Source organism: Mesoterricola sp. MK458, assembly GCF_055384935.1.
Genome location: NZ_AP045075.1, coordinates 2682115 through 2795181, shown reverse-complemented (window position 1 = coordinate 2795181; position 113067 = coordinate 2682115). Strand labels below are relative to the sequence as shown.

Sequence of the window (113067 nt, the reverse complement as noted above, 5' to 3'; positions counted from 1 at the left end):
TTGCTCGCTCATGGCTCACACTCCCTGGTTGGTGCCGCAGGCAGGGGACTGGCTGCGGAATGCCATTGCACGCTCTGGGTTCTGGATTGGGGCTGCCCGATTCTAGCCAGAGCGCGGGGAATGTCTAACGTTATCGCGGGGATTCTTTGTCGAAGGGTCGATCAGAAGGTGGTTCCCAGGCTCCAGGTGACGCTGGTGGCGCTCCGGAACGTCCGGCCGTCCCGGTCGGTCATATCCCTGTCCAGGCTGTCCCGGCGGAGCTCGAGGCGGGTGAAGGTGGCGTGCCACCTGCGCTCCGCCCCCAGGGAGCCGGAGCGGGCGGTGAGGTCGGGCGCCGGACCCTGGACAAGGGCCCTGGCCACCGTGGCCTCGCCCCCCAGGCGGATGCCCATGTCGTCGCGAAGGGTCTCCAGGCGCCCGTAGGCACTCCAGCGCGGGTTGAACGCGTACTTCACGATGGACCCGAACCCCGTCCAGGTGGCTTTCTGGCCCGTAGGCAGGGCCTCGCGGCCGTGCTCGGCCTCCCACTGGAGGGTGGTGGCGCCCCACACCCATTGGCCGGCGAAGGAGATCCGTGTGCGCTTGCGGCCTTCGGCGCCGGCGGCGGCCGCGGCGCCGATGCCGTCCTGCTCGGCCCCGGAAAAGGCCATCAGGGTGGCGAACCGGTCGGAGGCGCCGCCGTGGTTGTAGGTGAGGCCGATGCCGGCGGTCTTGCCGTGGTTGTTGTCCTGCAGGCGGTCCTCGCCGTTGAATACCCAGATGTCCGAGCTCCAGGAGGCGCTGAAGGCGTGGTGCCAGTTCAGCCCCAGCTGGGCGGCGGGGATGGCGTAGGTGAAGAGGAGGCCCCGGGTGGCGGGCGTGTCCTGGGTGGCGTCCAGGACCTCCATGCCCATGGCCGTGTACATCCGCCCGAACTTGAGGGTCTCGTTCCCGCCGGTCCAGGTGACCATGGCCTCGGGCCAGGCCAGGGACCCGGTCTCGGCGGGGGTGGTGCCCGAGACGACGGTGATGGCGTTCAGGAACTTCGCGGCCTGGCCGCCCAGGACCGTGAACCTGAGCCCGAAGCCCTCGGGGAGGGCCACGTCCGCGCCCACCAGCAGGCCGTCCAGGGCCAGCTGGCCCTCGCCCGCGTCGGCGGTGCGCAGGAAGAGGGTCCCGTCCGGGGTCTGCCGGTCGGAGGCGGCGCCGGAGGCCCAGACGGCGCCCCGCCACTTGACGGCGGGGCCCGCGGCGGCGGGAGGGGTCTGGGCGGTGAGGCCGAGGGAGGCGATGAGGGTGAGGGCGATGCGGGTGCGCATGGCGGCTCCTGGTGGGGGGGAAGCGGCAAGGGTGGTCGAAGGGCGGGGGGTGCGTCCATGCCGCCACCTCCCGCCCCGGATTCTAGCCAGGGTCCCTGGGGGCCCCGGAGTTAAGGTTTCGTCAAGGCTTGGAGGTTGTCCACGTATTCCTCGTCGCGAGGCCGATTAATACATGGACAGCCTCCTAGAGCGAGTCGGTGTAGGCCATTTCGCCATGGAGACCCATGTCCAGGCCCGTCTCCTCGACGCCGTCCTCGACCTTCACGCGGGTGATGCGGTCGATGATCCAGAGCATGCCATAGGTGAACACGAAGGCCCAGGCGCTGGAGATGGCCACGGCCGCCAGCTGCTTGTAGAAGAAGCCCGTGCCGCCGCCCGTGAACAGGCCGTTGGTGACGATGGCGGGATTCCAGGACTTGTTGGCGAACATGCCCAGGAAGATGATGCCGATGAACCCGCCCACGCCGTGCACGCCCCAGACGTCGAGCGCGTCGTCCCAGCCCAGGCGGTTCTTGAGGGCCACGGCGTAGTAGCAGATCACGCCGGAGAGGATGCCGATGAGCGCAGCGGTGGCCGGCGAGACGTAGCCCGCGGCGGGGGTGATGGTGGCCAGGCCCGCGACGGCGCCCGTGAGAAGGCCCAGGAACTTGGGCTGCTTGGCGTTCATCCATTCGACCACGAGCCAGGTGACGGCGGCGAAGGACGCGGCCACGTCGGTGTTGATGAAGGCGGAGGTGGTGACGGAGTCCACCTGGAATTCGCTGCCGGCGTTGAAGCCGTACCAGCCGAACCACAGGAGCCCGGTGCCCAGGGCCACGAGGGGAATGCTGTGGGGGATGCTGTCGACGACCTTGCGCCGGCCCACGTAGAGGACGGAGGCCAGGGCCGCGATGCCCGCGGTGTTGTGCACGACGATGCCGCCGGCGTAGTCCAGGACGCCCCACTGGGCCAGGATGCCGTCGGGATGCCAGACCATGTGGCAGAAGGGGAAGTACACGAAAATCAGCCAGGCCGTGAGGAACCACATGTAGGCCTTGAAGGTCACGCGGTTGGCGAAGGCGCCGGTGATGAGCGCGGGGGTGATGATGGCGAACATCATCTGGTAGGCCACGTGGACGAAGGTGGGAATGCCCAGGGCCGCGTTGCCCTGGTAGAGGCTGTGGAGGGTGATGCCCTTCAGGAAGGCGTGGGTGAAGGGGTTGCCGATGATGCCGTGCACGGTGGGGCCGAAGCACATGGAGTAGCCGAAGGTGAACCACAGCACGGTGGTCCAGCCCATGGACACGAAGCTCTGGATCATGATGCCGAGCACGTTCTTGCGGCCGCAGAGGCCGCCGTAGAAGAACGCCAGGCCCGGCGTCATGAGCATGACGAGGCTGGCGCAAAGGATCATGAATCCTGTGTTGCCAGTGTTGATTTGAGGTAGCACGTGACCTCCTGGGGAGCGGGGATGGGAGAAGGGGTTGGCCCGGGCACGGCCCCGCCCGGGGGCGCGCCACGCGCGCTCCCGAAGGGCAGGGGCCGTCCCTGCGGTTGAAATGAGGACATAAAGACGGTGATATGAAGACCGCCTTCTCGGGTATAAAGATTGCGTAAAAAAGTGCCTCCGGGGCTTACGGATGCCCCGTGGGTGTGAGGAAAATCACAGGGTTCCCGTTCATTCCATCCCCGCACCGGCACCCGGCTTCCATAAGTGGAAATTTATACCCCGGGCCCTTCCTTCGGTGCCCAGGCCCGGTGCGGGGCGGCCGGGCCCCTGTGACATCATGGGCTGACCCGCCGCCCAGGAGAGACCTCCCTTGACCATGGATTCCAGCCCCGCCCCCGGCCCCATCGTGGTGGCCCTGGGCTCGGACGCGCGCAGCCTCCGGCTGGTGCACGCCGGGTTCCGCCTGGCGCGGGAGCAGGGCCGGCCCTGGGTGGTGGCCCACGTGGACGTGCCGGGGTGGGAAACCCCCGAGGAGGCGGACCTGGCCCGGGTCTGGCTGCAGGAGGCCCAGGAGCTGGGCGCCGAGGCGCTCTGGCTGAAAGGGTCCACGGTGGTGGCGGGCCTGCTCGCGCTGGCGCGCAAGCGCGGGCCGTCCCTCATCGTCATGGGGGTGACCCGGGCCCGGGGACCCTGGGACCGGCTTGAGAGCTCGCGGGCCAAGGAGATGCTCGGACGCCACCTGGACGTGCGCATCCTGCCGATCCCGCTGGATTCCGCGCCGCCGGTGGCCTTCGCCTGGAGGAACCTGGGGGACCTGGCGGGCATCGCCGCGGCGGTGGCGGTGATCCTTGCGATGGCCGGGCTCTTCGCCGCCGCGCTGGCGCAGGTGCTGGGCTTCGCCGCCCTGCCGGCGGTCTTCGCCCTGGCGCTGGCCTTCGTCCTGCACCGCTGGGGCCGGCCCGTGGCGGCGGTGGCCACCCTGGCCTCCTTCATCCTGCACATCCTCCTCCTCAACCGGCTTTCCGGAGCGGATCCGGCCTCGGCCTGGCCCCGTTTCGTGGCCTTCGCCGCCGTGGTGCTGGGCGCCCAGGGGCTGGTGGACCTGGTGGGCCAGCTGCGGCAGGAGACCCGCCTGGGCCGGCGCCGGGAGGCGGAGACGGTGCTGCTCATGCTCCTGGGGCGGGGCCTGGCCCGGTGCGCCACCGCCCGCGAGGTGGCCGAGGCCCTGGTGCGGCGCCTGGGAAGCGCCTTCCAGGCGGAGGCGTGGGTGCTGCTGCCGGCGGAGGGGGATGAGTGGATCCGGCTGCCGGAGGGCGACGGCGCCCCGCCCTGTGCGCCCCCCTCAGAGCTCCTTCCGGAATCCGGCGCGGGCGCCACGCGCGAGGATCCCCTGGAGCCCTACTTCCAGGCGCCCTGCTCGTACGTGCCCCTCGCGGGCACGGGCGGCACGGAGGGCCTCCTCCAGATCCGCCCCGCCTCCAGGGGCCGCGTGCCCCAGGAGCGCTGGGGTCTTCTCCAGGCGTTCGCCGTGCAGGGCTCCCTGGCGCTGGAGCGCATCCGGGCCATGGAGACCGCCCATCGCATCCGGGTGGAGAACGAGACCGAGCGCATGCGCAGCACCCTCCTGGGGGCGGTCTCCCACGACCTGAGAACGCCACTTGCGGCCATCCAGGGCGCGGCCACGAGCCTGCTGCTGCCCGAAGGAGCCCTGCCCGAGGCCTCCCGCCGCGACCTGCTCGTGATGATCCGGGAGGAGAGCGAGCGGCTCACGCGCCTCCTGGGGAACGTGCTGGACCTCACGCGGCTGGAGAGCGGGATCATCCGGGTGCGCAAGGAGTGGCAGCCCCTGGACGAGGTGGTGGGCTCGACCCTCGTGCGCCTGGAGCGCCAGGGGCCGGTGCCCGTGCGGGTCCTCATGCCCGATGACCTCCCTCCGGTGCCGCTGGACGGGGGCCTGATGGAGCAGGTGCTCGAGAACCTCCTCGTCAACGCGCGGCTCCACGCCGGGGACGGCGAGGTGCTGCTGGAGGCCTGGGCGGGGCCGGATTCCATGGAGCTGGCGGTGTCGGATCGGGGTCCCGGCGTCCGGGCCGGATTCCACGCGAAGGTCTTCGAGAAGTTCTTCCGCATGCCCGGCCAGCTCCGGGACGGCGGCGCGGGCCTGGGCCTGGCCATCTGCGAGGCCATCGTGAAGGCCCACGGAGGAAGCATCTGGGTGGAGGACCGCGAGGGCGGCGGGGCCCGTTTCCGCATCAGCCTTCCCCAGGACGCCCCTCCCCCCCTCCTGTCCGAACCCGAACCCGTGCCGCCGGAGCCCGTCCCGTGACGAATCCCCTGATCCTGATCATCGAGGACGAGGCGCCCCTGCGGCGCTTCCTGGTGCCGACCCTCTCCACCCAGGGCTACCAGGTGGACGTGGCCTCCACCGGGGCGGAAGGCCTCGCCCTGGCCCGCAGCTACAACCCGGACATCATCCTGCTGGACCTGGGGCTGCCCGACCGGGACGGCCTGGAGGTGCTCCGGGACCTGCGCGACTGGAGCCGGAAGCCGATCCTCGTCATCTCGGCGCGCCACCAGGAGAAGGACAAGGTCGGCGCCCTGGACCTGGGCGCGGACGACTACCTCACCAAGCCCTTCGGCGCAGCCGAGCTGTTGGCGCGCATCCGCGTGGCTCTGCGCCACGCGGTCCGGCCCGGGCGGGAGACGCCGGTCCTGACCTTCGGCTCCCTTTGCCTGGACCTGGAGAAGCGAGAGGTGGCCATGGACGGGGCGCCCGTCAAGCTCACACCCCTTGAATACCGGCTCCTGGAAGCCCTGGCGCGCAGGGCCGGGAAGGTGGTGACCCACGCCCAGCTCCTCAATGATGTGTGGGGCCCCACGGGCGAGGGCCAGACGCACTACCTGCGAATCTACATGGGAACCCTCCGCCGCAAGATCGAACCCGACCCGACGCGGCCGCGCTACCTGCTCACGGAGCCCAGTGTCGGCTACCGGCTGAACGTGGATTGAGGTCCCGGCGCAAACGGAATGGCATTTTCATGATTCCCGGGTCGCACCCGGTGGGGCGGGGTGGAGAAAGCCGTGACCAACGGGTCGAGGCGGCCCCGGGGGGCGGTCATGGGAATGAATGGTGACCGGAGGCTGCAAACCCGGTGTCCGGTCGTGATCCCCGGTGGGGCCCGGGGACGGCGAAATTCGGGTCATTAATGAAATAACTTATTAAATCAGTATGATAATTGGCTAAAGGTATTCATTTTGAATGTTAACCATCAGAAAGATGTTGAGTTTTTTAGGGCCCGGGCCGATAAAGGAGGGGCTGCATGGGGCGGGGCGCCATGGGTAATGTTTCATACATACTGTCGCCGGGTGCGCTTTACACGCTCCTGGGGGGGTGTGGCCTCGCCTTCCTGGCGCTCATCCCGGCCCTTCCGGGGAAGGGCCCCTACTTTGTGCATTCGGCGCTGGTGCTGTCCTTCAACATCGCCACCATCGCCCTGGCGCTGGCCAAGGCCCGGGATCTCCCGGAGGAGCGCACCGGATGGCGGCTCTTCGCGGCGGGGGTGGGGGTCTCCTGGCTGGGCAACGCCCTGTGGCTGGGTCTGCCCCTGGCCCCCGGGGCCGACGCGGCCATGAGGGCCGTGGCGTTCGTGGCCACGCCCCTTTCGTCCGCCATCCTGGGCCTGGCGGTGTGGAGCTGGCCCTGGCGGGGACGCCACGGCCACCCGGAACTCCACGTCCTGGGCAGCCTCGTGTTCTGCCTGTCGTTCCTTCTGCTGCCCTGGATCGGGGGCGCCTGGGGTCCCGCCGCGGGGGGCGGTTCCCCGCTCCGCACGTTCGTGATCACGCTCTCTTCCCGGCTGGTGCTGGCGGGAGGCATCGCGTCCTTCCTGGTGGCCGGGGATCCCCGGCGCCTGAGGGGCCCGCTGGGGTGGCTGCTGCTCAACAGCTGCCTGCTTTTCGTGCAGGGCGCCTTCCTGTCGCATTCCGTCGCGCGCCTTGACGTGGTCGCCAGGTCACCCTGGTTCGCGCTCACGCCCCTCATCACGGGCGCCCTCTTCATGGCCACGTACACGCGGCGGCCCGCGGAGGTCCCCGCCGTGGACGCGGGACAGGAGAGCCGCCTCACCGGCCTGCTGCTGCACGTCCCATTCCTGGCCGTCACCTCCCTCGTCATCGTGACCACCATCAAGGGACAGGCGCCGGGACCGGCGGTGCTGCTGGTCTTCCTGCTCATGACCACGGTGCTGGTGCTGCGCCAGTTCCTCCTGCAGGAGCATCTGGCGGCCTCCCACCGGGAGATGGAGGCGCGGGTGCGCAGCCGCACCCTCGAGCTGGAGCGCATGCAGGATGTGGTGCTGCTCAACGAGCGCCTGAACGCGGTGGTGGTGCTGGGCGCGGGGCTGGTGCACGACCTGAACAAGGGCCTGGGCTCGATCCTGTCGGCGGCGGAGGTGCTGCGGATGGAGCTGGAGCGGCGGATGAAGGTCTCCGGATTCGCCGTGGAGGCCATCATCGAGGCCGTGGAACGCTCGGCGGTTCTCTCCTCGCGGGTGATGGACTTCTCCCGCCAGTTGCAGGAGGAAGGGGAGGTGCGGGACCTGCGCCGCGAGCTGGGGGCCCTGGAAGGCATCCTCAGGCTCCTGGTCCCCGGCGATGTCCACCTGCTCCTGCAGCCCGGGCGCGAGCCCGCGCCGGTGCGCATCCACACCGAGGACCTCAAGCAGATCCTCCTGAACCTGGTGGCCAACGCCCGGGACGCCATGCCCGCGGGCGGGACGATCCGCGTGGCGGTGGGCAAGGAGAGCCTCACCGGCGAGACCTACCTGGACGTGGAGGACACCGGCGTCGGCATTCCCGAGGAGAACCGTGCCAGGATGTTCGAACCCTTCTTCACCACGAAGGACCCCGGCACCGCGACGGGCCTGGGGCTGGCCTCCGTGAAGGCCCTCCTGGAACGGGTCCAGGGGCGGGTGGAGGTGAGCTCGTCCATGGGCGCGGGCACCCGTTTCCGGCTGCTCTTCCCCGCCGCGGCGGCGCACGCCTAGCGCAGCTCGACCTTTCCGATTTCCACGAACGTCTCCAGGGGATCCACCAGGAGCGCGTCCCGCACCCTCGCGTCCAGCAGGTAGGTGTGGTCGTCCGGGGTGCGCACCGGGTCGCCCAGGGGATCGAACACGTGGTTGCCGGCGCCCGCGAAGGTCTCCAGGGGGTGTTCCGAGGCGCTCACGCAGCATCCCACCGTGAACACGCCGTTCTCGATGGCCCGCGCCTGCAGGAGGGCGCTCCACACGTGGTCGCGCCGCCAGGGCCACCACGCGGGGACCACCAGCGCGTCGCACCGGGTGCCCAGACGCAGGGCCCTGGCCTGCTCGGGAAAGCGCAGGTCGTTGCAGTTGAGCAGGCCCAGGGTCCAGTCGCGGAACCGCACCGCCACGTAGCGATCGCCGGGCTCCCAGATGCTGTCCTCGCCGTTGGGGCGGAAGAGGTGGACCTTGTCGTAGCGGGCCCGTTCATCCCCGCCTTCCCAGAAGGTGAGGCGGTTGCGCCGCTCCTCCGTGAGGGATCCGAAGACGAAGCCCGTGCGGGGGTGGTCCCCCGAGATCCGCCGGAACCGCCCGCGGGCAAGGACGGGATCCAGGGTGCGCCGGTAGCCGTGGAGGAATCCCTCGGGAAACACCACCAGGTCGGCGCCGCCGGCGGCGGCGCGGTCCGCCTCCTCCTCCATGCGGACGAGGTTGGATTCCACGTCCATGCACACGAACCGGGACAGGTGGATCCTCATCGTCGCTCCCCGCATTGACAGGCCCGGAAGGCCGCCACCATCATGATACGTGAGGTGATCCTTGAATCGCGCGGCACGGTACCTTCTTCCCGGCCTCGTGGCCGGCGTGCTGGGCGCGCAGGTCCACGGGGTCCGCACCGCCGATCTCGACCCCTCGACGCCGCCGTGCGCGGATTTCTACCGGTACGCCAACGGCGGCCGGATCCGGGCGGAGGCCGCGCCTGCGGACCGTCTTGCCGGGGGCGCCCTGGGCGAGGTGGCCGAGCGCGCCGGTTCGGTGCTGCGCGAGGTGCTGGAGGACGCCGCGGCGTCCCGGGCCCCCGAGGGCACCGTCCCGCGGCAGCTGGGCGACTTCTTCGCGTCGGGCATGGACACCGCCGCCATCGCCCGCGCGGGGCTGGCGCCCCTGCGGGAGGGCCTTGCCCGCATCGATGGCGTGCGGGACCTTTCCGGGGTGGGGCGGGAGGTGGCGCGGCTCCACCTCGCGGGGGCCGGGGCCGCCTTCCTCCTCACGGTGGGTCCGGACGGGGCGCACCCCCCGGCGCACCTGGCGCACCTGGCCCCGGGCGGCCTGGGGATGGCCAGCCGCGACGCGTACCTGGGCGAGGGGAACCGCGGAGCGCGGGCCGCCTACCTGGACTACCTGGCGCGCCTGTTCACCCTCGCGGGCGAGACGCCCGCCCTGGCGCGGGCCCATGCCGCCATCGCGTTCGACCTGGAGCGGGGTCTGGCCGGGGTTTCCCGGCCCCCCGCCGCGTCGGGCCTCCGCATCTCCCGGGAGGACCTCCTCCGCCTGGCGCCCGGTTTCCCCTGGCAGGCCTATTTCGAGGCCGCGGGGCTGGACGCCTGCAAGGCGTTCGGGGTGTGCGACCCGGGATTTCTCGCGGGCCTTGGGGCCCTGGCGGCCGCCACGCCCGCCCCGCAGTGGCGCATCTACCTCAAGGCGCGCCTGCTGGACGCCAGCGCCCCGTACCTGGGCGAGGCCTTCGAGGAGGCCTCTTGGCGCTTCCACGGCGCCGGGAGGCCTGCCATCCCGCGGTGGCGGCGGGTGCTGGCGGCCACGGACGCCGCCCTGGGCTCGGCCCTGGGGCAGATGTACGTGGCCCGGACCTTCGCGCCCCGATCCCGGTCCCGGGCCCAGGCCCTGGCGGCCGGGGTGCGCGATGCGCTCCGGATGGGGATCCAGGGGCGGGCCGACCTGGACCCTCGCGTGCGCGATGCGGCCCTGGCGAGGCTGGACGCGCTGACGATGAAGGTGGGCTACCCCGACGCGTTCCCCGACGATCCCGCCCTGCGGGTGAACCGCGCCGACTACCTCGGCAACGTCCAGCGCGCCGCGGCTTCGGCCTTCCGCGCCCGGGCGGCCCTCCTGGGACGCCCGGTGGACCCCTCCCGCTGGCCGGTCTCCCCCGCCGCCGTGACGCTCCGGTACGAGGCGGGCCCCAACGAGCTGGTGGTGCCCGCGGGCATCCTGCAGCCGCCCCTATTTGACGCCCGGGCCGATGACGCGGCGAACCTCAAGGGCATCGGGGTCCTCATGGCCCGGGAACTCACCCGGGACGGGGCCTTCCCCGGCCCGGGCGGCCTGGAGGGCGACTTCACGGCGCCCCCCGGTCAACGCCAGGCCAGGCCCATGGCCCCCACGGCCACCAGGCAGGCCCCGACCCACTGACGGCCGGTGGGGCGCTCCCCCAGGGCCTTGGCGAAGAGCACCGCGAAAACCACCGAGGTGTTGCGAAGGGTGGCCACGAAACCCACGCCGCCCAGGGCCAGGGCCTGGAGGTAGAGCAGGAAGCTGGCGGTGCACAGGAGGCCGGCCCCCAGAACCAGGGCCCGCTGGGAGGAGAAGGCCCCCGGGCGCGGGAGTCCCCGCGCCAGCACCAGGATGGGAAGGCTGACGGCCATGGAGGTGGCATAGAGCGGCAGGGCCTGCGCACCCCCGGCGAGGCTGAGCTTGTAGCACAGGGTGTAGCCCGCGATGGCCGCCCCCACCGCGGCGGCCCAGGCGAGGCCGCGCCTGTCCGCGCCCCGGCCGGGGACGAGGCCCATGAACGCGAGGCCCAGTCCCACGGCGCCCACCGCCACGGCGGACGTGAGGCGCAGGGATTCCCCCAGGAGGAGGAGCGAGACGGGCCACACCAGCAGGAGGGAACCCCCGCGCATCCAGGTGTAGCTCCACCCCAGCGGCGAGGTCCCCAGGGCCCGGGCGAGGGCGAGGAAGTAGAGCCCCTCGAAGACGCCCGCGCCCAGCCCCCAGGCCAGGGACGCGCCCGTGGGGAAGGCCGGGCCCGGCAGGAGGACCGAGGCGGCCCCGGTAGCCAGGAACGAGATCGCCAGGATGCCCAGGGAGGCGGCTTCGATGTCGGCGGCCCGCTTGAGCAGCGCGTTCCACAGGGCGTGGAGCAGGGCCGACGTCAGGACCAGGACCGCCAACAACATGGGGTCTCCCTAGGGCCGCATCACCAGGGTCAGGGTCCCCACGGAACGGCCCTTCATGGGCCCGTCCAGGGGCCGGTGGAAGCCGGCCTGGATGCGCATGCGCCGAAGGAACTCCTCGCCGGCGGCGCCCAGGGGGTTCTCCAGGGTGAACTCCAGGCCCGCCACCCGGGTGAAGGGGGGCCGCCCCGGGCCCGGGGCCCACAGGGCGGTGCCCTCGAGGTAGGCGCGCAGGGCGCCGCCGGCCTCCCCCCGCCAGCGGAGGAACCGGTCCCCCGTGGCCAGGCGCGAGGGCAGGGCGGCCTGCTCCACCCGGTCGCAATCCAGGCTCGCGGGCAGGAGGCTGGTGGCGGTGCCGCCCAGGTGGAAGGCCTCGCCCCCGGCGCCGCCCTGGACGATCCGGCCCCCGGAGGTCCGCAGGGTCACGGGGACCACGGGGTTCTCCAGGCGCAGGGCCACCTCGGCCCGCAGGAGGTTCCACCGGTTCCCGGAGGTCGTCCCGGGGAACCACTGGAGGTTCGGACGCAGGGCGACGCCCCAGTCGCCCCGGGCCCACAGGGCCTCCATGCCGGCCCGGAGGCCCAGGAGGCTCCGGGTGCGGGCCGGGCCGGAATCCAGGGGCTCCACCCGCTCGGAGGCGGCCACGGGGCTGAACCAGAAGGGCACCTCCCCCCGGTCTTCCCAGGTGAAGGACAGCTCGGCGCCCTGGCGCCGGGTGTCCCCGGCGGCCGGCACGAAGCGCTGGCGGGAGGGGCGGGCCGTGACACTGAAGAGGGTGAACGCCGGCTGCCAGGCCCACGCCGCGCTGCTGAAGCCGGCCATGGCGCCCCGGGGCCCCGCGTCGTCCCCGAAGCCCGCCAGGGCCTGCCAGGAAAGGCGTCCCAGGAGGTCGGCTCCGGAAAGGCCCACCTGCCAGGCGGTGCCCGAGGGGGCGATGGTGGCGCCTGACGCCACCTGGATCCAGGCGTTGGACGCGGCATGGTAGGGGGTCGTGGGGAGCGGGCCCGCCACGCGGGGCAGGGCGGCGGGTTCGGCGGGAGGGGGCAGGACGGTGTCCGTGGTGAGGAACCGGGGTTCGGGCGCTGGCGCGGAACCGAGGGGGGGCAGGGCCAGGTCCAGCCGCCGGATCTCCATGCCCCGGGCGTCCAGGGTGGTGAAGAAGAGGGTCTTCCCGTCCGGGCTGGGGGCGGGGTTCCAGGCGCCGCCCACCGTGCGGGTCATGGCCTGGGCGGCCTGGAAGGCCGGGACGCCGCCTTCCCGGGTGAAGGGCACCTTCACCACCTCCACGCCGCCGTCCACCTCGCAGCCGGCCCACAGGAGGCCCCTGGCCTCGTCCAGGAAGGCCTTGCCCACGGCCTGCCCCGGCAGGGGGACGCGCCGTCCTTCCAGTTCCAGGACCCAGGTGGCGCCGCGGTGCACCGGCTCCAGGGTGCGCCATCGGGCCGGGGGCAGGGTCGCGGGCGCGCGGTCCACGCCCGCCCCGGGGCGCCAAAGGGCGGGACGCGGGCGGAGGGTCCCCTCCGGATCGGCGCGCTTGAGCTGGAACCGCACGGTGGCGTCGTCGACCCACTCCGCCCCGTGGGGGGTGCGGTGGTCCAGGGCGGGCAGGACGGCCGCGGGGGTGCGCGCGGGGCTCTCCGGGGCCACGTCCTTCACGAAGTTGAGGGGATCGGCCTTGGGGAGCTTGGCGGCCTTGGCGGGCTTTGAGGCGGTGTCCGGATCCCGCAGCTTCCAGATTCGCAGGCCGGACTGGCCCCGGGCCGCCAGCGACGCCAGGAGCCGGGTCCCGTCGGGGCTCACCGCCAGGTCGCGCAGGCCGCCTCCGCTGCGCAGGAACAGTTCGCCTTCCCGGAGCCCCTGGGCCTTCAGCCGGAGTTCCCACTCAAGGGCGTCGTGGGCCGCCTCGGCCTGGAAGCGCTGGTATCCGTCCACCGCGGAAAAGCCGAACGTCGCCAGGAACGCCTCGTCGAACGACCGGTTGCGCCGGGAGGCCAAGTGCTTCCACAGGTTCTTCAGGACTTCGGGCTGGGCGGGGCGCTGCCGTTCCAGCCACTCCAGGTAGGCGGAGCCGACCTGGTAGGCCATGTTGCCGCCCAGGAAGCCCTGGGTGCCGTCCAGCGCCCAATAGGATGGGAGCTTTCCCGCCCGCGCCCACTGGCGGATCAGGGTGGCCCGGAGCGCGCTGTGGGGGCGGCCCGTACCGGTGATCCGGCCTTCGGCGAGGGTCGCGAAGCCCTCGGTGATCCAGCGGGGGCACTTCAGGACCAGGGGGCCGATGGGCAGGCCGTAGAGGTTGTCCAGGACGGTCCGCGCCCGGGCGGGGCGCAGGAGGTGGTGGATGTGGGTCATTTCATGGCTTACCAATTCTTCCGTCCAGGTGCCGAAGGCGTTGCCGTGGAGGTCGTCGCTTCGGGGCTCCGTGGCCCACAGGACCACGTAGGGGTAGGGCAGGAGAGGCAGGGCCATGCCGTTGGGCTCGCCCATGGGATCCACCAGGAGCACCTGGACGGGGCGGGGGCTTTCATACCCCACCAGCGCGACGACCTGCGCGTGGATGCCCTCGATGCGCGAGCCCACGTCCTGGGCCCAGTCCGACAGGAACGGCGGGTAGTGGATCCGGTAGTGGGCGGTGGAGAGGGTGCGCCAAGCGGCATGGGGGGCCTGGGTGCCGGCCGCGGTGGCCGGCATCGCGGCCAGGAGGGTCAGGGCGGGGGGAACGAAGGCGCGAAGGCGGGCTGGGTCCATGGGCGGCATCCTTGTCGCCCTCCAGACTACCTGCGCCGGGGTTCCGGTTCAGTACATCTGGTACCAGGCGAGGGCGCCGGTGTTCCCGGAGATGGCCACCTTCGCGCGCTCCCAGGGACAGGTGAACACGTAGACGAGCTCATCGGGATAGCCTTGGCCATCGGGCCGCTTCGTTTCCACCTGGGAGAACCCCCGCACGTAGCCGTTGGCGTTCAGGCTGGCGATGGCCGCGTCCAGGCTCAGGGCGACCCAGGTGAACTCCATGGACTTGCATCCCGGAATGGGGGGCGTGGACAGGAAGAAATCCGAGAAGACGCCCTTGGTGCACTTGACGCTCGCGGAGCGGGGCCGGGGCAGGACGGAACCCGCCTCCTCGGGCACCTGGTACAGGGCCTGGTAGAACAGGGTCCAGCGCTGGACGTCGCTGGCCTTGGACATGAGGAAGGCGGGGTTGCCGCCGCTGTCGCCCCGCACCAGGCGAAGGTCCAGCGTCGCGGGGGTATGGGTGCCCTGGAGGCCGTGGGAGGCGTAGCGCTTGGCCGCGGACGCCAGGCTGTTCAGATCGACGGCGCCCTGGGCGGCGAGGGTGCCCGCGGCGCATAGAAGTACCATGGCTGGTTTTGAATTGAACATGACATCTCCCGTGTGGAACGATTAAATGCGGGTTCCATGTCGCTTGGAGGCAAGCGACATGGAACCCTTGCCCATGGGTTGTGGCAATGGATGACTCTAAAAGCGTGTGTAAAAAAGGAAAGATGGGCCAAGGCGGGGGGTGGCGAATGACCCGTGCACAGTGGTGTTGTCGATCGGCACTGATAATTCTAGTCGCCTGTGCCGGCTCTGCAAGACATCTTTTTAGCTGATTCATTTAAAACAAAATAAACATCAATTAAATGTCAAGCCACCGTTTCAAGATCCCTTGGCTTGGAATCCAAAGAGAGCTTCCGGGCACTGTTCACCACCACGCTGATGCTTGAAGCCATCATGGCCGTTGCGGCAAGGATCGGATGGATGTGACCGGTGAGCGCCAGAGGGACGAGCATGGCGTTGTAGACCAGGGCCCACCCGAGGTTCTGGCGAACCCGGCGCATGGCGAGGCGGGCGAGTGCCAGGAACACGGGTATCCGGCGCAGGTCGCGGTGCACCAGCACCAGGCCCGCCGTTTCCAGCGCCACGCCGGCGCCGCTTCCCATGGCGATGCCCAGGTCCGCCTGGGAGAGCGCGACGGCATCGTTCACGCCATCGCCGGCCATGGCGGCGGGTCCGATGTTCTGTTGGATCCACGCAAGTTTCTCACCCTTTTCGATCGGTAGGGCTCCGGCCACCACGCGGTCCGGGGGAATGCCCACCCGCGCGGCCACCGCGAGGCAGGCCTCGGGGCGGTCGCCGCTCACCAGCCAGCAGTCGATCCCCATGCGCCGCAGGGCGGCGACGGCGGCGGGGGCCTCGGGGCGCAGGCTGTCGCCCAGGCCCCACAGGGCCAGGGCCGTGCCGCCACGGGCCACCATCACCAGGGACCCTTCCAGGCCGTCCCCGGACCACCAGGCCTCGGGCGCGGCCACGCCCTGGGCCCGCAGCCAGGAGGGGCGGCCCACCAGGACGGGTTCGCCCCCGAGGGTGCCCGTGACGCCCAGACCGGGGTGGTTGACGCGGTCCTCCACCCGGGGAAGGGCGGGGCCCCCGGCCAGGGCGCGGGTGGCCCCTTCCCGGAAGATGCGCTCGGCCAGCGGGTGGACGGAGATCTCCTCCAGGGCCGCGGCCAGGGCCAGGGCCTCGTCTGCGGGCGCGGCGAGGCGGGCCCCGGTGAAGTCGAGCCGGCCTGTGGTGAGCGTCCCGGTCTTGTCCAGGACCAGCGCCTTGATGCCGCGCGCCTTCTCCAGGACCTCGCCGCCCTTGAGGAGGATGCCCCGCCTCGCGCACTCGGCCACGGCGGCCACCAGCACCATGGGCGTGGCCAGGCCCAGGGCGCAGGGGCAGGCCACCACCAGCACGGCGACGCCGGCCATGAGGGCCTGGACGGCCGTGGCGGCGCGGGCGTAGGCCACGAACCCTGCCAGGAGGGAGAGGGCGATGACCACCGGCATGAACACGGCCGCGATGCGGTCCGCGAGGAGCTGGATGGGGGCGCGGGCCGCCAGGGTGCGCCGCACGCGCTGGACGATCTGTGCGAGCCGGGTGTCGGCGCCCACGGCCACGGCCTCCAGTTCCACGGTGCCCGAGGCCAGCAGGGTCCCGGCGAAGGCCATGCCTCCCGGTCCCAGGGCCTCGGGGAGGGACTCTCCGGTGAGGGACGACGTGTCGGCCCATCCCTCGCCCTCCGCCACCCGCCCGTCCACGGGGATCCGGTTGCCCTGGCGGACCCGCACGCGGTCCCCCTGGGCCACCTGGTCCAGGGCCTTCTCCTGCCAGACACCGTCCACGAGCACCTCGGCGCTGGGCGCCGAGAGCTGCAGGAGGCCGGCCACGGCCCTGCGGGCCTTGCGCCGGGCGCCGCCCTCGATGGCGCGGCCCACCACCAGCAGCGACACCAGCATGGAGGCCGTGTCGAAGTACACGTGGTGGGTGTGGAGCACCAGGGCGGAGTAGAGACTCACCACGAAGGCCAGCAGGGCGCCGAAGCCCACCAGGCTGTCGGTGTTGGGCGAACCGAGCCGGATGCGGCGCCAGCCGGTGACCATGATGGGCCAGCCGCAGTAGAGCAGCACCGGAAGCGCCGCCAGGCCCGTGGTGAGCGTGAAGGCGTCCCGCACGGTGAGGGGGAGGGGATCGGGGTCGTAGATCCGCTCCATGAACACCAGGTCCGCCAGCCAGCGCGCGCCGGTGTCGTGGGCGAAGGCGGCGTACATGACCATGGCGTTCATCATGGCGTTGGCGCCCAGGACGATGGCCAGGACGAGACGCAGGGGGCCGTGGACGCCGGCGTCGTGCGCCTCCTCGGGATCCAGGGGGCTCTGCTCGTGGGCCGGGAAGCCGTGGCGAGCGCAGTGGTCGGCGATGGCCTCCTTGGTGACCCGCCCCGGGGCGTAGAGCACCTGGGCGACCTCGGAGACGGTCTCGACCGTGGCCTTCACCACGCCGGGGCGGGACTGGAGGATGCCCTCCACCAGGGGGGCGCAGGCCGCGCAGGCGATGCCGTCGACCTTGAGCCAGAGCTCCAGGTAGGGCCCCGGGGGCAGTTCAGCGTCCCCGTCGGTTTCGCCCTTGAAGCGCGGCCCCATCCGCCGGGCCTCCTCGGGGCCCAGGATGCCGTACACGGTGGCGCAGCCTGGGCAGCAGAATTCCAGCGTGCCGCCCTCCAGGTGCCGGACCGTCCGGGTCTCGGCGATGGGGGAGAGGCAGAGGTCGCAGTGGGCTTTCACTCGGTCTTGAGGCTCTTGGCCAGGAGCTGCGTGCGGATGAAGGCGTCCAGGTCGCCGTCCAGGACCTTCTGGGTCTGGCTGGTCTCCTCGAGGGTGCGGTGGTCCTTGACCATCTGGTAGGGGGCCAGCACGTAGCTGCGGATCTGGGATCCCCAGGCCACGTCCGACTTCTCGCCGGAGGCCTGGGCCACCTTCTCCTCGAACTTTCGCCGTTCCAGCTCGTAGAGGCGGCCCTTGAGGACCTTCAGGGCGGTGGCGCGGTTCTGGATCTGGCTGCGCTCGTTCTGGCAGCTCACCACAAGGCCCGTGGGCAGGTGGGTGAAGCGAACGGCGCTCTCGGTGCGGTTCACGTGCTGGCCGCCGGCGCCGCTGGCGCGGAACACGTCCACCCGCAGGTCCTTCTCGGGGATCTCGATCTCGATGGTGTCGTCCAGCTCGGGGCTGACGTAGACCGCGGCGAAGCTGGTGTGCCTGCGCTTGGCCGCGTCGAAGGGGGAGATGCGCACCAGACGGTGCACGCCGGCCTCGGCCCGCAGGTAGCCGTAGGCGTAGGGGGCCGACACCAGGACGGTGGCGCCCTTGATGCCGGCCTCGTCCCCGTCCTGGTAGTCGAGCATCTCGGTCTTCCAGCCCTTGGCCTCGCAGTACCGCAGGTACATGCGCAGGAGCATGGCGGCCCAGTCGCAGCTCTCGGTGCCGCCGGCGCCCGGGGCGATGGCCACGATGGCGTTGTTGGCGTCCAGTTCCCCGGAGAGCATCATGCGCAGTTCAGCGTCCTCGATGAGGCGCCGCAGGTCCCCTTCCAGGGACTCGGCCTCCAGGAGCATGTCGGCGTCGTCCCGGGCCAGCTCCAGGGCCGTGTCCAGGTCGTCCAGGCCGCCCCCGAGCCGCTTGGCCAGGGACACCTCGTCCTGGAGGACGCCGCGCTTCTTGAGGATGGGCTTGGCGGCCTCCGGGTTGTCCCAGAAGCCCGGGGCAGCCGTCTGCTCTTCCAACTGCTCGAGTTCGAGGAGTTGGCGGTCGGGGTCCAGGTGCCGGCGCAGCTGCGCCACCCGGGGTTCCAGTTCGTTCTTCGCTCTGACGAGGCTTTCGAAGTCCATCCCCCCATCGTAGCCGTTCCCGGGCCCCTTCCGAAACCTGGGGGGCCAAGTTCCGTGAATCCCAAGGTATCCTCATGGGATGCCGGAGAACCTTTCCATCCTGCCCGAGGACATGGAGCCCACCGCGAGGGGGTTCCTGACCGGGCATGGGGGCACCCCGCTGGCCTGGGCGCGGTGGGACCACCCCGACCCCCGGGGCCGGGTGGTGATCGCCCCGGGATACGGGGAGCACGGGGAGCGGTACCGGCACACCGCCAAGTGGCTGCACCGCACCGGCTGGTCCGTCACCGCCATGGACCACCAGGGCTTCGGCCGCAGCGGCGGGGTCCGGGGCGACGCCCGGGGCATCAAGGCCCCGGTGGAGGACCTGGCCCTGGTTCTTCGCCAGGAGCGGCTGAACGACACCCTGAGCCGGGGATCCCTGCGGCCCGTGTGGCCCCAGGTGCTGCTCGGGCACAGTTTCGGGGGCCTGGTGGGGCTGCTGGTCCTGCTCTGGCACCCGGACGCCCTGGACGGCCTCATCGCCTCCAGCCCCGCGGTCGTGCTGCGGGAGATCCCCCTGCCTATGCGGATCCTGCAGAAGGTCCTGCTGTACACCGCCCCCCACCGGCCCCTGGACATCAAGGGGGACAAGACCCAGGTCTGCTCCGACCCCGTGCTGGTGCAGCGCTACTGGGACGACCCCCTCTGCCACCACCTCATCACCGCGGCCTTCCTGGACGCCATGGAGGAGGGGAGGCGGGAGATCCTGCCCATGGGGGCCGAACTGGACCGCCCCATCCTCCTCCTGGAGGCCGGCCAGGACACCATCGCCGACCCCGACGCGGCCGACGCGCTGTGGAGGGCCGTGCCTCCGGAGCGGCTGGAGCGGCACCGGCTTCCGGGCTTCCTGCACGAGGTCTTCCACGATCTGCGCCGGAGCGATGCGGAACGCATCACGGAGGATTGGCTGGCCAAGGTTTTTCCCGCCAACGCAGGAACCAATGCCCTCCCTGCCGCCATGTTGAATTGAGAAACCAAAGGAATTCCATGAACCTCACCCGAACGCTTCCCACTCTCGCCTGCGGCGTCCTGCTGATGGTCGGGGCGGCGGCCTGCCGCAAACCCAAGGCCAAGCCCGAGGCGGCCGTGGGCCAGACCGCAGCCCAGATCCTGGCCGAGGGCGAAATCTACCTGCAGAACGGCAAATGGGAAGAGGGCCGCAAGGTGCTGCGGGTCATCGAGGAGCGCCTGCCCTCCTCCAAGGAATTCCCCCTGGCCAAGCTCCTGATCGCCGACAGCTTCTTCTTCGGGTCGACCTCCACCTACCCCGAGGCCCTGGTGGAGTACCAGAGCTTCCTGAACTACTTCCCCCGCCATGAGCGCAGGGACTACGCCCTGTACCGCATCGCCCTCTGCCACTACGCGGTCATCGAGAACGCCGAGCGGGACCAGTCCGAGACCCGCAGGGCGCTGGAGGGCTTCCAGACCCTCCTGAAGGAGGCCCCGGGTTCCGCGTACGCCGTGGACGCCAAGTCCAAGATCACCCAGTGCTGGCGCCGCCTGGCGGAATCCGAGCTCATGGTGGGCATCTTCATGGTGAAGAACTACCAGTTCGCCCCCGCCGAGATGCGGCTCAAGTCGCTCATGGAGACCTACCCCGAGTACGTGGACCGGGAGCGGGCCTACTACTACCTGGGTGAGGCCATGCGCCAGCGCCCCGTCAGCACCGAGGTCATCAAGCAGTTCAACAAGGACTGGCTGGCCAAGGTCAAGAAGGAGGATGCCTCCAAGCTCACCAAGGAGGAGCTGAAGGAGTACACCAAGGCCTTCACGGACCTGGTGAAGGACGAACTGGCCAAGTACAAGGATGAGGCCAAGGGCTTCTACCAGAAGCTTGTTGAGAGCTACCCCGGCAGCGAATGGGCCGGACGCGCCAATGACCGGCTGCTGGAAATGGGCCAGACCGGCCGAAAGGAAGAACTGGACAGCTAGGGGACCTGGAGTCCCGCCAGCAGGTCCCCCAGTTCCCTGCGATCCAGGGGCTTCTGCAGGAAGCCCGCGATGCCCTGCGCCCGCAGGTGGGCGGGGGTGCCGGCCCGGGGCAGGCCGCTGACCAGGATGATGGGCACGCCCGGATCGATGGCGCGCAGTTCCGCGGCCAGGCCTTCCCCGGAGGACCCGGGCAGGACCATGTCCAGGATCACGGCCTTCAGGCCCGCGTGGTGGTCCGTGAAGTGGCGCAGGGCGGAATCGGCGTCGGCCACCGGGTGGACTTCGTAGCCCAGGGATTCCAGGGACAGGGCGGTGGCGGTGCGCACCAGGTCCTCGTCCTCCACCACCAGGATCCGGCCGGTGCCGACGGGAAGGGGCCCCGGGGCGGCGGCCTGGGCCTCCCGCACCCCGGCCTGGGCCAGGGGCAGGTAGAGGTGGAAGACGGTGCCTTTCCCCTCCCGGGATTCCACCGTGACCGCGCCCTTGTGGGAAGCCATCGTCCCGAAGACCGCCGCCAGGCCCAGACCGGTGCCCTTGCTGGCCTCCTTCGTGGTGAAGAAGGGATCGAAGATGTGGCTCAGGTTGGCCTCCGGGATGCCGCAGCCCTGGTCCGCCACCGTCACATGGAGGTGCTCCCCCGGCTCGAGCAGGAAGCTCCCCTGCGCGCAGGCGGGTCCTTCGATGGGCACCGTCTCGGTGGTGAAGGTCAGCAGGCCGCCCTCGGGCATGGCGTCCCGGGCGTTGACGGCCAGGTTGAGGAGGGCGCTCTGGATCTGGGTGGGGTCCCCCACCACCGTGGCGTCCGGGGCGAGGAACCGCTGCTCGATGCGGATCCGGCGGTCGATGGTGCGTTCCAGAAGGGTCACGGCCTCGTTGATGATGAGGTGAACATCCGTGGGGGTGGAGAGGATCTTGCCTTTGCGGGCGAAGGCCAGCAGCTGCCGGGTGAGCTGCCCCGCCCGGTCCGCCGCGGCCACGATGGTGCCCGCCAGCCGCGCCGGGCGTTCCCCGGGGGCTTCCTCCTGCAGGAGCTCCGCCGCCGAGCGGATGGCGGAGAGCATGTTGTTGAAGTCGTGGGCCACGCCCCCCGCCAGTTGCCCGAGGGCGTCCAGCTTCTGGGCCTGATGGAGCTTCATCTCCATTTCCCGGATGGCGGTCAGGTCCCGGACGATGACCATCAGCAGGTCGTCCTCCCGGTGACGGAACCCGGTGACGGTGATTTCGGTGTCGAACAGGGATCCGTCCGGACGCCGGCACTGCCATTTGGTGCGCTGCACCTGACCGGCCCGGGCGGCGGCGGCCAGGCGTTCGCCGTGGTCGCGGGAGTGGCTGCCGTCGGGCTGGCGGGTGGGGGCCAGGACCCAGGGCGGGTCCGCGGCCTGGAAGATCTGCAGGTACCGCGGATTGGAATCGATGACCTGGCCGCCGCGGAGGACCGCCACGGCCGCGGGCACGGCCTCGAACAGGGTGCGGAAGTAGGCTTCGCTGTTCCTCAGGTCCTCCTGGGCCTGCTCGGCCTGGGTGACGTCGTAGACGATGCCGACCATGCGCACGGCCTTGCCCGTGCCGTCCCGGAGGTTGCGGGCCGCGACGCGGACGTGGTGCAGGGACTGGTCCGGCCACCGGATCCGGAACTGGTTCAAATGGAGGCCTTCGGACGCCAGGGCCGTCTGGAAGTCCTGGACGATCCGGTCCCGGTCCCGGGCATCCACATGGTTCATCCAGGCGGCCCCGGGGGAGGGGAGGTCCTCCCTGCGCAGGCCCATGAGGCGGTACATGCCGTCGTCCCAGTGGAGCTGGCGCTGGGGCAGGTCCCAGTCGAAGATCCCGATGCCCGCGCCCTGGGCGGCGATGGCGAGCCGCTCCTGGAGCAGGATGGCGGAGCTGGCGGCCCTGCGGTCCCGCGCCAGCAGGATCAGGATGCCCACGCAGCCGGCCGCCAGGAGGGTGGCCACCACGGCGTTGATCTGCAGGTCCCGCCGCCACTGGGCCAGGGCGCGGGCCTTCGAATACCCCGCCACGGTGTAGAGCGTGGTGCCCGGCACCTGCCAGCCGGCCCAGATGTGGGGCTTGGTCTCGCCCATGGCGATCCCCTGGAACACGATGGGCCCCTTCCAGATGGAATCCAGCCGCCCCTCCGGGATGCGGGTGCCGATGGGCCCCGCCGGTGAGCGCGCGATGAGCTGGTGGTCCATGGCGTGCAGGGACAGCACCCACTGCGCCTGGTCCACCGCCACCATCACCGAGCCCAGGGTCTGGGTGTCCAGCGTGGCCACGATGATGCCCGCGAAGCGCCCCTGGGAATCCGTGACGCGCCGGGAGGGATAGACGCCCCAGCGCTTGGAGACCCGGCCCAGGAACGGATCGGACACCCTCGGCTCGTCCGCGATGGCGTCACGCTGTTCCTGGAAAAAGGGCCGGTCCGAGATGTTCACGGCCGGCAGGGGGTCGACGGTGGAGTCGTGGTACCAGCCGTCGCGGTCGATCACATGCAGCATGAGGACCTGCGGGATCTTGGCGGCCTGCTGGCGGAGGAAGGCCCGCATGGCCGCGGTCTTCCGCGGCCCGGCGGCGCCCCGGGCCAGTTCGTCCCCGTCCACGTGCTCCCGCACGTCCTGGAGGATGAGGTCCACCTCCTTGAGGATCTCCTGGACCCGGTGCGCCGTGGCCTGGGCCCGGTTGGCGGCGCGGGTGGAAATGAATTCAAGGGCCCTCTGCCGGCCCTGCACGAGCATCCAGGTCTGGAATCCCAGGGCCAGAAACAGGGTGATCACGACCGTGACGGTCAGGCTATCGAGCCAGGCTGGACGGTGGATCTTCACGGTGGCCCCACGACACCCAACGGGGCAGGTTTTCCCCAGGTACCATTCATTATTCGGGAACCGACCTGAAAGTCTTGAATTAATTCCCTATTTCATCCCGAAGAAGGACAGCAGCCCCTGGGCCACCTCTTCCAGCATCGCCGGCGTCATCTCGGGGTAGACCGGCAGGCTGAGGACCTCCTGGCTGGCCAGCTCGGATTCCGCCAGGCGGCCCTTCTTGTAGCCAAGGTACTCGAAGCAAGGCTGCTCGTGCAGGCAGATGGGGTAGTATACGGCGCACCCGATGCCCAGGCCGCGCAGGTGGGCCATGAGGGCGTCCCGGCGTCCGCCCTTGACGCGAACTGTGAATTGATTATAGATATGCCGGCCGTTCGGCACCTTCTCCCGGGGCAGCACCATGAGGTCGCGGGTGATGGCCGCGAGGCGTTCGATGTACCACGCGGCGTGCCGGCGCCGGCCCTCGTGCCAGCCCTCGAGCATGGGGAGCTTGGCCCGGAGCACCAGGCCCTGGAACTCGTCGATTCGGCCGTTCATGCCGATCTCGTGGTGAACGTAGACGGGCTCCATGCCGTGGACGCGCAGGCGGCGGACCTTGGCGGCCAGGGCCTCGTCGTCCCGGATGAGGGTCATGCCCGCGTCGCCGAAGGCGCCCAGGTTCTTGGTGGGGTAGAAGCTGCACCCGGTCATCTGGCCGAACTGGCCCGCGGAAAGGCCCCAGCCCTTGGCGCCCAGGGACTGGCAGGCGTCCTCGAGCACCGGAATGCCGTGCTTGTCCGCCACGGCCATGATGGCCGGCATCTCGGCCAGCTGGCCGAAGAGGTGCACCGGGATGATGGCCTTGGTGCGGGGGGTGATGGCGGCTTCCACCAGGGCGCCCGTGACGTTGAAGGTTTCGGGGTCCAGGTCGATGAACACCGGAGTGGCCCCCAGGCGGGACACGACGCCCGCGGTGGCGAAGAAGGTGAAGGAGGGGAGGATCACCTCGTCCCCGTGCTTGATGTCCAGGGCCATGAGGGCCACCAGGAGGGCGTCGGTGCCGCTGGACATGCCAACGGCGTACCGGGCTCCCGAATATTCGGCCAGCTCGGCTTCCAGGCCCTTGACGTTCTCGCCCAGGACGAAGCTTGACCGGTCGATGATGGCGGAGAGCCCTTGGAGGATCTTCTCCTTGACCGAAGCGTTCTGGGGCGCGAGTTCGAGCATGGGGACGGACATGAAGACTCCTGTGGGTTCCTAGAGTATGCCAGTGCCCGGGTCCGCCCGCACCCCATTGGGGCCCGGGTCAGCCTTTCCGGCCCGCCTTGCGGGCGAGCATGGCGGCCAGGGAGGCCCCCTCGGGCACCCGGAAGAGCAGCAGGAGACCCCCATAGAAGACTGCGCACAGGGCGATGAGGGGGAACAACCGGGCGCTGGTGCCGTAGAGCCCGTGGAAGGCCCACAGACCCAGGAGCCGCTCGCCCTGCCAGGCCAGGAGCCCCATGAGGGCCGCCGCCGTCCCCATGGAAAGCCAGCCGCCCACCACTTCCCGCACCGGGAGTCCCGGCATGCGCCGGCCCAGGCCGGCGACCATGAAGCCCAGCCCCACGATGCTGGCCAGGCCGTTGGCCAGGGCGATGCCCCCGGTGCCCAGGGGCTTCATGAGGACGTACGAGAGCACCACGTTCACCCCCATTCCCAGGAGGGCGGCGTAGGCGGGGCGCCGGTAGTCCTTCAGGGCGTAAAGGCACTGGGCGGTCACCCGGCCCGTGGCCACGAACAGGATGCCCACGGCCTGGAAGGCCAGGGTGGTGGCGGTCCATTCCACGTCGCGGGCGGAGTAGCGGCCCGTCTGGAAGATGAGGGCGATGATGGGCCGGGCCAGGACCGCCATCCCCACCGCCCCGGGGATGGCCAGCACCGCCGTGCCCCGCAGAGCGGAGGCCAGGCTCCGGCGCAGGCCCGGAAGGTCGCCGGCATCCACCAGGCGGCTCATGGCCGGCAGGCTCACCGTGGCCACGCTGGCGGCGAAGACCCCCAGCACCATCTCGCTCATCATATTGGAGTTGAAGAGCACCGCCTGGGCGCCCACCGCCAGCTGGGAGGCCAGGGTGGTGGAGATGACGACGTTGATGGGGTGGATCCCCGTCCCCAGGATCCCCGGCGCCATGCGCCTCAGGGCGGTGCGCACCCCGGGGTCCTTGAGGTGGAGGCCCCAGCGGATCCCGTAGCCCAGGCCCCGGAAGGCCGGCCAGAGGATGAAGAGCTGCACCAGGCCCCCCGCCAGCACCGCCACCGCCATGACCAGGGCGGCCCGCTCCGGGGACCGCCAGGCCCGGGGTCCCCAGGTGAGGCAGGCCAGGGTGATGCCCATGAAGGCGGCGTTCCAGAACGTGGACACCGACGCCGGCAGCCCGAAGCGCCCCTTGAGGTTCAGGACCGCGGAGAGGCCCGCGGTGACGCTCACCATCACAAGGTAGGGGAACATGATGCGGGCCAGGGTGGTGGTGAGCACGTATTCCGGGGGCCCCGACCGAAGGCCCAGGAGGATGTCGAACAGCAATCCGGCCTGGTGCCCCCAGCCGGCGCCGGGGTCCAGCCGCCCAATCACCTGGAGGCCGGCCAGGAGCCCCATGGCGGGGATGCCCAGGGCGCACAGGCCGGTCAGGAGCAGGGCCAGGGTTCCCAGGAACCGCGCCACCAGCTCCTTGGCGGCTGCCTCCCCCCGCACCGTCTCCACCTCCCCCACGGTGGGCAGGAAGGCCGACGTCATGGTCCCCTCCGCCGTGAACCTGCGCAGGAGGTTGGGGATGCGGAAGGCCACCAGGAAGGCGTCGGCCGCGGGGCCCGCCCCCAGGTAGTACGCCACCACCCGGCTCTGGAGCATTCCGGTGATGCGCGAGAGCAGCGTGAGCGCGCCCACGACTCCGGCGGACCGGAGCATGGAAGCTTCCTGTTTCCCAGTTTTGGTGTGGGGCGCGGTGATGGCGGGCTCCTCAGCCTGAAGGCGTGGATGGACCACTTTAGCAAGACGCCGGGACCTCGCGGGGGTGTTGATGTTTTGAAATCTATAAAAAATTTATTGCCTACCGATTTCGTGACCCTACGTTTTGGGTAATCGCTGGATCGGACGGGTCGATTGAATGAATTCAAAATGAATAACCCCAGCCTCGACCCGGAAGGCCCCCCCGCGTTCCCGGGGCCCCTGGACGGTCCCGTGGTGACGGCCCTGTTGGAGGCCATGGGCTGCTACGCCTTCATCCTGGACCGGGAACTGCGCCTCCTGACCTTCAGCCCCGGCGCCCCCGGGGCGCTGGGCCTGGTCCAGGGCCCCGGCGGGCCCGACATCCTGCCCCTCCTGGCCCGCACCCGCGCGGCCTCCCGGGGTTTCCGCGCCTGCGGAGAGCCGCTTCCCCTGGGGGCCGGCGGCATGCACCTGTGGGTGTTCAGGGACTGCCGGGGTGAGGAGCGCCGGGAGGAACTGGAGATGATCTTCCTCCACGACCTCCTGGCGGCCCCGTCCCCCGGGAGCGGGGAGGACCTCCCCAAGCGGTGGGAGCGGGCCCTGGCCATCTACCGGGAGGTGGTCGTGCCGGGCCTCGCCCAGGCGGGATGCCGGGAGGTTCCCGGGGCCCGCGCCCTGGAACAGGAGCCTCTTCCGGCCGGGGGGGAGCCCGACCTGGGGGTCCCGCCTCCGTGCGCGGCCACGGTGCTGGTGGTGGACGACTCCCCCATGGTGCGCCGGTTGCTGGCCGTGGTCCTGGGCCGGGACTTCCGGGTGGTGGCCGCGGCCGACGGCGAAGCCGCCCTCGCCCGGGCCCTGGAGGCGCGGCCCGACCTGATCCTCCTGGACGCCGTCATGCCCGGGCGGGACGGATTCTCGGTGTGCCGGCACCTCAAGGGCGACGCCCGCACCGCCGAGATCCCGGTGCTCTTCCTCACCGCCCTGCAGGGGGAGGTGGACGAGATCCGGGCCCTGGAGGCCGGAGCCATCGATTTCATCCAGAAGCCCATCAACCCCGCCACGGTGCTGGCCCGGGTGCGCAACCACATCGAGCTCAAGCGGTCCAAGGACCGCCTCGTGGAACTGGCGGTGCAGGATGGCCTCACGGCCCTGGCCAACCGGCGCCATTTCGACCAGGCGCTGGCCCGGGAGTGGCAGCGCAGCCGGCGGGAGGGGAGCCCCCTCGCCCTGATCCTGGGGGACGTGGACTGCTTCAAGACCTTCAACGACACGTACGGCCACGTGGCGGGGGATGCCTGCCTGAGGGCCGTGGCCAAGGCGTTCGCGGGGGCCCTGCGCCGGCCCGGGGATCTGGCGGCGCGTTTTGGCGGCGAGGAGTTCGTGTGCCTCCTGCCGGACACGGACGAGGGCGGCGCGCGGGCCGTGGCCGACCAGATCACCGCGGCCCTGGCGGACCTGGGCCTGCCCCATGCCCGGTCGGATGTGGCCTCCCACGTGACGGCGAGCCTGGGGGTGGCCGCCGTGAACCCCGCCCTGGACGAAGGGCCCGAAAGCCTGCTGGATGAGGCCGACCGGCGCATGTACGAGGCCAAGCGCAGGGCCAAGGCCCGCTCACTTAGGGCATAATTGCCCAATGAAGAAACGACCCGTTTGGAGGCGCCTCCTGCGCTGGCTGGGCTTGGGGCTCCTGGGCTGCGTCGCCGCCAGCCTTGTGGCGGTCCTGGTATTCCGCTTCGTGCCGGTGCCCGCATCCGCCCTCATGATCCAGCGCCGGGTCCAGTCCCTGGGCCGGGACAAGCCCTACCACCCGCGCCACGCCTGGGTGCCCCTGGAGGACATCGCCCCGGCCATGGGCGTGGCCGTCATCGCCGCCGAGGACCAGAATTTCCCCGACCACTTCGGCTTCGACTGGAAGGCCATCGAGAAGGCCGTGGCCCACAACGAGCACAGCCGGAGAAAGCGCGGCGCCTCCACCGTGAGCCAGCAGACCGCCAAGAACCTCTTCCTGTGGGAGAGCCGTTCCTGGGTTCGCAAGGGCTTCGAGGTGTACTTCACCCTCCTGCTGGAGGCCGGCTGGTCCAAGCGAAGGATCCTGGAGGTCTACCTCAACATCGTGGAGTTCGGCGACGGCATCTACGGGGTGGAGGCCGCGGCCCAGAAGTTCTTCGGCAAGCACGCGAAATCGCTGTCCTCCTCGGAGGCCGCGCTGCTGGCGGCGGTGCTGCCCTCCCCGTTGCGGTACCGCGCCGACGCGCCCAGCGCCTACGTGCGGGGCCGCCAGGAGTGGATCCTGAACCAGATGCGGATGCTGGGCGGAACCCAGGTGGTGAAGGCGCTGGGGTGATCCCCGTCAGCGCGTGAAGAGCCCCGGCACGTAATCCCCGTCGCGCATGAGGGGGAACGCCGTGCCGCCCTCCAGGGCCAGGGTCATCTCCGCCACGGCCACCTGGGGCTGCGTCTCGGGAACGTAGACGCGGTCGATGTGCACCACGGCCTCGGGCCCGCTGAAGGCGGCGGGCCCCACCTGGCCTCCGAAGTGCTCGCTGCGGCCGAAGGCGATGTGCAGGCCGAGCTTCTCGTCCAGCAGCACCGTGCCCACGGGCTTGACGCCGAAGGCGGCCAGCACCCCCAGGCCCAGTTCGGCCAGGTTGCCGTAAGCCGGTTCCGCCTTGAGCAGGGCCGCCTCCCGGGCGGCCTCCGGGCCCCCCGGGGCCACTTCCACCGCCACGTTGCCCCGGATGCGGTAGCACACCACCTCGGGGCCGAACTGCACGGGCAGGGTGCCTTCGCTGAGGCTGGGGTCGCCGTCCCGCTCCCCTTCGTAGGGCACGATGTAGGCTTCTCCCGAGGGCAGGTTGCCGGCGGTGCCGGTCCGCGGCAGGATGCCGCCGCTGGCGTGGGCGGTGCGGTGGCGCAGGTCCAGGTGGAGCCGGGCTTCGCCGCCGGGATGCCGGAAGCGCAGGTCGGCCCCGGTGGCCTCGTCGAGCAGACCCTTCAGGAGTTCCACCCTGCGGTTCACCTCCTGGTAGTCCAGGCGGAGGCTGGGCACCATGGCCGCGGTGAACCCGGGCATGGTGGCGGCCCGGATGGGGAATTGGCGCGCGGCGACCTTCAGGGGGGCGGTGGCCGAGAAGGTGGTGAGGGCGATGAGGATGGAATGGGCCGCGTAGATGTCCGGGAAGGGCACCGCCGCCGCCGGATCCAGGTCGCCGGCCCCCTCGGGCAGGGTTCCGCCCGCGTGGATCCAGGCGTGCCCGGGCAGGTCGCCGTTGTTGGTGTGAACATTGGGGTAATGGACGAGGTTCACGGGAAACCCCAGGTCCCCCGCGCGGGCGGCCAGGGCTTCGACCCACCCCGCCGCCAGGGCCCGCCGCTCCCGCCATTCCGGGGTGTCCGGCACCTGGCCGTCGGGCAGGTCCACCAGCACCGCCAGCCCCCGGTCCCCGGGGCCGGGCGAGAACACCCGCCGCACCAGCGCCACCAGTTCGTCCGTCGTCATCGCCTGGGTCACGGTTGCCTCCCCTGGGGTTCCATGCCCCGGATCCTGGAGCCGCCTGTCGGATTTGAACCGACGACCTTTCGCTTACAAGGCGAGTGCTCTACCCCTGAGCTAAGGCGGCTGGTGCGGGTTTGCGAGGAATCGCTTCCCCCGTTGTGGCGTTTCAGTGACGGGTCCCTAGTCCATAAACCAGGGAACCCCCCTTTTCTGGGGAGTTTCCATGGTATCGCAGCATCCCGGTCTCAAGAAGGTCGGAGACGTATGGCATTACGAACTCCGAATCAACGGGCATCGCCTTCACGGTTCTACCAAAGCGAGAGACCTCGCCACAGCGAAACGTGTATTGGAGGAGAGGCGTAAGGATGCGCTCCTGAACCAGTGTGGGGCTCCTAAGGCCCCAACCTTTGCGGTGCTCCTTGCCAAGTGGCTGAAGACACATCGGGGCGTTCATAGCAAGAGGCATTGGGATGACGTGGAGTGCGTCTCTCGCAACTGGCTTGTGCCATTGGTGGGCAGTAAAAGGGTCGACCATATCAAGAACGAGGATGTTGCCGCCATCCGTTCCAAGATGCTTGACGCTGGCAAGGCCCCGGTCACCGTCAACGATGCCCTAAAGATTCTCAAGCTGCTTTGCAGATTCGCAATCAAGCTCGGGATCCTAAGGGACCTCCCATTCCGCGTTGAGTTTATTCGGGTGCAGAAGAAGCCCCGTCCGACCGTTTCGGCCCAGCAGGTGAAGGGATTCCTTGCCGCGACTGATTCCATAGCCCGCAACCCCCATGTAGGGGTGATTCTCAAAGTGATGGTGGGGCTTGGGCTTAGGCAAGCGGAGGCTCTTGGAATGCGTTGGGAATGGTTTGATCCCTCCAATCGAACGTATGTTGTTGGCAAAGCCAAAGGCAAGGAGGCCCGGGTTCTTCCCGTTCCCGAATGGTTATGGACATCGATCCATGCCATGCCGAAAACGCATAGCGAATGGGTATTCCCGGCAGATGATGGCAAACCACATCGATCTCAATTCTGCCGAAAGGCTCTCCAACGCATGTGCAAGGAATTGGCGTTGGGAAAGATCACCCAGCATCGACTCCGAGCCAGCTATGCGTCCCTTCATGCCGAGGCGGGGACGCCCATAACGGAGATCCAAGGGATGCTCGGACACAAGAGTGTGACTACAACCATGATCTACGTTGAAACCAGCTTGGACTCGAAGCGAAGGGCGCAGGACGCGCTATCGCAGAAGCTCGGATTGGGATAATGCCAGATTCGAAGAACCCCCCTCTCCTCGTAGTCGCGCTCCGATGGAGTGAAGAAGGAAGAAATTTTGCTACACGCATGCATTTATCTAAGCATCTACTAACGCACCAACACACTAATTGTTGCAATGCTACATGCTTGCTGTTGTGGATGGATGCTCTTACCCTCCGAATGGGGGAACCGTCTACAGCTCCATCGACGGGGCACCAGGGAGTGCAAAAATGGTAAAGAAGGTTGGTGGTAGTCAAGCGAACGGATTGCCGGGGAACGAACCCCCCGCATCGTCGTTTGGTCCTGGAGCCATGGAACTACCTGGAGGATATCCAGGTGCCGAATTTGGATTTAAGCCTGGGGAATTGGAACAGTTGAAGCTCAGCTTTATTCGTCCGGCCAAATTCCCGGTAGGCACGACAGTTCCCGACCGCGTTTACCGGGAAATTCTCCGGTGTGGGCCTGGAATTAGCAAATTCATTGAGGACGCCATTTTCTCCTTCGATGGGAGCTTCCCCGCCTTGGTTGGAGCCGCCGAACGCCTGTGCGATGAGCGCAAAAGCGCCCGATTTGAAACGGGTGTTAGAAGCATCAGCGGAAGGGTTTCGAAGGCCGCCTTAACTCGCCTACAAGAAATCGTCGTGGCGTTAAGGGAAATGCCCAATATGTCCCTGGCAAAGGCCCTGGGTGGCTTAATTCAACTAGCGCTTGATATTAAACGATAAGTTCTCTGGCTTACCGGTAGGTTGAAGACCGACTGTGGCCATTTCCATACACTAGCCGTAGGAGTTTCCATGAAGACGCTTTCCCCTTTATTTGCGCTGATCCTTGCTGGGGTGTTACACCTTGACGCGCAAACTGGGATGATTGTAAAAAAGCAAGGACATGCCCGGGCAGTCCATGAGCTGGATAGCTTGGAACTGCCCGAGCGTTACATGGTCCTTCCTGTCAGGGAAGATTTGCCCCCAAGAATAAAGAAACTAATTAGGATCTATCTACGGAAGGGTATTGCGCTGTTAGCAGAAGAATCTGATGTTAAGCGTGAAGAGGAATACCTATCACATTACCGAGACAAGACCTATGTGAAGTATATGTTGGTAAACAATCTTCGGAGCATTGTTGGCGAAAACGTCGAAGGGCTTGCGCGTGCCCAAGAAGGTGGCCGGAGCTTTGAAGAGATCAAGGAATTCGAAGCAAATGTGCTAAAGCTGAAGGGGCGCTTGGCAATTGCAGAAAAGTGGAAGCCTTGATATTTCTTCGGAGCAATTGTCTGGGACATTGTGGTCAGTGATAAGGGGCTCAGGCAGCACTATTAAAGGCGGTGCGCTGGATTGTAGCCCATGGTTTTCTTTGGGGTCTTTGACAGTTTAATAGCGATTTAACATACTCCGGTAGGCGCTGTGTATTGGCGTCTGCCGGGGTTTCTGGGCCGCGCCAATGAGGGGGGGGGCAACGTGGTGCTTCAGGCTGCCAACGCCTCTCTCGGCCTCAGCCAAAATCCAGATCAAGCATCTTGAAATGGCGCCATTTTGGCGCCATACTTAATCATGGACCAAGACCACCGAATCAATCTCCGTCTTCCCCTTGAGGAATTTCAAGAGATAGACAAGCTTCGTCGAAAGGAGCCCGGCAAAGTCTCCAGGAATGTCTGGATTGCTACTGCAATCAGGGAGAAACTGGAGCGGGACGCCGACAAGTTCACGGCTCAAAAGGGGGGCCGCCATGCATGACTTCTATGAGTTTTTCGCTGGCGGCGGAATGGCAAGGGCTGGCTTGGGGTCCGGATGGAATTGCCTATTCGCCAATGATTTCGACCACAAGAAGAGTGCCGTCTATGACCTGAATTGGGGCAAGGGCAAGCTCAAGACTTGCGATGTCCGCGCTATCCAGCCCGATTTGCTGCCTGGTCAAGCCGACCTCGTTTGGGCTTCCTTTCCATGCCAGGACCTTTCCCTTGCGGGCGCTGGTGCTGGCCTAAAGGGGGACAGATCTGGAACGTTCTGGCCCTTCTGGGATGTTGTTAAGGGTCTCGTCTCCCAGCGCCGAAGCCCGGGCATGATTGTGCTAGAGAATGTCTGTGGAACGTTGACCTCCCATAAGGGGAAGGATTTCGCAGCAATTTGCGATGCGTTTGCAAGAACCGACTATCGGTTTGGAGCGATGGTTATCGACGCTGTCCATTTCGTGCCTCATTCTCGTCCCAGGCTTTTCATAATCGGTGTTCGGGAAGGCTACCTGATCCCAGAGGGCTTAACAAGTGACGTGCCATCTAGTCTTTGGTGCCCAAAGGCATTGCAGGGAGCCTATGAAAACCTTTCCGATCAAGTTCGGCGGAAGTGGTTGTGGTGGAACCTGCCTTCCCCCCAACCACGCACGACAATCTTTGCCGATTTGGTGGAAGAGGAGCCAGCCAGTGTTCGGTGGCAGACCCCTACAGAAACACGTCAACTCCTTTCAATGATGAGTGACGTTAATCGCAAAAAGGTTGACCAAGCGAAAGCACTCGCAAAGAAGTCGGGGAGGCGGATTGTCGGCACAATCTACAAGCGGACAAGGCCGGATGAAGACGGCATCAAAGTGCAGAGGGCAGAGGTCCGTTTTGACGATGTGGCTGGGTGCTTGAGAACGCCATCTGGTGGGTCAAGCCGACAGCTAATTCTGGTTGTTGATGCGGCCAAAATTCGCTCCCGCCTAATCTCAAGCAGAGAAACCGCCCGTTTGATGGGGTTGCCAGAAAAATATACCCTTCCCGATAATTACAATGAGGCCTACCATTTAACCGGCGACGGGGTGGCCGTTCCGGTTGTTCGGTATATTGCGCAACACATCCTCGAGCCGTTGACAGCTGCCCAGGTGGTCGACTCTCGAGCGGTGGTATGAGTGCAATAATCCCTTGTTCACAGAACTCCGAGCTTCACGGTCTCATTGAGGCCTATGCTGAGACGTTGAAAACCGAGGCTCACAAGCTCGGTTCGCATGGGCTTTCAGAAAAGGATTTTTACAATAGTGGGTTGTTCCGTGGAGCAATAGAGTGCGTGCGCGGCCAGTTCTCCGCGACGATGCGAGGCAAGCGTGAGTTTGTCCAGCATGTGCTAAACCACATGCAGGACGGGGGGTATATCAAGAACTGGGAACCGGCAGGAGATGCAAATCGACATGACTACGTTGTTACTTTGCCTTCGGGTCGGATCGCCGCCATTGAGCTAAAGGGCGCACTGGACGGGAATAACACCAACATCTTTGAACGGCCACCCCAAGTTCATGAATTTATAATTTGGAGCGTTTCAACCAACGCCGGGGGAGATCCGCGCCATAATGCATGGTCTGGTATTCATACGCGCTTGAGTGCAGACATTATTTCGAGGGAACAGGTTGTTGACGGGGTTGTCATTTGGGATATGGGTTGCGGAACGGTTGGCCGCCCCTGTCCGAAGGTTCTAGAGGACTCAAGTCGGTCTACAGCTGCCGGTCCATTCATTCTTCCACCACCCTGCATCTATGTATTCCCCTCGACTGTCCCCCATCCAAAGCTAAACCCCAATCCAATGCCGCAGAAGCTAGCTGATGTCCACCTCCTAGATGCCTTCCATAGGTGCTTCCAAGGGGATGAAGCAGAAGTAAACTATGTTGACTTTCAGGTTGCCTACCGTGGAACCGATATCGTGAGGAAAACCCGGGTGGTCCGCAATGGAAAGACGCAAAAGGAATCACGAGCCACGGCAATCCGCCGGACGTGAGCCCACAATTTCCAATTTGCGCTCCCGGACGATGAGGGCCGTCAAATCCAAGAATACAGCCCCTGAGATGGCTGTTCGGAGGTTTCTGCATATGGCAGGGCTGCGCTTTCGCCTCCATGCCAAAGGTTTGCCAGGCACTCCGGACCTGGTTTTCCCTTCCCGACGAATCGCCCTGTTTGTCCATGGATGCTTCTGGCACCAGCACCCTGGATGCAAGCGAGCAAGAGTTCCATTGGAGAATCGAGAATACTGGCTTAGGAAGTTCAGTCGGAATCAAATTCGAGACAACGATGCTATTTCAGCGTTGGAGGCAATTGGGTGGACAGCGTTTTTCATCTGGGAATGTGACATCACAAAACCAGGGATGCTCCAAGAGCTTGCCGTCAGAATCAGGGAATTCCCGGCAGTTCTTGGGCATCAGAATGTTCAATCCTCGGGAACATCTTGAGTCCATGCCAATTCACCAAGCCGCCGTTCTGCAAGCCAAACAATCCTTTTGGCCTGGGTAAGCAAGGTTTTCCTCAGGCCCTTCTGCACCTGGCGTTCACTAATCACCTTCGCCAGGAGTGAAAGGGTCTCAGCCCTTCGGGAAAGTCTTGTGTCAGGATGCTTGCGCATCTCGTAAACCTCAGGACAAACGACTTTTCCCCGCCAACTTGGGGGCCGTTGAAAGCCGTTGTCCGCAACCGGGTTTGGATCTTTCTCATTCAATACAGCCTGGAAGTGGGATTCGCCCTTCAGGTGCTGAAAGATGTCGAATTCAAGCCAACTAAGGTGCGCCTTGGCCTGAGCATCTGAACCAACCAGTCCCTCATACTGGGCAAGAGGCCAAACCTCAATCTCATAAACCTCAAAAGGGTCCAAGACCTTCATCGCAACTGCGTCGGTTCTTTGATTGGTCAAATGTCTTCGAACTCTGGTCCGAAGCTTTTCATTCGTCTGTCCCACGTAAATGGGTTCGCCGTCATAGTCGAAAAATGCATACACCCCATACTTGTAGTTCCCCAGGATCGCAGGCAAGCCGGTGATGGGGTCATCAATCCGCATTTCCAAGAACTCGCTAAGCTTTCGTCGTAGCTGGACCGTCTCGAAGGGCGGCAGGGAGGAGGATTGGGATGCCATAGGTAGCATTTAATGATCATATCACCCTGAAGCCGTCATGCTCACCACACGCCCCTCATGAACCTTGAAGGACCTGTTTATGAACTGCCGTATATACGGTTCATTCCATGAGGAATGACAATTTTACTTCTTCGCAGTGATGCCCTTGACCCCGCAACGAGGTCTCCTATCACAGGGTCCAGGGCATTCCGCGATCTAGTCCATCATTCTCTTAGTGGCGACTGGCCACTCACCAGTGTTGAGCCCCCCTGGTTTGCTTCGGTTTACACCCGCTGAGTGCATCCTGCTCTTGCTGCCAAAAGAAGGCTTGTTTCATGGTCGTTTCATCGATGCCAAGGTAGATCATGTGATCTCCCTTAGTGAAGTGAATGAATCGTTCCTTCTTGAGTCGAATATGACCCGACCGGATTGCCGCGCGAACCATCGTTCCGAAAACTGTCTGGTTCAGGTGCTGGGGGTCTACGCCAGACAACTCACAGAAGGCAAGTCGAAAACGTTCAGCGGAAATGCTCGTCTGAGATGCTGGGGGAGGAAACAGAGCCAAGGTTTTCAGAAGAGAGGCCAGTTTCGCCTTCGCTTCCATTCGCTTCAGAGCCGCAACCCCAAGCGGAGGAACAGCGTCGACGGCACCGTCAAAGATGCCTCGTAGACATGCTTCCGGGATTGCGCGGCACGCCGGAAGGCGAAAAGAAAGACCTTCGAGGAACCCTTGCCCAGAGTTTCCTTTCCCAAGTGGTTGTCGCAGGAGTTTGATCGCATCGTGGGGAATGAGTCTGAAACAGGCAACAAGATCCGCCGCAACAATCTCAACTATCTTTGAAGCATCGTCCAAAGGCTGAATGTCAGCGAGGACGCTTTTCAAGTGGTTCTTCGCTTGCGTCATTCGTTGTCGATATGTCCCTTGAGCGGTAAGAAAGGCCTCAGACATTTTGGTCAGCATCTCAGCGTCCACCCACTCCTCAGGTTCAATCTCAAACAAGCCCCATCGATCATTCACGGCGTGGAATCCATTCCCAGCGCCAACAGGACCAAGGAATGGAGCAACCGCCATGGGTCCCAGGTAAAGCGAAACCCTCATCGCGGTTCCTGGGATCAATGTATTTGCGACGAAGTTGCGGTAAGTGACTCCCCGCTTGTGGGGAGGTAGACGAAATAGGGCGATGAACTCACCGCTGCTATTGGCAGTAAGAGGAGGGGGAAGGTCCGGGCTGAACCCCTTCCGTGCCAACACGGATTGAATGATCTTGACGGCGTTGGCCTTCCCATGAGCGTGGAACCGAACAGCGTAAATGAAGCCGTCGGGCAGAATCCCGAGCCCTGAACCTGATTTCAATTCTTGGATCGCCGTTGTCAGGTTGTCGCCGAAGTGGCGACCGTGTTGGTAATATTCAAGCGGATGCATGGGGCCAAACGTCAATGGGTTGAGGATAACCCACTGTGGCTCATGATGTTCGAGGGCTGAAAGGATTGCTATATCCTTGCTGTCGAGGTTGGTTTTCTTTTTAAGTATCACAAGATACTCCGTTGTGTTTTCGGTAATTTGGTTGGTGCCGGGTAGAGCAAGGCTGCCCCATGGCAACGGGGAAAGGCTGCATCATTGATGTGGCCACTGGCATACGGTTCCATCAGCCTGCTGAGGATGTTTAAGTTCCAACGGCGCTGTCTGATAGATCTTTGTCGTGCTGGTGTAGAGGACACTATCTGTTCTCTTCTACTAAAACCCAAAAGCTTCAGTAAACAGATGCAATCCTCTGCATGTTGGGAGAAGGGTGTCCTAGGCGGCTCCTGGTTTATCCCTGCCTCCCAACAATGGCTCAGGCACTGTGGGAAGCGGATGGTCTATGACCCAGCGATCGAAATTATCCCCACCGACTACATTAGAGATTCCTCCATAGTGTATGGTGTGCGCCGCTGTGCGCTGGAACTTCCGGATCGGCAATGCCTCGATCTTGATAGCGGTTGTGAGGGCAACGCAAAATCGGTGTTTGGTGCAATCTCCTTCCTGTAGGTCATAAAGGGGCAAGAAGGCGTTGTAGAGGGCATCTGCGGAAACATGAGCCGTGGGTTCACAGAAATCCACATGGAACCGTAGGAAGCCAAGGAAGTGCCTTAAACAGGCCTTTACATGGGTCTTTCGGGCTTCCTGTTCCCATCGGATGATTCCGTAACTCGGCACTGACATTGCGCCCCACTCGAGGGCTTCGATCAGGTCTGATGCTTCCCATGGAAAGGGGGCACCCGTCGCGCCATCGATACAGCAGGCATTCCAGCTTTTCTTGTTCCATGGCAGCTTGGCCCGTTTGTCGAGGTCTTCAACGGCCAAGGCCCTCTCGATCAGGTTGCGCTTTCGGTTCCAGCCAAACTCGTATAGCGGTTCGGTCAAGTAGCGAAGGGCGGTCTCAATGGGAAGCAGAAGGTAGGCCGTGAGGTGGGACGCAATCTTTGCGAGAGTTGACCGCCCGCCATTCCCAGACTTGCTTACAGCCCCAATGCGAATGGCCATTCGAACGTAGTTGCGCCCTGCATACTCCCGGTCCTCAAGTCTGCCGGGATGGGTAAGGAAGGGCCGGTTCTCGGCTACAACATCAATTCCCCCCAGGTCAAATCGTGTGACTTGTCCCACGGGCCTATAATTCTCAGGGTCAACGAGAGGAAGGCGGTCATCCATATCGAGGGGCTCTTTCCCGTCCCATAGGACCCAGAGGCCTTTTTTCATGACGTAAAGTTCATAGATGCTTCCATCGGGATGGATAGATCCAGGAAGGACAGAGTTCCACGGCATGAGGTCATACGCGCCCACTGGGCTAAGTTTTGATCCCTTTCGGGAGCCCCTCCTTGGCTGTTCGGGATGTGGACGCCGGAACCAAAGGTGACAACGATGCGCTTCATCATTCCGTCGAGTCATTAGGCCAGTGAATGGCGACAGATCAAGCCCATGGTCTTGGCTGTCCAGGTCTAGAACCTCAATCCCCAATGGGTTATGGCCAGGGAGCGCAGCAAGGTAGGCGACCCGCCCAAGGTTGTATCCATTGGTCATCACTTCGATTGCATGGTCCGCATCTTTGGTAAGGGAACGGCTGACAGAACCAAAGGCAGGTTTCTTACCTTGCTTGCTTAGCGCCATTGGTGGGGATCCACAGCGGAAAAGCTCTTTCATCAATGGCCCAAACCGAGTCTTTCTCCATTCGGTTAGGTAGTCGGTTTCAACAGTCAAAGGATCCTCTCTGCAAAAGGGCAACCATCCGATCCCCATCTAGTGATTGAGGCCACGGCACGCGATATTCTGCCTGCACGACTGGGGGCTAAGGCGATCAAACGCTAATATGGGATTTCGGCTAGGCCTCTAATGGTTCATTTTTGAGTTCAAAGCCAAGCACGATTGCCTGCTTCAGGTTTATTTACCACCGCTGGAATCGTGTCGGCTTCCCCGTATCATTTTGCTAAACAACTTATATCTAAATAAAGCAACAAGGGTAGATATGAACAATATTTGGGATCGGCCATTTTCTGATGCCTGCTAATGCTGAACACACAAAATGCGATAGAGACTGGCAGGCATTTGCACTGAAACAACAATAAACTTACTTATACCAGCATTAAGGCAGAAAGTGTTGTCTTAAGATGCTCAAATATTAATAAATAATTAAATTGTGAACGGGGATTGGCTTGCTAATCCTCCCGTCCCTGGAATCTATGGTGACCACCCCTAGGGCCTAAGGTGGGTCTTGGTGGCCAGCGGCAAACCCGCTCCCCTACACGCTTTCAGCCAATATTTGTTGTGGCGTCTTGGTGACGGCCTTCTCGGAATCAGAGTAATATTGAGGCTCACTTGAGGGTGTTCTCTGGTCCTTGGAATTGGGATTCAAACAGATAAAGCCAATCCCCATAGAGGATTCGGCTTGGCTTCGAACATCAGCCTGTCGGATTTGAACCGACGACCTTTCGCTTACAAGGCGAGTGCTCTACCCCTGAGCTAAGGCGGCTGGGCAGCCAGTATAGCCTGGGGCCCTCCCGCGAGGAACGGACCCCGGCCGGGGCCGGGGTCCGGTGCGATTCCCATTCCCTACGGCGAAAACCCGGCTAAGCTTTCTGCCTAACCCCCCATATCCCCGGCCGGAGACACGTCTTCGGGACCGGAATTTTCCAGGAGGCCACCGTGACAGCCATCATCTGGGACCAGCGGCTGGAGACGGGCTGGGCCGAACTTGACGAGCAGCACCGGACCCTCATCGACACCTTCAATCGCCTGTGCGCCCTGGCGGGGCGCGCGGAACCCAACCCTGACGAGCTGGAGGGGTGCCTGGGCTTCCTGCTGGAGTTCACGCTGGTGCATCTGGAAATGGAACAGGAGCTCATGGTGCGCCACGGCTATCCCTTCGAGGCCGAGCACCGGCAGCTGCATTCGGCCCTGGTCCAGGACCTGGAGCGCATCGTGGATGCTTTCCAGAGGGGCGCGAGGGGCCTCGATCCGGTTACCCTGGAGTACCTGGATGATTGGCTTCAAAGCCACATCCGGAAGGAGGATTTCCGGCTGGCGGATTTCCTGCGAAGCGCGCAACCGCAGACGAGAGGGCAGCAATGAACGCCAATCACGAAACCTGGTTCACCGAGTTCCGCACCCGTGCCAAGGGCCTGGCCCGGCACATCGTGCTTCCCGAAGGCGTCGACGACCGCACCCTCAAGGCCGCCCACAGCCTGCTCCAGGACGGCATCTGCCGCGTCACCGTGCTGGGCGACCCCGCGCGCATGACGGCCCGCGCCGCGGAGCTGGGCCTCTCCCTCCAGGGCGCGGAGCTGCGCGATCCCGCCACGGATCCCGAGACGCCCGAACTGGCCGGGGCCTTCTTCGAGGCCCGCAAGCACAAGGGCATGACCGAGGCCAAGGCCATGGAGACCATCCGGATGCCCCTCTACTTCGGCGGCATGATGGTCAGGCTGGGCAAGGCCGACGGCTTCGTGGCCGGCGCCCTGAACACCACCGGCGAGACCGTGCGGGCCTGCCTGCTCACCATCGGCTGCGCCAAGGGCATCAAGACCGTATCCTCCGCCTTCCTCATGATCCATCCCGACCCCGCCTTCGGCGAGCGCGGCGCCATGATGTTCGGCGACTGCGCCGTCCTGCCCGATCCCGATGCCGAACAGCTGGCGGAGGTGGCCATCGCGTCCGCCGACAGCGCCAAGGCCATGCTGGGCGTGGAGCCCAAGGTGGCCATGCTCTCCTTCAGCACCGCCGGCAGCGCCGAGCATCCCCTGGTGGACAAGGTCCGCGGCGCCCTCGCCAACGTCCGCGAACGCCGCCCCGGGCTCCAGGTGGACGGCGAGATCCAGTTCGACGCCGCCATGATCCCCGCCATCGGCCAGAAGAAGTTCCCCGGCTCCGCCGTCGCCGGCAAGGCCAACGTCCTCGTCTTCCCCGACCTGAACGCGGGCAACATCGGCTACAAGATCGCCGAGCGCTTCGGCGGCTGCAGCGCCAACGGCCCCTTCCTGCAGGGCCTGGCCAAGCCGGGCAACGACCTGAGCCGGGGTTGCACGGCGGAGGACATCGTCAACACGGTGATCCTGACGGTCCTGCAGACGGCCATCTGAAGCCGGCCCCCTGTCCCCTCAGTGGGCCAGGGCCCTGCGCAGGGCGGCTTCCACGACGGGCGCCACGACGGCGTAGCCCGCGGCGTTCGGGTGGAGCCCGTCGTCGGCCAGGGCGCGCTTGAGCTGGCCGCGGCCGTCCACGGTGGCCGCGTGGAGATCCGCCAACTCCAGGCGCTTGCGCTCGCAGTGGGACCGGATCCATTGGTCCAGGGCCCGGATGCGGTCCAGGGGCCGCGTGACGAAGTAGTCCCGGGAGGCCTCGGTGTCGTTGTGGACGGGCAGGACGGTGCAAAGGACGGGACGGATCCCGTTGGCCACGGCCAAGTCGGCCATGGAGGCGAGATTGGCCTCGATGTCCTCGAGGGCGATGGGGCCTGTGTTGCCGGCGATGTCGTTGGTCCCCGCCAGGATCACGACCGCACGGGGGTGCAGGGCCACGACGTCCTGCTGAAAGCGCAGGAGCATCTGGCCAGTGGTCTGGCCGCTTATGCCGCGATTCACGTAGGGCCGCCCTGGAAAGCTCGCCGCCAGGTCCCAGATGTCGGTGATGGAGTCGCCCAGGAACACCACGCGGTCCTCCCCGGGGCGGGGCGCCTTGAGCCTGGCGTTGGCGTCCCGGTAGCGCGCCCGTTGGCCCCAGTCATCCATCAGCTCGGCCTGGATGGACCTGCGCCATTCCTGGAGGTGGCGTCTCGCCGTGGCCAGGGTCTCGGCGGGGTTCGGGGGAGGCGCCTGGCCGGAGAGGGAGGGAGCCGCGAGGGCGGTCAGGCACATGAGGGTACGCCAGTTCGGCATGGGGACTCCGGGCAAGGACCCGTTCCGGAAAGGAACGAACGGGCTTTCCTCGCTTCCAGTATCCCTAAGGTGCCGACACATCGGGAGCTACCGTTTTTTCAGGAATGGGACATGCTAGTGCTGATCCTTGGAGCGGGCCATGAAGGGCAACAACGTTGTCGCGGTCGCGATGCTCGCGACCCTGGGCGCCATCCCGGGCTGGTCCCGGGACGCATCCCGGTCCCCCCTTCGGATGGTGACCCAGGATCCGGACTACCGTCTGGAATTCTTCCCTCGCTTCTTCGCGGAAGGGCAGCGGCCCCTGGCACTCGCCCTGGGCGGAGGGGCGGCGAAGGGCATCGCCCACCTGGGCGTCCTCCAGCGCCTCCAGGAGGAGGGCCTACCCGTGTCCGGAATCGCGGGGACGAGCATGGGGGCCCTGGTGGGGTCCATGTACGTCACGGGCTACTCCGGGTTCGCCATCCAGTCGGTGCTCGAGGAGGTGGACCTGGGGGCGCTGCTCCTGGACCGGCAGCATCGGATTCCCGGAAAGACCCTGTGGGAGCAGGAGAATGAACGGGTCACCTTCCTGAGCCTCGAAGTGGAGCCCGGCCATGGGGTGGTGTTCTCGCCGGGCACGTCCTCGGGCTACGAGCTCAAGCTCGCCCTCCAGATCCTCCTGGGCCGGGGGGCCCTGGGCGCCGACGCTTCGTTCGACCATCTGCGGGTCCCTTTCCGGGCCGTGGCCTCGAACCTGCAGACCGGGCGCGCCACGGCCCCCGACGGGGGCGAGCTGGCCACCGTCGTGCGGGCCTCCATGAGCGTCCCGGGCCTGTTCTCCCCCGTGATCCTGGGCGACCACCAGCTCGTGGACGGGATGCTGGTCCAGAACCTTCCGGTGGAGACGGCGCGGTCCCTGGTTCCTTCCGCGCTCGTGATGGCCGTGGAAGTGGGGAAGGGGCTCGACGAGGTGCGCCAGAACTCGATCCTGGGCCTGGCCTTCAGGTCCCTGGACGTCAGCATCGAGGAACGGACCGAGATCAGCCGGAAGGCGTCGGACATCCTGGTGCGGCCGAACACCGACCCCATCGAATACCTGGAGTTCCACAAACAGGTGCGCCTTGCCGTGGAGGAGGGCCGCCGTGCGTTCGACCAGCGCCTGGAGGCGCTTGAAGGCGGCCTGTACGGTCCGGACGGAAACCTGCCGGCTCCCACGGGGCCCCTGGCCATCGAGGGCCCGGAGGAACTCGGCCCGCGCCTGCGCGCCCTGGTCCAGGACAACCTGCCGGATGGCCCCCGCCTCCGGCGCCACTACGGGCGCCTCCTTCGACGACTGCTCGCCTCCGGGATCGTGAGCCAGGCTGAAGTGCGCTTCCCGCCGGAGGGTCCCCGGCTGGCCGTCACGGCCCAGCCCGTGCTCGACACGGTGGAGCTCCAGGCACCCGGTTCCTGGAGGGACCTGGCCCGGCAGCATCTGGAGGAGGAGGGCCTTCGGCCGGGGGCCCGGTGGAACCCCATGGCCCTGGGACGTGCGCTGGACCATTTCTATCTGACGGCCCTTCTCCGGGGGCACCCCATGATCACCTTCCAGGGGACCGGGTTCGATTCCGGGGCGCGGACGTTGCGGGTGAAGGTCCAGGAGTTCCACCCTGAGCGCATCCGGGTTCAGCCGGGCATCCTCCCGCCGGCCCAGACCCGGTACCTGCAACGGGTGTTCGCGCCCTACGAGGACGCGCCCACGGATGCGCGGACCTTCGCCCGGGACCTTGGCCTGGCCGAGCGCCGCCTGGGCCTCAAGGAATTGAGGCTGGAGAAGGGGGAGGGTCCCGGGCGCGCACTTCGGGTGACGCCGGTGCCGGACAACCGCACCATCATCGACGCGGTCTTCGCCTACGAGAGCACCTGGCAGGCGCAGGGGGCCCTGAGCATCCAGGCCAACCGCGTGTTCGGGACGGAATTCGGCCTTGGCGCCCGGGGATCGGCCAACGCGATCCAGACGGCCCTGGCCCTGGACCTGTCGCGCCCGCTGGGCGCGTGGCCACGCATCGGCTGGAGGATCACCGGGGCCGAAACCGCCCTGCGCCTGCGCCCCGAAACGCTGCGATTCCCGTTCACCCCCTCGACCCTGCCGGTGTCCATGGCGAACCGGACCCTGCGGGAACGCAGCCTGGGACTCGGCCTTTTCGCCCGCGTCGGCATGGATGACCGCGGGCTCCTTTCCCTGGACTACAGCCACCGCTGGAACGACATCCAGCCTGCGCCACAGGTGCGGGGCAACGGATCGCTGGACCAGGCGCAGGCGATGTTCGAATGGGACAGTTTCGATCGCTACCTCTTTCCGACCCAGGGACTGCTGCTTCGCATGAAGGTGGCCGAGGGACGCCAGACCGCCCTGGACCCCGCTGCGGGAACGCGCACGTACCAGGCCGCCTACCTGCGCCTGAGGCACCTCTGGCCCCTGGGGGCCTGGGCCAGCCTGGAAGGGGACCTGGAAACGGGCCTCGGGTGGAACCTCCCGCTGGCCCGGTGGTACAGCACGGGGGGGCCCGCCTTTTTCGCGGGCACCTCCAGCGGCACGCTTTTCACGCCCAATTTCGCGGCCTTCCGCCTGGGGCTCCCCCTGAAGGTCGGCAACGCGTTCGGGGTGAATTTCCAGATCTGCCCCCGGGTGGATGTCGGCTACCTGGGAGCCGGCAGTCCTGGCCAGCTCACCTCGGCCCCCCTGGTGCGCGGGGCCGGCGCCAGCCTGCGTTCCGAGATCGGCCGCTGGTTCTGCGAGGTGGCCGTGGGCCGGTGGTTCCTGCCCGGCGGCAGCCCCTTCGAAAAGACCCGGGTGAGCGTCCTGCTGGGGGCCCATCCCCTGGATCTCTGGAGGAACCCTTGAATCCGCGTCCTCCCTTTCCCTCCCAGCCGTTCATGGCGGCCTGGTCCCCCCTTCTGCGCCTGTTCCAGGGCATGCTCCGGCGAGGTCCCGGCAGCGAAACGTCCACCCTGCGGGCCCTCGGCCTCTGCCCGCTCCCGCCCCGCCCCGGCGTCGCCGACCTCGCGTGCGGGGCCGGCGCGTCCACCCTCCTCCTGGCGGAGGCCCTCCAGGTTCCCATCCTGGCCCTGGACGCCGATGGGGGCGCCCTGGACACCCTCTGGGCGGAAGCCGAGGCCCGGGGCCTCCTCCCCCGGGTCCTGCCCCGGTGCGCGGACATGGCCGCTCCGGGCCTCCCGCCGGAGAGCCTCGACCTGCTCTGGTCCGAGGGAGCCATCGCCCACCTGGGCTGGGCCCCGGGGCTGGCGCTCTGGAAGGACCTGGTGCGTCCAGGGGGCGTCCTGGCCATTACGGACGCCACCTGGTTCGAGGCGGATCCCCCGGAGGAGGCCCGGCGCCTTTGGGCCGAGTGGTATCCGGGCATGGGCGACGAGGCCGCCAACCTCGCCGCGGCCCGGGACCTGGGCCTGGAGGTCCTCGGCCACTTCCGCCTGCCCCGCGAGGATTGGTGGGACTACTACGGGGCCGTGGAACACCAGTGCCGCCTCCATGAAGGGACCCCCGGCCTGGAGGCGATCATCGCCGCCCAGCGGTCCGAGATCGAGACCTACCGCCGAGCGGGCCACAGCTACGGGTACACCTTCTACGTCCTGGGGAAGCCCCGGGTCGGTTGACCTCGTCCCCCACCCGCAGGGTCCACCTGGGATACCCCATGCTGGCCCAAAGCCTTCAGGGGTTCCCGGGTCCCGGGAGGCCGAGATCCTTCAGAGGCACGCAATCACCTTCGGGCGTAAGCCAGTGTTTGGCCGGATCCGCCCTGAGGGCTCCGAGGGCGGGCGGTCGCAACCTCGACAACTTCCCGGTGCGGGGATCGAGCAGGTAATACTCCATCCAGGCCCAGGCTTCTTTTTCGGCTTCGGAATAGATCCGGGCCACCGGTGCGTACCGGCATCCCAGGCTCCGCTCCTGGCGCCTGCGTTCCTCCACGAACGCCGAATCGATCCCGGAGTGCCGCATGACCGCGATCAGGGCGCCTCCGGAGGCCTGGGGATAGACCAGGATCTTCCAGGGGAAGGAAAGGCAGGAGATCTTCATGACCCCGGCCGGGGCCGCGCCCCGGCCGGGGGTCGAGTCCAGGGATTTCAGATAGGGACCATCCACCTGGGGCCAAGGAACCTCCAGAGATTCCAGGGATCGGGTCCTGACGTCAAACACATGGAGGTGGCCCGCCCGTGCATTGACCAGGAGGATGTGATCGCCCAACGGGAACGTTTGGTCCACCAAGGGGAAGGCATTCATTTTACCCAGGGCTTCCTCCACCCTGGCTGGATACGAATAGACCCGTTCCGGCTTGCCGGGGCGGGCGGGGTCGTACACCTCCGCGAGCACTGCGATCTCCGGGCCTTTGTTCAGATTCATCTCGAGGTTCACGGCCCCGCTGGACGTCATGGGGGGACGGCTGGTCGGGCAGATGAGCAAAATGTGACCGTCCGCTAGGATTTCAAATTGGGAAAACAGGCGATTGGAAATGAAATGGTCACGCCAGATTCCGGTGGCGGAATCAAGGATCCGGATATTCCGTCCCACGCGGGCGAAGAAGTGTCCCCGTCTCCATTTCAAGCCAGCGTAGGCGGGGCCGCGCTCGCACCTGGGGATGGAACCCAATTCGGTGGCTTCCAATCGGGGCCTTCCCGGTTCGCCCACAGGCCGGAACAGGCCGTACCCATCGTGGTGGGCCAGGAAAAGGGTCGACCCATCCCACGCCGCATCCAGGTCGGGGATGCCTTGGTAGTCGGGTGCCGTGTATGTGACATCCGTCATCTCGAAAGGCTTGGGTGTTCCAAGGTAGCTTCTTGAAATGGCCTTCGGGATGAGCAAGGTTCCAGGGATGAGAAGGGCGGGCAGGATTGAAGGGAATTTCTGCATGGGTATTCCGATTCAGTGGGAACCAAGGCGAATATGTGTGTGGCCATCGCCTGCATCTTTGTCTGGTTGACGCTCTTGCCGGCCTGTTCGGGGCGTGTCGGTTACTTCGGCGAAAAGCCAAACGCTGGGTGTTCCCGGCGCCTGTGGTTCAGGCAATGCAATCCCACCATTCCACTGGAATGCCTGGTTGTGCCGGCGCTGACGGGAGGAACCGGGACCGCACAGCCGTTACGAACATTCCATCGCCAAGGGGAGCCTCAACTGGGGTCCATGAGCGGCTCCGTGGTCATCGGCCCGGGGTGTCCCTAGGCTTTTCCCAGGAGTGCCCCGGCCCCATGAATGTCGCCAATCCCATCTACGATGCCGTCTTCAAGTTCCTCCTCGACGACGAGCGGATCGCGCGGATGCTGCTTTCCGCACTAATGGGGCGGGAGGTGATGGAGCTTTCCTTCGTGCCCACCGAAACCCGGGAGCCCGTGACGGGGCAGGACGGCACCAGCCTCCTGGTCCTGCGCATGGATTTCGCCGCCCGGGTCCGCATGGAGGATGGCAGCTGCAAGCTGGTGCTCATCGAGATCCAGAAGGCGCGCGACACCTCGGACATCCAGCGATTCAGGCGGTACCTGGGGACCAGCTATGCCGATCCCAGGAACGTGTACCGGGATGCGGAGGGCGTGGAGCGGCCCCTGCCGATCTTCACCATCTATTTCCTGGGCGAAGGCCTGAAGGGGCTGGACATGCCCGTCCTGAAGGTGGACCGGCGCTGCTGGGACCCGGCCACCGGCGATGAGGTGCGGGTCACGGACCCGTTCGTGGAGGGGCTCACGCACGATTCGGTCATCATCCAGATGAACCGCCTGAAAGACCGGCGCAGGACGGACCTGGAGCGGCTCCTGGAGGTGTTCGACCAGGGCGTCGCTTCCCACACGGACCCGCACTTCCTGGACATCCTGGAGGTGAACTTCCCGGAGCGGTACCGGGACGTGCTTCGAAGGCTCATGCTGGCCTGCGCCGAGCCGGGCCTCCGGGTGAAGATGGACCTGGAGGACGAGATCCTCCATGCCTTCCAGGAACGGGCGAGGGAGGCCGCTGACCTGCGGCTGTCCATCTCGCGCCGGGACCGGGAACTGGAGGCCAGCGCGCGGGTGATCGAAGACCGGGACCGGGTCATCGAAGACCGGGACCGGGTCATCGAAGACAAGGACCGCGCCCTCGATGAGAAGGACCGCGCACTCGATGAGAAGGAGCGTGCCCTTGGTGAGAGGGACCGCGCCCTCGGGGAGAAGGACCGCCTCATTCTCGAACTGACGCGCCGCCTGGGGGATTCCGGGCCCGCCTAGAGGTCCCTCACCGCCTCCACCAGCTGGTCCAGGGCCTTGCCCCAGCCTTCCTGGAAGCCCATGGCGGCGTGGGCCTCCCGGTCGGCCGCATTGCGGTGCATGGCGACGGCGCGGTACAGGGTGCCCGCGCCATGGGCCTCAAGGGTGATGACGGCGGTGATGGTGGGGCCGTGGGGACCGGGGTCCGCGGGGCGGAAGCCGGGGGCCAGGGCGTTGGTCCAGACGAGCCGCTCGTGGGGAACCACGTCAAGCCAGGTGCCGGTCATGGGGAAGTCCTCCCCTTCGGGCGATCGCATCACGACTTTGAAGATGCCGCCGGGGTGGGGTTCAAGCTCGCAGGCCACCGTCTTCCAGGGGGCCGGGGTGAACCACTTCAGGGCCAGGGCGGGGGTGGTCCAGGCCCGCCAGATGAGGGCCCGGTTCAAGGGAACGACCCGTTCGAAGACGAGGTCGAGATCGGGGTCGGGAGCGTGCGGCATGGCAGGCCTCCTGGGTGGCACCCGAAAGCTTACTAGCGGATGAGGTGCTGCCTCAACACCGCCTTCACCTCCTCGGTGGGCTCGCTCTCCATGGCCAGGGCCATGGCCTCCCGGGCCTCCTGGGAGTTCAGGGCGGCCAGCGCCTTGGCCGCGGCGATGCGGATGCCCACGGGCTCGCGGCCCTTGAACAGGCCTTTCTTCTGGAAGAGCTCCTGGAGGGGCTTGACGGATTCGCTTCCCGGAATGCGGCCCAAGGTTTCCACCACCCTCAGGCGCAGGCGCTGGACGTCCTCGCCGGCGGCCTTGTCCGGGGTGAGGAGGCGCAGGACGGCGGGAAGGGCGGCGGGCTCGCCCAGGTCGCCGATGAGGTTGAGGGTCTCCAGCTGCGCGGCCACGTCGGAGTCCGCGAGGGTCTCCGCCAGGGCCATGGCGGCCGCGGGCTTCCCGGCCAGGGCGGCCACCGAATTCACGGCGGTGCGGCGCACGCGCATGTCCTGGTGGCTGATGGCCAGGAGCATGTCGGGCAGGACGGCCTTGTCGCCGGCCTGGGCCAGGAGCATGAGGGCCGCGTCCACCATGTGCCAGTGGGAGGAGGCCAGCTGTTCCTGCAGCACCGGCACGGCGCGTCTGCCGATGGCGCGCAGGGCCTCGATGAGGTGGGTGCGGTGGCTGGGGTCCTCTTCGATCTCCAGGCTCACGGCGAGGTGGGCCGCGGCGGGGGTGCCGATGAGGGCGAGGATGGCGTGCACCTGGGGGATCGGGAGCCCCGCGCCCTTCTGGAAGAGCAGGGGCACCAGGAGCGCGATGTTGGACGAACTGCCCAGGCGCGCCAGGAGGTCGCGCATGAGCTGGGGCTTCCAGGCCGCCGCGCCCACGCTGGGGTAGGCCAGGTCGCCCAGGTTGCGCATCTCGTTGTGCAGGGCCGTGAAGTTCCCGGCGGGGATCCACCGGTTGAGGATCGCCTCCACCGTGTGGGCGCACCACTGGGCCACGAGCTGGTCGTTCTCCGCCGAAAGGCGGTAGCGGGCCGAAGCCAGCATGCGGTTCTCCAGGTCCAGGGGCAGCCCGGTGTCGGGGAGCCCCTCGGCGAGGTTGGCAAGGATCTCGGTGCCGTGGCGGCGCACGGATTCCTGGGGGCTGCTGAACTCCTCCTCCAGCTGCGCGAGCATGGAGCGGATGTCGTCCACGCGTTTGCCGCGGATGAGCTGGCGCCCCAGGGTCATGACGAGGTGGGGGTCCAGCTTGTGGATGGCGTGGCGTTCCAGGCTCATGTGCAGCTTGGTGTCGGTGCCCTGGCATTCCCACTGGATGGCTTCCTTGAAGTCCTCCACCTCCTGCATGCCCCAGCCCTCGAACTGCAGGCGCCCGCGGATGGCGTCCAGGGAGAGTTCGCGGTCCGGCACGCACTGCATCAGGGCGACGGTGAGCAGGGCCAGGTCGAACATGGAGGGGCGGTGGGTGACGTGCGTCTGCGCCACGGCCTGGGCCAGGAGCTCGGGCGCCAGGAAGTCCAGGGCGCGGCGCAGGGCGTGCTCCCCGGGCGGGAAGCCCGGAAGGCCCAGGAGGATGTTGCCCTGGTCCCCGGGCTCGAATTCCGCGAAGGCCTTGCGCAGGGCGTCCCGCACCGTGCCGGGGTCCATGGCCTCCAGCATGAGCCGGGCGCCGGCGCCCGCCATGCAGGCGTAGCTGGGCATGGTGAACCCGAAGCGCTTGAGGGAATCCCGGTGGTCCACCCCCCAGGGGGACCGGGGTCCGGCTTTGTCCACAGACGTGGTGGCCGAAAGCGCCTGACGGAAGAGTTCGGAAAACTCGTCCCGCAGGGCCGCGGGGGAGGGCGGCGCCGGGGCGGATGGGACGGGCCGCGGGGCGGGAGCCGGTGGGGCCTCGTCGGGAAGCTCCACCAGCTCCTCCAGCTCGCGCGGCACCTGCACCCGGGCCAGTTCCTCGGGGGTGAGGGGGGCGGGCTCCGGGAAGGCCAGGGGGACCGTGGGAGGCAGCGGACCGGGGTCTCCGGAGGGGCCGGCGGAAACCCAGGGGATGGGGTCGAAGGTGTCCGGGATGACGCTGGGCACGCTCCGCTCGGGGGCGGCGAACATGCGCTCCCAGTCCAGTTCCACGTCCGACGCCCGCAGCGGGGTGGGGACCCGGGGGGGCGGCAGTTCCTCCTTGGGCAGCACGCGCAGCAGGCCGTCGTCGGGCAGGAGGGAGGCGGCGCCGCCCATTTCCGACACCCGCTGGGGCCGCATCTGCAGGATGAAGAGCAGGGTGCGGATCTCCTCGGGATCCATGCCGGGGACCAGTTCGATGCCGCCGATATCCCGGGCGTCCATTTCCCGGGCCAGGGCCATGGCCGCATTGGGCGCCCCGGTGACGGGCTCGTCCTGGCAGGAGAAGCCCACCCCGGTGGTCACCAGGCGGATGGTTCCGAGTCCGGCCAGGAGCGAGGGCAGGTAGTCCTCCAGGTCCGCTTGGCTCTTCAGGGCCAGGGGGTGGTCCGGGGCATGGTGCAGCTGCGCCCGGAGAGCCTGGTGGAGGAGCTCGATGAGACGGGTAAGCGACTTTGGAGCGGGCATGGCCTCCCCGTAGGCGAACGTTTCCCAGAGATGGGTAGTAAAATATTAATGCACTTTCCCGGCCATGGGGGTTTTGTCTATGGCTCGCAGCGGAAGATGAGGCTGGTGTTGATTCCGCCGAAGGCGAAATTGTTGTTCATGAAGATGGGCCCGCGGGGGACCCGGCCTTCGCCCTGGAGGTAGTCCAGGGGACCGCAGCGCTCGTCGACGTCCACCAGGTTGAGGGTGGGCGCAACCCATCCCGAGCGGGTCATGTGGATGCCCAGCCAGGCCTCGATGGCCCCGCAGGCGCCCAGGGTGTGGCCCAGGTAGCTCTTGAAGGAGGTGATGGGCACGGCGCGGCGGAAGGTCTCCCAGGTGGCCCGGCTCTCGGCGATGTCGCCGTGCTCCGTGGCCGTCCCGTGGGCGTTCACCCAGTCCACGGCCTCCGGGTCGAGGCCGGCGTCCCGCAGGGCCGTGGCCATGGTGGCGGCCATGGTGGGCATCTGGGGCTGGGTGATGTGCGCGCCGTCGGAGTTGGTGCCGAAGCCCAGGATCTCGGCGTGGATGCGGGCGCCCCGGGCCAGGGCCCGCTCCCGTTCCTCCAGCACGAAGGTGCAGGCGCCTTCGCCGAGCACCAGCCCGTCCCGGTTCCGGTCGAAGGGCCGGGGCGTGAGGTGGGGCTCGCCGTTGCGGAGGCTGGTGGCGAACAGCGTGTCGAAGACCGCCGCGCTGCAGAAGGTGAGCTCGTCGGAGCCGCCGGCGACCATGGCGTCCTGCATGCCGTACTTGATGGACTCGTACGCGTAGCCCAGTCCCTGGGTCGAGGAGGTGCAGGCGCTGCTCGTGGGGATCACCCGCCCCGTGAAGCCGAAGAAGAGACCGATGTTCACCGCGGCGGTGTGGCTCATGAACTGGATGTAGCCGGTGGCGCTGATGCTCGAGGAACCTTCGGCCGACAGGGCCGAGCCCAGCGAAAGGATCGGCTCGAGGCTGCCCGAGGAGGAGCCGTAGGCCACCCCCATGCGGCCGCCGGTGACGAAGGGGTCCCCGGTCAGGCCCGCGTCCTCCATGGCCAGTTCCGTGGCCCGCACCCCAAGGAGGGCCACCCGGCCCATGGAACGGGTCAGCTTGCGGGGGTAGCGGGCCGGGGCGGCGAAGTGCGGGATGGGGGCGCCGAGGCGGGTCTGGAGGCTGGGGTAGGCGTCCCACTCCGGCATGGCGATCACCGCGCTGCGGCCTTCGCGAAGGCGCGGCTCCACCGTGCCCCAATCGTCGCCCAGGGCGGTGACGGCTCCCATTCCTGTGACTACCACGCGTCGTTCCAAGCCATGCCTCCATGAGCCAGCCTGGTTCCAGGCCATGGCCGTTCGGGAGTTCGATGATAGCCTGGGATGCGGGACGCAGGGAAACCCCCCGCCCATGGGAACGTGCGATGGAAATCAAGGAACAGCTCAAGAAAGTCATGATCGAGGAGTTGAATCTGGAAGGGATGCGTCCCGAGGACATCCAGGACGACGCGCCCCTGTTCCGGGAAGGCCTGGGCCTGGATTCCCTGGACGCCGTGGAGATCGTCATGCTCCTCAAGAAGCATTTCGGCATCGAACTCAAGAACATGGAAGAGAGCAAGCCCGCCTTCCAGTCCATCAACGCCCTGGCGGGCTTCATCGACGGGCGCCTCAACGCATGATCCCGGTCACCGGCCTGGGATGCATCTGCGCGGCCGGCAAGAGCCTTTCCGCGTGCATGGGGACCCTTTTCGAGGGAGGCCCCGGCCCGGCCCCGGCCACGCGGTTCGCCAGCGACCATGCCGTTTCCTACCCCGTCTTCGAGGTGCCGGACTTCGAATGCGATCCGCTGCGGCTGCGCACCAGCGGCCTGCTGCTCCACGCCGCGCGGGAAGCCCTCGCGGACGCGGGACTGGCGCCGGAGGACCTGCCCCGGGCCCGCACGGGCGTGATCATCGGCACCACCGTGGGGTGCGCCCTGAACGACGAGGCCTTCTGCCGGGCCTACCGCGCCGGGGGACATCCGGACCTCTCGCCCATGGAGCGCATCTTCCGCAGCAACCCCGCCCAGGCGCTGGCGCAGGAACTGGGCCTTTCCGGACCCTGCCAGACGGTGGTGAACGCGTGCTCCTCGGGCACGGACGCCGTGGGGCTGGGGGCCTCCTGGATCCGGGCGGGGCTCTGCGACATCGTGCTGGCGGGGGGCGCGGACGAACTCAGCCGCATCACCTTCAACGGGTTCATCTCCCTGAAGATCACCTCCCCGGAAGCCTGCCGCCCCTTCGACCGTGACCGCCAGGGCCTGAACCTGGGGGAGGGGGCTGCCCTGCTGGTCCTGGAGGCCCCTGGCACGCCGCGCCGGGCCCGCTCCTTCGTGCTGGGCTACGGATCGTCCTGCGACGCCTACCACCCCACCGCCCCGAGCCCGGACGGAGCCGGCCTGCGCAGGGCCCTGGCCGAGGCCCTGACGGGCCTCGCGCCCGCCGAGGTGGCCTTCGTCAACGCGCACGGAACGGCCACGCCCGACAACGACCGGGTGGAGGCCCTCGTGCTCCCGGACGTCCTTCCCGGTGTCCCGTTCCTTTCGACCAAGGGCCGCACGGGACACACCCTGGGCGCCGCCGGCGCCATCGAGGCCGCCTTCACCGTGGCCTGCCTGGAGCGGGGCCGCATCCCGGCCAGCGCGGGCTTCCGGAACGCCGATCCCGCCCTGGGCGGCGCCGGACCGGTGCGCGAGGCCACGGCCTTCCGGGGCGGGGTGGCGCTGTCCACGTCCCTGGCCTTCGGCGGCAACAACGCGGTCCTGGCCTTCGGAGGCCCCCGGTGAAGGTCACGGTGCAGGGCATCGGCGCGGTGGGCGGCTTCGGCTGCGGCGCCGGGCGCCTGGACCAGGCCCCGGGCGCGCCCGGAACCCTCGACATCCCCTGGGGGGACGGCACCCGCGGGATCCCGGCCTACCTGGCCGGCACCGAACCCCTGGACCGCTTCGTGCCGCGGCGCGCCCTTCGAAGGGTGGACCACTTCTCCCGCATGGCGCTCCTGGGCGCGTACCTCGCCCTGGAGGACGCCGGGGCCGGCACGGAGGGCCTGGGCCTGGTGGTGGCCAGCGGCTTCGGCCCCACCGCCACCACCTTCAGCCTCATCGACTCCATGATCCAGGACGGGGACGCGTGCACCTCCCCCATCCACTTCGCGGGCTCCCTGCACAATACCCCCGCGGCCCACATCGGCATCTTCATGGGGATCACCGGGCCCTGCCTCACCCTCAGCCTGTTCGAGGGCATGGTGCCCTCGGCGCTCGCGGCCGCGCGGCTCCTGCTGGCCGAAGGCCGCGCCCGGCGCGTGCTGGTGGGCGCGGTGGACGAATTCTCCGAACTCATGGGCTACCTCTGGGCCCGGAACGCGCCGGGCCCCGTGGCCGGGGAAGGCGCCGCCTTCCTGCTGCTCTCGGCCCGGGAGGAGGACGGCCCCGGCTGCTGCACCCTGGAGGAGGCCCAGGCCGCGGCCCGGCCCTGGCCCTGGGGCGCCCAGCCCGGCGCGGAGGCCTTCTCCCTGGCCGCCGCGGCGGCGCGGATCAGATCATCCCGCCGTTGACGCCGATGACCTGACGGGTGATGTAGCCCGCCGAGGGCGAGAAGAGGAAGCCCGCCAGGTCCGCCACGTCCTCGGGCCGGCCCACGCGCTTCATGGGCACCGCCGCCATGGCGAACTCCATCTCCACCCCCGCGAGCATCTCGGAATCGATGAGGCCCGGCGCGATGCAGTTGACGGTGATGGCCCTGCCGGCCAGTTCCACGGCCAGGGCCTTGGCGGCGCCGATGAGCCCGGCCTTGGCGGCGCTGTAGTTCACCTGCCCGCGGTTGCCGATGACGCCCGACACCGAGGCGATGCAGACGATGCGGCCCCCCTTGCGCAGCCGGATCATGGGCATGGTCAGGGGATGCACCACGTTGAAGAACCCGTCCAGGCTGGTGCGCAGCACCAGGTCCCAGTCCTCCTCCGACAGGGCCGGGAAGGCGTTGTCCCGGGTGATCCCGGCATTGCAGACGATGCCGTAGTAGGCCCCGTGGGCCTCCACCAGGGCCTCCAGGACGGTGCGCGAGGTCTCGCGGTCGGTGACGTCGAAGACGGCCACGTCCGCCGAGCCTCCGGCCTGGATGATCTCGGCGGCGAGGGCCTCGGCCTCGGCGCCGCGGCTGCGGGCGTGGGCGGTGACGTGGAAGCCGTCCCGGGCCAGGCGCAGGGCGATGGCCCGGCCGATGCGGCCGCTGGCGCCGGTGACGAGCACGCGCTGGAGTGGAGTCTGGGTCACGGTCGCTCCCCTTCGAAGGTCTTCAGGATGGCCGTGGCGACCTCCTTCCCCTCCAGCGTGATGCCGCACGCGAAGGCCGACAGGCCGGAGTCGTCCAGGTACTTCAGCCGGGCCTGGACCTCCAGTTCGCTGCCCGCGGGAAACGCGGGAAGGGTGCAGGCGTAGGCCCGGGTTCCCAGGAGGTAGCCCACGCGGGGCTTCCCGCCCTGGGCCCGCTTCTCGAGCCCGGCGTAGGCCGCGATGGCCTGGGCCATGAGTTCCAGGCCGAACCACGCGGGCATGGCGCCGTCCGCGTCGGCGTACCAGGCGCCGGCGTCCACCCGGGTGCGGGCCAGGATGCCGTCGTGCCGGTGGTCCAGCACGGCGTCCAGGAGGAGCATGGGGGGGCGGTGGACCAGGAGATCCTCGGCGGGTCGCATCATCAGTCGTCCAGGGTGGTGATGGTGGCTTCCAGGTCCAGGGGGGGCACCCGCAGGACGATGGCGCGGAAGGGCGGCGCGGAGCCCTGGCGGTCCAGGGTGAGGAGGGGCCTGCCCTTGCGCAGGAGGGTGCGCAGGGTTCCGGCCTCCCGCAACTCCATGCCCGGGGCCAGGCCCTTGCGTGCCTCGTCCAGGGGCCAGTCGCTGAGCTGGATGAGGGCGGGAAGGAGGTTGGGGTCGAAGGCGTCCGGCAGGGGCACCCGGGCGTCCAGGACCGCCGGGCCCGCTTCCACCTTGAGGACGAAGAGCGTCTGGCCCATGGGGGAGGAGGCCACGATGGACAGGCGCCGGCCGTCGTTCTCCACGGTGGTCAGGAGCCGCTCGGGTTGGGCGCCGGGGCGCATGAACACGACTTCCTGGTTCGCGAAGTACGCGGGCCCGGTGGCCGCGGGCTGGAGGGTGTAGGGCAGGGTGCGCCGGAAGGCGCATCCCGTCAGGAGCGCCAGGGCCAGGACGAGGATCGGGGGCGTGCCGTGCCTCATGCGCGCTCCCCCAGGGCCAGGAAGGACGTGAGGGTGGCCGCCAGCACCGCCGCGGCCAGGGTGATGCCGAAGGCGCGCAGGCTCGGGGTGTGGCTCAGGGCCAGGAGGCCGAAGGAGATCAGGGTGCTGCCGCTGGCGAGCATCACGCCGAGGAGGGCGGAGGTCCCCGCGGCGTCGCGCTCGCGCAGGAAGACGGTGTAGTCCACCCCCAGGCCCAGGCTCAGGATGAGCGCCATGACCGTGAAAAGGGTCACGGGGTAGCCCAGGGCGGCGCCCGCGGCCAGGGCGGCCAGCATCCCCAGGATGGCCGGCGCCAGGAGCCGCGAGGTCGCGGCCGCGCCGTACCGCACGCCCAGGAGGAGGCCCACCAGCAGGACCGCGCCGCCCAGGGCCCAGGTGGCCACCCGGCGGTAGTGGGCCAGGAGGCGGGTGACGCTGGCGGCCTTGTCCACCAGGGTCACGCCCGGCAGGCCCTCGGCGGCCCGCGCCAGGGCGGGGGCGTCGGGGGCGCCCGTGGGGAGGACCACCGAGGCGAAGCCCCGGCTGGTGGGTCCCAGCCAGAACGGCCGCAGGGGAATGGAGAAGGGCGTGCCCAGGAAGGCCCCCACGGTCAGGGGCCCCGTGGCGAGGTCCGCCTGGGCCGTGGCGACGGCCCCGGGGCGGAAGCCCGCGTCCAGCATGCCCTTGGCCAGGGCCGGCTGCCCCTCCCGGTTCCGGGCTAGGGTCGCCTCCTGGCGCGCCGGGGAAGGCACGAAGGCGGAAACGGCCATGAGGCCCGCCACGCCGGGAATGGGCATCCGCGCGCGCAGGGCCTCCTCCCGCGCCAACACCTGGCCTTCGTCGGCGCCTTCCACCAGGAAGAACGCCCCGGCGGTGGAGATCCTGAGCAGCTCCTGGATGCGGGCCTCGTCCCGGCGCAGGGCCTGGGAGGGGACGATGAGGCCGCGCACGTCGTCGTCCACCCGGCCCAGGGCCGCGGCTCCGCCCAGCACCACCAGGACCGCGGCCGCGACCAGGGGCGTCCGGCGGTGCCCGGACCAGCCCTGGATGCGCCGCAGGATGCGGGCCAGGGCGGCGCCCAGGGCGGGGCGGGGCGGCAGGGGCGCCGCGAGCCAGGAGGGCAGGACGAGAAGCACCGTGAGGAAGGAGCCCACCAGGGCCACCATGGAGAACAGGGCGATCTGGCGCAGGCCGGGGAAGGGCGCGGCCAGGAGCGCCGCGTACCCGAGCAGGCTGGTGATGAGCCCCAGGAACAGGGCGGGAAGGATGCGGCGCAGGGCCGGCACAGGCGTCCAGGCCTCCCCCGCGCCCAGGTGGCTGGCGAAGTACAGGAACGCGTAGTCCACCGCCACGCCCATGACGGTGCACCCGACCACAAGCGTGAGGAGGTAGAGCTTCCCGAAGACCAGGAGGCAGACCGCGGCGGCCGAGGCGAGCCCCGCGGCCACGCAGGCCAGGCCCAGGAGCAGATGGCGCAGGGAGCGGAAGGTCAGCACGAACATGCCGACGATGCCCAGGGTGGACAGGAGGCTGATGAGGTTCATCTCCCGCTCGGCGCTGAGCCGCGCGTCTGCGGCGTAGAACATCACGCCGGTGCGAAGGACCTGGCGCCCCGGGCGCGCCATGCGTCCGGTGGCGGCGTCCACGGCGCGCAGGCTCCGGGCCTGGACCGCCGGGTCGAAGGCTGACCCCCGCAGGGCCGCGGTGACCATCACGTGGAGGCCGTCGTCGGCCTGGACCGCCAGGAGCCCGTCCCGCAGTTCGAGGCCCGTGGACTGGAAGGGCAGGCCCGACAGGAAGCCGCCGAAGGCCCCCAGGGGATCCACGTGGGCCGGAAGGCCCGAGAAGATGGGGGACGCCAGGCGCGCCTGGATGGCGGGGGCCAGGTCCCCGGAGGGCGGATCCGGGGCCGCCAGGCGGAACCGGAACGGGGCGTAGAAGCGCACCAGCTCGCCGGGATCCACCGGGGGCAATTCGCAGGACACGTTCTCGAACACCTGGGCCGCCTCCAGGTCCCGGGCCAGGGCCAGGGCCGCGGCCTTGCTGTCGGCGGGGTCCGTGCCGCGCACCAGGAGGACGATGCGCTCCTGGGTGGTGGCGGTGAGCGTCCGGATGGCCTGCTCGGCCACGGGGTTCTTCTCGGTCTCGGGGAGCATGGCCAGGAGGTCGGTCTCCATGGCCCGGCCCGAGGCCAGCCGCAGGCCCGCGAAGGCCGCCAGGGCCAGGAGCAGCGCCGTCCAGATCCAGCCGCGGGCCCGCACCGGCTACTCGAAGGCCAGGAGGCGCCGTTCCTCGGCCGTCAGGGGGGCCTCGGGGCGGAAATTGAGGAAGGTCAGGTCCATGGAATCTCCCGAGGGCTCATCCACGTGGATGGTCTCGATGAAGGCGGCCCCCCGGATGCGCACGGCCTTCACGAAGGCCGCGGTCTGGGGCGCGGGGGTGAGGAAGATGGTCCAGGAGCCGTCCTTCCCGGACTCCCCCTTGACGGTGAAAAGGCCGTCCAGGGCGCTCCAGCGCCCTTCCAGGAGCGACTTCATGATCTCGCCCATGCGGGCCACCATGGGCGTGTCCTTGGCGGTGCGGAGCGTCCTGCGGCCGGCGCCGTCCACTTCCAGGACGCCCTTGGGCCCGGCGGCCACGGTCAGGGGCAGGGGCTTGGCCATGCGCCAGAGCACGCCCAGCTCCCGGGAGACCACGAGGCTGCCCGAGGACTTCAAGGGGCGCGAGAGCGCGGCGAGCCTGCGGGTCTGGGTGAAGTCCGCGTGCAGGGTCGCGGTGGCCTTCAGGTGGGCCGTGAGCGCCTCGGGCACCGTCTGGGCGCACAGGGCGGGGGCCAGGAGGAGGAAGGCCGCGCGCCTCACGGCCGGGTCCCTTCCACGGCCCCTTCCAGCGCCTCCGTGAGCACCCGGGGGCATTCGAACAGCAGCTCGCCCGTGGTCGAATCCACCGCCAGCTGGATGGTCTCGGCCTTGTTCACGCGCTCGCCGGTGAGGGCGTCGGAGAGCAGGTAGGTGATGCGGATGCGCTGCTGGTATTCCAGGAGGCTGCACTGGACCCGCACGCTCTGGCCGTACTTCAGGGGGCGGATGTACTTCAGGTTGCAGGTGACCACGGGCCAGATGACGCCCCAGTCCTTCATCTGCTGCCAGTCCAGGCCCACCTGGCGCATCATCGCGGTGCGGGCGATCTCCAGGTACTTGACGTAGTGACCGTGCCACGCGACGCCCATGGCGTCCACGTCGTGGAAGGGCACCTCGATGACGGTCTCGCCGGTGAGGATGGGTTTCATGGGTACAGGCTCCAGGCTTGGTTCCGGATGGACGCGACGAGGGAGAGGAGGGTTCCGTCCAGGGCGACGTCCTCGTCCAGGAATGGGAGCCAGGCGAAGGACTCGAGGAACTCCCGGGCTTCGGGGGCGAGCCTGTCCAGGGCGGGTTCGCCCTGGCGCTCCCGTAGGCGCAGGCCCTGGAGCACGGCCAGCACCAGGGCGGCGGCCACCTGTTCGGTGAGTTCGAGCACCCGCAGGCAGTCCCTGGCCGAGATGGTGCCCATGCTGACCTTGTCCTGGTTGTGGCACTCCGTGGACCGGGAGAAGACGGAGGCGGGCATCGTGAGCTTGAGGGCCTCGGCGGTCCAGGCGCTCGCGCCGATCTGCACCGCCTTGAGGCCGTGGTTGATGGCGGCCCGGGGGCCCCGGGACCCCGAGAGGTTCTGGGGCAGGCCGTTGTTGTAGCGCGCGTCCACGAGAAGCGCCAGCTGGCGGTCCATGAGGTCGGACAGGTTGGCCACGGCGGCCTTGAGGCCGTCCATGGCGAAGGCGATGTGCCCGCCGTAGAAATGGCCGCCGTGGAGCAGGAGCCCGTCGTCGGGGTCCAGGAGCGGGTTGTCGTTGGCGCTGTTCAGTTCGTTCTCCACGTCCCGGCGCACCCAGGACAGGGCGTCGCCCAGGACGCCGATGACGTGGGGCGCGCAGCGGATGGAGTAGCGGTCCTGGAGGCGCACCGCCGGGTCCGGGGCGGGCCCGCCCAGGTCCGCGTGGATGCGGCCCGCGGCGGCCTGGGGCCCCGCGTGGGGCTTGACCTGGAAGAGCCGGGGGTGGAAGTGGTCCCGGTTGCCCCGCAGGGCCGCCACCGCCAGGGACGTGAGCCGGCAGCCCAGGCGCTCCAGGTACGAGGCCCGGCGGAAGGCGAGGCAGGAAAGCCCGGTCATGACCGCGGTGCCGTTCATGAGGGCCAGGCCCTCCTTGGGGGCCAGGCGCAGGGGGGCCAGGCCGGCCTCGGCCAGGGCCTCCACGGCGGGCCGCACCTGCCCGCGGAAGGTGGCGTCGCGCTCGCCGATGAGGGTGGCCGCCACGTAGGAGAGCGGCGTCAGGTCGCCGCTGGCGCCCACGGAGCCCTCGGCGGGGATCCGGGGCAGCACCCGGTGCGCCACGAGGCCCTCCAGGGCTTCCAGGAGCTCCCAGCGGACCCCCGAATAGCCCTGGGCCAGGGAATTGATGCGGGCCACCAGGACGGCCAGGGTCTCGTCCTCGTCGAGGATCCGCCCCAGGCCGCAGCCGTGGTACCGCGTGAGGTGGGTGGGCAGTTCCGGCACCAGGGCGGGCGGCACGGTGGTGGTGCAGGAGTCCCCGTAGCCGGTGGTGACGCCGTACACCTCGGTGCCGTCCGCCAACAGGGCTGCCAGGGTGGCCGCGCCGGCCTGGATCCGCGCGCGGAAGGCCGGATCCCGGGCCAGGGCCAGGGACCGCGATCCGGCGGCCACGTCCACCACGTCTTCGATGGCAAGGGGCCCGAGGCCCACGGTGACGGCGTCCATCTAGGCGTCCCCCCGGAAGCGGAGGATGCCGGACGCCTTGCGGACGCCGCCACCCTGGTAGCTGAACTTGAGGTTCTCGCGCGCGGCGTCCAGGGCGAGGGTGAGGGTGAGGTCCTCCCCGGGCCGGATGACCTCCATGAACTTCAGGTGCTCGACCCCCTGGAACGGACCCAGGGCGCCGAAGGCCTCCAGGCCGAAATGGATGGCCCAGTCCACCTGCACGACGCCGGGGAGGATGGGGTTGCCCGGGAAATGCCCCTGGAAGCCCAGGAGCCCGGGGTCCAGGTCCAGGGCGAAGGTGGTGCCCCCGTCAGGCCCGGCTGAAGTGGCCCGGGCGCTCGCGGGGAACCTCATCGGGCCTGCAGCATCTGGTGGACCGCCTCCACCACGTCCGCGACGGTGCGCACGTGCTTGAACTCCTCGGCCTTCACCCGGCGCCCGGTGATCTCCTGCAGCTGGATGGCCAGCTCCACGGCGTCGATGCTGTCCAGGTCCAGGTCGGTGAAGAGATGCGCTTCCAGGGTAATGCGCTCCGGCGCCAGGTCGAAGGATTGGGCGAGGATGTTCCTCAGCTGCGTGAGGATCTCGTCCCGGGTGGGATTGACGGTGGTCATGGGTGGCGTCTCCGGTGGGCTTCGCTGGCGGGGATGGAACCCCATGTTAGTGCAGATGTCATCATATTTCAGGCTTTCCCCGCGCGTGCGAAGAGCGCGGCCAGGTCCTCGGCCCGGAGCTTTCCGCGGGCGTCCCGGGGCAGTTCGGCGACGAAGCGCCACCGCCGGGGAAGGGCCGGTCCTTCCAGAGACTGGGCCAGGTGGGCTCCCAGGCGCTCCCCCAGGGCGCGGCGCACGGCCGGGTCCTCCAGGTCCTCGCGGCCCTCCAGCACCACCGCCGCCCCCAGCATCCGGCGCCTTTCCTCCAGCACCGCCACCGCGGCGTCCCGCACCAGCGGATGGGCCTTGAGCGCGGCCTCCACCTGGGGCAGGGAGACCCGCTTCTCCTCGATCTTCACGACGCGATCCAGGCGCCCCAGCAGCGAGAACGTGCCGTCGGCTTCCAGGGCCACCGCGTCCTCCATGCGCAGCCCCCCTCCCACCCGGGGAGAACGCAGGAGCAGGGCGCCGTCGGGTGCGGCGGCCAGGGCCATGTCGGGGAAGGGGGTCCACCGCGCGGAGGCGGGATCGGGGCCGGGGTTCCGCCAGGCGATGCCGCCGCTCTCGGTGCTGCCGTACACCTCCACCACCCCGCCCGGGGCCGCGGCCCGCCAGGCCAGGGCATCCCCCCGGTCCAGGGCGCCGCCGGAGGAGAACACCGCCGGCAGGGCCAGGCCCCCGAGGTCCAGGAGCCGCGGCAGGCGGGCCAGATGGGCGGGGCTGCTCACCAGCACCGGCCGCCGGGCCATTTCGGCCAGGAACCGGGCCGGGTCGCCGCAGGTCTCCGTCTGGAACGGCGTCCCGGTGGCCAGGGGCCAGAACACCCGGAACAGGCATCCGTAGATGTGCAGGTGGGGCACCGTGGCCACCACCATGGCGGGCAGCGGCCCGAAGAGCCCCTCCAGGACGTCCACCTCCCGGTCCAGGTCCTGGAAGCGGCGCAGCACTTGCTTGGGCGCGCCCGTGCTGCCCGAGGTCCAGAATTCCACGGGCACATCCTCCAGGGCGCGGGCCGGGGGCGGGGCGTCCGGGAGTGCGGCCAGGTCCGCGTCTCGGAGGACGCCGTCGGCCTCCAGGGCCGCCAGGGTCCCGGGCAGCAGGTTGGGGGGCAGCACCGGCGTGCAGCCGGCCAGTACCAGGCCCAGGAAGCCCGTGGCGAAGGCGAAGGGGTCCTCGCAGGCCAGCAGCCAGCGGCCCCCCGTCGGCACCATCCGGGCCACCGCGGCGGCGGTCCGGGCCAGCTCCCCGAAGGTGCGCTCACCCTGGCCGGCGAGGGCCACCACCGAGCCCTGCGCCCGGTCCCCGGTGAAAAGGCTGGCGAGGCGCCCCATGGCGCTCAGGCTTCCAGCATCTTCTGCACGGAGACCACCACGTCCTCCACCGTGCAGAGCACCCGGAACTCCTCGGGCGCCAGCCGGCGCCCGGTATATTCCTGCATGTGATGGGCCAATTCGACTTCGTCAATGCTGTCCAGGCCCAGGTCCGTGAAAAGGTTCGAATCCATGCGCACGGAACGGGGGTCGAGCTGGAAGTTGGCCTTGAGCGCGGAGCGGACCCACTGGAGAATCTCGTCCTGGGTCTTGGGGGGCATGGGGGCTCCGGCGGTGGAATGGATGCCCGGCGGGTCGCGGTCGCTGATTCGCGGTCCTGAAGGCGTCATGTCCTCCGGGCAGAAGAGCCCCCAGTATACCTCACCTCTCAGAGCCGCGGGCAGTGGCGGCATGCGGCCCGCGGGGTCCCGGCGAGCAGCTCCCGGCGCAGCCGGACCATCCCGGGTCCGTTCCACACGGCCTGGAAGGGGGTCCCGAAGAGATTGCCCACCTCCTCGTCGGGCTGGCAATCGCAGGCGGTGACGGTGCCGTCGGCGCCCACGGCGAGGGTTTGCCAGGGGGATAGGCAGTGGGCGTGGCCGGGGCTCCGGGTCCAAAGGGCGTCGACCGGTCGAAGGAGCAGGTCCCGCAGGCGGAAGGGCTTCCCCAGCTCCTCCAGGCCCCGGACCTGGAGCACCGGCAACCCGGCGGCCATGGCGCCGCCCACGGCTTCGCGGATGGCCGTCCGATCCGCCTCCGTGGCCGCCCCGGCCAGGGACCGGTCGCGGTTGGCCGTGAAGTTAAGGTCCGAGAGCATCCAGGCCCGGGCTCCCAGCGCCAGGGCCAGGTCCGCCACCGGGGCCAGGTGCCGGGCGTTGGCGGTGCCGACGGCGGTGAACACCGAACGGGGAACCTCGTCGCCGAAGATGCGGGCGGCCTCGGTGAGGTGGGCCAGGGTCCGGGCGAAGGGCACCCCCGGGCGAAGGCGCCCCGCCAGGCCGGCCTCCCCCGCGTCCAGGCTGAAGGTGGCGGCCCCGAGTCCGGCCTGGACGAGGCTCCGGGCCAGGTCCGGGGTCAGGGCCGCGCCGCTGGTCACCAGGCCCACGCTGCGGCCCTCCCCGGCGGCCAGGGCCACCAGCTCCGCCAGGCGCGGGTGGAGGGTGGGCTCCCCCAGGCCCACCAGGGTCAGGCGGGAGGCGTGGGGCAGGCGGTCCAGAAGTTCCTGGAACCGGTCCAGATCGCCCCGGTGGGGGGCGCCGGCGGCCCGGGCGCAGGAGGGGCAGGCATGGGGGCACCGGGTGGTGACCTCCACGTTGGCCAGCACGGGGGGCGGCGCCAGGGGGCCCAGCCCGGGGGGGAGCCCCAGGCCGGGGCGCAGGGCCCGCCACGCCGAAGGGCTGCGGCCCAGGACCTGCCAGCCCCCGGGCACCCGGTCGGCATGGCGGGCCACCTGGGGCTCCAGGAGGCGGAGCCTCGCCTGTTCCAGGCCGGTGAGGGCGGGCGGCAGGGCTTCGAGGATCGCCGCCAGGACCGGCCCCGCCGGCAGGTGGTGTCCCCCCCCGGGCACCCGGACGGGATGAACCTCTGGGCCCCAGAAGGCCAGATCCCCGGGTGGCACCAGGGGATCCGCGTCGCCGTGCACCACCAGGGTCCCGGGCGGGAGCCCCCGGGCGCCGGCCCCGTTCACGGCCTTCACCAGCCGGGCGAGGTCCAGGAGGCCAGGGGTCTCGTTTCCGGGCCGGGTCGCGGCCTGGAGGCGGGCCAGGTGTTCCAGCCCCACCCGGGGCGGGGTGCCCAGGAGGATCCGGAGGCAGGGGCCGAGGTCGGCCAGGAGGGCCAGGGTGCCGCCGGTGGAGTGCCCGATGACCACCAGCGGGCCCTCGCCCGCGGCCTCCCGCTCCAGGATCGCCAGGAAGGCCTCCCGGTCGAAGGGCGGTGGCGCGCCGCCCCGCCAGTGGGGATGGAGGGCCGCCAGCCGCGTGTGCCCCGGCCCGAAGACCGCGTCCAGGCCTTCGGCCAGGGACGCCAGGTCCCCCGGGCCGCCGGTGTACCCATGCACCAGGAGGAACCTCATGGTTCCACCATCCGGTCCGCCAATCGTTCGGCTCCCCGGTCAAGGTGCGGGTCCGGAGTCCGGGCCGCCAGGCGTCCCAGGGCGAGGATGCGGGCGTCCAGTTCGGCGTCGTCCATGGCCTCCAGGGCCCGGGCATACACCTCGCTGGATCCCCAGAAGACGGTGGGGGGGATCAGCCGGGCTCCCGCCCCAAGGCGCTCCAGGCAGAGGCCGTTCTGGGCCTGTTCCGGATGGAAGGGGAAAACGCCCGCGGGCACGCCCCGGGCCAGGGCCTCGAAAAGGGTCTGCTGGCCCCCGTGGCAGATGAGGAGCGCGGCCCGCCGCAGCCATTCGTCCATGGGCGCGAAGGGGGTGGCCAGGACGCGCGGGTCGGGGCGGTCCAGGTCCGGGTGGCCGCCGCCCGCCAGGGCGACCCGGTAGCCCAGGGCCAGCAGCCGTTCCACAAGCCGCGCGGGGCCCGAGCCCGGGGGCAGGGCGGTGCCCATGGAAAGGATGGCCAGGGGGGCCCCGGGCCCGATGGAACCCGGTGTGCGGGGCCACCCGTTCCAGGCCAGGGGACCCACGTGCTCCACGCCCGCGGGGACGGCCAGGGGCTGGAAGCCCGGCGTGTCCCACAGGAAGGTGCGGTCGCCGAGCAGCAGGGCGCGCACGTCCGCCACGTCGGGCCGGCCCAGCGCCCGCAGGGCCATGGACGCGCGGCGTGCCGTCCCGCGGAAGAAGGTGTCCAGGAAAGCCCCCTGGTCGGCCGCGCCGGGCTCCTCCTCCCGGAACCCCAGCACGCCCCGGAAGGCGGGGATCATGCAGCCGCAGGCCAGGGTGTCGCAGGGGAGGCCCGCCAGCGCCGCGGAGGTGGTGGCCGTGAACCGGAAGACCCCCACCACGCGCTGGGCCCGGACCTCCTCCATGAGGGCCCGCTCCGCCCGCACGACCCGGATGAACCGCTCGGGCTGACGGAACCAGGCGTAGGCCGGGGCCGATCCCTGGTCCGCTTCCTGGAGGTCGGGCAGCAGGTAGTGGGGCACGCCCAGGCGCGCCAGGAACGGGGACCGGGCCGGGGTGGCGGCGAAGGCCACCTCGTGGCCCCGGGCCAGGAGGACGTCGCGCAGGGCCAGGCCCTTGGCGAGGTGGGACAGGGCGTTGCTGCCCGGCAGGATCAGGAAGCGCATGGCGTAGGCTTCACCCGGGCCCGGTCTCTCCGGCCCAGAGGTCGAAGAAGTTGAAGAAGTGGTAGGGGTAGGTTTCCAGGAAGCGCTCCAGGGCCTGGGCGTAGGCGGCGGCGTAGGGGCGGTAGGCCTCCGGAGCCCGACCCAGGCCGGGCGGTACGCGGATGACGGCGGCCAGCTGCATCTCGTACTGGTCGGGGCCGGGCTTGTGGGGGAAGAGCACGGCCACGGGCGCGCCGGTGGCCGAGGCCAGCTTGTAGGCGGTGAAGGGCAGGGAAACGGGACCCCCCAGGAAATCCACGGACACGGTGCCGCCGCCGGCGCCCCAGGCCCGGTCCCCCATGAGGCACAGCACCTCGCCCCGTTGCAGGGCGGCCAGCATGTCCGGCACGCCCCCCAGGAAGGATTCCGGATCGATGATCCGGAAGTCGCGGTCGGCGAAGGCCTGGAAGGGGGATCCCGCGTCCCCCGCGTCGAAGCGGGCCAGCACCGAGATGGGCGGGGCCAGGTGGGCGAGGTTCGCCATGCCCAGCTGCCAGGCGCCCACGTGGGCGGTGACGATCACCAGCCCCCGGCCCTCGGCGAGGAGGGCGGTGAGGTCCTCGCGTCCCAGCAGGTGGGTGATGAACTCGCCCCGGCCCAGGATCCGCTGGGCGGCCTGGTCCACCATGAGCCGCGCGAAGGTGCGGCTGAGCCGGAAGGTGTCCAGCAGGCGCCGGAGTCCCGTGCGGGCCGGGAACCGGTGGGCGAGGTACGGCCGGCACCGCCGGCGCACCGCCGCCCGGGTCAGCGTGTAATGGAGGCTCACCAGATCGGCCAGGGCATAGGCCATGGGGCGGCCTGCCAGGCGGATCAGCCCGTGGAAGAACCCCAGTTGCCACCGTGCGCCGATGCCCTGGATCCGCCATTCGATCCGGCCGGGCGTCACGCCTCCTCCCGTCCCATCATGCGCCGGGTGGACCGGGTGAAGCGCAGGAAGCTGCCCAGGCCGCCCAGGAACCGAAGCCAGCTGTCCGGGGAGCGCCAGAGCATGGTGACGTAGCCCCAGAGCACCTTGGGCCGCCTGAAATGCCGCTCGTAGAACTCCCGGAACAGGTCCTCCAGGCGTTCCCGGGTCATGCCCTTCGTGACGAACTGGAAGTTCATGCAGTCCATCTTCTCCCAGTCCTCGTCGAATTCCCCCAGCTCGTGGATGCCGTCGTAGATGGGCGAGCCCGGGAAGGGCGTGAACTTGGCAAGGTTGAAGTCGTCCACGGGCAGCGAGAAGACGTAGTCCATGCTGCGGCGGATGCTGGCTTCGGTCTCGCCGGGGAGCCCGATCATGAGCAGCCCCTTGGTGCGGATGCCCGCGGCGCTGATGGTGCGGATCTTGCCGGCCAGGTGGTTGAGGTCGGGGTTCTGGCGGTGCCGGGCCAGGAGGTCCGGATCCCCGGTCTCGATCCCCAGGCTCATCATCCAGCATCCCGCCCGCTTCATGCGGCCCACCAGGTCGGGGTCGATGTGCTCGGCCCGCACGGCGCAGTTGAAGGTCATGCCAAGGGGTTCGGCCAGGAGCCGGTCCGTGAGCTGCTCCACGCGCTTGCGGTCCAGGGTGAACTGGTCGTCGTAGAAGTTGATGTGCCGGATGCCGAAGGTCCGGCGCAGCATGCGCATGTGGTCGTAGAGATAGTCCGCGGAATTGGAGCGGAAGCTGCGCTGGAACACGCTCCGGTCGCAGTAGGAGCACGCGTAGGGGCACCCCCGGCTGGAGATGCAGCTGGTGTTCGGGACGGTGGGGTAGTTGAAGATGGGCAGCTTGTACGCGGCCGGGAAGCCCGCGAGCTTGCCGTAGGCGGGGAAGGGCAGGCTGTCCAGTTCGAGCCCCTGGCGGTAGCCGTTGAAGCGGACCTCCCCGGCGGGGCCGTCCCGCCAGATGAGGCCCCGCACCTGGGCCGGCGTCTCGAAGCCGCCGTCCATGAGCTCGCGCAGCGTCTCCTCGCCTTCGCCGGCCACGGCGAAGTCCATGGCGGGGTACTCCCGCAGCAGGCGCTCCTTCAGGGCCGAGATGTGCGGGCCCCCGAAGACGCTCATGATGCCGGGGCAGGCGCGCCGGGCCAGTTCCGCGATGCGCACCCCGTCCAGGAAACTCGAGGTGGTGCAGCTCAAGCCCAGGAAGGCCGGGCGCTCCGAGCGCAGGTACGCTTCGATGAGGCCGTCGGAATCCGGGTTGGCGAAGCAGTCGATGATCGCGGTCTCCATGCCGGCGGCGTCCAGGTACGCCGCAAGGCTCGCCAGCCCCAGGGGCGGCATGAGGTTGGCGATGCGGGAGATGTCCTGCCCCGCCGCGCCGGCGCGGTATCCAAGGGGGTGGACCAGGAGGATCTTCCGGTGGTTCAGCACGGGTGCGGCTCCGAGGCAGGGTAGCGGATGAGGGAATCCCAGAGCAGTCCGCGGAATCCCATGGCCCGCAGGACCGTCATGCGTTCGCGGCCCCGCTCGGGCGGGAAGAACCGGTCCCGGCGGCCCCGGAAGGCGGCCTCGATGCGCCCGGAAAGGACGTCGGCGTCCACGCCGGCGGCGTGGTAGTAGAAGGGCTCCCGCAGGTCCGTGTCCGGGCCCACCCGCCCTTCCCGCAGGGCCAGGTTGTGCAGGGCGGTATGGGGGAAGATGCGGATGCCGGTGAAGGCGAAGACCACCGTGCTGCGCAGGCGCTCCAGGTTGGCCAGGCCCTGGGCGAGGGTGGCCTCGGTCTCCCCGGGACCCCCGAACATCACGAAGTGCGCGCAAGGAACCCGGCAGGACACGAAGACCTCGTTGGCCTCCACCACTTCGTCGAAGGTGAAGCCCTTGCCCAGGGCCCGCAGGGTCGCGTCGGCGCAGGCGTCCGTTCCCAGTTCGGCGGCGCGCAGGCCGGCCCGGGCCATGAGGCGCAGATCGGCCTCGCGGAGGAGGCTGGGACGCATGTAGCAGGACCAGCGGATGGGAAGGGCGCGGCGCAGCAGCTCGTCCACGAGCTCCATGTGCCTGCCGCCGTCGTCGTTGAACACCGCGTCGGCGATGAAGAACTCCGTCTGGCCGAAGCGGGCGTGGGCCTCCTCCAGGTCGTCCACCACCGCGCGCGGGTCCCGGACGCGGTACGCCTCGCCTTCCAGGGAGGGGTAGTTGCAGTAGGCGCAATGGTGCGCGCAGCCCCGCTTGGTCTGGATGTTCAGGAGGCCCGAGGCCCCCTGGTAGAAGGCGACGATGGCCCCGTCGTAGCGCGGCGACGCCATCTCCCCGGCGAGGCCGCCGTTGCGGAGGATGCGAGGCATGGCCCGGCCCGCGGCCAGGGCCTCCACCAGGTCCGCCGCCGCGCCCTCGCCTTCGCCGGCGATGCCGTAGTCCGCCCCGGTGTAGGCGAGGATCGCCTCCGGCAGGATCGTGAAGGCCGGCCCCCCCAGGATGACGGGCGCGGCCGTGCAGGTCCGGGCCACTTCCACCAGGCGCCGCGCCACCGCCGGGTAGTCCGAGCTGGCCAGCGAATCGCAGGTGTCCAGGTTGCGCATGGAGATGCCCAGGAAGTCCGGCCGGACCTCGCGGATCCGGGCGGCGAAGGCGGCCTCCGAGGCGCCCGAGGCCAGGAAATCGAACTGCTCCACCACGTGGCCCCGCGCGGTGAGCGCGCCGGCCACCACCGCCATCCCGAGGGGATAGACGGGATAGGGATCCAAGGTCAGATTGGCTGAGACTAGAAGAATTCGGCTCATGGCGCCCCAGGGTCAGGGGGCATGCCCGGAAGCCCGCACCTGTTCGTAATTCTGTAATATAGCACACATGCGCTTTCCCCTGACCGTGGCCCACCTGGCGGCCCTCACCGCGTTCCAGCTGGCCTTCCTTCTGCTCTTCGTGGATGTTCGATTGGCCGCGCTGCCCCTGGCCCTCTTCGTCCTGCTCTGCGCTGTGGCGCCTTTCCTGCCCCGCTTCGGCTTCTTCCTGCCCATCCTGTCCCGGGGCAGCCGCAGGTCGCCACGGGTGGCCCTGAGCTTCGACGACGGGCCCGATCCGGCGGTGACCCCCGCGGTCCTGGACCTCCTGGACCGCCACGGCGTGAAGGCGGCCTTCTTCCTGGTGGCCGCCAAGGCCGAGGCGCATCCGGACCTGGTGCGGGAGATCCTCGCCCGGGGCCACGAGATCGGCAGCCACAGCTGGCACCACTTCCCCATGCTCATGCTCCGCGGCCAGCGGATCCTCCGGGAGGAGGTGGCCCGGGCCCAGGAGATCTTCAAGGGCTTCGGCATCCTGCCGCGGGCCTTCCGGCCTCCGGTGGGGATCACCAGCTCCAGGCTCTGGCCGGTGCTCCTGGACCACGGCATGTTCTGCGTGAACTTCAGCTGCCGGGGCCTGGACCAGGGCAACCGGCGCGTGCCGGGCCTGGCCCGGCGCATCCTGGGCAAGGTCCGGCCCGGGGACCTGATCCTCCTGCACGACGTCTTGCCCACCCGCGCCACCGTGGACGAGCTGCTGGCGGAGCACGGCGCCGTGCTGCGCGGGCTGGGGGAGCGGGGGCTGGAGGTGGTGGCCCCGTCCACGCTCCTGGGCCGCTCCCTGATGCGGCGCGGCCTGGAATGCCAGGGCGCCGCGGAAAGCTTCTACGACGACCTGGCCGGCACCTACGACCAGGAGCAGTTCGGCACGGCCGTGGCCATGAGCCGGAACCTGGAACTGGAGCTCTTCCGCGCGCGCCTGCCGCACCTCCTCCACGGCACCGGCACCGTGCTGGAACTGGGCGCGGGCACGGGCATCTTCACCCTCGAACTGGCCCGGAACTGCACCGAGGTGCAGGCCGTGGACCTTTCCGGCAACATGCTGCGCCATCTGGAGTGCAAGGCGGCGGCCGCGGGCCTCGGCAACATCCGCACCCGGGAGGGGGACGCCGAGGCCCTGGCCTTCGAGGGCCCCTACGCCGCCGTGTTCTCGTTCCTCGTCTTCGAGTACTTCCAGGACCTGCCGGCCTTCTTCCGGCGTCTGGCGCCCCATCTGGAACCCGGCGCCCCGGTGTACTTCATCACCGCGCGCACGTCCTTCCTCCGGTTCTGGACGCAGGTGGGCAACGCCCTGCGCCAGGGCATCTGGCTGAAGTCCCGCTCGCGGCGGGACGTGGTGCGGTTCCTGCGCGCGGCGGGCATCGAACCGGTGCGTGTGCAGGGCCACCTGCTCACCTTCCTGGGCCGGGGCGGCATGATCCTGGAAGTGGAAGGACGCCGGAGGGATCCCGCCCATGACTGAAGCCCCCCGCGCCCTGGCGGTGGTGCCTGTGTACGACCACGCCGCCACCCTGCGGGGGGTCGTGGAAGGGCTTCTCGAAGCCGGGCTCCCGGTGCTGGTGGTGGACGACGGCAGCCGCGACGGCGCCCTGGAACGGGTGGCGGACCTGCCCGTGCGCACCCTGCGCCTGGAGCCCAACCAGGGCAAGGGCGCTGCGCTCCTGGCCGGGGCCCGTGTCGCCGCGGAGGCGGGCTTCGGCGCCCTCCTCTCCATCGACGCCGACGGCCAGCACTTCCCTTCCGATGCCCCGGCGCTCCTGGCCGCGGCCTTCGCGCACTGGCCCGCCATCGCCATCGGCGTGCGCGCCATGGACGGACCGCACGTGCCCGGGTCCAGCCGTTTCGGCCGGGCCTTCTCCAACTTCTGGGTGCGCCTGGAGTGCGGGCGCGACCTGGCCGACACCCAGAGCGGGTACCGGGTCTACCCCGTGGCGTTCCTCACCGGCGGGACGTTCCGGACCCGCCGCTACGCCTTCGAGGTGGAGGTCCTGGTGCGCGGCGCGTGGGCGGGCCTGGCCATCGCGGAGGCCCCGGTGCGGGTCCTCTACCAGGCCGAGGGACGCATCTCCCATTTCCGGGCCTTCCGGGACAACCTCCGGCTCACCGCGCTCCACACCTGCCTGGTCACCCTCGCCCTGTTCCGCCGCCAGGGGCCGCCCCTGGCCGAGGAGGCGCGGCGGGCCCTGATTTCACCCCGCGCCTTCCTGCGCACGCTCGCCTCCGAGCACGACAGCCCCGCGGCCCTGGCCACCGCGGTGGGGCTGGGGGTCTTCCTGGGCAGCCTGCCCATCATCCCCTTCGGGCTCCTGGTGATCGCCTTCGTGCACCACCGGCTGCACCTCAACAAGCTGGCGGGCATGGGCGCCTCCAACGTCTGCGTGGCGCCCTTCGTGCCGTTCCTCTGCGTGCAGGTGGGGCACCTGCTCCTCCACGGGCGCTGGTGGACCACCTGGAACCGCCAGGGGCTCGTAGTTGAACTGCCCCAGCGCCTCTGGGAATGGCTGTTGGGGGCGCTGGTGGTGGGGCCCGCGTTGGGCCTTCTGCTGGCCGTGCCCACCTGGTTCCTGGTGAAGCGCTTCCGGGCTACCGGGAAAGCAGCTCCACGCACTTGGTGAACCCGAACTCCCGGGCGTAGTCCACGGCCTTCTTGCCGGAGACGTCGGTGATGCCGGGGTCGGCCTTGGCCTTGAGCAGGTCGGCGACGATCCCGTCATGGCCGTAGTAGGCGGCCAGGATCAGGGGCGAGACGCCCGGCTTGTAGCGTCCGTATTCCTTGATGGTCAGGGCATTGGGATCCGCGCCCTGCTCCAGGAGCCACGCCACGATGGGCGGGTACCCGTTGTAGGCGGCCCACGCCAGGGGCGTCCAGCCCCACTTGTCCACCTCGTTCACCTTCTCCCCGGATGCCACCAGGTCCTTGGCCTTCTGGAGGTTGCCGTCCGCGACGGCCCGGGAGAGCTTGGTGCCGGCCTGGAGGGCGGAGCCTCCCAGGACGATGGCGGCGGCGGCGAGAAGGGGGGCAAGTCTCATGGGCCACTCCTGGCTGGTTGGAATAAACCAGTGTATACCGCCTGATCCTGCGGTTTCACCCGGTTTCTCCGCCCCTTTCGGAGAGCCAGGCGGCCAGGGCCCGCACGGTGCCCAGACGCCCCTGCAGGGACCCGGCCTCCTCCACCGTGGCGCCGTAGCGGCGCTTCAGGGCCATGGCCAATTCCAGGGCATCCACGGAGTCCAGGCCCAGGCCCCCCTTGAACAGCGGCTGGTCGTCGCCGATGTCCCCGGGCAGGAGGTCCTCCAGGTCCAGGGTCTCGATGATGAAGGCCTTCAGTTCAAGCGTCGTGGGAGCCATGGCTCTCCTCGTGGAAGCGGCTCTCCAGGAGCCGCGTGAGGGCCCGGGCCTCCCGGGGGCGGTCCTGCTCCGGGGCCGCGGGGGCGTGCACCCAGGCGTCGAACACGAAGCGGAACGTGCAGGTGGGGGCCGGGATCATGTACCACCGGTCGCCCTTGGCCAGGAGGGGCGGGTCCACCGAGACGCGCACCGGCAGGATGGGGGCGCCCGTGCGCAGGGCCAGGTGGGCCGGGCCCCGCTTGAACTTGAGGGGCTGGCCAATCCGGGTCCGGCCCCCTTCCGGGAAGATCACGAGGTTCCGGCCCGAAGCCAGGGCCAGGCCGCAGTGCTCCAGCACCCGCTCCGGGTCCTGGTTGTTGATGAAGCCCGCGGCCCGCACGAGGGGGCCGAAGAAGGGATTGTTCCACACCGCCTCCTTGACCACGCAAACCGTGTCGGGCAGGAGGGCGATGAGGATGACGATATCCAGATACGACGGATGATTCGCCAGGATGAGGGTGCCCCTGAGGACCTGCGGCTGCCCCTGGGTCACCACCTTCAGGATCCCGGAGGCCTCCAGACCGAAGACGAAGAGCCGGAAGAAGCGCCGGATGATGCGCGCCGCCCGCCGGCGGCGGGCTTCCTGGCCGCCCGGCATTACGGCCAGGATGGGCCGGATCAGCAGCGTGCACAGGCAGCCGCCCACCCCCAGGAGGGTGAAGAGGATTCCGCTGGTGAGGATCTTCCCCGCTTGTCGCAGGCGCGGGGGCAGGAGCGATGGGGGGGCGGCCATGGGGAATGGTAAGTATGCCATTGCGGACTAGAATGTGGCGGGGAGGGGACCATGGTGAAGGGACTTATCGTGACGGCCCTGGTGCTTTCGGGTGGCGCCGTGGGTGCCCAGGACGAAAAGCCAGGCGTGGTGGAGGGCGTCAAGGAGGCGGGCAAGGAAGTCGGCCACGCCGTGAAGAAGGGCGCCAAGGCCGTGGGCCAGGCCGCCAAGAAAACCGGCAAGGCCGTGGGCAAGGGCGCGAAGACCGCCGGAAAGGCGGTCGGTGAAGGGGCGAAGAAGGTCGGCCACGGCTTCCGGGACGGGGCGAAGGACGTGGGCCATGGGGTGAAGAAGGCGGTGAAGGGGGAGTAGGCTACCGCGGCCCGTCAAGCCTGCGTCACGTTGGCTTGGGCGCCTGGCAGCATCCGGGACAGGAGCCCATCCAGCGCCGCCAGGCTGGTCTCCCCCAGCAGCCCGTGGTCGTCATCCACTTCCAGAAGGATCGCGCCCTCGTGCCGGCGTGCGAAGGTGCGGCTTTCCTCCACCGGCACGGATTCGTCCCGGGTGCCGTGAAGGATCGCCAGGGGCGCCTCCACGCGCCACTGCCCGTCGCCGGCCCAGGCCGGCAGGTCCGCAAGCAGGTCGGGCCCCAGGGTGGTCCAGGCGTTGCGCGCGTGGTGGAAGACGGGCATCCGCCCGCGGCGGCGGTAGCCGGCCCAGCGCGGCCCCTCCAGGCGCCGGGCGGCGAAGCCCAGGGCCGGGGCCAGGAGGATGAGGCCCGCCACGGCCGCGCCGCGGTGGGCCACGGCGGCGGCCACTAGGCCCCCAAGGCTGCTGCCCACCAGGACCGGCGGGTGGGGCAGCCCACCCAGAAGCGCCTCCACCGCCTCCACCTGGGCGGAGACGGTGAGGGTCTCGAAGGTCGGCAGGTTCAGGTCCGGGGCGATGAAGGGGATGCCCCTCGCCTCCGCCCAGGCCCGGCAGTGCCCGCCCTTGGACCCGCCGGGGCCCGAGGCGAAACCGTGGAGGTAGACGAGGCTGGACGTGGACAGCCTCCTAGGCAAGGGCCTGCAGGTCCTCGGGGCCGCCGATGGAGGTGGCGGTCACCTCGATGCCGGCTTCCTTGGCCTGGCGCTTCACGAGGCCGCTGAGCACCTTGCCGGGGCCCAGTTCGAAGAAGGTGGTGACGCCCTCCTGCAGGAGCCGGGCGGTGAGGGCCTCCCAGCGCACCGCGCCGGGGATCTGGCGCACGAGACCGTCCCTCAGGGCCGCGGGGTCGTCCACCAGGGCGGCGTCCACGTTGTTGGCCAGGGGGCAGGAGGGAACGGCGAAGACGGTGGAGGCGAGCAGCGGCTGCATGTGCGCCTTGGCGGGCTCCATGAGGGGGCTGTGGAAGGGGGCGCTGACGGGCAGCTTCATCATCTTGCGCACGCCCTTGGCCTTGAGGATCTCCATGGCGGCTTCCACGCCCTCCACATGCCCGGCGATGACGATCTGGCCGGGACCGTTGAAGTTGGCGGGGACGGCGACCTTGCCGGTCTGGGTCTGGGCCTCGGCGCAGGCGGCCTCCACATCGGCCACGGTGGAACCCAGGATGGCGGCCATGGCGCCCACGCCCACGGGCACGGCCACCTGCATGGCCCGGCCGCGCTCGCGCACGGTGCGCACGGCGTCGCGGAACCTCAGGCTGCCGTTGGCCACCAGGGCGCTGTACTCGCCCAGGGAATGCCCGGCGACGAAGTCGGGCCGGGGCAGGCGCGCGCCGTAGGCGCGGACCACCATGGTGCTGTGGGTGAGGATGGCGGGCTGGGTGTGCTCGGTCAGCTTCAGCTGCTCCTCGGGGCCCTGGGCCATGAGGGTGGAGAGGTTGAAGCCCAGGGCCTCGTCGGCCTCCTGGAGGACGGCCTTGGCGGCGGGTTCCGCCTCGGCCAGCGCAACGCCCATGCCCACGGCCTGGGAACCCTGGCCCGGGAACAGCCACGCGGTCTTGCTCATAGATACCTCCGAAAATGGAGAAGGCGGCACCAGGGCCGCCTTCCCGCTCAATTGAACCAGGTGGAATCCTACTTGGCGGCGGCGGCCTGGGCGGCGACTTCCGCCGCGAAGTCGTCGTTGCGCTTTTCGAGGCCCTCGCCCATCACGTACTTCGTGAAGCGGCGGATGCTGAGCTTCTCGCCGATCTCGGCGGTCTTGGCGGAGAGGTGCTGGGCGACGGTGAGGTCGGTGTTCATGATGAACTTCTGCTCCAGGAGGCAGACCTCCTCGTAGATCTTGTTCATCTTGCCTTCGACGATCTTCTCCACCACGGCCGCGGGCTTGCCGGTGGCCATGGCCTGGGAGGTGGCGATCTCCTTCTCCTTGTCCAGGTAGGACTGGGTGACCTCTTCCTTGGACACGAACTGGGGCGCGGGATCGTGGGCGGCGATGTGCATGGCCACCTCGCGCACCAGGCGCGTGAAGTTCTCGGTGCGGGCCACGAAGTCGGTCTCGCAGTTCAGTTCGAGGAGCACGCCCACGCGGCCGCCGGGGTGGATGTAGGACTCCACGATGCCTTCGGCGGCGATGCGGCCGGCCTTGGCGGCGGAGGAGGCGAGGCCCTTCTTCCGGAGGTAGTCCATGGCCTTGTCCATGTCCCCGCCGTTCTCTTCCAGGGCCTTCTTGCAGTCCATCATGCCCAGGCCGGTCTTGTCCCGGAGGGCCTTCACATCTAGGGCCGTGTATGCCATTGCGAACTCCTGTGAAAATTCGGTGATAAGAACTGAGCGGTCAGCGGCCGGGCTCGGAGCCGGCAACTGACCGCTTCAAAGCCAAGCCTAGGCCTCGCCGCCTTCGTTCATCTTCTCGGCCATCATGGCCTTCATCTTGTCGTTGTCGCCCTTGTCCTGGAAGGACTGGCGGCCTTCGAGGATGGAGTCGGCCACGCGCTCGGAGAAGAGCAGGATGGAACGGATCGCGTCGTCGTTGGCGGGGATCACGTAGTTGATCTTGTCGGGGTCGCAGTTGGTGTCGACCAGGCCGACGATCTTCAGGCCCAGCTTGGCGGCCTCGGTGATGGCGATGTCCTCGCGGTGCGGATCGATGACGAAGATGACGTCGGGAACCGCGCGCATGTCCCGGATGCCGGCGAAGGAGGCTTCGAGCTTCTCCTTGGAGCGGGTCAGGGTCAGGATCTCCTTCTTCGTGAGCATGGCCGTGCGCGCGGGATCGTTGAGGGTGGCCTCGATCTCCTTGAGCTTGTCCAGGGACTTCTTGATGGTCGCGAAGTTGGTGAGCATGCCGCCCAGCCAGCGGTTGTTCACGTAGTAGGCGCCGCAACGCTGGGCCTGCTCGGCGATGAGCTCCTGGGCCTGGGGCTTGGTGGCGACGAAGAGGAAGGTCTTGCCTTCGCTGGCGGCCTTGGTGAGGAAGTTGGCGGCCGTGTTCCAGAGGCGGAGGGTCTTCTGCAGGTCGATGATGTAGATGCTGTTCCGGGCGCCGAAGATGTACTTCTTCATCTTGGGGTTCCAGCGCTTGGTCTGGTGGCCGAAGTGCACACCGGCTTCAAGCAGTTCCTTCATTTGAATGGCAGCCATGGAAGGCCTCCCTGGGAGAGCGGCGGATGCCGCGGGGGATGGAGGGCGAAGGGGAAGACTCCGCCCGAATCGATTCCTCCGGAGAGGAATCCGTCAGACACACGAACGGGGAGATCGAATCTCCCCGTCCTTGATACGCATTGCCAAAGACTAGCGCTTCGAGAACTGGAAGCGGCGGCGGGCGCCCATCTGACCGGGCTTCTTGCGCTCCTTCATGCGAGGATCGCGGGTCAGCAGGCCGGCCTGCCGGAGCATGCTCTTGAGCTGGTCGTTGTAGCCCAGGAGGGCGCGGGAGAGACCCATGCGGATGGCCGAAGCCTGGCCGGCAGGGCCGCCGCCGGAGACGGAGACGAGCAGGTCGAACTTGCCATCCAGCTCAGCCAGCACCAGGGGCTGGTGCACCACCATGCGCAGCACGGCGTTGGGGAAGTAGTTCTCCTCGGTGCGGCCGTTCACGGTGACCTTGCCGGTGCCGGGGCGCATGAAGACGCGAGCGGTGCAGGACTTGCGCCGGCCGGTTCCGTAGTTCTGGGAAATCGCCATGTGTGCCTCGGTAGTTTAGAGCTTGATAGCCAGGGTTTCGGGCTGCTGCGACTGCTGCTGGTGCTCGGCGCCGTCGTAGACCTTGAGCTTGCGATACATCGCGCGGCCCAGGGGGCCCTTGGGAAGCATGCCCTTCACGGCGCTCTCGATGATGCGGCCGGGGAAGGTGATCTTCATGACGTCGGCCCGGACCTCAACCATGCTGCCGGGCTGGGTGCTCGTGCGGCGGTAGAACTTCTGGGTGGCCTTCTTGCCGGTGAAGACGGCCTTGGCGGCATTGATCACCACCACATGGTCGCCCGTGTCGATGAAGGGGGTCCAGGTGGGCTTGCTCTTGCCCGAAAGGACGTCCGCGACGACGGTGCTCAGGCGGCCCACGGGCAGCCCGGTGGCGTCGACGACGAACCACTTGCGATTGACTAGGTCTTGACCCTTGGGGAAATAGGTGCTCATGGCCGAACTCCGGAAACCTACGAATTCGATGTGAAATCCATCGTCAAGCTGCCCATCTGGTGATGCGCAGAACACCAACTTTATCGTTGATGCCCTAAGGGGTCAAGGACTCTTTTGGCACTGAGGCGAGGCTCCAGAGCTCCTGGGCCACCCGCCCGGCGCCCATCCCGTCGATGAGGGCCATGCCGTCTCGCACCTGCTCCTGGCGCGTCTCCTGGCCCTCGGGACCCAGCCACTGCTCCAGGGCGTCCCGGGTGGCCTCGGGGTCGGCGTCGGTGCCCATGCCCAGGTCCAGGCACCCCCCGGCGCGGGCCAGGTCCGAGAGCATGACCTGCTGGCGGTCGTTCTGGCCCCAGGTGGCCGCGGGCACGCCCATGCACAGGGCTTCGGCCAGGGTGATGCCGCCGGCGCACCAGATGGCGTCGAAGGACTGGAGGTGGCGGGTGAGCCCCGGCAGGCTCTGGAGCACCCGGCAGCCCGGGAAGGGCTTGGCCTCCAGGCCCTGGGGGGCCAGGACGGTGCAGGCGCCGGTCCAGCGCCCCGAGGCCTCCAGGCTCCGCAGCACCTCCAGGGCGCGCCCCGCCAGCCCGGGGCCGTCGGTGCCTCCGAAGGTCACGAGGAGCTTGTGCACCGCCAGGGGCTGGAGCGGCTCCCGCCGGGGCCGGGCGGCCAGGGCCTGGGGATCCACCACGACGTAGTGGGTGCCGCGCAGGATCCGGCAGGCGCCGCGCCGGGTCTCCAGGGGGCGGACCTTGCGGCCGTCCACGACCTTCAGGGGGGACGCGGGCCAGGAGACGCCCTCCAGGTAGGGCTGGAAGAGCAGGTCGGCGGCCTCGTGGGCATCCCCTTCGTCCTCCATGAGGGCGACCTTCGGGGGGCGCGCCCCGGCCACGTCGGCCTGGGTGGCGTCCCACAGGTCCACCAGGACGACGTCGGCTTCGGCCCTGAGGGATTCCGGCAGTGCGGCGTGGATGTCCTCGCCCAGGTCCACGGTGCGGCAGGGCAGGGGCTGGCCGTCGAAGGGATGGAGGCCCTTGCCCACCTGGCGGGCCCGCGCGTCACCCGAGACGGCGATGCAGGCGGCGCCGCCCAGGCCGCGCCAGTGTTCCTGGAGAACCAGGGCCCGGGCCAGGTGGCCGAAGCCGAGGCGAAGATCGGTGTGGACGCGGAGGACGAGGAAGGGGCTCATGGGGCTCTGGGGTTTCAATGGAAGAAAGTCTAGCCGTAAACCGGCGTTCTCCCGCTAGGGGAAAAGATGTCCTTCCCGGAACCCGGGTTCCGGGAACGCCGCCGCCGGGGAGACGGCCATGGGCCAGCCGTCCTTGAAGTAGGCTTCCTTGTAGCGCACGTAGCGCTGCCAGATGCCCGCCACCAGCTCGCGCTGCGCGGGGGACAGCGGCCCCTTGACCGTGGCGGGCCATCCGGCCACGAGGGTCCCCGGCGGCGCCTTGAACCCCTCCTTGACCAGCGACCCGGCCGCCACCAGGCAGCCCTCGCCCACCTCCGCGCCGTCCATGATCGTGCTGCTCATGCCCACCAGGGCCCCCCGGCGCACGGTGCAACCGTGGAGCATGACGTTGTGGGCCACGCTCACCTCGTCCTCCAGGGTGAGGGCCCACTTGCCGTTGGTGACGTGGAGGCAGCAGAAGTCCTGGATGTTCACCCTGCGGCCGATGGTGATGGCGTTGACGTCTCCCCGCAGGACGCAGTTGAACCACACCGACGCGTCGTCGCCGATGGCCACGTCGCCCAGGACCGTGGCGCCCGGGGCCACCAGCACCCGCTGGCCAATGCGCGGAGCCATGCCTTGGAAGGGGATGATCACGATGCACCTCGACGTCCACGATAACCGGAAGGGGAAGCCCGGGCCGGTGGGGCGCCGGTGGGGCGCCAGTGGGGCATTGTATACGGCAATCATCGAACCAGGGCCCGGGTCCCCGCACACAGAAGTCACGCGGCGCCTGGGGTGGCTTGAATGCCTGCCCCGACGCCGGCATCGCGAACGGAGGGCGGAATGGCCAGGCAGCGGCTTGTGGAAGGCATGTTCTATGCGACGATCCTCGCCCAGGGCCTCCATGGGGCGGATCGCCGCATGCCCCCCCAGGCGGGTTCCGAGTCCTCGCAGTTCTTCGCCCGGGGTTTCGAACTGGAATTCGGCACCGACTTCGAAATGGACCTGGGCGGCATTCCCCTCAACACCCCCTCCCACGTGCACGGCCCGGGCTTCCTGGACCCGTCCCTGGTGATCCCGGAGGTGGTGGAGGGTTTCCAGTACGCCAAGGGCCCCTACCGCTCGGCCCAGACCGCGGTGGCGGGGAAGGCCTCGCTGGAGCTGGTGCCCGCGCAGCGGGAACCCTTCCTGTCGTTCACCTACGGCGGGGCCCGCACGGACCGCTTCGCGCGGTTCCTGTGGACCGAGACCCTGCCGTCCCGGTTCACCTACGCCCTGGACCTCACCCGCAACGAGCGGCCCTGGGACGACCTTACGGGTTCGGCCCGCCTCAACCTCGCGTTGCGCCAGGATGGCGAGGGCCCCCGGGGCCGGTGGAGCCTCACGTTCCTGGGCTCCGACGACCAGACCGACGCCGGCGGCGCCAGCCCCGCGCGGCCCTGGAAGGGGGACGGCGGCGCCGACGACGCCAGGCTGGGCGACGGCACCTGGAACCAGCGGGCGCTCCTGGGCTGGCGCCTGGCCTCAGGGGAAGGGCCGGGGGGCTCCCGGCGCATCCGGGTCTACGCCGGCACCCACCATCACCGGATCTGGAACAACTGGACCTACTTCCTTCTCGACCCCGTGAACGGGGACCAGACCGAGCAGGTCGACCGCAGGGCCTTCCTGGGGGTGGACGCCGAGACCACCTGGACGCGGGGCGCCTGGACCCACACCCTGGGCGCCCAGGGCCGCGCGGACCGCGTGAAGGCCGAGGTGACGCCCACCGCCGGCCGGAAGCGCCTGGGCGCCTCCCCCGTGCCCGGGCTGGCCGCCCGCGGCGGCCTGTACCATGGCACCCTCCACGGCCAGAGCACCCTGCGTCTGGGGGGCGGGTGGGAAGCCTTCCTGGGCATGCGCCTGGACGCCCACCGGAACCAGGTCAGCGCCCTGGCCGGCCCCTGGACGCCCCAGGACCGCGGACAGACCTTGGGCAGCCCCCGGGCCGGCCTCTCCTTCTCCCCGGCCGAGGGCACGGTCTTCTCGGCCAGCGCCGGACGCGGCTTCCGCATCGGCGACGCGTTCCGGGACACCCGGCCCATGGTGCGCACCACCAGCGCCGAGGTGAGCGCCCAGACCCGGCCCCTGGACCCGTGGGTGGCGAGCCTGACGGTGTGGCGCCTGGACCTGGAAGCCGAAGTGCTCTTCGACCCGGCCCAGAACGCCTTCACGGCCCGGGGCCCGGCCCGCCACGAGGGCATCGAACTCTACAACGACGTGCGCACCGGGCCCTGGCGCGCGGAGCTGGCCTGGGGCTGGAACCGGGCCGCCTTCAAGAAGCCCGCCCACGGCCTGGACCGGGTGCCCGGCTCGGTCCCCCTGACCGGGTACCTGGGCGTGGGCTGGGCCGACCATGGACTCACCCTGGAAGCCAAGGTCCGGCGCACGGGGGTTCGCCCCCTCACGGGAGACGGCGCCGTCACCGCGAGGCGCCAGGACGCCCTGGAGCTGAAGGCGCAGGTGGACCTGGAAACGTGGTCCTTCGGGGTGGAGGTGATCAACGCATTCAACTGGAAGAAATATAACTACCAGTACCACTACGCCTCCCGCTTCCCGGATGGCGACCCGACCCCGGACCGGCACCTGAAGCCCGCCGATCCCCAGGCCATCCGGGTGGAAGTGCGCCGGCGATTCTGATGTGGACAAATCCCTGAGAGGTGCTACTCTGATGGACCGCGGGCGTATAACTCAGCGGTAGAGTGCTACCTTCACACGGTAGAAGTCTCAGGTTCGAATCCTGATATGCCCACCACCGACACATGGCCCCTGGGTAAAACCGGGGGCCATCTGATTGGAAGTCGAAAACTCCGCAACCGGGACTCCACGAGGTGATTCCATGCCCTTCATCAACGCCGTCCAGCTCCGCGTCGGAATGATCATCAATTTCGAAGGCGAACTCTGCCGCGTGACGTTCGTCGAGCACCAGACCCCGGGCAACCTCCCCGCCCGCATCGCCACCAAGATGAAGCGCCTGAAGGACGGCCTCAATCGCGAGAACCGCTTCGGTTCCGCCGAGAAGGTCGACAAGGCGAGCCTCGAGCAGCACATGATGGAATTCCTCTACGAGGACGGCGACAACATCGTGCTCATGAACGGCGAGACCTACGAGCAGCTGGAGATCCCCAAGGAGTTCATGGGCGACGACGCCGTCTTCCTCCAGCCCAACATGGTGGTCGAAGTGGAGTTCTACGAGGAGAAGGCCCTGAGCATCACCCTTCCTCCCAGCGTCGTCCTGGAGATCGTCGAGACCGAGCCCGTCATGAAGAACGCCAACGCCACCGGCTCCTACAAGCCCGCGAAGATGGAGAACGGCGTCATCGTGAACGTCCCGCCCTACATGGAAGCGGGCGAGAAGATCCGCGTGAACACCGTGGACCGCACCTTCATGGAACGGGTCAAGTAGCAGCCCTTCATACTCGAAAAGGCCCCGGTTTCCGGGGCCTTTTCACGTACCTGGAACCCCCGGCCCCTGGCCGGCATCTCAACGGGACGTCCTCTTCAGGAGACCCGGGTGAGGGAAAACGGCATCTACATCCTGTTGGTCAGCGTCCACGGACTGGTGCGCGGCCTGTCGCCGGAACTGGGCCGCGACCCGGACACCGGGGGGCAGGTGCTTTACGTGCTGGAACTGGCCAAGGCGCTGGGCCGGAGGCCGGAGGTCGCCCAGGTGGACCTGCTCACGCGCCTGGTGCAGGATCCCGGCCTGACCGCGGACTACGCCCAGCCCGAGGAGGCCCTGGGACCCAACGCCCGCATCATCCGCCTGCCCTTCGGCCCGCGGCGCTACGTGCGCAAGGAGCGGCTCTGGGATCACCTGGACCAGCTGGTGGACCGGTTCCTGGTGTACGCCCGGGAACTCCCTCGTCTGCCGGACGTGATCCACAGCCACTACGGGGACGCGGGCCTGGTGGCCCAGCGCCTCTCCGCGCTCCTGGGCATCCCCTTCCTCCACACCGGGCACTCCCTGGGGCGGTGCAAGCGGGACCGCCTCCTGCGGGCCGGGGGCAAGGAAGCCGCCCTGGAGCGCACCTTCCACTTCGAGCGGCGCATCCAAGCCGAGGACGAGGTGCTGCGCCACGCCGCGCGGGTGGTGGCCAGCACCCGCCAGGAGGTGGCCGAGCAGTACGGCCTCTACCCCCACTTCGACCCGCGCCGGGCCGTGGTGATCCCGCCGGGAACGGACCTGGACCGCTTCACCCCGCCGGCCTCCCGGCACCCCGAACCCGCCATGGCGGCCCTGGTGGACCGCTTCCTAGCGCGCCCCCGCAAGCCCCTGGTGCTCTGCATCGGCCGCCCCGTGCCCTCCAAGAACATCCTGGGCCTGGTGGAGGCCTACGGGCTCGACGCGCGCCTGCGGGCCCAGGCCAACCTCCTGCTGGTGGCCGGCCACCACGAGGACATCCGCGACATGGACGAGGAGGGCCGCCGCACCTGGGAGGAGCTGCTGCTCACCCTGGACCGCTTCGACCTCTTCGGGTCCGTGGCCTTCCCCCGCACCCACCGCCCGGAGGACGTTCCCGGGTTCTACCGGCTGGCGGCGCAGCGCCGGGGCGTCTACGTGAACCCCTCGGTGCAGGAGAGCTTCGGCCTCACGCTCATCGAGGCCGCCGCCACGGGGCTGCCCGTGGTGACCACCGACTGCGGCGGGCCCAGGGACATCGTGGCCAACTGCCGCAACGGCGCCGTGGTGGAATCCCTGGAGCCCGCGGCCCTGTCCGCGGCCATCCGGGACGCCCTGGAGGACCCGTCGCGATGGGCATCCTGGGCCCGCAACGGCCTCCGGCGGGTGCGCGAAACCTACAGCTGGGACGCCCACGTGGGGAAGTACCTGAAGGTCGTCCAGCAGGTCCTCAAGCGCGGCCGGAAGCAGGCCCGGAGGGCCCGGGCCGACCTGGACCCCGCCCCGGGCACCTCCCCCTTCCTCCACGCCCGGGCCGCCCTCATCTGCGATCTGGACGGCACCCTCCTGGGGGACCGGGAGTCCCTGGAGCAGCTCCTGGCCTGGATCAGGGCCCAGCGCGGCGCCCTGGCCTTCGGGGTGGCCACGGGCCGCAAGCTGGACAACGCGCTGTGGGCGCTGCGCACCTGGGGCGTGCCCGAGCCCGACGTGATCATCAGCGGCATCGGCACCGAGATCCGCTACGGGTTCAACCGCGCCCACGACCAGGCCTGGGAGAACCACATCCGCCAGGGCTGGAGGCGGGAGGACCTGGCCGCGGCCCTCAAGGACGTGCCCGGTCTCCGGCTCCAGAACCACCGCAAGCAGGGGCCCTACAAGCTCAGCTACACCGTCAAGCCCAGCCGGATGCCGCCCCTGGAGACCCTGGTGGCCACCCTCCACGCCGCGGGCCTGCAGGCCAACCTGGTCTACTCCGAATCCCGGAACCTGGACGTGCTGCCCCGGTGCGCCTCCAAGGGCCACGCGGTGCGCTACCTGGCCTTCAAGTGGGGCATTCCCCCCGACCGCTTCCTGGTGGCCGGGGATTCCGGCAACGACCGGGACATGCTCCTGGGCGACATGCTGGGGATCGTGGTGGGGAACCACAGCCCCGAACTGGCCCCGCTGCGGGGGCGGGCCCGGGTCTTCTTCGCCAACCAGCCCTGCGCCGCGGGGATCCTGGAGGGGATCCGCCACTACAGCCTCCGGTTCCCGCTGCCTCTCACGTTCATGTGAGGTCCCGGCCCGGAGGCTCCAGGATCCGGAGGCCCGGCATGGCCAGGCTGACCTCGGCGCTCTCCAGGTAGATGCCCAGGCTGCGCCCCGAGAACCGGGTGTCCACCAGGGAAAGGCGCACGACCCCGTTGACCGAGAGCTCGATGTAGCCCGCCCACCGGATGAGCCGCAGGGTGTAGCGGCGGTCCGGGATGGGCGTGAACTCTCCCACCTGGAGGCTCTCGTAGATGTAGTTCTGGAACACCCGCTCCAGGCGGTTGCCCCAGGCGCGGATCTGGGCCTTGCCCCGCTCCGTGTCCAGGGAGATGAAGTAGCCGTTGAGCAGGTCGTCCAGCCCGAAGACCAGCCCGCAGTCGCCCTGGCGCAGCGTCTGCCAGTCCAGTTCCCAGATCCAGGACCCCTCCGCGGACGGCACCGTGAAGAGCTCGAAGCCGCTGCGGCACGCGAAGCGGATGCGCTCGCCGTCCACCTCGCAGCTGGAGGTGGGGTTGTCCAGGCAGGGCCTGAACGCGTCCCGCTGGAAGGGGACCGCCTCCCGGGCCTTCTCGGCCCAGCGGTGGTAGCTCACCAGTTCCAGCCTGCCGTCGCCGCGCCGGCGCAGCTCCTTGGGCGGGGGAAGGCTGCGGGCCCCCGTCTCCACGTTGACCCCGTCGATGTAGAAGGAATAGACGAGGGTGCGGTCGCCGTCCCGCATGGTCCGCGCCGCGTAGTTGCCCTTGGGGAGCAGGACGTTGTTGTTGAAGGCCCGGTATTCGCCCTGGAAGGTGTCGCACCACCAGTAATGCACCTCCACGTCCTCCCGGATGGAACCGATGAGGTAGTAGGTCCCTTCCAGCTCCACCAGGCAGGGGCACTCGATGTCGTCGTACATCCGGGGGAAGAAGAGGGGCGGCTCGATGACGTAGCCTTCCTCGGCCCGGCGCACCAGGCCCACGCAGCCCCGCCGGCTGACCGGACCGCCGATCACCCGGGCGCAGAGCAGGAGCCATTCCTGGTCGGCGCTCCGCCACAGGAAGGGATCCCGGAAGGACACCCAGCCCCGCTCGGAGTAGCCGGGTCCCTCGTAGTGGCTGCCCGTGGGCAAGAGCGGCAGGTTCTTCTCGTTCTCCTTGCGCCAGGCCACCAGGTCGCGGGAAACGGCCCGGCCGATGCGCTGGAAGTAGCCGTTCTCTGCCCGGTGCAGCCCGGTGTAGAACATCTCGTAGAGCTTGCGCGCCGGGTTGTGGCTCACGTGCATGGTCCAGAGCATGTCGTCGTCCCAGGTCCCGGGCTCCCCCGTGAAAATGGCGTTGCGGGTGCGCGCCCAGTTCATGCCGTCCGGGCTCACGGCATGGGCGATGTAGTCGTGGTTGGGAAGCACCAGGTGGAACAGGTGGAACAACTTGCCCCGCCGGATGACGTCGATGTCGCCGATCTCCCACTCCCTGAACCCGCGAGATGTGTACATCCCCTGTCCTTCGAAGGTTTTTGTCCAACCGTGCATGGGTTTGATTCCCGCCGGCCCCGCCCGTTCCCGAAGGTTGTAAAGATTGCCAGGACGGGAATGTCCAAATCCTTACCGGGTGGTCTGTTAATGACCTGCACAGGGATTCACGATCGACCACGTTGTGTGATACAAATCACTGTGCAATTTGGGGTGCTCATGGGGCAGGCCATCGTGAATCTGAGACGGATCGACTACCTGGCAGGGTTGCCCACGGCGGAAGCCGAGGAACTGGCCGCCGTCAGTGAGCTGCGGCGGTACCCCAACGGCAGCCCGGTCTTCACCCAGGGCGAGGCCATGCCCGGCGTGTTCGTGGTGGTGCAGGGGGCCCTGAAGGTGTTCCGCACCGACGGCCGCGGCAAGATCCAGGTCATCGACATCCTGCAGCCTGGCACCTGCGTGGGCGAGGTCCAGGTGTTCGACGGCGGCGTGGCCGCCAGCGGCGCCGAGGCCCACGGGGACACCGAGTGCTGGCTGGTGCCCGCCGGCGCCCTGCGCATCATGGCCACCAAGAACAACGCCGTGGCCATGTGCATGATCCAGCACTTCGCCGGCAAGGTGCGCCACCTCATCTCCCTGGTGGAGACGCTCAGCCTCCACAGCGTTCCCGAACGGGTCGGCCAGCTGATCCTGGAATACCAGGGCCGCAACCCCGGCCGGGCCCTGGTGGAATTCAAGGAGACCCAGGAGGATCTGGCCCAGTGCATCGGCGCGAGCCGCGAGGCCTTCAGTCGGGCCCTGAGGCTGCTGGCGGACCTGGGCCTGATCCAGAGCACGTTCCCGGTGGTCAGGATCCTCGACATCCAGAAACTGCAGCGCTACGCCCGGGGCTGAGCCCACGGCGAACTGCGGGAACGGCTTGGTCCTTTGATTGGAACCTGTTCCTGATATCGAAACGGGAATGGCCAATACCCGATCGGCTCGGCGCATGGAGCCCTCTGCGCCCCAGCGTTTGATCTTTTCGTTGGTCCTTCCGATACGCTCCGGACAATCCGATAAGAGCCGCCATTCATGGCGCCTGTCGTCATCCTCGCGATGGGAGCGTCGAAAACCCGCTCAGGCCTTCATCAACTGCTTGTGCATCGCATCCGCGGCGCGCCGCCCCTGGCCCATGGCCAGGATCACCGTCGCCCCACCGGTGATGACGTCGCCCCCGGCGAAGACGCCGGGCACGGTGGTCTCCCCGGTGGCCTCGTCCACCCGCACCACGCCGCCCTTGAGGGTCTTGAGGCGTTCCTCGGTCTGGGCGATGAGGGGGTTCACCGAGAAGCCCAGGGCCACCACCAGCGTGTCGCAGGGCAGGGTCACGGTCTCCGCGGTGGCGCGCACGCCGCGGCGGCCGTCGGGGCCGGGTTCGGTGAGCTCCATGACGGCGCACTCGATGTGGGTGATCCAGCCCTTGTCGTTGCCGATGCAGCGCAGGGGGTTGGTGAGGAAGTGGAAGTGCACGCCCTCCTCCTCGGTGTGCTCCAGTTCCTCCTTGCGGGCCGTGGATTCCTTGATGGTGCGGCGGTAGACGATGGAGACCGATTCGGGGCCCAGGCGCTTGGCGGCGCGGGAGGCGTCCATGGCGGTGTTGCCGCAGCCCACGATGACGACGTGCTTTCCGACCGTCACCGGCGTGCCGGATTCGGGGAAGCGGTCGGCGCGCATGAGGTTGATGCGGGTGAGGAACTCGTTGGCGGTGTAGATGCCCTTGAAGTCCTCGCCGGGGATGCCCAGCATGCCGGGAAGGCCCGCGCCGGTGCCCATGAAGACGGCGTCGTACTCCTCCTTCAGCTCGGCCAGGGTCATGCTCCGGCCCACCAGGGTGTTCAGGACGAACTTCACGCCCATGCGGCGCAGGGTGTCCACTTCCTTTTCCACGATGGCGTTGGGCAGGCGGAATTCGGGGATGCCGTAGAGCAGCACGCCGCCGGGGCGGTGCAGGGCGTCGAACACCGTGACGTCGTGGCCCTTGCCGGCCAGTTCACCGGCGACGGTCAGGCCCGCGGGGCCCGCGCCCACCACGGCCACCTTGCGGCCCGTGGCCGGCTCCATGGGCGGGGTTTCGGGCTCGGCGGCCAGCAGCGCGTCGGCGGCGAACCGCTCCAGGCGCCCGATGCTCACGGCGTCACCCTTGATGCCCACCACGCACTTGGCCTCGCACTGCTTTTCCTGCGGGCACACCCGGCCGCACACGGCGGGCAGGCTCGAGGACTGCTTGAGGATGCGGGCCGCCTCCAGGGGGTTGCCCGCCTCGATCTGCTTGACGAAGGCGGGGATGTTGATGTTGACCGGGCAGCCCTCGATGCACTTGGGCACCTTGCAGTCCAGGCACCGCGCGGCCTCCAGGCGGGCCTGCTCGGGGTTGAGGGCCAGGGTCACTTCCGAGAAGTTGCCCACGCGGACGGCGGGGTCCTGGCAGGCTGCGATCTGGCGGGGGATCTTCATGCGCTGGGCGGGCTTGAGGGCGGAAAGGTCCAGGTTCTGCCAGTCCAGGTCGGCCACGGGCGGGATGAAGGGCATGTCCGCATCGGTCACCGGGTGGTTCGGCATGCCCAGGTTGCACACGTGGTCCACGGCCGAGGCCTCGTCCTCCTTGTACCAGTTCTGGCGCATGCGGAGCATGTTGAAGTCGACCTTGTGGCCGTCGAAGTCGGGGCCGTCGAAGCAGGCGAACTTCATCTCGCCGCCCACGGTCACCCGGCACCCGCCGCACATGCCCGTGCCGTCCACCATGAGCGCGTTCAGGCTCACCAGCGTGAAGATGCCCTTGGGCCGGGTGGCTTCGGACACCGCCTGCATCATGGGCATGGGACCCACCGCCACCACCTCGGCCACGGGCTCCCGCTCCAGGATCTCGGCCAGGGGCTGGGTCACGATGCCCTGGCGGCCCAGGGTGCCGTCGTCGGTGGTGATGATGAGCTCGTCGGACGCCGCGTCCAGTTCCTCGGCCAGGAGCACCCGCTCCCGGGAACGGCCGCCCAGCACGGTGATGACCCGCTGGCCCCGGGCCTTGAGGGCCTGGGCCGCGGGCAGGATGGCCGCGCTGCCGTAGCCGCCGGCCACCAGCACCACGGTGCCTTCCTCCACCAGCTCCGTGGGCCTGCCCATGGGGCCGGCCACCGCGAAGAGCTTGTCGCCCTGGTTGAGCTTGCCCATGGCCTTGGTGGTGGCGCCCACCTCCACCATGACGAAGCGGATCCAGCCCTTGCGGGCGTCGCCGTCGGCGAGGGTGAGGGGGATGCGCTCGCTCTTCTCGAAGGGGGCCACCATGAGGAACTGGCCGGGCTTGCGGCCCCGGGCCACCATGGGGGCCTGCACGATGAAGCTCCAGGTCTCGGGGGCCAGGAGGCGCTTTTCCAGGATGAGGTAGCCGTCGGCGTTCACCTCGTCGCCCATGTACAGGGACTTCCCCTTGAGCAGGGGCAGCATGATGTGCTCTTCCGTGTCGATGTGCTGGCGGATCAGGTCCATGAGCCGCCGGGCCTGTTCCTGGTAGGGGCCGGGCTCGGCCACCACGCCGCCGGCGTTGGCGGCCAGGAGGAGCAGGGTGAGGTCCCACATCTCCCGGTGGTCCCCGATGAGCTGGTCCATGAGGGCCTCGGCGCCCAGCTCGTCCAGGAGGGGCAGCAGCTCGCGTTCCTCGGCCTCGTTGTGGGGTCGGAGCACCTCGTACACCCACCGGCAGACCCGGTCCACCTGGACCCAGTCCCGGGCCAGGAGGGCCGAAGCCAGTTCGGACATCTTCGTCATGGCGGAAAGGTGAAGCAGGTGCCACTCGCCCATGGAGGTTTCGTCGTGGACCACTGAAGAGGCGGGGATGGGCATGGATATCTCCTGGATTTGTTCAATATGCACCAAGGATGGGGGCTGAGGGGCACGCCCGCCCCGCAATGTGCCCGACATCACGCGGTGATCTTTGATTAATAATTGACCCCGAGGTCAAAAAAATCGATTGAAAAAAATTTATCATGAAAGCTAAAATTTTTCATTCAAGCGGAGGAACACCATGACCCGGACCGTAGTCATCGCCATCGGCGGCAACTCCCTCATCGCGGACGATTCCCACCAGTCGGTGGCCGACCAGTACGAGGCCGCGGCTGAAACCTGCGTGCACATCGCGTCCATGCTCAAGGCCGAAGACCTGCGCCTGGTGGTGACCCACGGGAACGGACCCCAGGTGGGGTTCATCCTGCGCCGGTCCGAACTGGCCGCCCAGGAACTGCACATGGTGCCCCTGGACTCCTGCGTGGCCGACACCCAGGGCGCCCTGGGCTACCACCTGCAGCGCGCCATGCACAACGAGTTCAAGCGCCGGGGCGTGGCCCGCACGCCGGCCACCGTGGTCACCCAGGTGCTGGTGGACCGGGCCGACCCGGCCTTCGCCAAGCCCAACAAGCCCATCGGCTCCTTCATGAGCGCCGAGCAGGCCGAGCTGCACCGGGCCCAGGACGGCTGGGACCTGGTGGAGGACGCGGGGCGCGGCTTCCGCCGCGTGGTGGCCTCGCCCAGGCCCCAGGTGATCCTGGAGCTGGAGGCCATCCGGAGCCTGCTGGACGCCGGCTTCGTGGTGGTGGCCGGGGGCGGCGGGGGCATCCCCGTGGTGGAGGACGCCGACGGCCGCCTGCAGGGCGCCGCCGCCGTCATCGACAAGGACCTGGCCTCGAGCCTCATGGCCCGTCAGCTGGGCGCCGAACTGCTGATCATCTCCACCGCGGTGGAGCAGGTGTGCCTGGACTTCGGCAAGCCCACCCAGCGGGCCCTTTCCCGCATGACCCTGGCCGAGGCCCGGACGTACATCCAAGAGGGCCACTTCAAGCCCGGCAGCATGCTGCCCAAGATCCAGGCCGTGGTGGCCTTCCTGGAAGGGGGCGGCAAGGAGGCCCTCATCACCGACCCCGCCCACCTAGCCCAGGCCCTCCGCGGCGAGACGGGCACGCGCATCGTGGGGTGAGCTGACGGGGGGATCCTACAGCTTGAAGTGCCGCACCTTCGCCTGCAGGTCCTCCGAGAGCTTCGTCAGGTCCTGGGCGGTTCGGGCCACTTCCGAATTGGAGGCCGACATCTGGGTCACCGCGGAAGCCACCGCGATGGCCTGCTGGGAACTGGTGTCCACCTGTCTGGACACGTCGGCGCCGGCGCTGGCCTGCTCCACGGTGGCGGCGGCCACGGTGCGGGTCTGGCCGGCGAAGTCGGCCAGGGTCCTCCGGATGGCCTCCAGGGTCTCCACCGTGGTGTCCACGGTGGTCTCGCCCTTGGCCACGGCCTGGCGGGCCGCGTCGATGAGGGCGCTGACCTCCTTGGCGGAGGTTCCGCTGCGTTCGGCGAGCTTGCGCACCTCCTCGGCGACCACGGAGAAGCCCTTGCCCTGGGCCCCGGCCTTGGCGGCCTCGATGGCGGCGTTGAGCGAAAGGAGGTTGGTCTGGTTGGCGATCTCCTGGATCACCCCCACGGCCGCGGAGATCTGGCCCGCGGTGCCGGAGATCTCCTCCATGGCCGCGTTGGTGCTCGAGCCCGCCGCCTGGCCGCGGTCCGTGGCCAGAAGGGCCTCGTCCAGCAGCTGGAGGGAGGCCTGGGCCCCGGTGTTCACGGAATCGATGGAACAGGCCAGCTCGTTCACGGAAGCCGCCATGGATTCGCTGCCCTGGCGCAGGCTCTCGGAGGCCCGGGCGATGTCCTGGGACGTGGCGGCCATCTGCTCCGCGGACGCCGACAGCTGCACGGCGCCGCTGGCCACGCCCTCAACCCCGCCGCGCACGTCCATGAGCACCGCCTGGAGGCGGGCCAGCATGGCGTTCAGGCCCGCGCCCATCTCGCCGAACTCGTCCTTCCGGTCCAGCTGCGCCCGGGCGGTGAGGTCGCCCTCGGCCACCGCGCCCAGGAGCTTCCCGAAGGCCACCAGGGGATCATTGACCTGCTTGACCACGACCCAGCCCAGGAAGGCCCCGGCGAGGAGGCCCAGGGTCGCGAAGCTGATGCCCAGGGTCGTCCCCCGGCGGAACTGAGCCCGGCCGTCCTCCAGGGCCTCGGAGGCCCGGCGGGCGTTGTCCTTCACCAGGGCGGCGCCCAGGGGGCCCATTTGACGGTCCAGGGGGTCGATCTGTTCCCGGAGGATCCGCCGGCCTCCCTCCGCGTCGCCCCGGCGGGAGGCGGGCAGGATCAGGTCCCTCCGGATCCGCACCTGCTCGAGGAGGAGGGCGTGGTACTGGGGACCTACCTTCATGCCCACCTCGGACGTGAGGGATTGTTTGTAGCGCTCCCAGGCCGCCGCCAGGCTCTCGTCCATCTTGTCCATGTCGGCCTCGATGGCCGCCCTCTCCGCGGGGCTGGTGGCCCTCAGGTGGTTGTTGGCCAGCACCAGGGCCCGCAGGGTGGCGGTGCGCACCGTGGTGAGGTCGCCCACGGGCAGCAGCTGGTCGTGGTAGATCTGCTCGCACCGGCTCTGGGCGGCCCACACGTCCTTGATGGCCAGGGCCAGGGTCGCCAGAAGCACGAAGGAGAAGGTCCCCACCACGAGCTGGATCTTTCGTTTGACGGGGAGGTTCCTGAAATCGAGCATGGGCGGTCCTTGCGAGGGTGCGACCCCGCAGGGCGCATGGGGAACGGGGGCGAATCCTCCTGGAGGCATGCTGCGCCACGGTCGGATTCTGGTGGATGCCCAAGCATCGGGGGCATCCGGGAACCGCGTCCAATATCTTTTGGGAATGTCTTTGATCGTTTTCCGGTATCAAGGCATGGAAAGGGCCGGACCCGGGGGCCCGGCCCTTTCCCGTGCCGCGGCGTCTAGTTGTTGGAACGGCGGTCGGCCTTCTTGCGGTCGTTCTCTGAGAGGATGCGCTTGCGCATGCGCACGAAGTTGGGGGTGACCTCCACCAGCTCGTCCTGCTCGATGTACTCCAGGGCCTGTTCCAGGGTGTGGTCCCGGGGCGGGGTGATGCGGGTGGCCTCGTCGGCGCCCGAGGAGCGCATATTGCTGAGCTTCTTGACCTTGCCGATATTGACCACCAGGTCGTTCTCCCGGGCGTGCTCGCCGACGATCATGCCTTCGTAGCACTTGAAGCCGGGATGCACGAACATGACGCCCCGGTCCTCCAGGCTCATGAGCGCGAAGCCCACGGCCTCGGTCTGGTCCATGGAGATCAGCACGCCGTTCTTGCGCCGGGGCAGTTCGCCCTTGTACGGGCCGTAGTGGCTGAAGAGGCTGTGGAGGATGCCCTCGCCGCGGGTGTCGGTCATGAATTCGGAGCGGTAGCCGATGAGGCCGCGGCTGGGGATCTTGAAGTGCAGGCGGATGCGGCCCATCTCGTTGGCCATGTCCTGCATCTCGGCCTTGCGGGCGCCCAGCTTCTCCATGACCACGCCCATGAACTCCTCGGGCACGTCGATGGTGATGTCCTCGTACGGTTCGAGCTTCTCGCCGGTGACGGGGTCGGTGTGCAGGATCACCTCGGGGCGGCTCACGCAGAGCTCGAAGCCCTCGCGGCGCATGGTCTCGATGAGCACCGCCAGGTGCAGCTCGCCGCGGCCGGAGACCTTGAAGCTGTCGGGGCTCTCGGAATCCTCCACGCGCAGGGCGACGTTGTGCTGGAGCTCCTTGGTCAGGCGCTCCCGGATGCGGCGGCTCTGGGTGTGCTTGCCGTCCTGGCCCGCGAAGGGGCCGTTGTTGACGACGAACATCATGGAGATGGTGGGCTCGTCGATGTCCACGTATTCCAGGGCCTGGGGGTTCTCCTGGCTGGCGATGGTCTCGCCCACCCGGATGTCGGGGATGCCGGCCAGGGCGATGATCTCGCCCGCTGAGGCCTCGGTGAGGTTCACCCGGGTCAGGCCCTCGAAGCCGTAGAGCATCGAGACCTTCTGGTTCTGGATGGAGCCGTCCCGCTTGATGAGCGCCACCTGCTCGCCCACCTTGATGCGCCCGTTGACGATGCGGCCGATGCCGATCTGGCCCACGAAGTCGTTGTAGTCCATGAGGGTGACCAGCATCTGCAGGGGGGCCTCGGGGTCGCCCTTGGGGGCCGGGCAGTGCTTGACGATGGCGTCGAACAGGGGATCCAGGCTTTCGGCGGGATCGTTGATGTCCATCATCGCGTAGCCCTGCTTGGCGCTGGCGAACACGCAGCAGAAGTCCAGCTGCTCCTCCGTGGCGCCCAGCTCGATGAGGAGCTCGAACACCGCGTCCTGGCTCCACAGGGGCCGGGCTCCGGGGCGGTCCACCTTGTTGATGACCACGATGGGCCGCAGGCCCAGGGCCAGGGCCTTGCGGGTGACGAACTTGGTCTGGGGCATGGGGCCGTCAAAGGCGTCGACCACCAGGAGGACCGAGTCCACCATGCTCAGCACCCGCTCCACCTCGCCGCCGAAGTCGGCGTGGCCGGGGGTGTCGACGATGTTGAAGCGGTAGCCGCCCCAGTGCATGGCCGTGGTCTTCGCGAGGATGGTGATGCCGCGTTCCCGTTCCTGGTCGTTGCTGTCCATGGCCCGTTCCTGGACCCTCTGGTTGTCCCGGAACATGTGGGCGCCCTTGAACATGGCGTCCACCAGGGTGGTCTTGCCATGATCGACGTGGGCGATGATGGCGATGTTGCGGATCTTCTCGATGGCGGTCATTCGGGTCCTTGGAAAGATCTGGCAGCCGGGTGCGGTCCTGGCAGAACCGTAGATTTTAACAGAGGAAAGGCATTTCACCCATCCCGGATTTGCCGGGAAGGCTTAAGATGGTGCGGAAACCTTCCCTGGATTCAAGGAAAAAGTCGCGGAGCGGGTCATGCATATCAATGAATTGCTCACCACAATCGTGGACCTGGGGGGGTCCGACCTCCACCTCAAGGTCGGGAACTACCCGGTTGCCCGGGTGAAGGGCCGCCTCACCCCCCTGACGCAGTTCAAGAAGCTGGTGCAGGAAGACACCATCGCCATGGCCTACTCCATCATGGCCACGGACCGGCAGAAGGCTAAGTTCAAAGAGAACATGGATATCGATCTTGCCTACTCGGTTCCCGCCCTGGGCCGGTTCCGTTGCAACATCTTCAACCAGCGGGGCACGGTGGGCATGGTCCTGCGCGTGATCCCCCGGCGCATCTTCTCCATCGAGGACCTGATGCTGCCCCGGGCCCTGAACAAGATCTGCGAGGAGCAGCGCGGCCTGGTCCTGGTCACCGGCACCACCGGTTCGGGCAAGTCCACCACCCTGGCGGCCATGATCGACCTCATCAACGCCACCCGAAGTGAGCATATCCTCACGATCGAGGACCCCATCGAATACCTCCACCGGGATAACCTCTCCATCATCAACCAGCGCGAGGTGGAGGCCGACTGCAAGAGCTTCGCCACCGCCCTGCGGGCCGCCCTGCGCCAGGACCCCGACGTCATCCTCGTGGGCGAGATGCGCGACTACGAGACCATCGAGACCGCCATCCACGCGGCCGAGACCGGTCACCTGGTCTTCTCCACCCTCCACACCCTGGACGCCTCGGAAACCATCAACCGCGTCATCTCGGTCTTCCCGCCCCACCACCAGAAGCAGATCCGCATCCAGTTGAGCCAGGTGCTCAAGGCCGTCATCTCCCAGCGCCTGGTGCCCCGGGCCGACGGGCAGGGCCGGGTGCCCGCCGTGGAGGTCCTCATCGCCACCGAGACCGTCAAGGCGTGCATCGAGGACAAGGACCGCACCAAGGGCCTCAAGGACGTCATCGCCCAGGGCACCAGCCAGTACGGAATGCAGACTTTCGACCAGAGCCTCTACTTCCTTCTCCAGGAAGGACTCATCACCGTGGAGGAGGCCCTCAAGCGGGCAACCAACGTGGGCGAATTCAAGCTCCGCCTGGAGGGCATCGCCTCCACCGCCGAGATGTCCCGGACCAACATGGACAAGGGCATGTCCATCAGCTCCGGCCTGGGCCGGGAGGCCGGCGGCACGCCGCTGTCCCCCCAGGCCCCCAGGCCCGACCCGAGAACCCCCCAGAACAAGCCCGGGGACCCGGGCCCGGGCGGGGACATCAAGATCACCTTGGCGCGGTAGCGCTGGCCTCCGAAAGAAGGCTTGTGAACTGAGCGGCGGACGTCCATCCTTGGGTAAATCCATTGCGAGGATGAAAACCATGCCCTTGAAGGTCCGGGAACTGGCCTCCATGATCGGCCTGCCCTGGTGGTTGCGGATCACCATCAAGGTGGCGCTCGGCCATGTGCCCCTGGCGCATCGCCACTGGAAGGCCCTGGGGTTGTTCGAGCACGGGCGGATGGAAAACCTGGCCTATGCGCGCCGGGTCTGGGAAAACCACTCCGGCGCCCTCGTGCACTGCCAGGGTACGCCCACGAAAAGGCTGCTGGAGCTGGGACCGGGGGAGGGCGGCTTCACCATCGGCAATGCCTTGGCCGCGGGGTTCGAAACCGTCTGCCTGGTGGACGTCCAACGGTTGTTCGAGCCTTCGGCCTACCTCACGCCCGAAGCCCTGGCCCTGTGCGGGGCCTCCCTGCCGCCGGACCTGGCCCGGTCCCGGGTCCGGTACCAGACCGGGGGGCTGCCCTGCCTTCGGGGCCAAGCCAGCGACGCCTTCGACCTGGTGTTCTCCAACACCGTGCTGCAGCATGTCCGCCGCGCCGAGGTGCCGGCCCACCTGCGGGAACTGTTCCGCATCACCCGCCCGGGGGGCGTGGGCTCCCACCGGGTGGACTTCCGGGACATGCTGGGGGGCTCGCTGAACAACCTGCGCATCGGTTCGGGACTCTGGGAGCGGGACTGGTTCGCCCGTTCCGGCTTCTACACCAACCGCCTTCGCCATTCCGAACTGATCGGCGGGTTCCGGGCCGCCGGGTTCGAGATCCTCAAGGATGGGGTCGACCTGTTCGACGGGTGCCCCGAGGCCGCCCGGCACCGCTGCCGCGAGTTCCGGGGGCTGACGGAGGAGGACCTCCGGGTCAAGGGCTGCAACCTCGTGGTCCGGAAGCCCCTGGCATCGGCACCGTCCCATCAGTAGGGAACGCCCCGCGCGGCGAGAGCCTGCCTCCTCAAGGCCGCGAGGGCACTGAACCGCTGCTAAGGGAAGCCCACCCGCGCTTTTCCTCCGGCTTGACCGGTTCCACCAGCGAATCCAGGGGCACGATGCCGCCATCCTTTCCCTCGGCGAGGGAGACCCATCCCGGCTCCACCAACTGCCATTGGCGGGTGTAGCCGTCCCGGCGGACCAGGGTGTCCATGGATTCGTTGGGAACGCGCCGGAGTTTGCGGGTGGCCGGATCGAAGCCAAGAAGGAGGAATGTCTCGTCGGAGCCGTCATAGCCGCCATGGATGGGCCATTTTCCTGAGGCGATGAAGGTCTGTTGCTCGGAGGGCGCAAGGGTATTCCAAAGGCGCATGATCGCAGCCTCGTCCCAATGGTTTTTTTGGCGCACCTGGATGGGGAAATAGATCTCCCCGGTTTGACCGATGAAGGGGTTGCCGGTGAAGTGAGGCGGCACGGGCACCACTCGAGCGCCTCGTTCGTCGGTTTCAAGGTCGATCATCCCTTCGACCAACCTTCGGAGGCTATCCGTCTCCAGGGCCGTGATCGTCCTTTGCCCGAAGGGCACACGAAACAGGGATCCGTTGGACAGGAGAAGGTAGAAGTCCCAATTCGAGGCCACGGCACAGGCGTCGAAGGGGCCCAGTCCGGCATCCAGGTCGAGAAGGGGCGTGAGCCGTTCTTCCACGAAATCATACAACTCGATGGAGGTCTTCTGCGTTTTCCCGGGTTCCGTAATGCCTGGCATGCGGAGGAGCAGGGCCCTTTCCATGGTCCCAGCCAGGAACCGGAGGTGCCCAGGCAGGACCGCCGGCTTTTTCCAGATCCACCGGGACTCAAGGTTCGAAACCTCCAGCCAGCCTAGGTTCAGGGCGATGCTTTCGCGGCCCCGGTTGGCCGTGCAATAGGCAAAGGTCCCGTCAAAGGAGAGATCGGACGCGTCCTGAAAGCCGGGGCCCCCGATGGTTGGCTGGACGCCCCTGGAAAACCTGCTTTCAGCCTCGGACCTGGAGTGGATCCTGTCTTGAATGACGAGCCATTGCCGGTTGCGATCCCAGACGGGGTGGTTTGGATCGAAGGGAGCGGTTTGCGCGGAAATTGAAGTCGCAAATAGTAGGAGGGGCAGGAATCTTGGCAACTTGGACATGGGGTGCCTTACCGTTGATACATCAGATGCTTGGTTCCCCGCCCATGGAAATAGACTCCATTGCCGTTGCATTGGCAGATGGCAAATCCGATCCGGCCATTGCATCGCTCGATGGAGGCAAGGCAATGACCCTTGAAAAGGGGGGCGTTGAATTGGAAAGTGCAGGGGAGTGGGCAAAGCCTACCGCAATCCGTGGCGGGAAGTCGTCCAGCCGCCCCGCCCGCGGCCTCTTCCATGCATCTTCGGGCCTGTTCCGGGTCATCAATCCCGGAGCATGGATCAGAATTGGCGGGACGTTGGATCCCGGTGGGGTCGTTGGCCCCCAGGGGGCCATGGGAGGTCAGGGCCATCGTGAACGTGATTCCCAGAAAAACACGTTTCATCTCTCCTCCTGAGTCCCAGAATCTAGTGGACAGGATTTGAAAAATCAATCGTTTTTTTCCATTATATATCTATATTTTTCAACTATATTTTGTTGATAATTGCTTATTTGTGTTTGTGCTCGCATTTGCCGAGTCCGCCGGGAATTCCCGGGCTTCGGGGGATCTTGAAAGGGGTTGATCCTCGACTTGGCGAAGATTCCACGGCCCCTCGGGTATGGCCCAATTCATTTTATTATTCCTCGGCCGGCCGGGCTGGCGCCTTCCCCTCCAGGGGGAGGCTGATGCGGAAGCTCGCGCCGCCCTGGGGCCGGTTGCTGGCCTGGATCTTCCCGCCGTGGGCGTCCATGACGCCCTTGCAGATGGCCAGGCCCAGGCCGGCGCCCAGTCTGGATTCGCCCTGCTGGAAGCGCACCAGCTTCTCGAAGATCCGCTCCTCCTGGTCCTCGGGGATCCCGGGGCCGTGGTCGGAGACGCAGATCGTCAGGGCCCGGTCGGTGGCCCAGGACTTGATCTCGATGGGCTGGCCGGGCGGGGAATAGCGTTGGGCGTTCTCCAGGAGGTTGATGAGGACCTGTTCCATGAGCACCGGGTCGGCCTGGAACCGGGGCAGGTTGGCCGGCAATTCCAGGGCCACGGGACGGTCGGGCATGAGGGGCTTGAGGCGGGCCAGGGCGGTCTCCACCAGGTCCGGGACGGTCATCCACGCCTTCTTGAGCTCCACGCCCGACTCCAGGCGGGTGGCGTCCAGGAGGTTGGCGATCAGGCGGCTCAGCTGGTGGCCCTCGTCGTGGATGACGCCGGCCAGCTGGTGGCGGGCCTCGGGGGTGAGGCTCCCGTCGTCCTTCTGGAGGGCCCGGGCGGCGGACGTGATCCCCGCCAGGGGCATGCTCAGGTCATGGGATACGGACGACAGCAGGGCGCTGCGCACCTGCTCCCGGTCCATGCGGCGCTGGGTGTCCAGGTTCTTCTCGGACAGGATGGTGCGTTCCAGGGCCAGGGCGGTGTGGTTCGCGAAGGCCTCCATGAGGTGGCGCTGGTCCGGCTCCATGGTCTCCATGCCGGCGGTGGCCAGGGGCTGGATGCCCAGGACGCCGATGAGGCCGTGGGAACCCTTGAGGGGCAGGTACAGCGCGTGGGCGCCGGGCAACGTGTCGGTGCCCAGGCCCGCGGCCTCGTGATGGTCGTAGACCCACTGGGCCACCCCCAGCTCGTCCTCGCCCAGGGGCGGGTCCTTGGGGCTGCCGTGGGCCACGAGCCTGCCCCCGGGGCCCGGCAGCGAGATGGAGATGCTGCTCTGGAAATGCTCGGCCAGGATGCGGATGGAGACGTCCATCATGGCCTGGGAGCCGAAGGTGCGGGTCAGTTCCCGGCTCAGGCGGAACAGGGCGCGCAGGCGCTGTTCGCGGGTGCGCGCCAGGCGGATCTGGGCGCGGATGCGTTCGGTGAGGTTGCCGATGACCGCGCCCACCAGGAGCATCACGGCGAAGGTGGCGATGTGCCGGAGGTCGCGCACCACGAAGGACCGGGCCGGGGGCACGAAGAAGAAATCCAGGGACAGCACGCTGAGCCCCGCCGCCGCCAGGGAGGGCAGCCTTCCGAAGCGCGTGGCCACCAGGAGGATGCCCAGGATGAAGAGCATGACGTGGTCGGCCAGTTCGAAGCGGCGCCCCAGGAGGAGGCACACGCCCGTGATGACCGCCACCATGACCGCGCCCCAGACGAAGTGGGCGGGGGCCGGCCCCGCGCCCGAAGGCAGGGACTTGCGCCGGCCCTTGGCCTTCCCGGGGACCTCCCCGGGGATGACGTGGATCTCGATGGTGTTGGTGAGCCGCACCAGGTCGTCCACCAGGGAACCGGAGATGAAGGCCGGAACCCGCGAATAGGTGGGCTTTCCGAGGATGATGCGGGTGACGTTGTGGGCCAGGGCGAAGGCCAGGATGTCCTCGCCCGCGCCCAGGTCGCCCTGGATGACGGCGGTCTCGGCCCCGAGCTGCTCGGCGAGGCGCAGGTGGTCCTCCAGGTGGGCCCGCTCCTCGTCGCTATAGCGGATGTGCTTGCCGGTCTCCACGTACAGCGCGATCCAAGGCGCCCCCATGGATTCGGCCATGCGCCTGCCGGCGCGGATGAGGCTGGCGGAGCGCGGCTTGGAATTGATGCACACGAGGATCCGCTCGCCCGCGGCCCAGGTCTTGCCCTTGAGGCCCTGGGCCTCCATGTAGCGGCGCATGTCCGCGTCCACGTGCTGGGCGGTGCGGCGCAGGGCCAGCTCGCGAAGCGCCAGGAGGTTCCCCTTGCGGAAGAAGCGCTCGGAGGCGTATTGCGCCTGGTCGGGAACGTAGACCTTGCCCTCCTTCAGGCGCTCCAGGAGCTCCTCGGGGGGGATGTCCACCAGTTCGATCTGGTCGGCGCGGTTGAGGATCGTGTCGGGGATGGTTTCCCGGACGAGGACGCCGGTGATCTGCGCCACGGTGTCCTTGAGGCTCTCCAGGTGCTGGACGTTGACGGTGGCGTAGACCTCGATGCCCGCCTCCAGCAGGTCGAAAACGTCCTGCCAGCGCTTGACGTGCAGCGAGCCCTGCACGTTGGTGTGGGCCAGCTCGTCCATGAGGATCAGCGCGGGCCGGCGCCGGAGGGCCGCCTCCACGTCGAATTCCTCCAGCTGCACCCCCCGGTAGGGCAGGATGCGCTTGGGGAGGAATTCCAGGCCGGCGGTGAGGGCCAGGGTCTCGGCCCTGCCGTGCGTCTCCACCACGCCCGCGACGACCTTCACGCCCTCCATCATGCGGATCTGGGCGTCCTGGAGCATGGCGTAGGTCTTGCCCACGCCCGGGGCCATGCCGAAGAAGATCTTCAGCCGGGCCCTGGACGTGCGGGCTTCCTCTTCCTGGACGGTTTTCAGAAGGTCATCGGGGTTGGGGCGATTGGGTTCCACGGGAAGAGGTTACTACGCCTGATGGTAAATCTCCGCCCCGGTGGCTTCGAATTCCCGGCTCTTCTCCTCCATGCCGGCGGTCAGGGCCTCCTTTTCGTCCAGGCCGCGGGTCTTGGCGTATTCCCGGACGTCCTGGGTGATCTTCATGGAGCAGAAATGCGGGCCGCACATGGAGCAGAAGTGGGCCACCTTGGCGCCCTCGGCCGGCAGGGTCTCGTCGTGGAACTCCCGGGCGGTGTCCGGGTCCATGGCCAGGTTGAACTGGTCCTCCCAGCGGAACTCGAACCGGGCCTTGCTCATGGCGTCGTCCCACAACCGGGCGCCGGGGTGGCCCTTGGCCAGGTCGGCGGCGTGGGCGGCGATCTTGTAGGCGATGACGCCGTCCTTGACGTCCTTCTTGTTGGGCAGGCCCAGGTGCTCCTTGGGGGTCACGTAGCAGAGCATGGCCGTGCCGTACCACCCGATCATGGCCGCGCCGATGGCCGAGGTGATGTGGTCGTAGCCCGGGGCCACGTCCGTGGTGAGGGGGCCCAGGGTGTAGAAGGGCGCCTCGCCGCACACCTCCAGCTGGCGGTCCATGTTCTCCTTGATGAGGTGCATGGGCACGTGGCCGGGGCCTTCGATGATGACCTGCACGTCGTGCTTCCAGGCGATCTTCGTGAGCTCGCCCAGGGTGTCCAGCTCGGCGAACTGGGCCTCGTCGTTGGCGTCGGCCGTGGAGCCGGGGCGAAGCCCGTCGCCCAGGGAGAAGGCCACGTCGTAGGCCGCCATGATCTCGCAGATGTCCTCGAAGTGCGTGTAGAGGAAGTTCTCCTTGTGGTGGGCCAGGCACCACTTGGCCAGGATGGAGCCGCCCCGGCTGACGATGCCCGTCATGCGCTTGGCGGTGAGGGGCACGTACTGCAGGCGCACCCCGGCGTGGATGGTGAAGTAGTCCACGCCCTGCTCGGCCTGTTCGATGAGCGTGTCCCGGAAGATCTCCCAGGTGAGGTCCTCGGCCTTGCCGTTGACCTTCTCCAGGGCCTGGTAGATGGGCACGGTGCCGATGGGCACCGGGGAGTTGCGCAGGATCCATTCCCGCGTCTCGTGGATGTTGTCGCCGGTGGAAAGGTCCATGACGGTGTCCGCGCCCCACCGGATGGACCAGGCCATCTTCTCGACCTCCTCCTCGATGGTGGAGGCCACGGCGGAATTGCCGATGTTGGCGTTGATCTTCACCAGGAAGCTGCGCCCGATGATCATGGGCTCGCTCTCGGGGTGGTTGATGTTGCTGGGGATCACCGCGCGGCCCCGGGCCACTTCGCTGCGCACGAATTCGGGCGTGATGTGGCTCTTGATGCCGGCGGCCTCCCGGCCCATGTTCTCCCGGATGGCGATGAACTCCATCTCGGGGGTGATGATGCCCTTCCGGGCGTAGTGCATCTGGGACACGTTCCGCCCCGTCCGGGCCCGCATGGGCTGGCGCTCGGCATGGAAGCGGATGCGGTCCAGCTCCGGGTCCCGTTCCCGCAGCTTGCGGTAGAGGCTGGTGGCGCCGGGCAGCTCCTCCACGTCGCCGCGCTCCTGGATCCAGGGAAGGCGCAGGGGCTTGAGCCCCCGGGCCAGGTCCACGCCGCCCTGGGGATCGGTGTAGGGGCCCGTGGTGTCGTAGAGGTCCAGGGGGGCGTTGGGCGTCAGGGTGCCGTCGAAGTCCCGGGTGGCGTGCAGGCTGACGCGCCGCAGGGGCACCCGAAGGTCGGGCCGGGAACCGGTCACGTAGATTTTTTCCGAGGCCGGGAAAGGCACGAGACAACTTGCGAGGACAGAACCTCCGGTGGGCTGGGAATCGGGAATAGTTGACATGGTGACTCCGGCATCGGGGCGGCTCAGGCGGCCCTAGGGGAGTGTAGCGCGGCGGAAAGGAATTTCCGCGTTCGGGATTCCAACGGTGGTATCAGTGGTGGACGATGCCCAGATGGGTCACTATGGTTCAACGCATGGGGCTTACATGACAGATCCGAACGCGGCCAGTCAACCCCGGACCCCGGCCATCCCCGACCAGATCATCCAGATCGCCCACGAGCAGGAGGGTGGGGCCGAGCGCGTGATCTCGCAGATGGAGGTGGTCCAGAACAGCTTCGAGGAGATCCAGGCCCTGGCCAAGGAATGCCAGGTCATCCTCACCCGGCTGGTGCCGCCTTCCGACGACCTGACCGACCTCATCGAGAAGATGGAGAGCATCGCCCTCCACGCAGACAACGGCACCTACAACATCCAGGGCGTCTACGACCTCTTCCAGTACCAGGACATCGTCCGCCAGAAGCTGGAGAAGGTGGGCCACCGCCTGATCGACGTCTCCGAGTACATCCTCAAGAACCTCCAGCCCATGGCCGCCGAGACCATCTTCTCGGCCTCCGCGGGGCGGGACATCCTGGACCGCAAGGCCCAGGACGCCGACATCGTGAAGCCCGAGGCCGACGCCATCATCGCCGAATTCTTCTCCAAGCTGCGGGCGGGCAAGCAGGGGTGATTTCGCAGGGGGACCCTCCTGGGTTATCGTGTAGGGGACGGCCCCGGAGTCAGGCGAATGGTTCGATCCCGAAAATTGATTGTTCTCTTTCTCGGCTGCTTCATTCTGGGTGCCCAGCCTCCCCCTCCGGATCCCGTCCTGAAGGCCCGCTCGGAGCGCGCCCAGGCCCAGGGCCTCGTCGAGGGCGACCTGCCTCCGGTGCCCCGCGGCATCGTTGAGCCGCCCCCGCTTCCCCCGCCCGAAACCCATCTCAAGGACACCCGGGGCGTCAAGGCCGCCAAGAGCCGCCGCGCCTCCCGGACCTCCAAGTCCGCCAAGTCCGGGAAGTCCGCCAAATCCGCCAAGTCCGCCAAGGCACCCAAGGCATCCAAGGCGAAAAAGAATCCGGCCAAGGGTGGCCGCAAATCGAGCAGGAAGGTGAAGGGTTGAGAATAGCTGTACTTACTTCTGGTGGGGACGCCCCCGGCATGAATGCCGCCATCCGTGCGGTCGTTCGAACGTCTGATTCCCTGAACATCAACGTATACGGCGTCTGGCGCGGTTTCCAGGGGCTCGTGGAGCAGGACTGGCGGCCCCTCACCTCCCGCAACTGCGCCAACATCCTCCAGCGCGGCGGGACCATCCTGAACACCGCCCGGTGCGAAGCCTGGCACCTTCCCGCCGTGCGCGCCAAGGCCGCCCAGGACATGCGGGACGCGGGCGTGGACGCCCTGGTGGTCATCGGCGGCGACGGCAGCTTCACGGGCGCCGAGATGCTCAACCGGGAGCACGGCATCCCCTGCGCGGGCATCCCCGGCACCATCGACAACGACCTGCCGGGCACCGACCGGACCCTGGGCTTCGACACCGCCCTCAACACCGCGGTCCAGGCCATCGACCGCATCCGCGACACCGCCAGCGCCCACGAGCGCATCTTCCTGGTGGAAGTCATGGGTCGCAGCTCGGGCATGATCGCGGTCAACACCGCCATCGCCTGCGGGGCGGAGGCGGTGCTCTACCCGGAATCGGACAGCCAGGGCTACGATTCCCTCGTCACCCAGCTCAAGGCCGGCTGGCAGCGCGGGAAGCGCTCCAGCATCGTGGTGGTGGCCGAAGGCGACTCCACGGGCGGCGCCTACAAGATCAGCGAACGGCTCCAGGCCGAGTACAACCTCGACCTGCGGGTGGTGGTCCTCGGGCACATCCAGCGGGGCGGCAGCCCCACGGCCCTGGACCGGATCTGGGGCAGCATGTGGGGCTCCGAAGCCGTGAAACGGCTCGCCGCGGGGGAGACTTCCTTCTATCTTGGTTCGCAGCACGGAGAAATGGTCCTCAACCCCTTCTCCCGCCTCCGGGACCCCAAGCCGAATCCCCCCAAGGAGTTGGCTGCCCTCGCGGGCATCCTGGCCCGGTAGCCCATCCAGAGGATTCTTCCCATGACCAAACAAAAGAACGGCCCGCGCAAGGTCGCGGTCATCATGGCTGGCGGCCGCGGCACCCGCTTCTGGCCCCGCTCCCGGGGCGCCCGCCCCAAGCAGTTCCTGGCGATGGTGGGGGAGGAAACCCTCCTGAACGCCACCGTCAACCGTCTGGCCCCGTCCTTCCTGCCCGGCGACATCTACATCGTCACCACCGAAGAACTGGCCGCCGAAACCCGTCGCATGCTGCCCCAGCTCCCCCCCGGCAACGTGCTGGTGGAGCCCGAGGGCCGCAACACGGCCCCCTGCCTCGCCCTGGCCCTGGCCGTCATCGAGAGCCGGACCCCCGATGGGGTCATGGTGGTGCTCTCCGCCGACTCCTGGATCGGGGACAAGGAAAAGTTCCTGGAGGACATCGACACCGCCGTGGACCACGCCGCCCGCAAGCGTGACCTGGTGGTCTTCGGCATCCGTCCCACCTACCCGGAGACCGGCTACGGCTACATCGAGACCGAGGGCAAGGGCAAGGTCCTGGGCGCCTCCGCCTTCCGGGAGAAGCCCACCTACGAGCGGGCCGTGGAGTACCTCGAGTCCGGCCGGCACTTCTGGAACGCCGGGATGTTCGTGTGGACCCTCCAGGATCTGCGCGCCGAACTCACGCGTCACTGCCCCGAGATCCTCGCCCCCCTCGACGCGTGGATGGCCGCCGGCGCCGACCCGTCCCGGCTTGCCGCGGCCTACGGCCGCCTTCCCAAGCTCTCCATCGACTACGCCCTCATGGAGAAATCCGAACGGGTGGCCGTCGTTCCGGCCCACTTCCGCTGGTCCGACGTGGGCTCCTGGCCCGCCGTGGTGGAATTCCACGAGGCCGACGCCGCGGGCAACGTCGTGCAGGGCGACGCCATCCTTCTCGAATCCAACAACTGCGCCATCTTCGGCGGCAAGCGCCTCATCGCGGGCTCCGGCCTGGAGAACCTGATCGTCGTGGACGAACCCGACGCCCTCCTCCTCTGCCGCAAGGACCGCGCCCAGGACGTGAAGACCATCGTGGAGCGCCTGGCCTCCCTGGGCCGCACCGATCTCCTCTAGAGGACACCATGACCCAGAAACCCGCCACCCTCCACGTCGACAAGCCCTGGGGCAGCTTCGACCAGTTCGTCCTGAACCAGCCCTGCACCGTCAAGATCCTCACCTGCAGCCCCGGCGCCAAGCTGAGCCTCCAACGCCACCGCCAGCGCAACGAACTCTGGATCGCCCTGGACGCCGGCGTCGTGGTGGAGCTGGACGGCAAGGTCCTCACCCCCGACAAGGGCGCCCAGATCTGGCTCCCCGCCGGCAGCGTGCACCGCCTGAGCTGCGAGGCCGCCCGGACCAGCCCCGTGCGGGTCCTGGAGATCAGCCTCGGAACCTTCGACGAGGAGGACATCGAGCGCCTGGAGGACGTCTACGGCCGCAACTGAACGATTGACCGGACAGGTCAGGTTTGCCCCCCGCCCCCGAAAGGCGTATGCTGACCGTGAGGTGCTCCTCCTGGACCGGCTTGCCGCTCCAGGACCCAAGGAGCTTCACGCCACCATTTGTCCCTTCAATCTGACCAGTCCCCCACGATCGGGGACTCCCGCAAGACACTTCCCACCTAATCTACCCCGCCAAAATTTCCCACACGAAACGCCCCCGCCTCGGGGCGTTTCACTGTACGGTGAGAACTTTCGCGAACGTCAATGGACATTGAAAAATAAGGATTTGGGCTATTCACATTCCGCCTCCGTCCGTCTGCGATCGGCCATTTTCACTCCCGTCCTTGCCGGATATTTGCCGGATGCCATAATCTGGCATGCCCCGGACCAAAGACGCCCCCAACCTTCGGAACCGAACGAACCGCTCCAAGCTGGCGAAGCGCAAGGAGCCTTACTGGATGCCCATGGAGAAGGGCAGGACCCTCGGCTACTACAAGGGCGAGAACGGCGGGAACTGGATCGCAAAATTCTACGACCCCGTCGCCAAGCCCGCCCGCCAGACCAAGGCCCTGGGCGCTGCCGATGATTTCAGCGAACCGGACGGGAAGATGGTCCTGTCCTTCGGCCAGGCTCAGGAGGCGGCACGCGAGTGGTTCAAGGAGGCTTTCCATCTGGCGACCGGCGAGAGGGTCCAGACTGGCGACTACACCGTCCGGGACGCCTGTCTGGACTATCTGGCAGACAGGGAACGGGCCGGTGTAAAGACGGCCAAGCGCATGAAATGGGATTTGGAAGCCCGCATTCTTCCGGCCCTGGGCGATATCCCTGCCGCCAAGCTCACCCGCCGCCGAATCGAGTTGTGGATGGAGGAGCTGGCCGACTCGGCAGCCCGCTACCGTGGCAAGGAGGCTCCCAAGGCGTCGGACGTAGATGCTCTCCGGGCCCGGAGGTCCACGGCCAATCGCCTATGGACCATGTTGAGGGCGGCCTTGAATCTTGCGCACCGCGACCGGAAGGTGCCCTCGAGTGCCGGGTGGAGGGACGTGCGGCCCTTCAAGGAGACCAAATCAGCCAGGATGAGATTCCTGAGCGTCCAGGATCAGCAGCGCCTTGTGAATGCCGCCGCATCCCTCGATTTCCGCCGCCTGCTCCAGGCGGGCCTGTTCACCGGGGCCCGTGAAGGGGAACTCGCAAGGCTCAGGAAGGCGGATTTCGACCCCGAGCAGGGCACCCTGTTCATCGAGCTTTCCAAGACGGGCAAGAAGCGATACATCACCCTCACCGCCGAGGGGGTGGCCTTCTTTGCAGAAATCACCGCCGGGCTGGGCAATGACGACTTGATCCTGCCCCGCACCACCTACCGGAGGCGCGATGGTGTGCCTTCCGGCATTTGGACCCGCGCGGAGTTGTGCAGGCGCATGGCTGAAACGTATGAAGCGGCGGAGTTGGAGCCGATGGTCTTCCATGAGCTTCGGCACACCTATGCCTCAGGGCTCGTGAATGCCGGGCTCCCATTGATTTTCATTGCGGAGCAACTCGGCCACCGGGACACCCGGATGGTCGAGGAGCACTATGGGCACCTGTGCAAGACGGCCAAGACGCTCGCGATCCAGCGCCTCGCCCCCGTGCTGGGAATCCACCAGCCCAGTGGCGTGGAAGCCCTGAAAATCAAGGAAGGCTAGGACGAGGGCCACGCACGGAAATCAGCTGAGGGACCTTCCCGCGCCGGGCGTGGCTGACCTAGTACTTCCATAAGTGCAAACCCAGCGGGAGCGCATGATGCGAGCGCTGTGGCCCCGTGGGAGTTTCTCCTGAACGACTACGAACGTTCGGAGGCCACCATGAATCCATCCCTTTCTGCCCGAGGATTGAATCCCTGCCGGGCACTCTCCATCGCCGACTTCTGCAAGGCAATGAGTCTTGGCAAGACCAGGGTCTACGAGGAAATCAAGGCGGGGCGGCTCCTTGCCCTGAAGTCCGGCCGCAGGACCCTCATCCCGGCTGACGAGGCCGAGCGATGGTTGCTGTCACTTCGCCCTGCCTCTGGCATTGCAGGCGAACGGTAGAGCGCCTCCATGATCATTCTTGAACATAGAGCAACTTCACTACCAACTCGGAGCTGGGAGCGACCCGATCGCGACGAGATGCTTGCTATCGCCGACCGACTGGAGCAGGCGGGGGTTCCCAGGGCACCAAGGGCTTTGCGGGCCTGTGGCAGGCTGATCCAGATGGCGGAGGGGCCAGGGTCCCCCCTGCGGAGGGTTTCATGCAACCAACGGTTCTGCTCGGGCTGCCAGGGTTTTCGCCAAAGGAGCGTGGCCTCCAAGATGCGCCCCCGAATCTTCCAAATCCTCGGGGAAGGGGGCGGGGTGGCCTTCCTGACCATGAACCCTGGCGCAGGCCAAGTGGGCGTGGAGGCAGGGGTGGCGGCTCTGGCCCTGGCTAGAAAGTTCGTCTTTCAAAAGCAGGCGTGGAAGAAAGTGAACGGATGGAAAAGCAAGGTGGGCCTTCTCCTGGTCACCGAAATTGCGCCCGGAAAGGGCGGCGATGGGCATCCCCATCATCATGTCCTTGTCTTCAGCCGGGACCAGGCGGATGCCGGGGCCTTCGCAACCTGGATGATGGGCACATGGTTGGAGGCCATGGAATACAGCCATCCCAATGGGCAGGGCCTTGAGTTGCTTGGCCGAGGAGCTGAATCCTGGGGGCCCCGCCTGAGCTACATCCTGAAAGGAACCCTCTTGCGGGTGGACTGGCCGGAAGCTTTGATGCTCGATGCGGTGAAAGAGTTGACTTCCGGCCACAATCACATTCAATGCCTTGGCTTGCTTAGGAAAGGCAAGGTGTCGACAGGGCGTGAAACCGGGTCCGGATATGCCCGGAAAATACCGGGTGGCCCGGAAAACCCAGGGCAGGCAACAACATGACAAAGGCGGTTTCGACCCCCCGCATGGTCCTGGCCCAGCAGCGCCAGGCACAGGCCACCCTGCTCAGGGCGTCAGGCTGGTCCTACGCGGCCATCGCCCAGTCCCTCGGCTATGCTTCCAGGGCCTCCGCCTTCAAGGCCGTGAACAGCCTACTGGAGGCCACGGCGGCCCAAGCGGGAATGGCCTTCAGGATCATGGGATACCTGCGCCGGGAGCGCGGCCTTGGGGCCTTTGCGAGGGCCATCGAAACCCAGGATTTCGGACAAGCCCTGAGGACAATGGGGCGGCTTCTGGCCGAAGATCGCTGACGAGAGCCGGGAAGGGTGCCAGGAGTTAAGGGGACCGATCCGGGCGGGCCCTCTACTTATGGCGGGCCTGATACTGGTAAAGCTCCTCCCAGACGCCCATGTAGGCATCGTGCCGGGCTTCATCGGTGACGGTTGATTTGAAGTTGTCGTACCGGATATTTCGAATCATTTCGGCCACCGCCTGGGCGACTTCCTCCCGTTTGATCCGAGCCCGGAACCTGTAATCGTTTCGGGGCGTGCATTCCACCTTCGCCCCTGGAAACACCGCTTCGATTTCTCCCTCCCGTCGTCCCCGAACCAGGAGGGTGGAGCCATCGCCACCCTTGTCAACAACCGATAGGAAGGCAGAGCTGGTGAAAATCCACATCCTCTCACTCCTTTGTCTGGCCTGGGGCCAGTTCCATCCAGTCCACATCATGCTGAATGCATCGTTCCCGGAGCACTTTCAAGGGCAGCTTGGGAATGACGCCACCCTTGGCCCAGCGGCGAATTGTCCGCGTGGAGACACCCATTTCCTCGGCGAGTTTGTCTTCCCCTCCCATCTTTTTGGCGAGGGCACCGATGGGGCCAGGGAGCGTGATCGGGCGGCCCATCTTGGCTTTGATGGATTCCAGCAGCTCCTCGATTTCTTCGGTCTCCTCGCTGGAGCTGGGCGGGACTCGCCGCCGAGTCCTGGGCTGCACCTCATCCTCCGCCTCGGTCCGAGAAACGTAATGGAAACGCTTGAGGGTGAGGCCGGGGTAGAGAACGGGCTGGGTGCCCATCATCACGGAGGCGGTGAAATGCAGGACCCCCGCCACGCAGGGCAACAGGTCTTCCTTGAGGTCTGCGCCGGGGTCCTTCAGGAAGGCCCCCACCATTTCCCCTATGGAGATGCCGACGCCTGCCAATCCCTCCGAGAGGATGCAGAACTGGTTCTCGTCGGCGTAGTAGTCCGGGTCCAGGTCCAGGGCCTGGACAACCAAGGCCCCGAGGCCGCCGGCCGTATTCCAGGTGCCGATGACCGAGTAGTCCGGGTTCTCGCCTGAGAAGATGTTCGCCAGGGCTGCGTTCGCTTTTAGATTCGACTCGAATGCATTGGGGTCGGGCTTTCCAGTGCGGAGCGCCATTTGATGGTTCAACAGGGCCTTGAAATAGGGCTCCAGGAGCCCGAGGACTACCGTCGGGTTCCCGAGGTAGTTGGGGACCATGGCCGCCTTGAGACCGCCAACGAAGGGGTCCTCAGCGTTGCGATCCTCTTCCGTGAGGTTGGCGAGCTGCTTGATGCGCGTCTCGATCAAGCGCCGGTCCTCCTCGTCGTCGCGGCACCCATACTGTCTTGGTTCCCGGTTCACAAGAGCCTGGACAGCTCGCATTCCCTCGCCATCCGGGCGGAAAACGATCTGGTCGATGCAGAACCCTGACCAACTCCGGTGCTCAAAGAGGGTGTCGCCCTCGAAGTAGGTGAACCACTTCTGCTCCATCATCCGGGGGATAAACCCTAGCTTCAGGTTCTCCGCCTCGACCCGGCTCAGGACCACGTCCAGAGGGATTTGAACGTGCTTCTGGGGCAGGGGAAGATGGACCCAGTGCCATGGGCGGGCGGCCTCCTTCCCTGATGCTGCAAGTTCCCATGCCGGGCTTTTGAACTCGGAGTGCTCAAACCACCAGACCCAGTCACCCCAGCGGTCCAGAAGGGCATCCACCACCGCGTGATCGACTTCCTTGTTCAGGAGACTCTTGGCCTGCTCCAGGGGCACAAGATGCACTGCCTGGGTCTCCCATCCCATATCCGACGGAC

Annotated in this window: 98 protein-coding genes and 3 tRNA genes (2 of these 101 cut by a window edge); 42 read left to right on the top strand and 59 right to left on the bottom strand. The window is 68.1% G+C overall.

Going from position 1 to position 113067, the window contains the following annotated elements; genetic code table 11:
- From ACZ5LB_RS12180 to ACZ5LB_RS12170, 3 genes are all read right to left on the bottom strand, one after another.
- Positions 1 to 12, bottom strand: the 5' end (the start) of a protein-coding gene (locus tag ACZ5LB_RS12180; RefSeq protein ID WP_464602493.1) for an FAD-linked oxidase C-terminal domain-containing protein. Its footprint begins 1386 nt before the window's first position; 12 of the gene's 1398 nt are visible here — the first part of the coding sequence; its start codon is at positions 10 to 12; its stop codon lies off the left edge, out of view.
- Between the two features lie 149 nt (positions 13 to 161).
- Positions 162 to 1298, bottom strand: a complete 1137-nt coding sequence (locus ACZ5LB_RS12175) for an outer membrane beta-barrel protein (protein WP_464602492.1) — start codon at positions 1296 to 1298, stop codon at positions 162 to 164.
- Between the two features lie 184 nt (positions 1299 to 1482).
- Positions 1483 to 2691, bottom strand: a complete 1209-nt coding sequence (locus ACZ5LB_RS12170) for an ammonium transporter (protein ID WP_464602491.1) — start codon at positions 2689 to 2691, stop codon at positions 1483 to 1485.
- 412 nt (positions 2692 to 3103) lie between these two features.
- Between ACZ5LB_RS12170 and ACZ5LB_RS12165 the strand changes: the two genes are divergently transcribed.
- The 3 genes from ACZ5LB_RS12165 to ACZ5LB_RS12155 all read left to right on the top strand — a co-directional run bounded on the left by ACZ5LB_RS12165 (position 3104) and on the right by ACZ5LB_RS12155 (position 7772).
- Positions 3104 to 5053: an ATP-binding protein gene (locus ACZ5LB_RS12165; protein WP_464602490.1), complete on the top strand. Its 1950-nt coding sequence runs from the start codon at positions 3104 to 3106 to the stop codon at positions 5051 to 5053.
- Positions 5050 to 5736: a response regulator gene (locus tag ACZ5LB_RS12160; protein ID WP_464602489.1), complete on the top strand. Its 687-nt coding sequence runs from the start codon at positions 5050 to 5052 to the stop codon at positions 5734 to 5736. The genes ACZ5LB_RS12165 and ACZ5LB_RS12160 overlap by 4 nt, the downstream gene beginning before the upstream one ends.
- Positions 5737 to 6047: 311 nt before the next feature.
- Entirely contained in the window at positions 6048 to 7772 is a 1725-nt protein-coding gene (locus ACZ5LB_RS12155; RefSeq protein ID WP_464602488.1) for a sensor histidine kinase, read from the top strand.
- On the opposite strand, the gene ACZ5LB_RS12150 is transcribed toward ACZ5LB_RS12155, so the two are convergent.
- A complete protein-coding gene (locus tag ACZ5LB_RS12150; protein WP_464602487.1) occupies positions 7769 to 8509 on the bottom strand; it encodes a carbon-nitrogen hydrolase family protein in 741 nt (246 codons plus the stop codon). The two genes, ACZ5LB_RS12155 and ACZ5LB_RS12150, sit on opposite strands and share 4 nt — an antisense overlap.
- Positions 8510 to 8570: 61 nt before the next feature.
- On the opposite strand from ACZ5LB_RS12150, the gene ACZ5LB_RS12145 reads away from it, so the two are divergent.
- Positions 8571 to 10181 (top strand): M13-type metalloendopeptidase, encoded by a 1611-nt coding sequence (locus ACZ5LB_RS12145; RefSeq protein ID WP_464602486.1) that lies wholly within the window; start codon positions 8571 to 8573, stop codon positions 10179 to 10181.
- On the opposite strand, the gene ACZ5LB_RS12140 is transcribed toward ACZ5LB_RS12145, so the two are convergent.
- The 5 genes from ACZ5LB_RS12140 to prfB all read right to left on the bottom strand — a co-directional run bounded on the left by ACZ5LB_RS12140 (position 10124) and on the right by prfB (position 18149).
- Complete coding sequence (locus tag ACZ5LB_RS12140; protein WP_464602485.1) at positions 10124 to 10948, bottom strand: EamA family transporter; 825 nt, start codon at positions 10946 to 10948, stop codon at positions 10124 to 10126. The genes ACZ5LB_RS12145 and ACZ5LB_RS12140 overlap by 58 nt on opposite strands.
- A 9-nt stretch (positions 10949 to 10957) precedes the next feature.
- Positions 10958 to 13690, bottom strand: coding sequence for a hypothetical protein (locus tag ACZ5LB_RS12135; protein WP_464602484.1), 2733 nt, complete (start codon positions 13688 to 13690; stop codon positions 10958 to 10960).
- Positions 13691 to 13738: 48 nt separating this feature from the next.
- Entirely contained in the window at positions 13739 to 14302 is a 564-nt protein-coding gene (locus ACZ5LB_RS12130) for a hypothetical protein (protein WP_464602483.1), read from the bottom strand.
- Between the two features lie 284 nt (positions 14303 to 14586).
- Entirely contained in the window at positions 14587 to 17049 is a 2463-nt protein-coding gene (locus ACZ5LB_RS12125) for a heavy metal translocating P-type ATPase (protein WP_464602482.1), read from the bottom strand.
- Positions 17046 to 18149, bottom strand: a complete 1104-nt coding sequence (gene prfB / locus ACZ5LB_RS12120) for a peptide chain release factor 2 (RefSeq protein ID WP_464602481.1) — start codon at positions 18147 to 18149, stop codon at positions 17046 to 17048. The genes ACZ5LB_RS12125 and prfB overlap by 4 nt, the downstream gene beginning before the upstream one ends.
- A gap of 79 nt (positions 18150 to 18228) precedes the next feature.
- On the opposite strand from prfB, the gene ACZ5LB_RS12115 reads away from it, so the two are divergent.
- Entirely contained in the window at positions 18229 to 19161 is a 933-nt protein-coding gene (locus ACZ5LB_RS12115; RefSeq protein WP_464602480.1) for an alpha/beta fold hydrolase, read from the top strand.
- A gap of 17 nt (positions 19162 to 19178) precedes the next feature.
- Entirely contained in the window at positions 19179 to 20123 is a 945-nt protein-coding gene (locus ACZ5LB_RS12110) for an outer membrane protein assembly factor BamD (RefSeq protein ID WP_464602479.1), read from the top strand.
- Here the strand turns inward: ACZ5LB_RS12110 and ACZ5LB_RS12105 are convergent.
- The 3 genes from ACZ5LB_RS12105 to murJ form a co-directional block, all read right to left on the bottom strand.
- Positions 20120 to 22945: an ATP-binding protein gene (locus tag ACZ5LB_RS12105; RefSeq protein ID WP_464602478.1), complete on the bottom strand. Its 2826-nt coding sequence runs from the start codon at positions 22943 to 22945 to the stop codon at positions 20120 to 20122. The two genes, ACZ5LB_RS12110 and ACZ5LB_RS12105, sit on opposite strands and share 4 nt — an antisense overlap.
- A gap of 87 nt (positions 22946 to 23032) precedes the next feature.
- Positions 23033 to 24160 carry a DegT/DnrJ/EryC1/StrS family aminotransferase gene (locus tag ACZ5LB_RS12100; protein WP_464602477.1) on the bottom strand — a complete coding sequence of 376 codons (1128 nt, stop codon included), beginning with the start codon at positions 24158 to 24160 and terminating at the stop codon, positions 23033 to 23035.
- Between the two features lie 67 nt (positions 24161 to 24227).
- Positions 24228 to 25865 (bottom strand): murein biosynthesis integral membrane protein MurJ, encoded by a 1638-nt coding sequence (murJ, locus tag ACZ5LB_RS12095; RefSeq protein WP_464602476.1) that lies wholly within the window; start codon positions 25863 to 25865, stop codon positions 24228 to 24230.
- A gap of 210 nt (positions 25866 to 26075) precedes the next feature.
- Here murJ and ACZ5LB_RS12090 point away from each other — a divergent pair, with 210 nt between their 5' ends.
- Together ACZ5LB_RS12090 and mtgA are read left to right on the top strand one after the other, a co-directional pair.
- On the top strand, positions 26076 to 27512 hold the full coding sequence (locus ACZ5LB_RS12090; protein WP_464602475.1) for a diguanylate cyclase domain-containing protein: 1437 nt from the start codon (positions 26076 to 26078) through the stop codon (positions 27510 to 27512).
- A 7-nt stretch (positions 27513 to 27519) separates the two neighbouring features.
- Positions 27520 to 28230 carry a monofunctional biosynthetic peptidoglycan transglycosylase gene (gene mtgA, locus ACZ5LB_RS12085; protein WP_464602474.1) on the top strand — a complete coding sequence of 237 codons (711 nt, stop codon included), beginning with the start codon at positions 27520 to 27522 and terminating at the stop codon, positions 28228 to 28230.
- Between the two features lie 6 nt (positions 28231 to 28236).
- Here the strand turns inward: mtgA and ACZ5LB_RS12080 are convergent, their stop codons facing one another.
- Both ACZ5LB_RS12080 and ACZ5LB_RS12075 read right to left on the bottom strand, forming a co-directional pair.
- Positions 28237 to 29397: a M29 family metallopeptidase gene (locus ACZ5LB_RS12080; protein WP_464602473.1), complete on the bottom strand. Its 1161-nt coding sequence runs from the start codon at positions 29395 to 29397 to the stop codon at positions 28237 to 28239.
- 34 nt (positions 29398 to 29431) lie between these two features.
- Positions 29432 to 29506, bottom strand: a tRNA-Thr gene (locus ACZ5LB_RS12075).
- Between the two features lie 99 nt (positions 29507 to 29605).
- Here ACZ5LB_RS12075 and ACZ5LB_RS12070 point away from each other — a divergent pair.
- The 6 genes from ACZ5LB_RS12070 (at position 29606) to ACZ5LB_RS12045 (ending at position 34815) form a co-directional block, all read left to right on the top strand.
- Entirely contained in the window at positions 29606 to 30640 is a 1035-nt protein-coding gene (locus ACZ5LB_RS12070) for a tyrosine-type recombinase/integrase (RefSeq protein ID WP_464602472.1), read from the top strand.
- A 220-nt stretch (positions 30641 to 30860) separates the two neighbouring features.
- The gene (locus ACZ5LB_RS12065; protein WP_464602471.1) at positions 30861 to 31355 is read left to right on the top strand and encodes a hypothetical protein; all 495 of its coding nucleotides are present in this window, start codon (positions 30861 to 30863) and stop codon (positions 31353 to 31355) included.
- 69 nt (positions 31356 to 31424) lie between these two features.
- Entirely contained in the window at positions 31425 to 31880 is a 456-nt protein-coding gene (locus ACZ5LB_RS12060) for a hypothetical protein (RefSeq protein ID WP_464602470.1), read from the top strand.
- A 472-nt stretch (positions 31881 to 32352) separates the two neighbouring features.
- Positions 32353 to 33510 carry a DNA cytosine methyltransferase gene (locus ACZ5LB_RS12055; protein WP_464602469.1) on the top strand — a complete coding sequence of 386 codons (1158 nt, stop codon included), beginning with the start codon at positions 32353 to 32355 and terminating at the stop codon, positions 33508 to 33510.
- On the top strand, positions 33507 to 34367 hold the full coding sequence (locus tag ACZ5LB_RS12050) for a hypothetical protein (protein ID WP_464602468.1): 861 nt from the start codon (positions 33507 to 33509) through the stop codon (positions 34365 to 34367). The genes ACZ5LB_RS12055 and ACZ5LB_RS12050 overlap by 4 nt, the downstream gene beginning before the upstream one ends.
- Positions 34318 to 34815, top strand: coding sequence for a very short patch repair endonuclease (locus ACZ5LB_RS12045; protein WP_464602467.1), 498 nt, complete (start codon positions 34318 to 34320; stop codon positions 34813 to 34815). Before ACZ5LB_RS12050 ends, ACZ5LB_RS12045 begins: the two co-directional genes overlap by 50 nt.
- Here ACZ5LB_RS12045 and ACZ5LB_RS12040 read toward each other — a convergent pair.
- The 4 genes from ACZ5LB_RS12040 to ACZ5LB_RS12025 all read right to left on the bottom strand — a co-directional run bounded on the left by ACZ5LB_RS12040 (position 34794) and on the right by ACZ5LB_RS12025 (position 39475).
- Positions 34794 to 35414: a GIY-YIG nuclease family protein gene (locus tag ACZ5LB_RS12040; RefSeq protein ID WP_464602466.1), complete on the bottom strand. Its 621-nt coding sequence runs from the start codon at positions 35412 to 35414 to the stop codon at positions 34794 to 34796. The two genes, ACZ5LB_RS12045 and ACZ5LB_RS12040, sit on opposite strands and share 22 nt — an antisense overlap.
- Before the next feature lie 304 nt (positions 35415 to 35718).
- Positions 35719 to 37002 (bottom strand): hypothetical protein, encoded by a 1284-nt coding sequence (locus ACZ5LB_RS12035; protein ID WP_464602465.1) that lies wholly within the window; start codon positions 37000 to 37002, stop codon positions 35719 to 35721.
- A gap of 261 nt (positions 37003 to 37263) precedes the next feature.
- A complete protein-coding gene (locus ACZ5LB_RS12030; protein WP_464602464.1) occupies positions 37264 to 38289 on the bottom strand; it encodes a hypothetical protein in 1026 nt (341 codons plus the stop codon).
- Between the two features lie 1111 nt (positions 38290 to 39400).
- Positions 39401 to 39475, bottom strand: a tRNA-Thr gene (locus ACZ5LB_RS12025).
- A 170-nt stretch (positions 39476 to 39645) separates the two neighbouring features.
- Here ACZ5LB_RS12025 and ACZ5LB_RS12020 point away from each other — a divergent pair.
- The gene (locus ACZ5LB_RS12020; RefSeq protein ID WP_464602463.1) at positions 39646 to 40071 is read left to right on the top strand and encodes a bacteriohemerythrin; all 426 of its coding nucleotides are present in this window, start codon (positions 39646 to 39648) and stop codon (positions 40069 to 40071) included.
- Positions 40068 to 41078, top strand: a complete 1011-nt coding sequence (pta, locus tag ACZ5LB_RS12015) for a phosphate acetyltransferase (RefSeq protein ID WP_464602462.1) — start codon at positions 40068 to 40070, stop codon at positions 41076 to 41078. The genes ACZ5LB_RS12020 and pta overlap by 4 nt, the downstream gene beginning before the upstream one ends.
- An 18-nt stretch (positions 41079 to 41096) precedes the next feature.
- Here pta and ACZ5LB_RS12010 read toward each other — a convergent pair whose 3' ends face one another.
- Complete coding sequence (locus tag ACZ5LB_RS12010; RefSeq protein WP_464602461.1) at positions 41097 to 41873, bottom strand: GDSL-type esterase/lipase family protein; 777 nt, start codon at positions 41871 to 41873, stop codon at positions 41097 to 41099.
- 139 nt (positions 41874 to 42012) lie between these two features.
- Between ACZ5LB_RS12010 and ACZ5LB_RS12005 the strand changes: the two genes are divergently transcribed.
- Both ACZ5LB_RS12005 and ACZ5LB_RS12000 read left to right on the top strand, forming a co-directional pair.
- Positions 42013 to 44736: a patatin-like phospholipase family protein gene (locus ACZ5LB_RS12005; protein ID WP_464602460.1), complete on the top strand. Its 2724-nt coding sequence runs from the start codon at positions 42013 to 42015 to the stop codon at positions 44734 to 44736.
- Positions 44733 to 45506, top strand: coding sequence for an SAM-dependent methyltransferase (locus ACZ5LB_RS12000; protein ID WP_464602459.1), 774 nt, complete (start codon positions 44733 to 44735; stop codon positions 45504 to 45506). The genes ACZ5LB_RS12005 and ACZ5LB_RS12000 overlap by 4 nt, the downstream gene beginning before the upstream one ends.
- Positions 45507 to 45561: 55 nt before the next feature.
- On the opposite strand, the gene ACZ5LB_RS11995 is transcribed toward ACZ5LB_RS12000, so the two are convergent.
- Positions 45562 to 46758, bottom strand: a complete 1197-nt coding sequence (locus tag ACZ5LB_RS11995) for a hypothetical protein (protein WP_464602458.1) — start codon at positions 46756 to 46758, stop codon at positions 45562 to 45564.
- Positions 46759 to 47093: 335 nt separating this feature from the next.
- On the opposite strand from ACZ5LB_RS11995, the gene ACZ5LB_RS11990 reads away from it, so the two are divergent.
- Positions 47094 to 48098 (top strand): ATP synthase subunit B family protein, encoded by a 1005-nt coding sequence (locus ACZ5LB_RS11990; RefSeq protein ID WP_464602457.1) that lies wholly within the window; start codon positions 47094 to 47096, stop codon positions 48096 to 48098.
- Here ACZ5LB_RS11990 and ACZ5LB_RS11985 read toward each other — a convergent pair.
- From ACZ5LB_RS11985 to ACZ5LB_RS11975, 3 genes are all read right to left on the bottom strand, one after another.
- A complete protein-coding gene (locus ACZ5LB_RS11985) occupies positions 48095 to 48577 on the bottom strand; it encodes an SRPBCC family protein (protein WP_464602456.1) in 483 nt (160 codons plus the stop codon). The genes ACZ5LB_RS11990 and ACZ5LB_RS11985 overlap by 4 nt on opposite strands.
- Before the next feature lie 32 nt (positions 48578 to 48609).
- Complete coding sequence (locus tag ACZ5LB_RS11980; protein ID WP_464602455.1) at positions 48610 to 51150, bottom strand: HEAT repeat domain-containing protein; 2541 nt, start codon at positions 51148 to 51150, stop codon at positions 48610 to 48612.
- Between the two features lie 77 nt (positions 51151 to 51227).
- Positions 51228 to 52493 carry a beta-ketoacyl-ACP synthase gene (locus ACZ5LB_RS11975; RefSeq protein ID WP_464602454.1) on the bottom strand — a complete coding sequence of 422 codons (1266 nt, stop codon included), beginning with the start codon at positions 52491 to 52493 and terminating at the stop codon, positions 51228 to 51230.
- A 71-nt stretch (positions 52494 to 52564) separates the two neighbouring features.
- Between ACZ5LB_RS11975 and ACZ5LB_RS11970 the strand changes: the two genes are divergently transcribed.
- Genes ACZ5LB_RS11970 through ACZ5LB_RS11960 form a run of 3 tightly spaced genes read left to right on the top strand, consistent with a single transcriptional unit; the run spans position 52565 to position 54731 of the window.
- Positions 52565 to 52819 carry a phosphopantetheine-binding protein gene (locus ACZ5LB_RS11970; protein ID WP_464602453.1) on the top strand — a complete coding sequence of 85 codons (255 nt, stop codon included), beginning with the start codon at positions 52565 to 52567 and terminating at the stop codon, positions 52817 to 52819.
- Entirely contained in the window at positions 52816 to 53964 is a 1149-nt protein-coding gene (locus ACZ5LB_RS11965) for a beta-ketoacyl-[acyl-carrier-protein] synthase family protein (protein WP_464602452.1), read from the top strand. The genes ACZ5LB_RS11970 and ACZ5LB_RS11965 overlap by 4 nt, the downstream gene beginning before the upstream one ends.
- Positions 53961 to 54731, top strand: a complete 771-nt coding sequence (locus ACZ5LB_RS11960; protein WP_464602451.1) for a beta-ketoacyl synthase chain length factor — start codon at positions 53961 to 53963, stop codon at positions 54729 to 54731. The genes ACZ5LB_RS11965 and ACZ5LB_RS11960 overlap by 4 nt, the downstream gene beginning before the upstream one ends.
- Here the strand turns inward: ACZ5LB_RS11960 and fabG are convergent.
- The 16 genes from fabG to ACZ5LB_RS11880 form a co-directional block, all read right to left on the bottom strand.
- Positions 54712 to 55449, bottom strand: coding sequence for a 3-oxoacyl-ACP reductase FabG (fabG, locus tag ACZ5LB_RS11955; RefSeq protein ID WP_464602450.1), 738 nt, complete (start codon positions 55447 to 55449; stop codon positions 54712 to 54714). The genes ACZ5LB_RS11960 and fabG overlap by 20 nt on opposite strands.
- On the bottom strand, positions 55446 to 55871 hold the full coding sequence (locus tag ACZ5LB_RS11950; protein WP_464602449.1) for an ApeP family dehydratase: 426 nt from the start codon (positions 55869 to 55871) through the stop codon (positions 55446 to 55448). Before ACZ5LB_RS11950 ends, fabG begins: the two co-directional genes overlap by 4 nt.
- Positions 55871 to 56410: a DUF3261 domain-containing protein gene (locus ACZ5LB_RS11945; protein ID WP_464602448.1), complete on the bottom strand. Its 540-nt coding sequence runs from the start codon at positions 56408 to 56410 to the stop codon at positions 55871 to 55873. Before ACZ5LB_RS11945 ends, ACZ5LB_RS11950 begins: the two co-directional genes overlap by 1 nt.
- Positions 56407 to 58671 (bottom strand): MMPL family transporter, encoded by a 2265-nt coding sequence (locus ACZ5LB_RS11940; protein ID WP_464602447.1) that lies wholly within the window; start codon positions 58669 to 58671, stop codon positions 56407 to 56409. The genes ACZ5LB_RS11945 and ACZ5LB_RS11940 overlap by 4 nt, the downstream gene beginning before the upstream one ends.
- A 3-nt stretch (positions 58672 to 58674) precedes the next feature.
- A complete protein-coding gene (locus tag ACZ5LB_RS11935; RefSeq protein ID WP_464602446.1) occupies positions 58675 to 59271 on the bottom strand; it encodes an outer membrane lipoprotein carrier protein LolA in 597 nt (198 codons plus the stop codon).
- The gene (locus tag ACZ5LB_RS11930) at positions 59268 to 59699 is read right to left on the bottom strand and encodes an acyl-CoA thioesterase (protein ID WP_464602445.1); all 432 of its coding nucleotides are present in this window, start codon (positions 59697 to 59699) and stop codon (positions 59268 to 59270) included. Before ACZ5LB_RS11930 ends, ACZ5LB_RS11935 begins: the two co-directional genes overlap by 4 nt.
- Entirely contained in the window at positions 59696 to 61225 is a 1530-nt protein-coding gene (locus ACZ5LB_RS11925) for an HAL/PAL/TAL family ammonia-lyase (RefSeq protein ID WP_464602444.1), read from the bottom strand. Before ACZ5LB_RS11925 ends, ACZ5LB_RS11930 begins: the two co-directional genes overlap by 4 nt.
- Positions 61226 to 61579, bottom strand: a complete 354-nt coding sequence (locus ACZ5LB_RS11920) for a 3-hydroxyacyl-ACP dehydratase FabZ family protein (protein ID WP_464602443.1) — start codon at positions 61577 to 61579, stop codon at positions 61226 to 61228.
- Positions 61576 to 61839, bottom strand: a complete 264-nt coding sequence (locus ACZ5LB_RS11915; RefSeq protein ID WP_464602442.1) for an acyl carrier protein — start codon at positions 61837 to 61839, stop codon at positions 61576 to 61578. The genes ACZ5LB_RS11920 and ACZ5LB_RS11915 overlap by 4 nt, the downstream gene beginning before the upstream one ends.
- A 68-nt stretch (positions 61840 to 61907) precedes the next feature.
- A complete protein-coding gene (locus ACZ5LB_RS11910) occupies positions 61908 to 63209 on the bottom strand; it encodes an AMP-binding protein (protein WP_464602441.1) in 1302 nt (433 codons plus the stop codon).
- A gap of 5 nt (positions 63210 to 63214) precedes the next feature.
- Positions 63215 to 63469 (bottom strand): acyl carrier protein, encoded by a 255-nt coding sequence (locus ACZ5LB_RS11905; RefSeq protein ID WP_464602440.1) that lies wholly within the window; start codon positions 63467 to 63469, stop codon positions 63215 to 63217.
- A gap of 107 nt (positions 63470 to 63576) precedes the next feature.
- A complete protein-coding gene (locus ACZ5LB_RS11900) occupies positions 63577 to 65262 on the bottom strand; it encodes a radical SAM protein (protein WP_464602439.1) in 1686 nt (561 codons plus the stop codon).
- Positions 65259 to 66428 carry a glycosyltransferase gene (locus tag ACZ5LB_RS11895; protein WP_464602438.1) on the bottom strand — a complete coding sequence of 390 codons (1170 nt, stop codon included), beginning with the start codon at positions 66426 to 66428 and terminating at the stop codon, positions 65259 to 65261. The genes ACZ5LB_RS11900 and ACZ5LB_RS11895 overlap by 4 nt, the downstream gene beginning before the upstream one ends.
- A gap of 10 nt (positions 66429 to 66438) precedes the next feature.
- Positions 66439 to 67353 (bottom strand): LpxL/LpxP family acyltransferase, encoded by a 915-nt coding sequence (locus ACZ5LB_RS11890; protein ID WP_464602437.1) that lies wholly within the window; start codon positions 67351 to 67353, stop codon positions 66439 to 66441.
- On the bottom strand, positions 67350 to 68804 hold the full coding sequence (locus tag ACZ5LB_RS11885; RefSeq protein ID WP_464602436.1) for a B12-binding domain-containing radical SAM protein: 1455 nt from the start codon (positions 68802 to 68804) through the stop codon (positions 67350 to 67352). The genes ACZ5LB_RS11890 and ACZ5LB_RS11885 overlap by 4 nt, the downstream gene beginning before the upstream one ends.
- Positions 68798 to 70114 (bottom strand): lipid biosynthesis B12-binding/radical SAM protein, encoded by a 1317-nt coding sequence (locus ACZ5LB_RS11880; protein ID WP_464602435.1) that lies wholly within the window; start codon positions 70112 to 70114, stop codon positions 68798 to 68800. Before ACZ5LB_RS11880 ends, ACZ5LB_RS11885 begins: the two co-directional genes overlap by 7 nt.
- Before the next feature lie 103 nt (positions 70115 to 70217).
- Here ACZ5LB_RS11880 and ACZ5LB_RS11875 point away from each other — a divergent pair, with 103 nt between their 5' ends.
- Both ACZ5LB_RS11875 and ACZ5LB_RS11870 read left to right on the top strand, forming a co-directional pair.
- Positions 70218 to 71669 (top strand): polysaccharide deacetylase family protein, encoded by a 1452-nt coding sequence (locus ACZ5LB_RS11875; RefSeq protein ID WP_464602434.1) that lies wholly within the window; start codon positions 70218 to 70220, stop codon positions 71667 to 71669.
- Positions 71662 to 72822: a DUF2062 domain-containing protein gene (locus ACZ5LB_RS11870; RefSeq protein ID WP_464602433.1), complete on the top strand. Its 1161-nt coding sequence runs from the start codon at positions 71662 to 71664 to the stop codon at positions 72820 to 72822. Before ACZ5LB_RS11875 ends, ACZ5LB_RS11870 begins: the two co-directional genes overlap by 8 nt.
- Here ACZ5LB_RS11870 and ACZ5LB_RS11865 read toward each other — a convergent pair.
- From ACZ5LB_RS11865 to ACZ5LB_RS11855, 3 genes are read right to left on the bottom strand one after another with little or no spacing between them, the layout of a single operon-like run.
- Positions 72791 to 73237, bottom strand: coding sequence for an ankyrin repeat domain-containing protein (locus ACZ5LB_RS11865; protein ID WP_464602432.1), 447 nt, complete (start codon positions 73235 to 73237; stop codon positions 72791 to 72793). The genes ACZ5LB_RS11870 and ACZ5LB_RS11865 overlap by 32 nt on opposite strands.
- A gap of 55 nt (positions 73238 to 73292) precedes the next feature.
- On the bottom strand, positions 73293 to 73556 hold the full coding sequence (locus ACZ5LB_RS11860; protein WP_464602431.1) for a phosphopantetheine-binding protein: 264 nt from the start codon (positions 73554 to 73556) through the stop codon (positions 73293 to 73295).
- On the bottom strand, positions 73537 to 74328 hold the full coding sequence (locus ACZ5LB_RS11855; protein WP_464602430.1) for a lysophospholipid acyltransferase family protein: 792 nt from the start codon (positions 74326 to 74328) through the stop codon (positions 73537 to 73539). Before ACZ5LB_RS11855 ends, ACZ5LB_RS11860 begins: the two co-directional genes overlap by 20 nt.
- A 51-nt stretch (positions 74329 to 74379) precedes the next feature.
- On the opposite strand from ACZ5LB_RS11855, the gene ACZ5LB_RS11850 reads away from it, so the two are divergent.
- Complete coding sequence (locus ACZ5LB_RS11850) at positions 74380 to 74679, top strand: hypothetical protein (RefSeq protein WP_464602429.1); 300 nt, start codon at positions 74380 to 74382, stop codon at positions 74677 to 74679.
- Positions 74680 to 74693: 14 nt separating this feature from the next.
- Here ACZ5LB_RS11850 and ACZ5LB_RS11845 read toward each other — a convergent pair whose 3' ends face one another.
- From ACZ5LB_RS11845 to ACZ5LB_RS11810, 8 genes are all read right to left on the bottom strand, one after another.
- Positions 74694 to 75371 (bottom strand): YqiA/YcfP family alpha/beta fold hydrolase, encoded by a 678-nt coding sequence (locus tag ACZ5LB_RS11845; protein WP_464602428.1) that lies wholly within the window; start codon positions 75369 to 75371, stop codon positions 74694 to 74696.
- On the bottom strand, positions 75364 to 76302 hold the full coding sequence (gene fabD, locus ACZ5LB_RS11840; RefSeq protein WP_464602427.1) for an ACP S-malonyltransferase: 939 nt from the start codon (positions 76300 to 76302) through the stop codon (positions 75364 to 75366). The genes ACZ5LB_RS11845 and fabD overlap by 8 nt, the downstream gene beginning before the upstream one ends.
- A gap of 68 nt (positions 76303 to 76370) precedes the next feature.
- Positions 76371 to 77033, bottom strand: coding sequence for a translation elongation factor Ts (gene tsf, locus ACZ5LB_RS11835; protein ID WP_464602426.1), 663 nt, complete (start codon positions 77031 to 77033; stop codon positions 76371 to 76373).
- Positions 77034 to 77120: 87 nt separating this feature from the next.
- Positions 77121 to 77879: a 30S ribosomal protein S2 gene (gene rpsB / locus ACZ5LB_RS11830; protein ID WP_464602425.1), complete on the bottom strand. Its 759-nt coding sequence runs from the start codon at positions 77877 to 77879 to the stop codon at positions 77121 to 77123.
- Positions 77880 to 78029: 150 nt separating this feature from the next.
- On the bottom strand, positions 78030 to 78422 hold the full coding sequence (rpsI, locus tag ACZ5LB_RS11825; RefSeq protein ID WP_464602424.1) for a 30S ribosomal protein S9: 393 nt from the start codon (positions 78420 to 78422) through the stop codon (positions 78030 to 78032).
- Positions 78423 to 78437: 15 nt separating this feature from the next.
- Positions 78438 to 78875, bottom strand: coding sequence for a 50S ribosomal protein L13 (rplM, locus tag ACZ5LB_RS11820; RefSeq protein WP_306602199.1), 438 nt, complete (start codon positions 78873 to 78875; stop codon positions 78438 to 78440).
- A gap of 94 nt (positions 78876 to 78969) precedes the next feature.
- Positions 78970 to 80064 carry a hypothetical protein gene (locus ACZ5LB_RS11815; RefSeq protein ID WP_464602423.1) on the bottom strand — a complete coding sequence of 365 codons (1095 nt, stop codon included), beginning with the start codon at positions 80062 to 80064 and terminating at the stop codon, positions 78970 to 78972.
- A 54-nt stretch (positions 80065 to 80118) separates the two neighbouring features.
- Positions 80119 to 80700, bottom strand: coding sequence for a gamma carbonic anhydrase family protein (locus tag ACZ5LB_RS11810; protein WP_464602422.1), 582 nt, complete (start codon positions 80698 to 80700; stop codon positions 80119 to 80121).
- A gap of 189 nt (positions 80701 to 80889) precedes the next feature.
- On the opposite strand from ACZ5LB_RS11810, the gene ACZ5LB_RS11805 reads away from it, so the two are divergent.
- The 4 genes from ACZ5LB_RS11805 to ACZ5LB_RS11790 all read left to right on the top strand — a co-directional run bounded on the left by ACZ5LB_RS11805 (position 80890) and on the right by ACZ5LB_RS11790 (position 85759).
- A complete protein-coding gene (locus ACZ5LB_RS11805) occupies positions 80890 to 82722 on the top strand; it encodes a TonB-dependent receptor domain-containing protein (RefSeq protein ID WP_464602421.1) in 1833 nt (610 codons plus the stop codon).
- A 40-nt stretch (positions 82723 to 82762) separates the two neighbouring features.
- Positions 82763 to 82837 (top strand) — tRNA-Val (locus tag ACZ5LB_RS11800).
- 84 nt (positions 82838 to 82921) lie between these two features.
- A complete protein-coding gene (efp, locus tag ACZ5LB_RS11795; RefSeq protein WP_464602420.1) occupies positions 82922 to 83488 on the top strand; it encodes an elongation factor P in 567 nt (188 codons plus the stop codon).
- A 108-nt stretch (positions 83489 to 83596) separates the two neighbouring features.
- The gene (locus ACZ5LB_RS11790; protein WP_464602419.1) at positions 83597 to 85759 is read left to right on the top strand and encodes an HAD-IIB family hydrolase; all 2163 of its coding nucleotides are present in this window, start codon (positions 83597 to 83599) and stop codon (positions 85757 to 85759) included.
- Here the strand turns inward: ACZ5LB_RS11790 and ACZ5LB_RS11785 are convergent.
- Positions 85752 to 87206 carry a glycoside hydrolase family protein gene (locus ACZ5LB_RS11785; protein WP_464602418.1) on the bottom strand — a complete coding sequence of 485 codons (1455 nt, stop codon included), beginning with the start codon at positions 87204 to 87206 and terminating at the stop codon, positions 85752 to 85754. The two genes, ACZ5LB_RS11790 and ACZ5LB_RS11785, sit on opposite strands and share 8 nt — an antisense overlap.
- Positions 87207 to 87416: 210 nt before the next feature.
- On the opposite strand from ACZ5LB_RS11785, the gene ACZ5LB_RS11780 reads away from it, so the two are divergent.
- Complete coding sequence (locus ACZ5LB_RS11780) at positions 87417 to 88076, top strand: Crp/Fnr family transcriptional regulator (protein WP_464602417.1); 660 nt, start codon at positions 87417 to 87419, stop codon at positions 88074 to 88076.
- A gap of 222 nt (positions 88077 to 88298) precedes the next feature.
- Here ACZ5LB_RS11780 and gltA read toward each other — a convergent pair whose 3' ends face one another.
- The gene (gltA, locus tag ACZ5LB_RS11775) at positions 88299 to 91055 is read right to left on the bottom strand and encodes an NADPH-dependent glutamate synthase (protein WP_464602416.1); all 2757 of its coding nucleotides are present in this window, start codon (positions 91053 to 91055) and stop codon (positions 88299 to 88301) included.
- A gap of 181 nt (positions 91056 to 91236) precedes the next feature.
- Between gltA and ACZ5LB_RS11770 the strand changes: the two genes are divergently transcribed.
- Positions 91237 to 92181: a carbamate kinase gene (locus ACZ5LB_RS11770; protein WP_464602415.1), complete on the top strand. Its 945-nt coding sequence runs from the start codon at positions 91237 to 91239 to the stop codon at positions 92179 to 92181.
- Positions 92182 to 92196: 15 nt separating this feature from the next.
- Here the strand turns inward: ACZ5LB_RS11770 and ACZ5LB_RS11765 are convergent, their stop codons facing one another.
- On the bottom strand, positions 92197 to 93786 hold the full coding sequence (locus ACZ5LB_RS11765; protein WP_464602414.1) for a methyl-accepting chemotaxis protein: 1590 nt from the start codon (positions 93784 to 93786) through the stop codon (positions 92197 to 92199).
- A 224-nt stretch (positions 93787 to 94010) separates the two neighbouring features.
- Positions 94011 to 95837, bottom strand: coding sequence for a translational GTPase TypA (typA, locus tag ACZ5LB_RS11760; RefSeq protein ID WP_464602413.1), 1827 nt, complete (start codon positions 95835 to 95837; stop codon positions 94011 to 94013).
- A 157-nt stretch (positions 95838 to 95994) separates the two neighbouring features.
- On the opposite strand from typA, the gene ACZ5LB_RS11755 reads away from it, so the two are divergent.
- Together ACZ5LB_RS11755 and ACZ5LB_RS11750 are read left to right on the top strand one after the other, a co-directional pair.
- A complete protein-coding gene (locus ACZ5LB_RS11755) occupies positions 95995 to 97248 on the top strand; it encodes a type IV pilus twitching motility protein PilT (protein ID WP_464602412.1) in 1254 nt (417 codons plus the stop codon).
- Between the two features lie 79 nt (positions 97249 to 97327).
- Entirely contained in the window at positions 97328 to 98203 is an 876-nt protein-coding gene (locus ACZ5LB_RS11750; protein ID WP_464602411.1) for a class I SAM-dependent methyltransferase, read from the top strand.
- Positions 98204 to 98234: 31 nt separating this feature from the next.
- Here ACZ5LB_RS11750 and ACZ5LB_RS11745 read toward each other — a convergent pair whose 3' ends face one another.
- From ACZ5LB_RS11745 to thiC, 3 genes are all read right to left on the bottom strand, one after another.
- Entirely contained in the window at positions 98235 to 99374 is a 1140-nt protein-coding gene (locus ACZ5LB_RS11745) for a hypothetical protein (protein ID WP_464602410.1), read from the bottom strand.
- Positions 99375 to 99989: 615 nt separating this feature from the next.
- Positions 99990 to 102689 (bottom strand): DUF4118 domain-containing protein, encoded by a 2700-nt coding sequence (locus tag ACZ5LB_RS11740; protein ID WP_464602409.1) that lies wholly within the window; start codon positions 102687 to 102689, stop codon positions 99990 to 99992.
- Positions 102690 to 102701: 12 nt separating this feature from the next.
- Positions 102702 to 104531 carry a phosphomethylpyrimidine synthase ThiC gene (gene thiC / locus ACZ5LB_RS11735; RefSeq protein ID WP_464602408.1) on the bottom strand — a complete coding sequence of 610 codons (1830 nt, stop codon included), beginning with the start codon at positions 104529 to 104531 and terminating at the stop codon, positions 102702 to 102704.
- Between the two features lie 145 nt (positions 104532 to 104676).
- Between thiC and ACZ5LB_RS11730 the strand changes: the two genes are divergently transcribed.
- The 9 genes from ACZ5LB_RS11730 (at position 104677) to ACZ5LB_RS11690 (ending at position 111287) form a co-directional block, all read left to right on the top strand.
- Positions 104677 to 105198 (top strand): hypothetical protein, encoded by a 522-nt coding sequence (locus ACZ5LB_RS11730; RefSeq protein ID WP_464602407.1) that lies wholly within the window; start codon positions 104677 to 104679, stop codon positions 105196 to 105198.
- A gap of 57 nt (positions 105199 to 105255) precedes the next feature.
- Positions 105256 to 105627 (top strand): hypothetical protein, encoded by a 372-nt coding sequence (locus tag ACZ5LB_RS11725; RefSeq protein ID WP_464602406.1) that lies wholly within the window; start codon positions 105256 to 105258, stop codon positions 105625 to 105627.
- 38 nt (positions 105628 to 105665) lie between these two features.
- Positions 105666 to 106592: an ATP-dependent 6-phosphofructokinase gene (locus tag ACZ5LB_RS11720; protein ID WP_464602405.1), complete on the top strand. Its 927-nt coding sequence runs from the start codon at positions 105666 to 105668 to the stop codon at positions 106590 to 106592.
- 21 nt (positions 106593 to 106613) lie between these two features.
- Positions 106614 to 107684 (top strand): mannose-1-phosphate guanylyltransferase, encoded by a 1071-nt coding sequence (locus tag ACZ5LB_RS11715; protein WP_464602404.1) that lies wholly within the window; start codon positions 106614 to 106616, stop codon positions 107682 to 107684.
- A gap of 8 nt (positions 107685 to 107692) precedes the next feature.
- Complete coding sequence (locus tag ACZ5LB_RS11710; RefSeq protein WP_464602403.1) at positions 107693 to 108055, top strand: phosphomannose isomerase type II C-terminal cupin domain; 363 nt, start codon at positions 107693 to 107695, stop codon at positions 108053 to 108055.
- Between the two features lie 455 nt (positions 108056 to 108510).
- Positions 108511 to 109734 (top strand): tyrosine-type recombinase/integrase, encoded by a 1224-nt coding sequence (locus ACZ5LB_RS11705; RefSeq protein WP_464602402.1) that lies wholly within the window; start codon positions 108511 to 108513, stop codon positions 109732 to 109734.
- A gap of 159 nt (positions 109735 to 109893) precedes the next feature.
- A complete protein-coding gene (locus ACZ5LB_RS11700) occupies positions 109894 to 110118 on the top strand; it encodes a helix-turn-helix domain-containing protein (RefSeq protein ID WP_464602401.1) in 225 nt (74 codons plus the stop codon).
- Between the two features lie 303 nt (positions 110119 to 110421).
- Positions 110422 to 110979, top strand: coding sequence for a hypothetical protein (locus ACZ5LB_RS11695; protein ID WP_464602400.1), 558 nt, complete (start codon positions 110422 to 110424; stop codon positions 110977 to 110979).
- The gene (locus tag ACZ5LB_RS11690) at positions 110976 to 111287 is read left to right on the top strand and encodes a hypothetical protein (RefSeq protein ID WP_464602399.1); all 312 of its coding nucleotides are present in this window, start codon (positions 110976 to 110978) and stop codon (positions 111285 to 111287) included. Before ACZ5LB_RS11695 ends, ACZ5LB_RS11690 begins: the two co-directional genes overlap by 4 nt.
- A gap of 52 nt (positions 111288 to 111339) precedes the next feature.
- Here ACZ5LB_RS11690 and ACZ5LB_RS11685 read toward each other — a convergent pair whose 3' ends face one another.
- Positions 111340 to 111654 carry a hypothetical protein gene (locus tag ACZ5LB_RS11685; protein WP_464602398.1) on the bottom strand — a complete coding sequence of 105 codons (315 nt, stop codon included), beginning with the start codon at positions 111652 to 111654 and terminating at the stop codon, positions 111340 to 111342.
- Positions 111655 to 111658: 4 nt separating this feature from the next.
- A protein-coding gene (locus ACZ5LB_RS11680) for an NUDIX domain-containing protein (protein ID WP_464602397.1) crosses the window boundary here: on the bottom strand, positions 111659 to 113067 show its 3' portion. The gene runs 301 nt beyond the window's last position; only the last 1409 of its 1710 coding nucleotides appear in the window; the start codon falls outside the window, past its right edge; the stop codon is at positions 111659 to 111661.

Coding starts and splice junctions, on each gene's coding strand:
- ACZ5LB_RS12175 (WP_464602492.1), bottom strand. CDS start 1,298: ATGCGCACCCGCATCGCCCTCACCCTCATCGCCTCCCTCGGCCTCACC.
- ACZ5LB_RS12170 (WP_464602491.1), bottom strand. CDS start 2,691: ATGATCCTTTGCGCCAGCCTCGTCATGCTCATGACGCCGGGCCTGGCG.
- ACZ5LB_RS12165 (WP_464602490.1), top strand. CDS start 3,104: ATGGATTCCAGCCCCGCCCCCGGCCCCATCGTGGTGGCCCTGGGCTCG.
- ACZ5LB_RS12155 (WP_464602488.1), top strand. CDS start 6,048: ATGGGGCGGGGCGCCATGGGTAATGTTTCATACATACTGTCGCCGGGT.
- ACZ5LB_RS12150 (WP_464602487.1), bottom strand. CDS start 8,509: ATGAGGATCCACCTGTCCCGGTTCGTGTGCATGGACGTGGAATCCAAC.
- ACZ5LB_RS12140 (WP_464602485.1), bottom strand. CDS start 10,948: ATGTTGTTGGCGGTCCTGGTCCTGACGTCGGCCCTGCTCCACGCCCTG.
- ACZ5LB_RS12135 (WP_464602484.1), bottom strand. CDS start 13,690: ATGGACCCAGCCCGCCTTCGCGCCTTCGTTCCCCCCGCCCTGACCCTC.
- ACZ5LB_RS12130 (WP_464602483.1), bottom strand. CDS start 14,302: ATGGTACTTCTATGCGCCGCGGGCACCCTCGCCGCCCAGGGCGCCGTC.
- prfB (WP_464602481.1), bottom strand. CDS start 18,149: ATGGACTTCGAAAGCCTCGTCAGAGCGAAGAACGAACTGGAACCCCGG.
- ACZ5LB_RS12115 (WP_464602480.1), top strand. CDS start 18,229: ATGCCGGAGAACCTTTCCATCCTGCCCGAGGACATGGAGCCCACCGCG.
- ACZ5LB_RS12110 (WP_464602479.1), top strand. CDS start 19,179: ATGAACCTCACCCGAACGCTTCCCACTCTCGCCTGCGGCGTCCTGCTG.
- ACZ5LB_RS12100 (WP_464602477.1), bottom strand. CDS start 24,160: ATGTCCGTCCCCATGCTCGAACTCGCGCCCCAGAACGCTTCGGTCAAG.
- murJ (WP_464602476.1), bottom strand. CDS start 25,865: ATGCTCCGGTCCGCCGGAGTCGTGGGCGCGCTCACGCTGCTCTCGCGC.
- ACZ5LB_RS12090 (WP_464602475.1), top strand. CDS start 26,076: ATGAATAACCCCAGCCTCGACCCGGAAGGCCCCCCCGCGTTCCCGGGG.
- mtgA (WP_464602474.1), top strand. CDS start 27,520: ATGAAGAAACGACCCGTTTGGAGGCGCCTCCTGCGCTGGCTGGGCTTG.
- ACZ5LB_RS12070 (WP_464602472.1), top strand. CDS start 29,606: ATGGTATCGCAGCATCCCGGTCTCAAGAAGGTCGGAGACGTATGGCAT.
- ACZ5LB_RS12065 (WP_464602471.1), top strand. CDS start 30,861: ATGGTAAAGAAGGTTGGTGGTAGTCAAGCGAACGGATTGCCGGGGAAC.
- ACZ5LB_RS12060 (WP_464602470.1), top strand. CDS start 31,425: ATGAAGACGCTTTCCCCTTTATTTGCGCTGATCCTTGCTGGGGTGTTA.
- ACZ5LB_RS12055 (WP_464602469.1), top strand. CDS start 32,353: ATGCATGACTTCTATGAGTTTTTCGCTGGCGGCGGAATGGCAAGGGCT.
- ACZ5LB_RS12050 (WP_464602468.1), top strand. CDS start 33,507: ATGAGTGCAATAATCCCTTGTTCACAGAACTCCGAGCTTCACGGTCTC.
- ACZ5LB_RS12045 (WP_464602467.1), top strand. CDS start 34,318: ATGGAAAGACGCAAAAGGAATCACGAGCCACGGCAATCCGCCGGACGT.
- ACZ5LB_RS12040 (WP_464602466.1), bottom strand. CDS start 35,414: ATGCGGATTGATGACCCCATCACCGGCTTGCCTGCGATCCTGGGGAAC.
- pta (WP_464602462.1), top strand. CDS start 40,068: ATGAACGCCAATCACGAAACCTGGTTCACCGAGTTCCGCACCCGTGCC.
- ACZ5LB_RS12010 (WP_464602461.1), bottom strand. CDS start 41,873: ATGCCGAACTGGCGTACCCTCATGTGCCTGACCGCCCTCGCGGCTCCC.
- ACZ5LB_RS12005 (WP_464602460.1), top strand. CDS start 42,013: ATGAAGGGCAACAACGTTGTCGCGGTCGCGATGCTCGCGACCCTGGGC.
- ACZ5LB_RS11995 (WP_464602458.1), bottom strand. CDS start 46,758: ATGCAGAAATTCCCTTCAATCCTGCCCGCCCTTCTCATCCCTGGAACC.
- ACZ5LB_RS11990 (WP_464602457.1), top strand. CDS start 47,094: ATGAATGTCGCCAATCCCATCTACGATGCCGTCTTCAAGTTCCTCCTC.
- ACZ5LB_RS11985 (WP_464602456.1), bottom strand. CDS start 48,577: ATGCCGCACGCTCCCGACCCCGATCTCGACCTCGTCTTCGAACGGGTC.
- ACZ5LB_RS11980 (WP_464602455.1), bottom strand. CDS start 51,150: ATGCCCGCTCCAAAGTCGCTTACCCGTCTCATCGAGCTCCTCCACCAG.
- ACZ5LB_RS11975 (WP_464602454.1), bottom strand. CDS start 52,493: ATGGCCTGGAACCAGGCTGGCTCATGGAGGCATGGCTTGGAACGACGC.
- ACZ5LB_RS11970 (WP_464602453.1), top strand. CDS start 52,565: ATGGAAATCAAGGAACAGCTCAAGAAAGTCATGATCGAGGAGTTGAAT.
- ACZ5LB_RS11965 (WP_464602452.1), top strand. CDS start 52,816: ATGATCCCGGTCACCGGCCTGGGATGCATCTGCGCGGCCGGCAAGAGC.
- ACZ5LB_RS11950 (WP_464602449.1), bottom strand. CDS start 55,871: ATGATGCGACCCGCCGAGGATCTCCTGGTCCACCGCCCCCCCATGCTC.
- ACZ5LB_RS11945 (WP_464602448.1), bottom strand. CDS start 56,410: ATGAGGCACGGCACGCCCCCGATCCTCGTCCTGGCCCTGGCGCTCCTG.
- ACZ5LB_RS11930 (WP_464602445.1), bottom strand. CDS start 59,699: ATGAAACCCATCCTCACCGGCGAGACCGTCATCGAGGTGCCCTTCCAC.
- ACZ5LB_RS11925 (WP_464602444.1), bottom strand. CDS start 61,225: ATGGACGCCGTCACCGTGGGCCTCGGGCCCCTTGCCATCGAAGACGTG.
- ACZ5LB_RS11920 (WP_464602443.1), bottom strand. CDS start 61,579: ATGAGGTTCCCCGCGAGCGCCCGGGCCACTTCAGCCGGGCCTGACGGG.
- ACZ5LB_RS11915 (WP_464602442.1), bottom strand. CDS start 61,839: ATGACCACCGTCAATCCCACCCGGGACGAGATCCTCACGCAGCTGAGG.
- ACZ5LB_RS11910 (WP_464602441.1), bottom strand. CDS start 63,209: ATGGGGCGCCTCGCCAGCCTTTTCACCGGGGACCGGGCGCAGGGCTCG.
- ACZ5LB_RS11905 (WP_464602440.1), bottom strand. CDS start 63,469: ATGCCCCCCAAGACCCAGGACGAGATTCTCCAGTGGGTCCGCTCCGCG.
- ACZ5LB_RS11900 (WP_464602439.1), bottom strand. CDS start 65,262: ATGAGGTTCCTCCTGGTGCATGGGTACACCGGCGGCCCGGGGGACCTG.
- ACZ5LB_RS11895 (WP_464602438.1), bottom strand. CDS start 66,428: ATGCGCTTCCTGATCCTGCCGGGCAGCAACGCCCTGTCCCACCTCGCC.
- ACZ5LB_RS11875 (WP_464602434.1), top strand. CDS start 70,218: ATGCGCTTTCCCCTGACCGTGGCCCACCTGGCGGCCCTCACCGCGTTC.
- ACZ5LB_RS11870 (WP_464602433.1), top strand. CDS start 71,662: ATGACTGAAGCCCCCCGCGCCCTGGCGGTGGTGCCTGTGTACGACCAC.
- ACZ5LB_RS11865 (WP_464602432.1), bottom strand. CDS start 73,237: ATGAGACTTGCCCCCCTTCTCGCCGCCGCCGCCATCGTCCTGGGAGGC.
- ACZ5LB_RS11860 (WP_464602431.1), bottom strand. CDS start 73,556: ATGGCTCCCACGACGCTTGAACTGAAGGCCTTCATCATCGAGACCCTG.
- ACZ5LB_RS11855 (WP_464602430.1), bottom strand. CDS start 74,328: ATGGCCGCCCCCCCATCGCTCCTGCCCCCGCGCCTGCGACAAGCGGGG.
- ACZ5LB_RS11850 (WP_464602429.1), top strand. CDS start 74,380: ATGGTGAAGGGACTTATCGTGACGGCCCTGGTGCTTTCGGGTGGCGCC.
- fabD (WP_464602427.1), bottom strand. CDS start 76,302: ATGAGCAAGACCGCGTGGCTGTTCCCGGGCCAGGGTTCCCAGGCCGTG.
- tsf (WP_464602426.1), bottom strand. CDS start 77,033: ATGGCATACACGGCCCTAGATGTGAAGGCCCTCCGGGACAAGACCGGC.
- rpsB (WP_464602425.1), bottom strand. CDS start 77,879: ATGGCTGCCATTCAAATGAAGGAACTGCTTGAAGCCGGTGTGCACTTC.
- rpsI (WP_464602424.1), bottom strand. CDS start 78,422: ATGGCGATTTCCCAGAACTACGGAACCGGCCGGCGCAAGTCCTGCACC.
- rplM (WP_306602199.1), bottom strand. CDS start 78,875: ATGAGCACCTATTTCCCCAAGGGTCAAGACCTAGTCAATCGCAAGTGG.
- ACZ5LB_RS11815 (WP_464602423.1), bottom strand. CDS start 80,064: ATGAGCCCCTTCCTCGTCCTCCGCGTCCACACCGATCTTCGCCTCGGC.
- ACZ5LB_RS11805 (WP_464602421.1), top strand. CDS start 80,890: ATGGCCAGGCAGCGGCTTGTGGAAGGCATGTTCTATGCGACGATCCTC.
- efp (WP_464602420.1), top strand. CDS start 82,922: ATGCCCTTCATCAACGCCGTCCAGCTCCGCGTCGGAATGATCATCAAT.
- ACZ5LB_RS11785 (WP_464602418.1), bottom strand. CDS start 87,206: ATGTACACATCTCGCGGGTTCAGGGAGTGGGAGATCGGCGACATCGAC.
- gltA (WP_464602416.1), bottom strand. CDS start 91,055: ATGCCCATCCCCGCCTCTTCAGTGGTCCACGACGAAACCTCCATGGGC.
- ACZ5LB_RS11770 (WP_464602415.1), top strand. CDS start 91,237: ATGACCCGGACCGTAGTCATCGCCATCGGCGGCAACTCCCTCATCGCG.
- ACZ5LB_RS11765 (WP_464602414.1), bottom strand. CDS start 93,786: ATGCTCGATTTCAGGAACCTCCCCGTCAAACGAAAGATCCAGCTCGTG.
- typA (WP_464602413.1), bottom strand. CDS start 95,837: ATGACCGCCATCGAGAAGATCCGCAACATCGCCATCATCGCCCACGTC.
- ACZ5LB_RS11755 (WP_464602412.1), top strand. CDS start 95,995: ATGCATATCAATGAATTGCTCACCACAATCGTGGACCTGGGGGGGTCC.
- ACZ5LB_RS11750 (WP_464602411.1), top strand. CDS start 97,328: ATGCCCTTGAAGGTCCGGGAACTGGCCTCCATGATCGGCCTGCCCTGG.
- ACZ5LB_RS11745 (WP_464602410.1), bottom strand. CDS start 99,374: ATGTCCAAGTTGCCAAGATTCCTGCCCCTCCTACTATTTGCGACTTCA.
- thiC (WP_464602408.1), bottom strand. CDS start 104,531: ATGTCAACTATTCCCGATTCCCAGCCCACCGGAGGTTCTGTCCTCGCA.
- ACZ5LB_RS11730 (WP_464602407.1), top strand. CDS start 104,677: ATGACAGATCCGAACGCGGCCAGTCAACCCCGGACCCCGGCCATCCCC.
- ACZ5LB_RS11725 (WP_464602406.1), top strand. CDS start 105,256: ATGGTTCGATCCCGAAAATTGATTGTTCTCTTTCTCGGCTGCTTCATT.
- ACZ5LB_RS11720 (WP_464602405.1), top strand. CDS start 105,666: ATGAATGCCGCCATCCGTGCGGTCGTTCGAACGTCTGATTCCCTGAAC.
- ACZ5LB_RS11715 (WP_464602404.1), top strand. CDS start 106,614: ATGACCAAACAAAAGAACGGCCCGCGCAAGGTCGCGGTCATCATGGCT.
- ACZ5LB_RS11710 (WP_464602403.1), top strand. CDS start 107,693: ATGACCCAGAAACCCGCCACCCTCCACGTCGACAAGCCCTGGGGCAGC.
- ACZ5LB_RS11705 (WP_464602402.1), top strand. CDS start 108,511: ATGCCCATGGAGAAGGGCAGGACCCTCGGCTACTACAAGGGCGAGAAC.
- ACZ5LB_RS11700 (WP_464602401.1), top strand. CDS start 109,894: ATGAATCCATCCCTTTCTGCCCGAGGATTGAATCCCTGCCGGGCACTC.
- ACZ5LB_RS11690 (WP_464602399.1), top strand. CDS start 110,976: ATGACAAAGGCGGTTTCGACCCCCCGCATGGTCCTGGCCCAGCAGCGC.
- ACZ5LB_RS11685 (WP_464602398.1), bottom strand. CDS start 111,654: ATGTGGATTTTCACCAGCTCTGCCTTCCTATCGGTTGTTGACAAGGGT.